This window comes from Amphritea sp. (genome assembly GCF_016744155.1).
Lineage (GTDB): Bacteria > Pseudomonadota > Gammaproteobacteria > Pseudomonadales > Balneatricaceae > Amphritea.
Genome location: NZ_JADGEW010000019.1, coordinates 1 through 86,882 on the forward strand (window position 1 = coordinate 1; position 86,882 = coordinate 86,882).

Consider the following 86,882-nt stretch of genomic DNA (forward strand, 5'->3'; position numbering starts at 1 on the left):
TCTGCAATCCACTGAAGATATTTTAATAATTAGCTGTAGATCTCGCCGATAAGCCCTGATTTTTTTGAAGAGCTGTCGTGGGCAATCATTCATCTAAGTTTTAATACCTTCAATCTGTAATCCACTGAAGATACTGTAAAATTTGGTGTAGAGTTCGCCGATAAGCCCTGAGTTTTTTTGAAGAGCCGTCGTGGACAATCATTCATCCAGAGCTTGATACCTTCAACACTTCATCCATTGAAGATATTTTAAGAATTAGTTGTAGAGTTCGCCGATAGCCCTGAGTTTTTTTGAAGAGCCGTCGTGGGCAATCATTCATCTAAGTCTTAATACCTTCAATCTGTAATCCACTGAAGATACTGTAAAAATTGGTGTAGAGTTCGCCGATAAGCCGGGTTTTGTCGTGGACAATCATTCATCTAGGGCCTGCGTCGCCACAGGCCTCGAGCGACCTACCCGAATCCGATATGAGCCATACCTTCGTGGATTCCTATTTGGTCTTGCTCCAGGTGGGGTTTACCATGCCATGAAATGTTGCCACTCATGCGGTGCGCTCTTACCGCACCCTTTCACCCTTACCGGCTTTCTGTAAACAGAAAACGTAGGCGGTCTGCTCTCTGCTGCACTTTCCGTAGGCTTACGCCCCCCAGGCATTACCTGGCACCCTGCTCTATGGAGCCCGGACTTTCCTCCCCTCCTTTACAGGAGCGGCGATTGCCTAGCGAACTCTACGGCGCAAAGGATACCAGCACACCCACCATTAGCAAGCCAAAGATTAAAAGAGCTGATGAATTATTTTCGTTCAAGCGCCGCCTGATATAACACCTTCTTTTTAACACCTGTAATCCGGGCTGCTAACGCAGAAGCTTGCTTCACAGAAAGCTCTTCCAACAGAATATCCAGTACCTCACTACTCCGGGGGTCGAGCAAACTATCATCTTGCTCCGGCGCGCCTTCAATCATTAATACAAACTCACCTCTTCGCTGATTTGGATCAGCCTCAACCTGCGCAAGCACCTCTTCTGCAGTACCTCCAAGGAAAGTTTCAAAGGTTTTTGTTAATTCCCTGGCCAGTACAATCGAGCGTTCGGAACCAAAGGCCGTGACGATATCTTTCAGGCTATCGATAATTCGGTGAGGTGACTCATAAAACATAAGCGTTCTGGTTTCATTTGCCCGTGCTGCGTAGTAATTCAACCGCTGTTGAGACTTCGCTGGAGGAAAACCTTCAAAAGCAAAGCGATCAGAAGGCACGCCCGCCGCACAGAGCGCAGCAACCAAAGCACAACAACCAGGCACTGGTGCTACTTGAAACCCTGCAGCCCGCACTTCTCTCACAAGAATAAAGCCGGGATCAGAAATAAGAGGTGTCCCAGCATCAGAAATAAGTGCGATATCCTTCCCTTGCTGTAACTTTTCAATAATTTTTTGCTGTTGCTGGCGTTCATTGTGGTCATGAACTGCTATCATCGGCGTTTTGATATTAAAATGTGACAGCAAACGTCCACTGTGACGGGTATCTTCAGCTGCGATTAATGCAACAGACTCCAATATTCGGAGCGCGCGCGGCGTAATATCTTCCAGGTTGCCAATCGGCGTTGCAACTACATACAAAACTGCTTCGGACATCGGTATTCGAGCCATTTATAATTCAGGGTGTGAAAGTATATGACGTTTCCAAGTCGTCTGTCTCTTGTCCTAACCGCAAGCGCGGCACTTTTTCTAGCAGGCTGTGGTACTCAGACAACCAATATAGCCACCCAAAAGCCCGGTGACCCTATGCAACAGGTCGCCGAGCTGCTCTCAAAAGCCGAGACTGCTGCGCCAATAAAAAGCGCCCAGCTAAAAACAGAAGCTGCACGAAAGCTTATCCAATTAGGCCGTAAAGACGAAGCCGCACGCCTACTGGAAGAGATTGACCTGGAATATCTGACACCAGGATTACAATTCGAGATAGCTGAACTTAAAGCCCGCTCTGCCCTAGAACAACAGGATGGCCAGAGCGCATTGCGCTATCTACAACAACTCACACCAGAAACAACGATCAACCTGCCTGTAGAACAGCAATATAAAATCGGCGAAATGCAAGCAGACGCATATCGATATCAGCAAAACCCCCTTAGTGAACTGCTACAACTTATTCAACTCAGTAACTACAGTCTGAATGAAAAAACCGAAACACTGCATAATCGGATTTGGGATCTGCTTATCAAACTTCCCGCCCCCCAGCTAAAGCAGCTCAGTCAGCAACCGGACAACAGCTATTACCAACAAGGCTGGTATGAACTTGCATTAAGCACCACAACAGCACGAGATCTGGGGCAGCAAAATCAACTACTGCAACAATGGAACACCCTTTGGCAGTCTCACCCAGCCCAACAGACGCCACCATCAGCGCTATTAGCTGTCACAGCAACTGATACCCTAAGCGCTGACCACATCGCACTTTTCCTACCCATGAGCGGCAGCCTGGAAAAACCTGCCGAAGCGATCATAACCGGCTTTATGACTGCTCATTATAATGCCGTTCGTGCTGGTGATAGCACCGCCAAAGTCACGATGCTCGACTCAAACATAATTAAATCCCCCGAACAGCTCTATCAGGTAGCACAGGAACGCGGAATCGATCTGATAATCGGGCCGCTAGAAAAAGAGATGGTTGAAAGCCTGATTAATTTCGGTCCAGCGCCCATTCCAACATTAACACTGAACACCGTCGCCAACAGTCAGCAGGAAAATGTATACCAGTTCGGGCTCTCTATAGAAGACGAAGCATCGCAAGCGGCAGAACAGATCTGGCAGGACCAAAAAAGCAAGGCGCTTATCTACACCCCGGGAACCGACTGGGGGCAACGCGCTGCGGCAGCCTTCCAACAGCGCTTCACACAGCTTGGCGGTACCGTACTAGACAGTTATAGCTATGGGCGTGATGAAAACTACTCAGAACAGATCGCCAGCCTACTGGGAACCGAACAAAGCAATCAACGGCGCCAACAACTGATTAAGATTATTGGTGAAAGACCCGAATTTGAAGATCGCCGCCGTCAGGACGTCGATGCTATTTTTCTATCTGCCCTCCCCCAGGCTGCACGACAAATCAAACCTACGCTGGCGTTTTACTATGCTGGAAGAATTCCAGTCTATGCCACATCTCACATTTATAGCGGCAATGAAGCAGCCATCGAAGATCAGGATCTGAACGGCATTCGCTTTGTATCGACTCCCTGGATAAGTAGCGCCCCATCAGCTGCGCACTTGCAACTAGCTCAACAGCGAGACAATACTGACAGTCGTTATGGGCGCCTCTACGCACTGGGGATTGATGCATTCGGCCTATTCCCCTTCCTTGCCCAACTATCCGCATCGCCATCAGCTAAAATAGAAGGCGAGACAGGCGCACTATCAATCAGTGAAAACAATCAGATTGTACGCACCCTCAACTGGAATATTTTCAAGCAGGGAATTGCCATTCCAATGGAATAAGACACATTATGGACAGACAAAAAATCGGCAGGGACGCCGAACAAAACGCCCTTAACTATTTAAAAAAACAGGGGCTCAAGCTAGTAGAGAAAAATTACCGCTGCAGGTTTGGCGAAATCGATTTAATCATGCATCACAATGACCAACTGGTTTTTGTAGAGGTGCGCAGCAGACGCCACCAACAATGGGGCGGAGCCAGCTTTTCAGTTGATTATCACAAACAGAAGAAATTAATAAAAACAGCAAGTTACTTCCTCAGCCAGCAGAAAAGCAGTAACCTGCCAATATGTCGGTTTGATGTTGTCGCATTTGAGGCCAATAAGGACAACGGGAGTGGAGATTCCTGCCCTATATGGTATAAAGACGCCTTCAGACCTGAAGCCACTTTCTGACAGGAGCACCGATGGTACTTCAAGACCGAGTAATTAGCCTATTCCATAACAGCATGGAGGTTAATGCCCAAACCATCGAAGAATACACACCGCTAATCTCCCATGCCGGAGAATTGATGCTCAGCTGTCTTATGTCTGAAAATAAGATAATCTGCTGCGGCAATGGCGGCAGTGCGGCCCTTTCACAACACTTCAGCAGCCTGCTCATGAACCAGTTTCGCCACGAGCGCCCTGGTCTTCCGGCCATTTCCCTCAGTGCAGATGGCTCAGCTCTGACAGGCATCGCTCAAGATGGACAGTTCAATGATATCTTTTCCAAGCAGATCCGTGCATTAGGTCAGCCTGGCGACCTGCTGTTAATCTTATCCACAGACGGCAAAAGCTCCAACCTGGTTCAGGCAATTCAAGCAGCCCACGACAGAGATATGCTAGTAATTGCACTAACCGGGGGAACTAATGACAATATCCACTCTCTATTACTGCCAGATGAGGTGGAGTTTTGCATTCCAGCAGACGACCCAGCACTTATTTTCGGTGCCCAGACTTTAATTCTGCACGCTTTGTGCGACCTGATTGATTACCAACTTTTTGGTGGAGAATAATTAATGAAACGGATAATTATCCTGACGATAGCAGGCCTTATAACCAGCGGCTGCTCTACAATAGTCAGCAGCGTCAAAGAGGAACCCATTCAGGAAGTTCGCACCGACCGCACCACCGGCAGCTTTGTCGATGACGAACTGATAGAGATCAAATCCCACGTCAATATCAGCAAAGGCTCTGTAGAGCTCAGCAGCAGCCATGTCAGCGTAACTAGCTTTAATGGCGTGGTACTAATTGCCGGCCAGGTCGCTACTGAAGAAAGCCGCATGGAAGCCGAACAAATTGTTAGCCAGGTACGTAAAATTCGCCGGATTCACAATGAATTGACGGTAACCAGCCCAACTTCGACTCTCACCCGCGCCAGCGATACCTGGATTACTGCAAAAATCAAAGCTAACATGCTTGGCGATAAGCAAGTTGATGCCACGCAAATTAAAATCGTTACTGAGAACGGCGTCGTCTATTTGATGGGCCTAGTAAGCCGAATACAGTCTGATAACGCAATCCGAGTTGTCCGTGGCGTTAACGGAATTCAGAAGATCGTGAAAATATTCGAATATATAGATTAAGGGATACAGGAAGAAATACCCTCCCTAGTATTTTTGCTTTTAAAAAAACCGCCTGATGGCGGTTTTTTTATTTACAGAAGAAAAACTCACGACGGAAAGAATGAACACCGACAGTACTCGCGATGCCTTGACCAGAGGGCATGTAACTTCGCTTTACTTAACAACCTTAAGCGAAGGACGTGCTTTCGGCTTAGGGCCTTCTGGGGGTTTAGGATCGTTATCTGACCCCTCTTCCTCATGCAAAGCCTCAACACCCGGCTCTGAGCCAAAACCCATGCCCTGACCGTTCTCACGCGCATAGATAGCCAACACAGACACCATTGGCGCAAAGACATTCATCGGCACTCCGCCAAAGCGAGCACTAAAACTAACCGCATCATTATCGATCATTACATCTTGCACAGCAGACGGAGCAATGTTCAATACTATCTGCCCATCACTGATAAATTGCTGCGGCACCATTACACCCTGGATCTCAGCATCAATTACCAGATGCGGCGTCCAGCCACACTCTAAAATCCATTCATTTAGTGCCCGAATCAGATAACCACGACTAGATTGCATTATTACACTCCAAAAAAAAGGACGAGTAGATACTCATCCTTTTTGAAAAAACACTTACTATCAGTCACGCATTTCGCGCTCTTCTTCTGACAGACTGACCTGGAAAGACTCACGCTCAAATAAGCGAGTCATATACTTAATCAACTCTTTACTTTGAGCTTCTGGTAATTCAACACCCAGAATTTCCAAACGCCACAACAGCGGAGCAATACAGCAATCAACCAGCGTAAACTCTTCGCTCATGAAGAAATCTTTTTCACCAAAGATTGGCGAAACAGCCACAAGGCTATCGCGTAACGCTTTACGCGCCTCTTCAGCTTCGTCAGCATCCTCTGCGTTCAGAATAACATCTGCCAGAGCACACCAGTCACGCTGAATGCGATACATATACAAACGACTTTCAGCACGTGCAACAGGATAGACAGGCAGTAGCGGTGGATGAGGAAAACGCTCATCCAGATACTCCATCATCACATTTGGCTCATACAAAACCAGCTCACGATCCAGAAGGGTCGGCAGGCTGTTGTATGGATTCAGTGAAGCCAGATCCTCAGGCAAATTATTCGGATCGCAGTCATTGATCTCAACTGCAACACCCTTTTCCGCCAGAACGATACGCACCCGATGGCTGTAATGATCATTGCCATCGGAGTAAAAAGTCATAGACGAACGCTTGGCCACTACACCCATTAAATCACCCCGTTTCACATATTCCATAAAAAAAATATACGCGGACCGACAAAGTCGGACCGCGTATAGGCATTACTAACCGACAGACGTTTAGTGAACGTCTTTCCAGTACTCTTTCTTCAGTGCGTAAGCAAATACGAAGAAGATAGCCAGGAAGATCAGCACTTTATAACCAATTGCCTGAGACTCCATCTTAACAGGGTTACCCATGTAAGACATGAAGTTCACCAAGTCATAGATAGTTTTGTCGAACTCTTCAACAGACTGAGAACCTTTCTCAGAAATAGTCAGACATCCAGTACCAATCTGTAAACCAGTCAGAGGATCAATTTTACTCTCTCCCCCCTGATGCGCCATCTCTTCAGCAGAACAATTTTGCTTCTGAACACCTTGCAGACCTTCTAGAACGTTAGGCATACCAACATCCGGGAAGACAACATTGTTCACACCCCAAGGGCGCGCACTGTCTGTGTAAAAGCTACGTAGGTAAGTATAGATCCAATCTTCACCACGTAAACGCGTTTCAAGAGTCAAATCTGGTGGAGGAGTACCAAACCACTTGGCAGCATCATCCTGAGGCATAGCAATAGTCATCTGCTCACCAGACTTCTGCTCACCAAAGATCAGATTCTCAGCCATCAAATCAACCGGCAGGCCGATATCATTAGCAGCACGATCAAAGCGCTGGTAGTTAGCTGAGTGACAACCCATACAATGGTTTACAAAAGTCTTCATACCACGCTGCAAAGACTCCTGATTAGTGTGGTCAGCATCCATACTATCCAGATGCACCCCACCCGTACTCGCACTGGCTACCATAGGCACCAGCACCATAACGATTGCGATAAAAAACTTTTTCATTAGCCTGTCACCCTTTCTGGTACCGGTTTAGTGCTTTCCATTCTGGTGTAGAACGGCATCAGGAAGAAGTACGCAAAGTACAACCCTGTACAGATCTGTGCGACAACTGTACGACCTGGTGTTGAAGCAACCACACCCAAATACCCAAGAACAACAAAGCTCACAGCAAAGATAGCCAACCAAACTTTGCTAATCCAACCTTTGTAACGCATGGATTTAACCGGACTACGGTCAAGCCATGGCAGAACAAACAGAATAGCAATCGCACCACCCATCACAACCACACCTGGGAACTGAGAACCCAGAATTGGCGGAATCGCACGCAACATTGCGTAGAACGGCGTGAAGTACCATACCGGCGCAATATGCGGAGGCGTCTTCAGCGGGTTAGCAGGTTCAAAGTTAGGCTTCTCAATGAAGTAACCACCCATCTCCGGGAAGAAGAAGATGATCAAACAGAACACAAACAAGAACACCACAACACCTACAATATCTTTAACAGAGTAGTAAGGGTGGAAAGGAATACCGTCTAGTGGGACGCCATTCTCATCTTTCTTGTCTTTAATCTCGATACCGTCAGGGTTGTTAGAACCCACTTCGTGTAGCGCGATGATGTGCAGGACAACCAGCGCCAACAGCACTATAGGCAACGCAACAACGTGCAGAGAGAAGAAGCGATTCAGGGTAACACCTGAAATCACGTAGTCGCCACGAATCCACTCAGCCAGATCCGGACCAATAACCGGTATAGCAGAGAACAGAGATACGATTACCTGAGCACCCCAATATGACATCTGCCCCCATGGAAGCAGATAGCCCATGAATGCCTCAGCCATCAGCGCCAGATAGATCGCCATACCAAAGAGCCATATCAACTCACGCGGCTTACGGTAAGAACCGTACAACACACCACGGAACATATGCAGGTAAACAACAGCGAAAAATGCAGATGCACCGGTAGAGTGCATATAACGAAGCAGCCAACCATAATCTATATCACGCATGATATATTCAACAGAAGCAAACGCACCTTCCGCTGTTGGGTTATAGCTCATAGTCAACCAGATACCGGTCAGTAGCTGGTTAACAAGAACCAACATCGCCAGTGAACCGAAGAAATACCAGAAATTGAAATTCTTTGGAGCATAGTATTTTGCCAGATGATCATCCCACATCGCAGTGAGTGGGAAACGATCATCGATCCAGCCCATAACGCCTGGATTTCCTTTATTACGTGCGCCAGCCATTATGCAGTCTCCTGATCAACACCAACAATAATTACGTTATCGCTCTCATAGAAATGAGGCGGAACAACCAAGTTAGTTGGCGCTGGTGAGCTCTTCACAACACGGCCAGACAAGTCGAAGCGAGAACCGTGACATGGACAATAGAAACCGCCAACCCACTGAGGACCGAGATCTTCAGGTGCAACTTCAGGGCGGTAAGTCGGAGAACAACCCAGGTGTGTACAGATACCCACCAGCACAACGATATCTTCGCGAATCGCTCGAGCAGGTGTGCCCGGCACATAGTTAGGCTGCTGTGGAACCTCTGATTTTGGATCAGCCAGAGTATCATCAAGTGTCGCCAAATCAGCTAAAGCCTTAGCGTCACGACGAACAATCCACACAGGCTTGCCACGCCATTGAACGACAGTCTGCTGACCGTATTCAAGTTTACTGACATCAACTTTCACCGGTGCACCAGCAGTTTTCGCCTTTGCACTCGGATTCCATGAAGCCACGAACGGAACAGCTGCTCCTACGGCACCTACTGCCCCAACAGCAGAAGTGGCACCGATCAGAAGACGTCGCCGTCCCTTATTCACGCCGTCATTACTCATTAAGATTATCTCCCCTCACTCAACCTTTTAACCCCCGCGCTATTGCAGCGCAGCAATTGTCTAGTTGCTCAGTAATGAATACCGAATTAACGGATTTTTAAAATGGCCCAAATAATAATGAAATTCCCCTCTTCTTACAAGGCTAATTAGGCGTAAACCCCCCTTTTTACGCCTATAGTCGAGCTTGCTTTGACCTCACCCTGCGAGAGAAAAATCGAAACCAAAAAAAACGCCCGAACCATTGCTGGCGCGGGCGTTTTTTTGTGCGATACAGAAACTGTATCGTAGCGAATTAACGCTTGGAGAACTGAGGCTTCTTACGTGCTTTACGTAGACCCACTTTCTTACGCTCAACTTCACGAGCATCACGGGTAACGAAACCAGCAGCACGCAATTCTGGGCGCAGAGTTTCATCAAAAACCATCAATGCACGAGTAATACCGTGACGGATTGCACCAGCCTGACCGGTACCACCACCACCTTTAACGGTAATGTAAACATCGAACTTCTCATGGTTACCCGTCAGCTCAAGAGGCTGGCGAACGATCATGCGAGCAGTTTCGCGACCAAAGTAAACATCAAGCTCACGTTGGTTTACAGTGATTTTGCCTGTACCTGGACGCAGAAATACACGTGCTGTAGAGGACTTACGACGGCCTGTGCCGTAATACTGAGTTGTAGACATGTTGACCTGCCCCTTAGACGTTCAGTTCTTGTGGCTGTTGAGCCGCATGCGGATGTTCTGCACCAGCGTACACCTTCATCTTGGTGTACATAGCGCGACCCAGGGGACCTTTAGGTAGCATACCTTTAACGGCCAGTTCGATGGTGCGTGTTGGCTGAGTCTCAACCATCTTCTCGAAAGAAGTTTCACGCAAACCACCTGGGTAACCAGTATGGCGATAGTACATTTTGTCCTTACGCTTGTTACCGGTTACGTTAACTTTCTCAGCGTTAATAACGATGATGTAATCGCCAGTATCAACGTGAGGAGTAAATTCTGCTTTATGCTTGCCACGCAGACGACGAGCGATTTCAGTAGCCATACGACCCAGAGTTTTACCCTCAGCGTCGACAACATACCAGTCGCGTTTAACCTCTGCAGGCTTTGCGCTAAATGTAGTCATGATAATATTACCTATACATCAGTCTAAATACTTTAACTTCAACAAGTTATCAGTACTCGACGACCTTATAATTATTGGTTGTAAACCGAGGTCTACAACGTCAAAAATCCCCGGACCAGTCCGAAGGAGCGCGGATTATACTGCAACTGCGAAAAGATGCCAACTAAATTTAGCCGCTAGCTGCTAGAACGCGACTTCGTCGCTGCCAGACACAAAGCTTCGCTTTGCTTGCTAGAAAAGAACAAACAAAAACCAAAACGATAAAAGCGATTTACCACAGAGAACACAAAGGACATTGAGAAGAGCTTTCTAAAAGAATCTAACTCCGAAGACCTAGTATTCCAAAACAAAAAAGCCACCAACAGCAACCTTTCTTTTCTAGCAAGTCGCGAAGCGACGTCTAACCACTAGCAAGCGGCGAAGCCGCGTCTGACGACTATATTAACCTCATCGGCGTGAGGGCACACCTCCTACAAACACCTCACAAAAAAGCCACCAATAGGTGACTCTTCCGTTCTAGCAATTCGCGCAGCGATGTCTAACCACTAGCAAGCGGCGAAGCCGTGTCTGGCAACTGCCGTTATGCCCGATGCTCTTTCGCCAGGTATTCGTGCGACTGCATCTCTAGCAAGCGGCTCTGCGTTCGCTGAATTTCGAACTCCAATCGCCCTTCGCTGTAGATTTCATGAATAGATTTCTCAGCAGAGAGAATCAACTTCACACCACTGTCATAAAACTCATCTACCAGGTTAACAAAGCGGCGTGCCGCATCATCATTGTTACGACCCAGCTGTGGTACATTACTAATCAGTACCGCATGAAAAATCTTACCCAGCTCGATATAGTCGTTCTGGCTCCGAGGCCCTTCACAAAGCTCGGCAAAATCAAACCAGACAACATCCTCACAGCAGCGACGGAACTTAATATCGCGGCCATTAATATCCAACACGTCAGACTCGACCACTTCATCAATATCCGGCGCCAGACTTACAAAGCTTTGATTCAGACTCACATCAGCGGCATCATCCAGCGGGAAGTGATATAGCTCTGCTTGTTCTAGCGTACGTAAACGGTAGTCAACGCCACTATCAACATTTACCACTTCGGTGAATTTATTCAGCATATCAATTGCCGGCAGAAAACGAGCTCTCTGAAGCCCGTTCTCATACAAACCATCAGGGACGATATTTGAAGTTGCCACCAGCGACACGCCGTTTTTAAACAGCTCTTCAAGAAGACCGCCGAGAATCATTGCATCGGTAATATCGGTAACGAAGAACTCATCAAAACAGATTATCTGAAACTCTTCCGCATACTTCTTACCAATCGCAACCAGAGGGTTAGGCGTGCCGTCCAGCAGTCTCAGCTCTTTATGAACACGCTGCATAAAACGATGGAAGTGGGTACGCTCTTTGCGCTCAAACGGCAGGCTATCAAAAAAGGTATCCATCAGATAGGTTTTACCCCGCCCAACACCTCCCCAGAAATAGATCCCTTTTACCGGTTCAACCTGTTGCTTCTTAAACCTGCTGGATAAACGCCCCACCAAACCCACAGGCTTTGGAGCACGCTGCTGAGCTACCAGATCATCAAAAAGACGCTGCAGGTGCTTAACCGCAACTTCCTGAGCCGCATCGTAGGAAAAGTCATCCCGTTCAAGATCTTTTTTATAACGCTCTATAGGAGTCATGCTAGAAACCATACCATTCAAACTAAAACAGATAATAAAAGGAGCAAATCAAGGTTCGGCACTTTACTCCTCACACACGTTTTTTGCAATGCAACATAAGGCGAGACCAAAGGCTGAAGCCCAAACAATTGGCTTGCCAGATGCCCGTAAAGCAGCATAACAATAACGATATTTATAAAACTACTGATTTTGGTTTTAATGCACGAACTACAGACAAGCGAAACGTTCCGACACGCGAAACAGCTGGATTTCTCACTTCAGCTTTTAACCAATTCCCAGCAAAGACACCAGCAGTGGCAGCATAAATGCAGTAAAAGCGCCGGTCATTCCCATCGCCAGACCACCAAACGCCCCCGCCATTAATCCATACTCAAAGGCATAGGCTGTCCCCATACCATGCGCAGAGACTCCCAGCGTAAAACCCTTAACGGCTTCGTCGGTTATATTCAAAATTCGATAGATCGCTGGCGCTAAGACACAACCTATTGCCCCGGTAATAAGCACCAACCCTGACGCCAGCGAAGGATACCCCCCTAACTTCTCAGCTATTCCGATAGCGATAGGCGAAGTCACCGACTTCGGCGCGATTGATAACAACGTACCAACAGAGGCGTCCAGTGCCTGCGCGACCAGAAGCGCGGAAGCCGCAGCGGTGATAGCACCCGCCATACAGGCAACTATCAGAGGCAAAAGCATCTTCTTCACTCGCTCAAAGTGATCGAAAAGCGGCACAGCTAAAGCCACCGTCGCAGGCCCTAGCAAAAAATGAATAAACTGCGCCCCTTCAAAATAGGTCTCATAGGAGGTACCCGTCAGCAGCAAAAACACAATAATCAGAGAAAGCGATACCAATACAGGGTGTAACAATGGAGTTCCACCCAGGCGACGATTAAACCAGGATGTCGCAATAAAGGTCATGATAGTGACGATCAGCCACATGAGAGGCTTAGCTGTGAAAAACACCCAGAACTCCATCAGCTATTATCCTGATTGAGATTGTGCAATTTTTTCGCAGAAGGATTCAAAATCAAGGCCGTCACAACAATCGTCAGCGCGGTGCTGACAATCAGCGCTAGCAGAATAGCCAACCAATCCTGTTTCAGTAATCCAAAGTGGGTCATCAGACCGACACCCGCCGGAACAAAAAGCAGGGCAAGATGCTTAAGCAAAGCCTCACTCGGAATACGCAGACATTCCGGCACTTCACCCTTAAGAATCAAACCGATCAACAGCAGCACCATACCCACAACAGGGCCGGGCACAGGCATTCCAATAGCGATAACAATTAATTCGCCAGCAAACTGGAAAATCAGCAATATCAAAAAACCTATTAGCACATTAGCTCCAACATACTCAGACTCACAACCAAAGCCGTATAGCTTCAACCCCGGCATACACACCAAATGTGATAAACAACAACCCAGATACTCTATGCAGCCAGATAATAGAGATATATCGCATTAACGCCCGCCCTGCTATTACACCTATAGCCGAAGTCATCACTAACGCTAGCGTTGCACCCAGCCATACAGGCACTGGAGGTTCTGCACTCGCAAGCCCCATCACCGCTAACTGAGTTTTATCTCCCAACTCAGCAAGAAAGATCATAACCAATGCAGAGAGAAAAACACTTTTTAACGAAAGCGCCTTAGCCTCGTCCTCATCATCTTCCTGAGTCATAAATGACTGCACACCGAACCAGAGAAATAGCAAGGCCACAACACTTAGAACAACCTCTCGAGGAAACCAGGTTGCCGCAACAGAACCCACAGCAACGGCTAGAAGATTCAGCACTGCAAACGCTATCACCGCACCTAACAGCACCGGAAAAGCTCTGTAACGGGCAGCAAGGGTCATACATACCAGCTGACTTTTATCACCAAACTCTGCTAGAAACACCAACAGAAACGCACCGACCAAACTTCCCAGTTGATCCATATAACTTAACGCCCTGATACTTTAATTTAGGCAAGAACACTAAAGCCCGAAGTAGGCCACCATTTAACTCTCAGCTTTTAACTTTTCCAACGCCTTTAATTCATGAAAGGTATTCAGATTACTTAACTGCTCAGGGGCATCACCAATATCAACCAATCGCATTGAATGATTTCTCATCCAACGCTGCACAGCACGCTGCCCCCCTTCCAACCATTTTTCCAAGTCACCCACCAGCGACAAAGGAACAACTGCATGCAAAGGATGGAGCTTATCGCCTTCTGACAGAACAGTAATACCCTGAGGATTTTCTTTAGCCGATGTTAGCAAGCGTTTAATTAGCGACAATTCTAGAAGCGGCGTATCACAAGGCAAAACTAAAACCTGCGCTGACTGACAAACCTTAAGCCCGGCAAGAATACCCGCCAAAGGCCCTTGAAAACCCTCCAAAGCATCTTCCACTACCTGGTCGGCTAGGCCCGCATATTCCGGAAGATTACGGTTACAACTAATGATGATATTTGCTTCAATGGGCCTGACCAGTTCAACAGTAAAGGCGACCATTGGCTGTGACTTAAACGCCACCAGCCCCTTATCACGCCCTTCCATACGCCGACCTTCACCGCCGGCTAGAATAATGACATCCAATGAGTTCAACCACCCGTTACAGGAGGAAAGAAAGCAACTTCATCACCATCTGAAATAGCAGTCTCCAAAGGTACAATCTCCTGATTGACCGAACACAGCAGCTGACCGCCTAAAGCCTGCTCCCAATCCGCACCCTGCGTTTTAAGCTGACCTAAAAGCTCTGCAGCACTCCCAACACCATCGAACGGATGAGTCATCTGACCAACACCCAACACTTCTCGCAGAGAAGCAAAAAAGAGCACGTTTACCATATCAACACCTTTACCAACACTGATCTCAGCACTTTCTACAGCCTGAAACAAATTCAGACCTAAAATAAGAGCTGAAGCAAAAATCTAATTCAAAACTTCACTAAACGGAATAAACGTCATACGTTCACCCTCGGATATCACAGTATTCGGAGGGACAACCAAATACCCTGCAGCACTAACAGATGAGCTTAGCACGCCGGAACTCTGACTATGCCCAAGCACCGCTCGACCTTCATTTAGCTCGACCCGCAGATACTCCTGACGCCCAATAGCCTTAGTTCGGCTAAACCCAACCTCTACCATGAAGCTATTCGGATGAAGCGAAGACGCCCCCATTGCTTTAAGAAGAAAAGGTCTGGCTAAGATATTAAAGGTAACCAACACTGCGGCAGGGTTCCCCGGCAGCCCCAAAAATGGAACGCCATTCACATAGCCAAACGCCATAGGTTTACCCGGCTTTATCGCCACTTTCCAGAGCCGAAGCTCACCCTGAGCCTCTACAGCCGCTTTAACATGATCTTCTTCACCAACCGATACGCCACCGCTACTGATAATACAATCGGCATTCTCAGACGCCTTCTTCAGTGCCGCTTTGGTACCCTCAAGGGAATCCTCAACAATACCGATGTCGATAACATCACAACCCAAACCCTGTAGCAAAGCACGCAACGTAAATAGGTTCGAATTATAGATCTGACCCGGCTGCAAAGGATTCCCCGGCATAACTAACTCATCGCCCGTCGCTAACACAGCAACCTTAAGCCGCCGATACACAGCCACCCTGCCAACACCAACGGACGCCAGTACGCCAAGATGCGTAGCTTGCAACCTTGTACCCGCAGTCATAACGACCTGTCCAGAGCGAATATCCTGCCCCCGCTGACGAATATTATTACCAGCAACCATTAGTTGGTTAATGTCTACCCAGGCAATACCATCAGTTTCACCAGCCGCTGTATTTTCCTGCATAACAACCGTGTCAGCACCTAAAGGAATTTCAGAGCCGGTAAAGATACGCGCAGCGGAGCCCTGTTCAAGCGGCAAAGGCGCAGTTCCGGCAGGAATGCGCTGAGACACTGGCAAGCGCCCTCCTTCGACTATATCAGCACTATTCAGCGCATAGCCATCCATCGCACTATTATCCTGCGGTGGAACATCCACAGACGAAAGCTGGTCCACAGCCAAAACTCGCCCTAACGCATCAGCAATCTCCAGCTCTTCAACAGAAGGAACCAGCTTCACTTCAGCCAGCAGCTTTTCCAATGCCTGGGCAACCGGCATCAGTTTTTGTGCGGGGGCATCACAGCCCCGACCACCACCACTCATCCGCGCGGTCCACAAGCAGTATCAACAACCTTGTCTTTCATCACCATCTCCACGAAATTACAAGGGCGGTGACGGGAATCCAACTGCTCACGAATAATGCCATTCCAGGCGGTTTTACAAGCACCGGTTGACCCAGGCATACAGAAGATAACCGTCTGATTGGCAACACCGGCAAACGCACGGGATTGAACCGTAGAAGTACCAATCTCTTCATAAGACAGCTGACGGAATAACTCACCGTATCCCTCTATCGCCTTATCAAATAAAGGCTTCAGAGCCTCAGGCGTTGTATCACGCAATGTAAAACCAGTCCCGCCCGTCACAAGCACCGCCTGAATAGTGTCATCAGCAATCCATTTGGACACAACAGCACGCAATTGATACACATCATCTATGCTGATAGCTCGATCAGCCAACACATGCCCAGCCTCCGTCAACCCCGCCACCAGTGCATCTCCCGAAGTATCATTCTCCGGAGTGCGGGTATCGGAAACCGTCAACACCGCTATTTGCAGTGACTGAAAAGGTACATCTTTTTTTGCGTGGCCCATAATAATTCCTGACTAAACAATTTATGTCATCTATTTGAAATACACTATAGCGAAAATCTAACGTTACAGAACAAAAAATATACTCCGCAGAAACGACACATCATCACGATAGTTCGTGAAGAAAATTACAGTTTCCTGCTGAGGTGTAAATACCCTTAAGCTTCTAATTCTTCAAACAAGCGTAGCGCTCCAACAATCAGACCACTCCCGCTTCTAAACCCACTCTCCCGCCTTACCTGCACAGACAATAAAAAAAGGATTGAGCAAGGTCTGCGGTCTTGTATTGTATAGAAGAGGGGTTAATTCAGGGTATTGCAAAACCTGGCCGCCAGCGGCTGAAACCACAGCATGAGCTGCCGCAGTATCCCATTCACAAGTCAAACCAAACCGAGGATACAAGTCAGCGGCACCTTCAGCAACAAGGCAAAGTTTCAATGAACTCCCCATCGAAACAACTTCTGCTTCAGCAAGACCGTTTACAAACGCTTTAAATGCATCTGTCTGATGTGATCGACTTCCAACTACACGCCAAACAGCACCATCATCCGGAACCTCTGAAACCTGGATAGATTTAATCTGACCGTTTTCTTCTTTAAAAGCACCATCAGAGTCTCCCCAATACGTCACCTCAAGCGCTGGCGCATAGACAACACCAAAAACGGCTTCACCCCGATCAATCAACGCGATATTGACGGTAAACTCATCATTTTTCTTAATAAATTCTTTGGTTCCATCAAGAGGATCAATCAACCAATATGTTTGCCAAGACATTCGATCCAGCTGTTCACCTTCATCAGACTCTTCAGACAAAACAGGAATATTGGGAGTTAACCTTTTTAAAGCATCTACGATGCAATGATGAGACGCTAAGTCAGCCTCAGTTAAGGGGCTCTCATCCTGCTTTTCATAAATAGCAAAATCCCGGTGATATATACTCATAATTGTGGCGCCAGCTTGTTTAGCCAGATCGATAACATCTCTATTATTGAACATGATACCTGCCTCACTTTGTACGAGCTCAAATCTAAAAAAACACAATACCAACCCTCATTTCCTATCATCGCAACTAAGACTAGCAGCCTATGTGATTTTTATAGGCCATAGCATGACAATTTCGATGAATGGGAAATGCAGAGTAGATTCATTAAAAAAAGCTACTAATGAGTAAGAATAAAAGCATTCTGATCTATTTAGCCGACTATAACAGACGGGACTTTCTTGGATCTCGAACAGGAGCAACACTCACATAGTTACTCCTGTTCAAGAATTAAGCCAAAGCATGTATAACTAACCATCATCGCTGAGGCTCAGCTTTCATTTTGAGTTTAAGTTAGGCCCACGGAATTAAACTCTACCATACCGATCTTCCAACCGAACAATATCATCCTCACCCAAGTAAGAGCCTGATTGAATTTCAATCAACTCCAATTCAACCTTTCCTGGATTCTCAAGACAGTGAACCTCCCCTAACGGGATATAGGTTGACTGGTTTTCAGTCACCAAAAAGGTTTCTTCACCCTTAGTGACCCTGGCAGTCCCGCTCACAACAATCCAGTGCTCAGCCCGATGATGGTGTTTCTGAACAGATAAACGAGCACCTGGCTTTACGGTAATACGTTTAACCTGATAACGGTCACCCGCATCAATCGAATCATACTTACCCCAGGGGCGATAAACCTCGCGGTGCTGGAAGGTCTCATTGCGGCCAGCCGTCTTGATATCAGCAACAATCATTTTAACATCCTGAATCCGGCTCTTATCGGCCACCAGCAATGCATCAGGGGTATCAACCACAATCAGGTTATCCACACCCAGCGTTGTTACAAGGCGGTCGGAAGACATCACAAATGAGCCCGTTGTACTGTGAGCAATAACATCACCATCCAGCACATTGCCGCTTGCATCTTTGTCCTTAATTTCCCAAAGCGCAGCCCAACTGCCCACATCACTCCAACCAGCATCAAGAGGTAATACAACAGCCTGCTCAGTCTGTTCCATCACCGCATAATCAACCGACTCATCAGGGCAAGCTCCAAACGCCTCCGCATTTACTCGCACAAAATCCATATCCGTCGCAGTATCAGCCATCGCTTTCTGGCAAGCGTCCAGAATATCAGGACGAAACTTACCCAATTCTTCCAAATATCGATCAGCACGGAACATGAACATTCCACTATTCCAGTAATACCCACCCTCAGCAAGATAAGACTGCGCTGTTTCAAGATCAGGCTTCTCAACAAATTCAGCAACCGGATAATGTTCTGTCTTTTCCTGTTTGGACCTCTGCCCTTTAACATCAGCTTTTATATACCCATAGCCTGTTTCAGGGTGCGTCGGCACAATACCAAAGGTTACCAGCATTCCCTCTTTCGCCAAAGGCTCTGACTTTGCGATCACTTGCTGAAAAACATTTTCATCTTCAATCACATGATCAGCCGCTAACACTAGCAAACACTCGCTACCCAGCCCTTTACTCACGGCCTCTATTGCAGCCAAAGCGATAGCCGGCGCGGTATTTCGTCCAACAGGCTCAAGAAAGATTGAACAAGGCTGATTTAAAATGCGCATCTGCTCTGCGGCCAGAAAACGGTGTTCTTCATTGCAAATTAAATTAACTTGCTCGACACGGCCTAACCGCTTAACCGTCTCCTGCAACATAGAAAGATCACTATTCAGCGCTAAGAATTGCTTAGGATATTGAGTGCGCGAGAGAGGCCAGAGTCGAGTACCTGAACCGCCAGCCATAATGACAGGGATCATACGGAATATCCTTTTTCGTTCATGAAATACCACTTAGTGTGGTTATGTACATTATCAGCATTCAATAAATCAATTTCAGACAACCACTGATAATCACTGTGCTGCTCAACAGGTAGAGTCGGCACAAGTTCATTTAATTCTATTAAAAAAGCATTAACAACATAGTGTGTAGAAATACTATCACTAAGCGCACTATCATCATAAAAATGCTCATACAAACCGAGATAACGGGCATTATCGATTGATACTTCAAATCCAAGCTCAACTTTCGTCAAGCGTGAAAAAGCATTTGTCAGAGTTTCGTTCTTCAAAACCCGGCCACCCGGTACAAACCAAAAACCTTTGGCAGGTTTATTCAACCTCTTACCCAGCAAAACCCGACCTTCGGACGACTTCACAACCAAGTCAATCGAAATCAACGGCGAGAAATCAACAACCATTCTAAAGTCATCGGCCGCTAATAATTTATTATCCATTGTCTGCCATCTTTGAAAGTTCATCCCACCACCGAGAACACAGGGGAAAACTAGTTCGAACAAAAGTAATACTTTGTGGCCTCTGTGATAAAACCCTCTTACACAAAGCCCCTGCCTCTGTGGGCTTCTTCACCCTCAACGGTTAGCAGACGTTAACCCCGAAAATCATCCTAATGCTGTATGAACCATACATAGATTATTGCCAAACCATCACGCAAGGTAATGAGTTCCGTGAACGTCATAACCCTTTTCAAGCAGCAACTCCTCAAGGTAAGAGCCGTCCTGGCCTGCCACACCAGTAATTAGCGCTACTTTGCTCGTCATGCTAAACCTTTATATTAGAAAGTATTTTTGTATACCTAGCAGGCACGAGCTGCAGCGATTCTGAATATTAACAATCGCTCAGATGTGAGATTAAGTATACCAATAGTTATTAACCCAATCGAGGAAATACAAAGAAATAGAGACTGAAAAACTCACCTTGAAATCAGCATAACGAACTGCCAGATCAAACAATCTATTGAGGGTAAAGATTCTTACCTTTGTAGAAAGTAAGCCCTCATGCGAAAAAAAACAGAACAATTACTTGGAGATTTAACCGGTGGGAGCCCTTAGCATGTAATAAATTTATCACTGCAAACACCCAGAAAGCGCCGACCCTACATCTAGTATCGAACCGTTAACCCGTTTATTCAGACCTCGGACAAGCGAAGCGATCGGCCCATAACCTCGACGCCTAAACACCTCCATGTTTAAGCTCTGACGAGCAATATCAAGCCACCCAAATAGAAACCCGACTGAATCTTGGCCAACCTGACTCAGCCTTACCAAGACCCTCCAGACAGTGTATCTGATCTATAGAAACGCAGATCGACTGGCTTTTCTAATGAGAGCTACCGAGGTTTGATGAAGAACAACTGTAAGTCGGCAATGCTGTTTGCTCTGGCGAAGAGTACTCGCGTAGATCATATGCTTCGAACGCAGGATCGATCCACCAGCCTGCCTGAAAAGGGTGTAAATAATCAATAAAGAACAGATGATATCGATTGGCACCGAATCGCTTTGATAAACGATACCGGTGAATATGCAGGACTTAATCACAGCATCTAGATTATGGATTGCCCACTATCCGTAGAATACACATTAGTCACCATCCGTGATTCATGAAGTACATTTACTACATCCGCAAACGCAAATATGTTATCTTTCAACAAATAACCTGTTATCTACGAACGCAATTAACTCTCTTTGTTTTACTCAAAGCAGACGCAATCTATATGGATAAATAGATCAATGTTCATGTAAAGTAACAAACTACCGCAATACAACAAACACCCAGCGCCATCTGACTTAACAAAGCTTTAATAAACAATCGTTTTGACTGTTATTAGTAACATGTTGAATGTTGAACGATAAACACAGCCATGAGCGATGAGAGGGCAAAGGTAAATGAGTTTAATAGCCGCTTATTTGAGCGCCAGTATCATTTCCGTCATATTAGCATTCGTCTTTATCATTCAATTTTATAGACGAAAAAGCGGCTACGCTCTCACTCTGGCAGCACTTTTCAATTCCTTCTGGCTATTTAATCTGGTTCCCGACTTTTCAGGTTCTGGTTCGGCTATATCTTCACAATTAGATCTGTTTTTTGAAAGTATGCATTACAGCATCTGGATATTAGCGATATCACGCTCATTACCTGACGGCATTCCTGAAAGCCTACACCGTAAACAGAAATGGCTATTCTGGTTCTGCTGGATGATTACGCTATCGACATTTGTAACCGTCGTTCTTCAAATCCCCCTAAGTACTTCGCTAAGCAGCCTGGTTGCGCTTAGCCTGACAGTCATCACCCTTTCAAGTATCGAACAGCTATTCCGGATCTGCCGTTACGACCGTCAGATAAAAGTGCTTTGTATCAGCTTAGGAATTTTGTTGTTCTATGATCTGTTCTATCACAGTTTCAGTTTTATCGCAGGCGGGCACGACACAACCACATCTCAAATAAGAGCATCTGTCTATCTAGCCGCTTGCTTCATGATGGCTGTAGGCGTCACTCTCCTAAACACAGATCAAAACAAAGCTGAAAAAAGCCATTTTCAGCTTTCTCACACCGCTGCATTTTATACTTCAACATTAGTCACCTCAGCACTGTTTATTACGCTTGTCTTTCTAGGTGGATATTATGTCAAAGTATTTAGTGATGAATGGAGCACCATTGCTTACATATTCATCTCTTTCAGCGTTGTATTTCTCATCGTTACTTTTTTTGCATCCCGCCAGATTCGCGCAAGAATAGTAGTACTAATCAACAAACACTTTTTTAGTCACAAATATGATTACAGAAAAGAATGGAAAAGAATCAGTGACTTATTATCGCAAGGGCAGAATGAAGACGGCCCGTACTCGCTTGCGTACTCCATCTTGGCCGATACATTCCAGAGCCCGGCGGGCATCATCTGGATAAAATCAGAAAACGACTATATTCCTGTGTTCAATAATACTCAGCAGACCTTTCCCGAACACTTAAAGGAAAGTTCATATTCCCATTTTTGTAACCGAATGCTAAATGATGAATGGGTATTTTTTCCTGAGGCAAACCCTAAGGAAATTATTGCTAACTTTAATGATGAACTACCTGGATGGAGCAAAGAGATTAACGACCTCTGGCTACTCGTGCCGCTCATTACCAACAATGAATTGGTTGGTTTCGTCGCGCTAACCCGTAAATCATCCAACACACAGCCCACCTGGGAAGATCTGGACCTGGTTAAAACCATTGGTAGCCAGCTCGCCAGTTATTTGAAACTACATCAGCAAGAAGAAAAGATTGAAGACCAAAGGCAATTAAATCTCTATAACAAACTCAGTTCATTTGTTATGCATGACCTCAACAACCTTATTGCACAGCAAGACCTTGTCGTAAAGAACGCAGAAAAACATATTAAGAATCCTGCATTCGTAGCCGATACTATTCGCACAGTCAGTAACTCCGTTCAAAGAATGAAGAGCCTGCTGTTTAAACTGCGAAGTAACAAACCTGAGGATGTAGAAAAAATCTCAGTGGCTGAAATAATAGAGTCCGCAATGGCACATAGTGAAGCCTTATCGCCACAACCTACATTTGAGCACCAGGGGCCAGAAGTATTCATCAATGCAGATCGTGATCGCCTGATGATGTCTATATCCCATTTAATTAAAAATGCACAAGATGCCACACCTAATACTGGCAAAGTAAGCATAAAGTTAGCATCCGCAGAGAATGAAGCTTTCATCGAAATATCAGATACAGGTAAGGGAATGGACCAAGAGTTTATAAACAAAAAACTGTTCAAGCCGTTCGAGTCTACAAAATCAGCTGAAGGAATGGGAATCGGAGTCTATCTGACAAGAGATTACATCCAGCAGCTTGACGGACATATTTCAGTTAGTAGCATTGTTGGCGTGGGCACAACCTTCAGCCTCACCCTTAACGTAATGCAGAGGTAGGTTATGGAAGACAACTTAGATACCCCAGTAATTCTCATAGTAGAAGACGATCAGGGCTTACAAAGCCAACTCTGCTGGCACTTTGATCAGTATGAAATTATTGCTGTAGATAATCGCTCTGCAGCCGTGGCAGCAATAAAGCAATACAAACCTTCAATTGTTCTTCAAGATCTGGGACTTCCACCTGAGCCCGATGGGGTAACGGAAGGAATGCTTTGCATAGAGGAAATCTTAAATATTGACCCGAACTGTAAGATCCTTGTCATGACAGGGCGCTCAGAGCAGGAAAACGCCCTTAAAGCTATTTCATTAGGCGCCCATGACTTTTTTCATAAGCCAGTAAACACAGACACTCTGGACTTAATAATTGAAAGAACCTTACGAGTTCATCAGCTTGAAGAGCACAACCGGAAAGTTGAAAGCCAATATAGTGACTGCCTGCTAGGCGTTATTACCACCGACCCTAAGATGCTAGAGATATGTGGGCTCATAGAAAAACTGGCACCGACAGAGATAACCTGCACACTGCTAGGCGAAAGCGGAGTAGGTAAAGAAGTACTAGCCAAAGCATTACATAATCACAGCCAAAGAAAAAACGATCGTTTTATGGCCATAAATTGCGCTTCTATTCCAGAAAATCTGATAGAAAGTGAGCTATTTGGCTATGAGAAAGGCGCGTTTAGTGGTGCCGCAAAACGAACAGCAGGCAAAATTGAAACCGCCAATAAGGGCACGCTATTTCTTGATGAGATAGGCGATATGCCGCTTAATTTACAGGCGAAATTATTACGTTTTTTACAGGAAAGGGTAATAGAAAGGGTTGGCGGAACCACTGAAATTGAAATCGATACGCGGGTTATCTGCGCCACCAACAAAGACCTGAAAGCAATGTCAGCTGAAGGCTTATTCAGAGAAGACCTGTATTACCGAATCTGTGAGATGGAGATAAACATCCCCCCCCTGCGGGAGAGAATCGGTGACAAAGCCCTACTAGCAAAGTTTTTTCTTAAAAAATACTGTGAAGCCAATAACTTGCAAATCAAAGGTTTCACCAGCGATGCTCTGTTAGCCATAGAACAATACGAGTGGCCAGGCAACGTCAGAGAGATGGAAAACCGCCTAAAAACAGCCTCTATAATGTGCAATAACAAATATCTTGGGGCTGATGAGCTTAATTTACAAACCCCTGACGGAGAGAGCGAGCTAGCAATTTCCCTTAAGGACACCCGTAAACAGGCTGAGAGCTCCGCAATCACAAGAGCCCTGTCTATGACAGAGAACATTTCTGCCGCGGCTAAACTACTCGGGGTATCGCGCCCAACGTTGTACGATCTTATGAAAAAATACGAGATTACTCAGGATTAACTTCTTGGTATGTTTTTTTAAAACATAAAAAAACCGCCTATTGGCGGTTTTTTTTAAATCCTATTGATTCCGACGCCTTCTAAACATCACCAACGAACCAAATAGAGCTGATCCAAACAACCAAAAAGCAGCCGGTACAGGTACAACCGCAACAGATGCAAAATTCGTAACATGGCTAATCTTTGAGATGCTAACCTTTGAAGTGTTAAATCCCATCAAAGCCAAATTAATAACCGCCCAACTAGATGACTCAGCATTATCAAAAAGGAAATGTGTTGGACTGCCAGCTAACGAACTACCATTACCAGTCTTAACCAAATAGAATTCAACACTGTCGTCAATTCCCATAGCAAAAACATCAGTGCTCTTTGAGCCGCCCTCGTAGACATCAAGCCAAGACATATCACCAGCACTCAGTTTTCCATCAAAAGCAATCTCATCAACAAAAAAGCTCTGAACCCATGCCAGCTCAGTTTTTTCTCCGCTATTTTTAAGCTTAGCTGATGCATAAATAGCATCAACAGAGCCAACAGATGTACCATCAAAAAGCGATAGGGAAGCTGCACTGGCAGACTGCACAGCGCCGACACTAATAACCGCTATTATTACCAGCGCCTTTAATGTCCGTTCAATACTTTTCACGATGTAAAATCCCACTCGATATGCACTCTCTTCACACAACCCTTGTAAAACAGCCTTATACGAAGGCAAGCAAAATACACACCAATAATCACAAGCCATTGTTATAAATGGAATATTCTTCAACGCCACATATCAATATTTTGATACTGTAAGAAAAACCGACAGCCGGCAACTAAATATCACTCATCATACTGCGATTGAGAACGCTTACGCATCACTTTAGGCTCACACCCCAGTGCTAACAAACCACCCTCAGCTCGATTTTTCAGTACAGAACGCACATACACCTCATCAATATTCAGCTGCTGATCTGCAAAACCATATGACAAAACAGTATCGCATACCACATTAAGAATTCGTGGCACCCCACCGCTCACAAAATGCATCATATGACATGCCTTAGCAGTCAATAGCGGCTCTTTCCTTCCAGCAAGAAGCATACGATGCTCAAGGTACTCGACCGTCTCTTCAAGACTAAGCACCGGTACGTGGTAATCAACCGCCACTCTTTGAACAAACTGCTTTAACTTAGGGTGCCTAAGTTTATCGCGAAGCTCTGGTTGCCCAACCAATACAATCTGTAAAATCTGGCGGGCACCAAAGTTTATATTAGATAAGGTTCTTAACTGCTCAAGCAGTTCGATCGACAGGTTCTGAGCTTCGTCAATAATAAGGATTGAATGTCGTCCCGCGTCATACTCCACATTAAGAAAATACCGAAGCTGATCATATTGAACAATTTGATTTTCAGCTAAGTAATCCTGACCAAAAGAATGCAATACCCAGGGCAATAGTTCACCCATATTCTCATGGGTATTATTTAGTAAGCCAACGGTCTGATCTTCATCTAGCGAATCTAGCAACCGGGCGACTAACGTCGTTTTACCGGCACCAATCTCACCGGTAATCACACTAAAACCAGCCTGATTTAACAAGCCGTATTCCAGCATCGCAAAAGCCGCAGTGTGCGACTTCCCCATATACAAAAGGCTGGGGTCCGTTTGCAATGTAAATGGCTTTTCAGTGAAGCCATAAAATTCTTCGTACAATTAAATACTCCCTTTCACAGCATTCTGGAAAGACAATTGATTATAAGCCCTTAAGAGCTTCGCGAGCAGAAGCTACCCACACTACATCATCGTCAGAAAGAGATATCGCTTTCTCTAACTCTGCACGCGCTTTCTCAATATCACCTACAGCTTTATAAGACATACCTAGGTGATAACGAAATTCTGCAAATTCAGGAATTGATTTTACTGCATTCTCATGGAAGTAAAGCGCATCATTGAACTCTCCACGCTTATAATTTATCCAACCAAGGGTATCTTGATAGTATGGCACTTCGGAATCACGAAATCGCGCAGCAAGTTTTTTAGCACGGTCAAGATCCAAATACTCATCAGTGTCACTCAAGATAGCAGCAAGGTTATTAGCGGCCACATCTGTTTCAGGGTGCTGATTTAGTATGGAAGAATAGAGCTCAATTGCTTTTGGTAAATCACCACTGGCCTGGTAAATACTAGCTAGATTCAAAGAAAGCATGAGATTGTCAGGTAGATGCGCAAGCCCTGATTGCAGCACAGCTATGGCATCCTGTGCGCGATCAAGCCCCAACAAAAAGGCACTCAGTTTTACATAAGCATCGACATTACCAGGCTGTATCTCAATAGCAGACTCAAATGTAGATTTGGCTAAGTCTGTTTTTTTCTCAAAAGCATATAACTGAGCTAGTAATGACTTACCCGTATAATTATCTGAATCGATACTTAGAACAGATAGTAAAAAACTTTCAGCAGCTTCTATTTTCCCGGTTGCGACATAAGAACGCACGAGAGTAACCATTGGAAGAGATTTATCTTCAGCCATATCATAGGCTTTTTCAAAAGACGCTACACCTTGCTGAAACTGCTTAGATCCGAGATACGCTGCCCCTCGAATCCGCTCCGCGGCCCCCTTCTCAATATTTTCGAGCTGCTGGGCTATTACATGAGCGCCCTCCCAGTCTTTAAGTGTCAATTTAATTTGAGCCATCATTTTCAATGCATCTACATCTGACGACGCTCCAGCTAGAAAACGGCCTAGAATATCTTCAGCTTGAGAGAAACGCTTTAACTTAACCAATAAACTGCTATAGGAAAGAACAACTGGGCGGTATGTCTCATCAGCCCGTAAAGCTTTTGCATACTGGTCTAATGCTAGTTCAGTACGGCCTTGCTGTTCGTGCGCTCTACCTAATAACCCAAGAACGGCCGGGGAATTAGGGCTGGACTTAAGAACAGCTCTGAGTTTTGATATAGCCTGCTCAGCGTTATTCTCAACTAACAAGCGCTTTGATTCTGTAACAACGGCCTCAGCATTATTCGGTTCTGCAGCCAGCACTTGCTGCAAATATTTACCCCCCTCTTCGAGATCCCCCTCAGAAAACGCTATGATCGCTAATCGGTTTTTAGCTTTTAAAACCATTTCACCACTATCATCTTTGGATGCAATCTCTTCCAAAAGAGCTTTAGCCTGTTCAATTTCACCTGTCTGTTGAAGCCTGTTTACAAGATTGAAGCCTAACTCATGATTTTCGGGTTGAGCTTGTAAGAACTCACTCAACGTATGAATTGCAGCCTCTTGATTGTTAAATTTGCTAATAAACTCTACCAATACAAGCTTTGCCTGATTATTTTTAGGCTCCTGACTAACCAATCTTCTCAGAGTTGCTTCCGCGCGATCAAATTCTTCGAAAGAGATAAACTGCTTAGCCAACGCAAAGTAATATTCGTCTTTCTCCGGCTCCAGCTCTATCAATTGATTAAACACCACAACAGCACCGTCAAGATCTTTCATGCTATTGAAGGCTTTGATTTTCATGACATGAAGCAGCAGATCATCACTCTTACTTACCCCATCAAGAAAACTAATAGCTCCTTGTGGATCTTCCGACTCAAGTCTTTCTGAGGCAAGAACCATAATCGCTTCAACGTTTTCAGGCTCCTTAGATAAGACAAATTGAGCTTCAGCAACTGCCCCCTCTAGATCACCAATTTTAAACAACAACAGTGCTCTGAAAGCGCGAACATCAACAGAGTCTGGCGCTAATGCTAACGCTTTATCACTCCGTTTAATGGCACTATCTAGCTGCTGGCCCGCTAATTCTAGATTACCTATCGCAACAATAGCATCGATATGATTCGGGTCTAACTCCAGCACTTTTTGTAAGTATCGATAAACCTTAGGCCACTCTTTGTTTTTTTCGAATACTTTTGTAAGAAGAAACAACCCTTCAATATTATTTGGATTAACCTGCATCGCATTACTGAATTCGATATGCGCAGCTTCGTAATTACCTTCTGCCAAGAAATCCTTAGCTCTATCAACATAAGCTTGAGCTTTCTCATCCGGTGAATCACAACCGGCCAAGGTAACAGCAACAGCCATAAACAGAACACGAAACTTTGACTTAAACATAATAACTCTCCATAAAAGCAACAAAATCGCCGTTACCTAGAAAACAAACTAATTATTGCGGCAAAAAATCAGGTAAGTAAATTGCCATATCTCTTATAAAGTTCTGTAACTTCATATCAGCTTTATCAAAGTCATCATTGTTAACCAATACATTTACCCGGATCAAAGCACCATCAGAACGCTTGTCAAATACCGCGCTTGATATGAGCGAAGCTCGGGCAAGATATTCATCGGTATAACTCACACCTTTCTGATCAATCCAATAATATACTAATTGCGTGAATTCTCCTTTACGAATAACAACCCGATTAGCAGCTTTAGTTTCACCAGTCGCGCGATAATTAAACTCAACCACACTTTCATCAGCAACAACCCATCCCCCACCCGGTATACACACCTTCGGCGAGTGCAGTGCACTGCCATCTTTTTGTTGTTCGTAATACACCATATAAAGATTTACTTCTTCTTCAGAGCTACTATCACGGTACGAACCCAGAAAGTAATCGTCAGCTCTTAAAATATCTAATACCTCCTGTTCCAAGTACGATAGATCTACATTGCTACTACCGATACGCATAGGAAAGGAGTTAAACTTTTCACGAGTAGGGATAATTATTTGTTCATTGACACTATAGTAATTAGCTAAACCACCGAGCACTACAACCGGAATAACAAAGAAAACCACCTTAATCATGGATATACAAAAACGAATAGGCGAATACGCATTGTTAGCAGAGTCATCACCAAAATCGAAAAGATCAAATATAGATTGTGATGATTTAAATATCAGTTTATAAAGCCATACTTCAGCAATAAGGATTAAGAAGGCAGCCATAAACACAACCCAGCCTTCAAAATCATGCAAAAAGCCCTCTGCTGCGGCCACACCAAAACTCTTAACTAGCAAACCCGTCACAGCAATCCTAAGACTGTTCATAACGATGGTCACGGGAACAGTCGATACGATCAGAAAAGCTTTAAACCAGAGTGGAGCTCTTAAGAAATATGCCACGATCAAAGCAATACTTATCAGCGGATAAAGATAGCGAAGCCCGCTGCAGGCCTCAACAACCTGAAGCTTATAAGCCCCAAGGTCGATAATATTACCCTCTAGAAAAACAGGTATTCCCATAGCACGTATCATCCAGGTACCCATCTCAGATGAGATTAGCTGTAACCCTGCAGTCAATGAAGAGATCAAGAGATACGGCAAGGGAATTACGAGCACCAATAGAGCTAAAGGCACCAGAGCTATTCTAAACAGCGCCCAACCACCAATAAAAAGAACATAACCGGTCAGCACAATAATAAAGGAATAATGTTTAACTGACTCGAGATCGGCTAGCACTGCTGAAACATATAGCGTTAAACCTAAAAACGAGCAGATGACTCCTGATGTTGCCGACCGCAGAGGCAAACGACTAATCTCACCCCTTTTAGACCAAAGAATATAAGCACCTATAAAAGGCATAAACAGCCCATGCCCATACTCTTCACTATTCCACCATTCAAGAACCAAAGAATATAGGCTTTCTGAGAACAGAAGCAGTATTAATACGAGAAGAGATAACACCACTGGCAAACCAAATACACGTATACTACCTTCCTGGGTTTCAGAAGCCATTTAAATCCCTTTAACAAAATTAGATATTGTATTGATCAACGTGGCAGAGACACTTAGAACATCTTCACCCGGTGCTTCAGCATTAACTTTAAAAGTTTGCTCTATGGCAAGCTCAAGTTCTTTGTAGCTATCAACAACACTAACGAGCGATAATTTACCGAATTGCTTTGCTGTTGATAGCTGGTGATCATTACGGTGCTCACCTTTATCGGCATGTCGTGGCATAAGAATGAGAGGTTTACCATACTTAACACCGGAGATAATAGTTCCCATACCTACATGACCAATAATAACATCCGCTTCAGATAATTTCTGTTCATACTCATCAGGTGTCATGCTAACAACGGTTATGATGTTTGTTGTTACATAACGAGTCTGACCAATTTGAGCAAAAACTTCAACTTTAGGGTTTTTTGAAGCCCAGTCATCAACTACCTGAATTAGCCGTTCGAATGGTAATTGTGTGCCTACCGTAACGAAAATCATATTACAGACCCGGCAAAGAGTGGGCCATCATCATCAGCAAGATGTTCCCATTGCGTTAGATAAAGATCTGCATATTTTTTAGCCTTAATCCCACTCAAAGAAAGAGTATCACAGTTAGCGATGCTATCAACCCATATAGTCTTAGAGCCCAGCTTTCGGCCAAAAAATAACGCAAAAAGGCCAACGGAAGCACCTGTTGTAATGATTACATCAGGTCGAACCTTTAATAACGTTATCAACACAACAAAAGCCTGCCACAGAAGCCGTAGCTTATTCCAACGAGAGGCATCAGGGATATAATAAAAAGCATTATCAGGGTGATGTTGATGATAGCTTCGCTCTGTCGACGCATATATAAGCTCGCAATCACTAAACGCTGGCTCCAATCGGCACATTTGAACCCAGTGACCACCAGACGAAGATACAAATAGCGCTTTAGTCAATTAAACATTCCTCGATGCAAACAATAAAGTATATATGAACAAATACAGAAACTAGGTTCTTGATGATTCATCCCGCTCCCAAATAGTATTTTTAGATTCTGAATAATAATATCGAGCACGAAGAATCGTGAAACATTGCACAGACACATAAATAATTATCGATATAAGGTCAAAGGGATTCTTTTTCAAAAAATCAAAAAGATCTGAGATACCATTATTACTAACCTTTCTTAACATAGGAAACTTTCTAAGCAACTGCTTATTTCCATATCGAGAACGCGATTTAATCTTGATTAAGTCCCAAATACCAACCGGAGAAATACATTCAAATGAGACATCCTTCCTATGTAAGATATCCTGCTCAGAAAAAGTGTGTTTAACAAAAGCATCATCAGCAATAACATCAGGAAACTCAATAAAACTATTACGAGCCTTTTCGGATAAAACAAAAAGACCACCTACGCGCCGATCATAATGAGGCATAGAGGTCCATACCTTGTTAAAAGACCTAACAAGATAACCTGAACACGAGTCATTCAAAGACATAGATGGGGAAACAACCATCAAACTATCATCGGATTGAAAGCTAGAAGCAAGTTTAATAATGTCAGCACCACTAACCATTAAATCAGCATCAAGATAAACGCGAGGAAAATACGAAGCATGTCGATCAGCTTCATTCAGAGCATTTACTTTTGAAGGCTTAGATATTTCGAGCACCTCGACACCCGCCACACTTCTTGCTATAGAGGCCGTATTATCAGAGCACCCATTGCAAGCCACGATAACCTGCACACTTTGAGCAGCAATTCCTTCATATAAGTTTGACAAACAACGAGCAATGACTGACGCTTCATTATGTGCAGGAATAATTATTGATATCATTTATTTATCACCATCATACGACCAATGAAAAACCACAAAAGACCACAATATGAACAGCCTATATACAACAGGTAGCAGCTTAAAAGCCATTAGCTTAACAATGTTATTGACATATACACAATATGTATCAGCTGATTGTGACTGTACGATAAGCCCTGATACTCCTTACTGCACAGGAAACGAAATAACAGTACGCATCGAGGCTAGTCCAGTCAACAATAAAGGCTCTGAAGACGCCATTTTTCGGTGGCGCTTTAGTTCAGAAACACCCGATGCTTCGCCCTACTGTGGGAAGTATGGAAATGGAGATTACTGGGTCGCACCAGCGGATGGAGATACAAGCATAACAATTACTGATATTAGTGGAAATGGCACAATAAGCGCAGATCGAAACCCATTTTTAGAAAGAACTGGACTATTAGGCGATAAAGACAAATACGGAAATTATTTTGTAGATGAAGACATAACCAAATCATTACCTATTACACTATCCGTGCAAGCAAGCATATTAGCTGCAAAAAAACGTAATGAGAGCTCGACTGGAAAATGCGGTACCCGTGGAATTGAAGGTATGTGTGTTGATGCATATAACCAAATAACAGTACTACCTAGAAAACCAGAAGGTAATACCAAATATCTATTAAGACCTGAAATTTCAGGCGAATACAAATCAACTACAAACTTTCCCATCCAATACATATACGACTTACCTACATACAGCTTCGGAACGCCCGCAACGAATAGCGAACTAGCGGAAATTGCAGCAAGGTGGCGACATAATACCGCTATATACACATTGATGAATTCAAGCGGACAATACTATTCAGAAGCAGGCCGAGCTTTTAGAGCTCATATTATCGCGGATGATTATGGTGCCGGATTAGCAGAACAATACAACACAGATATCATGCAGCTACTAAGCACCTCAAGCACCTATAGAGATGACGATTATTATGTAGCGATATCTTCAATGCTAACATACGGACAAGATCTTTTTTATTCTAAATACAAAGGCAACAATGGTGCACGGCACTGGGGTTCAGGGGCTGGGCAACACCTTGGAAAGATCCTCCCAGCAGTCTTATACGCCACTTTGACTAGAAACCAAGAATTCCAGAATCTAATATTTACAACTGAAACAGCATTTGAAGGAAACACAGGACCTCATGAACTAAACCAAGTTAACAGAATTGGAAATGAATATCTCTGGGGAGATGAAGGAGGCGCAAATGCATACTGGGACAACTTGCTCAGATCACAGTGTTATTCAGGTGCATTAGGAATATGTAACCCTATACATGGGAAAAAGACTCTTCGCGATCCTTATGGACTAATTGATGGTCCAGCAAACCTTCCAGGATCAAATTATATGCCCGTAGCCGCAGGCCCACAAAGATCAATGGCTGCAGTAATGGTTCTTATTCCTGAAACATGCAACGCACTCAATATTGAACCTCTAATTAGTTATGTTGTTCGCCTTGAAGACTACGGAATATCAACAAACAATGATGTTTGCGCACCGCCCGATTATCGTGAAAACATTGCCGAATGCGATGCTTATCGAGACACCGGTTGTAATTATTATAAAAAGACTTGGGGCCCGGATCCTACTAAAAGCAATATGTGTATAAAAGCCGAAGCGGATACTTATAGGTTTTCCCACATTAACGGCACAAAACTGAAATACTTCTATACTACCTCAGCAGTAGAAACACACTGGTCTTCTATTATCAGCAGAAAATCAAAATGCTTAGGCAATATAAAAAAACAATTAAACGCGCCCACAGAAAGCACACTGCCTGTAGAAACACCACCTTCAACCGACACGCCATCGCCTGCTGAAACACTACCTGCAACTGAAGCTTCAATACCCACTACTAATGAAACAATACCTCTTTCAATCGATGGAACTGACAATGGGTCTGTGCAGGCTCACTCTGAATCAACTCCCAACTCTCCAGCGCCTAGTATAAGTGGCGGCGGAGGCGGAGGCGGCGGAGGCGGCGGAAGCAACAGCGGAAGCAACAGCGGAAGCAACAGCGGAAGCAGCGGAAGCACCAGCAGCGACGGAAACGCCAGCAACAGTGGCAACCTGCCTAATTCTAATAGGACCGGCACTTCATCGACAATAAAACCGATACCAGTTAGTATTCGAATGGAAGCCACCCCCGTTACCAATATAGAATTCTATGGAGATAGGCTCTTACAAAGAATGTCGAATACTATCAACTGGGATAAGCTCGAAAATGAAGTAAAGGCCAGCTACAAAGGCCCTGTGCCAATTACGACGATGCTTAAAGTTTACTGCATACAAAGCTGGTATAACATTAGCAACACTCAACTTGTTACTCAGTTAAAAGACGACACATCAAAACGACTATTCTCAGGCATTAGGACTAATAGTGAAATACCAAGCATAGAGAGCCTTACAGACTTTAAAATGATAATGAAGAGTAATAGTGAAGTGAAAGGAAATACAAATATAGATTGCATCAGCAGACAATAAACAGAACGCATCCAAACTTACTGAATATTAAAAAACAGCGCGCGACACATACGGCAATATTAACTTAAAGAAATTTTCATTTTAAAGAGTGAAAATTATCAGCGCCCAATTCTATCTAATAACAACTCAGCAAACTGCCCAACTTTATTCGGCCAGAGATAATTATCAGTACAAAAAGATAGTGAGTTACTTTGATACTCTATCAACATCTTTCTATTAGAATCTAAACTCATAATTGCTTTCGCTATATCACGAGGAAATTGAGAAGGGTTGGTAACCTGCAATTTTAAACCAATATCATCGTTGATTATTGAACCAGGACCACCCAAATCACACACGATCTGTGGCAAGCCAAATGACATCGCTTCAATTACAACGCCTCCTGTAGGTTCTCGAAAACTAGGAAAAACCATAAGATCAGAGGATTTATAGTAGCCATCAACTTCATCTCTATTGAGCTTTCCATGAAAAACTATGTTCGAGAAATTATTATCTTTAGCTTCCTGAATACAGTTTTCTAGATCATCACCGGAACCAATAACCTGTAAAGTAAATTTTGACTGATCTAAATATTTAAAAGATCTGATAAGGTCACGAAGACCTTTCGATCGTACAACCCGACCAACATAAAGTAGTTTTAATTGAGGCGAGTCAAAGCGTCTCTCTGCCGGAGTAACAACATCAACACCGTGCTCGTTGATCACAGTGATATCATTAGATCTGTCGAAACGCTCATTGATGATTGTTTCAACATAGGGGGCTGCAGCCAAAATAAAATCAGCTCCGTTATATGACTTCTTAAGATATGGAGCATATCGCCCAAATAAATCGTCAAAATTTCTAAACTTTGTATAAAAGGGGACACCGCCCATTTCGGTCTTGAAAGAATCGATATTTTTCAATCCACCAGCCACAGGCCCAATTGAATATTTTAAATCTAAGCCCACTGCTGGACAAGGAAAGCGCATAGCAAAGGGATTAAACTGATGAACCCAATCACAATTCACATCACCAGTAACGACATTATCTATTAACCACTTTCTACAATCCTTAAAAAAAGAAACATACCAAGGCTTCATCATACTATTAAGCCTCTCGAAACCTGAAAACATCCCCTTATCTTCAAAGCGAATAATCTTTATTGGCAAATCATTATCAGCAATATGATGCTTTGTTTTCAAATCTAGAGTTAATAGAGTAATGTCAAAAGTTTTAGATAGCACTTCAATCCATTTATATGCTAAAAAGACCTCACCCACATCTTCTTTACATGCACCTGGAGCAATAACAATTAAACTTTTCTTTTTATGCATGTTACTTTTCCTTGTGCACGTTTAAAAAAATCGCATATAAAGATTTCAAACCAGATAAATGATTAGACAACCTGCTTTTAGATATTTCATTACTATTAAAAACATCAAGCAAGAACGCAAGCGGTAATCTAGACAGGTAAAAAACATGTAGAAGTACTGCACCAATAATGAACCTTGAGTACCCCCAGTTTTTTTTCATGTAAATTAATGCAGACTTATCTTTAATATTCGCTCGGGTAGCTCCAAGTTTGGCTGCACTCCCCCCACCATGATGAATTATTCCGCCATAGGGAATATAAACAATTTTCCAGTTATTGTTCTTAATCCGAAAACACCAATCAGTTTCTTCGTAATACATAAAAAAAACATCGTCCATCAGTCCAGAGTTAACGATAACCTCTTTACGTATCATCATAAAACAACCAGATAAAACATCTACCTCTCTAATACTATCATAAGCCCACCAAGTGAGTTTTTCACGACCGAAGAATCTGTTACTCTTAAAAATCTTATAAAGACCCGATACAAAAAGAAGCATATTTAAAATAGACGGGAAAAGGGAGCAGTTCGGTTGTAGAGTCCCATCAGTATTATTAATTCTACATGATATCATTCCAATATCGGCATCACTCTCTAAGAAATCAAATGTTCTCTGTACAGAATCATCAACAACAAGTGTATCACTATTCAAATACAGTATATTTCTTCCACTAGCGACCTTAGTTCCTATATTATTACCACCTGAAAACCCGAGGTTCTCGTCGCTTTTGATCAATTTAACTTGTGGAAAGAACTCCTCAACCATTAAAACTGAATCATCGCTTGAAAAATTATCAACAACAATAACTTCATAATCAATATCGGATATTTTTTCAAAAACTGAACCGAGACAAGCTTTAAGAAGCTCGCTAGTATTCCAGCTAACTATAATAATAGAAAGGTCGTATATCATTTATTTATACCAGAACTTCTCTTACATTGATAAAGCAGGGCCAGCCCTAGACCAAGATACATATTAAAAAAAACATACGCATTATTCCATAAATGGACTGTGCTTGCACTGACAATTAACCCTGCCATTCCGGCTAACCAGCCTCGTCTTAACTTGAGCAGATCTGGATCTTCTACTTTAAGCCTAAACAAAGATACTAAGATAGAAAGAACGGAACCAGCATATAAAATAAAGCTAGGAAAACCATATCTAACCATATTCACAAGCCAAAAATTATCCATACTCCCACTTAACATCCAACTAGGCCTAACCCAATCGTTATAACCGATTCCAAAAAATGGATTGCTAATTGCATTTTGTATCCCATATTCAAATATCAAAATACGCCAATATGCAGTGTGTGCACTAAATGTTAAATAATGAAGCATAACCTTTAAAGGTGTTCTATTCGAGAGAACATCAATTGAAATATAGATGACTAGAAATAGTATAAAAAACATCATCCACTTTTTGCTATTTCTTTTGAAAACCTTACTCCAGGTGATCAAAATCCACTGGAAGCTAATAGATGCCATGGCGCCGGATGATAACGAAAGCGCTGCACACAAAGATATGACAACAGCTTTTTTAAAACTATAAACAAAAAATGCCATGGATATCATCGAAGCGCTTATTACGCCTAACAATATCGCATGATCGAAAGTACCTAAGGATCGAGTCAAACCCATCCGCTTATCTATATGGCTATGATAGCCGCCAGTCAATGCATCAGTCAGAGTTCTAAACCAATTAAAACCAGTTAAAGTCTCAGGTATAGTTACTAATAGCATTAACAGCAATAGTAAGATAATAAATCGAACATACTTATAGATATTCTTAGTGGATGAACAATACATAAATATTGCAATAAACGGAACAAATGTCTCTAAGAAGTGAACACCCGCGGCTTCTATCGCATACCCAACACCATGATTAACTGTTATCGCCAGAAAAACCCAAAAAACATATAAACAGATCAACACTTGAGGTGAAAAAAAACCTCCCCTGAAAGTTTTTAATATCTTCGAAAAAAACACAATAAATATAAAGATACAAACAACTCTATATGAACTCAGACGTAAAGAGCCCAATGCAAACGAAAATGATGTAGGCAAGAAAACAGCTATGGTGAGAAAGTAAACGTAAAGTTTATTCATATAATCATTTATCTACAGAGTAAGAACAGTATAATTTCTTTTTTATAAGTCGTTTAACTGTTCCGAATATTGAGCCTAGCTTATCTCTAAAGGACAATTCACTGCTCCATATTGAGAATAGATTAAACCCTGAATAGATAGGTATCTCCATTCCCAATAACCGCATGGCAACTAGTCTACCCCAAACCTGGCCTTTGGCTTTACCTAAATTAGGCTGAGATAATGGCAATAATTGATTATCTTGTTTTGATATTGTGATTCTTCCCTTCCTAACGGCTTCATCAAAAAAATCAGCACCAGCTTTTGTTCGAATAACAACCAAGGACATGCCTTCATTATCAGAATCAACCCCTTTATACCAAGGATCGCCGACTGATATATCGGAGTACTCTCCCGTATGGTCAGGACAAATATAACATCTCCATTGGCGATACTTTTGCAGATAGCCCCAAGAGTCATGATAAGTCAAAGTTTTCGACTCTCCGCTGTCACTTATAGCCGTCCACAAACCTGGCCACCCGTTACCCCGAAACTTCAATGAAGAGATATTTTCTGGAGACAACCCTTCCTTTTTAATTAATTCTGCATTGCCTGTATAAGAAGGTGTGCCCGCACAAAAGAAGGATAAGTTTAAGACTATAGTGTGAAGATGGTCATAATTATTTAATTTCAAACGGGATGCAGCATAACTATCGCAAGGCTTACCTACAAACAGAACATTTTTTTTCTTACTGGGCTCAGCTCTAAGCTCTTCACAAGGGCTTGAAGCAATGTATCTCGAACCTGCACTAGCGATAATCGAATCTTTATTTTCACTTAATGTAGACAAATTTTTAATAGGCGACTTAGGGTCTGATTGTATGTTTACAACGCCGTCAACAATTCCTTCCTCAACGGCAAATAAGGACAAAGCGGTTAATACCCCACCACTTGAGCCTTTATTCCTAATACTGGAATCACTGGCATATGCTTCATATACTTTTATGACTTCTCCCCAGAGACCATCCGTACCATTGCGACCATCACTATCGTGAAGTTGCCCACCCGGGCAGATATCTAGACTATTCTGATGACTACGGATGTCGCTTCCAATTATTTTTGGTCTACGTCCAACCTGAATATCATCAACCATTTCATATGTATCAGGGAATACAGCACTACAGGCCCCACAACCTGAACACAAATTACCTGATATAACATCGTCTATTCCTTTGACCCGTCCCACGCTAGCCTCTCATTCACTTAAAGCATCTAATATAAAACCATGGATATAGGCTTACACAAAAAACACTATTAACATTATCATTCACAAGCTAGGTATTTAGTACAATACCGAACACCAAATTTGGACAAATAGCCTCTGACAAACATAGATATAACCATCAATGAAATTTTAGCCAGAAAATCATAAAGGTAACGAATCTTTTTTCTGAACTAAATTTTCGATTGACATCTTCCACCATTCTGATGTTTTTAGGCTATCTATAGTTTCATCGTTGAATCTCATTTTTATATATTTGCACGGATTACCAGCACTTATAGAATATGGAAGCACGTCATCGGTAACTATTGAACCAGCACCTATAACCGCGCCATCGCCAATGGAGGAGCAAGACGGTAATATTATTACATTTGCACCAATCCAAACATCATGGCCAATAATTAATGGATTTTCTGAATCCTTCATTATTGTATCATTTTCAACATATCCCAACTTACTGTTATAGAAGAATGGATGCTGTGTAAAAGTATTCATTGGATGATTTCGTCTAAATATTTGCACACCGTCAGCGACCGAGACATACCTACCAACCACTAGACCTCTAGGTAGATTTTTCATCTTCATTATTCCATAGCTATATAAGCCAATGTCTATATCGAAGCACTCCCTATAAAACCGTCGAACAATAACTGTAGACATCTCCGATGTCGTATCACGTATCAAAAACTTCACTGAAAGCCTTAAGAACAATGCTTTTTTAAAGAAATACGAGAACACTTTATTCATTAAAAACCTCAAAAAATATTTTTGAATTTAACACTACTATCAAAGACATAAAGCCAAACTAGCAAACAAAAAGAACAAAACAAAAGATATATTAGAAAACCAATAACAGTTACTATCATAAAGAAAGCGCTATATATATATATGGATATGCCTATAGCAACACCAATAGAAATCAGCACATTCAATGCCTTCTTTAAATAAGCATCATTAGAACCATAATTAATACGATTAACTTGGTAATAAAGTGCTGAAATTTCACCAAAAATGCCAATTACAAGCACTCCAACAATCCCACCTCCCATTATAATCCAACATAGGGATAATAAAACTGCAGCAGACCTCACCACATTCGACTTCATGATAACTTTTGTTTGCGCTCTCGAGGTAGCAATAATAGTAGGCCCAATTCTGATTATCCTAATGCTATGCATTATACCTAGAAGCACCATGAAAACTTTACCCTCAAAGTACTCCGAACCGTATGCAAATATATAGACCTCTCCTCCAAACAAAATCATAAAGGAAAGCACATATAACCCTGTAAGTAATGTCAGATGTAACATGCGCAACATAACATAGGGTTCCTCATCCTGCCCTTGCTCTTGCGAACGCGATAATATTGGTAGAAAAACTATACTATAAATCTTTGCTATAACTATTGATGGCATTATTGTCATTGCAAAGGCGGCACTAAAGTAACCCAGCATTTCTAAGCTAAATACTTTACCAATTATCATTCTATCTGTTTGAAAGACCAGGAAAATCAGAAACCCATTCAACAGTAGAGGCCAACCAAAACCAAAAACTCTTTTGATGCAATTAAAATTCAAACTAATGTAATAACGTTGCTTAGATAGAATATGCGTTAAGGTAACATTAATGAAGACTTGAAATATCAGAATATAAAGTACGACACGATAGTCGTTAAAGTAAATCGCTAGCGGATATGATATCAGGACTGTGATGATTTGAGGAATTGAATCTACCAGTGCTGTATTTACAAACAGCATATCTCTTTGTTGCTTTGCAATATCCCAATTTATGAATCCTTTCAATAGAGGCACTATTGCTAGCATTTTAAATGCCCAGCCTAGATCAGATAAATTAAACCATGATGCATATAAATCAGCCACCAAAAAAATACCAAGCGACAGAAGGCAGCCTCTGACAATTTCTAGTAAATGGACGGTACCAATGAAATCTTTTAACCCCTCAACCCTGCACTGAACGATTTGTCGTTCAATTGACATACCGCTCATCATTTCCAAGAAAGTTATTAGCAATGCAAAAAGGCTGGCAACACCAAAATTTTCGGGCGATATTATCCTAGCAATAATAATATTTCGAACTAATGAACTTAGCGCTACAACTCCCTGACTTAAAGCAATACTACTTCCATTTTTAATAATGCTCACATACTCACCATTAATACTTAAGTATTCTATCGCATATAATCTGGAATTGAGTTTTAGCTTCAGTTATTACCTCTGGTAAACAGGCTGCAATCTCTTCTTTAGTTTGTTTTCGTTTACGCCACTCATTGATGATTTTTAAAAGCAGTTCCTCGCCCGTCATATCTCTCGCATCAAGCACTTTCTCTTCTTGAGAAACACTTGCAAACACGCCTTTAGATTTACCGCTATAGGCAATATTTACTGTAGGAACTCCTGTAGATAAGGCAGCAATAGTGGCATGCATTCTAGAACCACAAAACCAATCTAAACAGGATATTACATATTTAATTTCTTGTTCATCATAGCTACCAGTAATAATATCTACTCGCTCTTGATGCGACCCAGATAAACTTTCTTTCAAATCAAGAGAGGCGCGTACATCTGACTCGAAATTATCAACATCGGCTGTTATAACGTGCGGCACTAAAACAATACGACCATCACTTTCATTCAAAACATTTTCAACTATGTTTTTCATTAGCTGCTTATAATTTAGATCTATTTCATAATTTGATTTTATATCTTCATCTGAATTATATAGTAAGCCGCTTACATTAATTCCAAAAAGCTCCTTATCTAAACTTCTAGCCAGTAATGTGTTTTCTTTACATTTTAATAAAAACGCCATATCGACGCCTAACTTGATTTTCTCTAGATCAAAATCTTCTTTTAAGATACTTTTTAAATACGCATAAGAATATTTATCTCTAGCAAATACAAGATCAGAAGCCTTTATAATTTTAACAGCCCTTTTTAAATTTTCTTCAGACTTGAACGGGCCAAATGTTTGGGGTAACAAAATTAACGGAATACCATTTTTTATTGCCATCTCTTTTGGGTACGCAATTTGCTCAAAACGTCTCTGCCCATACATATCAGTAAAACTATCGCCACCACTAACATCTAAGATGCAGCTAGTTTTCAAAAAAGCACCGACTGTTTTATTTACTGACAAGCCTTTATCCAGGAAAAACTTTATATTTGAGTATGCCGATTGTTTATATACTTTCTTACTTAGATTCGCCCCTATTAAATTAGCAAATCCACCTCCATGCATTTTATAAGCACCGGATCGCACACCATTTTTAAAATCAAGTATATTAACGTCTAACTTCGGAATATTTTCTGAAATGCTTTCGACTGCAGATCGGCATAATGCTGACACGCCTAGATTCCCAGAATCGGGAGAAGCTCCCGCAACAATCACTTCCTTTTTCATTTTATAGGCTCAATAAATATATAGTTTCGGGGCTTTTAGCTCTTTATTCAAAATAGTACCTAGTAGAGGCTTTTGTTCCAACATAGCTATCGAGGCTTCTATCTCTTCTTTTGTATTCTGACCACTTTCTATAACTAGTAAAGAGCTATCTACATTCGGTAAAAAAGCCATTACATCATCAGATACTAATAATGGAGGTAAGTCATATAGAATCACTCGTGATTCATATTTATTTTTCAACTCTTCTGTCAACGTTCTGAGCATTGGTGATGAAAGTTGCTCTGAAGAATTAAGCACTCTCTTTCGTCCAGGCATTATGACTAGCCGATCTATCCCTGGATTAATCATAATATCTTCTACGGATGCATTACCATCTATGAAGTCTTGCAAACCATATTCTGGCTCGAATGAGAAATACTTATGTATGGAAGGTTTTCTTAGGTCCATATCCACTATCAAGACTGTCTGATTAGTTTCCATAGCAATACTCATCGCTAAGTTTACCGTCACCAAAGATTTTCCTGCACCAGGTGTAGGCGCAGAGATGGCAATACTATTCCAATCATTATCTCTGAGCTCGCGTAAGACCTTAGTTCTTAGCATATGGAATGGGGTAGACCTAGGATCCTCCTTATTCTGAGCTATAACTCGATTATTAGTCAGAATTTCATTATCAACATTAATTATTCGTGTTTTAGAATAGCTAATATCTGTTACTTTATCTGAATTTATTTCTGCAGCACTTTTCTTATTTCTACTCTTTCTTTTGGCTTTTTTCGCCTGTTTTACTACATCATCTATGCTGGCCATCTTACCTCTCCCTTAACTCAATCCAAATTTGGACATCAATTTATAGATAAGAAAATCCAACGGCATCACTATTGTATGAAACGCAAGTACACCAAGCACAAATAAGGCCACGATCAATCCCATCAATACAATGAATTTTTTCTTTTTCTTTCTCTTTTCATCTGCGGTTTCGATATAACTAATCACAACCAACGGTGCTTGGTTTGTTATAACCTCTACAGCAGAAGCTCCTCGCACTGATTTATCTAAAAAAGCAATCAATAAAACTATAGCTAAAGGTAGACCTAGAGACATCACCAGCCCTGCCCCCAAAAATTTCTTTCTATCTGGCTTATAGGGCTGATCTGGTAACAACGGAGGCTCTAGTATCGAGAATCGCTCAGCTTTCCGGCCTTGCTCTAGACTTTCAGCCATCCTAGCCTGCATTGTATTGCCGACTATCTGCTCATATTGATCCCTCACAGTACGGTAGTCACGATTAAGTGCTAACAACCCTCTTTCTACCTGGGGGATCTTAATAATTTTCCCTTCGAGCTCAGTAATCTGCTCACCATTTTTTGCCATTTGCTTACGCATTGATAGAATTTTTGCATTTGATCCTGCAATTTTTCCTGACAATAAGCTATTACCTGACCTTATTCCTGAATCATTTTTTCGCGAAACGTTACTCAATTGAGATATTTCACTTTTCAAAGAAATAAGGTCTGGATGAGTAGCATGGTAAATTGTACTCAACCTTTCATAATCAGCTTCAAGCTCGGCTAGACGTGACAGCGTACCCACTCCTTTGGCACTTCCACCTTGAAGTTCGTATAGAGAACGCTGATTACGCTCTGATTCAATTTGGCGTTGCAGTTCTACCTGCGTTGTTTGCGCACGCTCGAGCATCGTCATATATAAATTTAAGTGCTCTGGCAGCCCATCCTTGTTTTGCAATTTATAATCTGCAATTGCTTGCTCGGTATTATTCAGCTGTTGCTGAAGTTTATTTGCTTCGGATTGTAAGAAGTCTGTTGTCTCTGTAGCCCTTTCTGTTCGAGCTTTAGCATTCTCATCAAGGAAAAGCGTGACAAGATCATTCGCTACCGCTTGTGCAACCGTTGGACTCAAAGCATCGAATGAAACTTTAAAGGCAATAGTTGTTGCTGTTCTATTACGACTAGTCTTACTTCCTGTTATTAGTTCAACCGCAATATCTTCTCGTAAATCCTCTACTAGCTTTGAGACCAGTACTGTGCCCGAGGCTTCTTTTAACGATGGAAATTTATCAGCGATTTCCATAAGCCTTTCACGAGTCATCACCCGTTGCTTTATTATCTGTATTTGCTCTGCTGCTAGAGATGTAACGGTAGAACGTACTAAGTCTGTAGGTATCTGCTGGGTTTCAACAAGCACTATCGATTCCGAACGATATACCGCTGGTATTGCTGTCACCACTACGATAGAAATCAGTGACAGCAATACCACTGCTACGATGAGGTGAACTTTGTACCGTATTACTGCCGCTATATAATTTGTTGGTACTTCTATCTGTTCTTCGTAATCCACTCTATTATCCTCTCCCTGTAAGGGTCTTACTTATACAGCACTACAAAGATCCTGAGACATGAACATTAAGCTTCAGCTCAGTACGCTCTACCGCCAAATAATGTAAATACAGTTTTAAACAAAATAATTATATCCAGTGTGATCGACCAGTTGTTGATGTACTCCATATCCGACTCGACACGCTTACTCATTAACTCCAGCTCTTCCGTTTCACCCCGATAACCTCGAACCTGGGCTAACCCTGTAATACCCGGCTTAATTCTATGCCTACAAAGGTATGCTGATATTTGTTCTGAATATTCTTTGTTATGCTGCACGGCATGTGGCCGCGGCCCCACCATAGACATATTGCCTATCAACACATTAATAAGCTGGGGTAGTTCATCAATACTGGTACGGCGAATAAACCGGCCTACTGGTGTTATCCGCGGATCTCCTTTTGTCGCCTGCTGTAACTTATCTACATCAACCTCATGCACGTACATACTACGGAATTTCCAAATCAGAAACTCTTTACCATCCCACCCCGTTCTAGGTTGTTTAAAAAACACAGGGCCTTCAGATGTCAATTTGATTACCAGCGCCGTCCCCAGAATTAAGGGCGAAAACACTATCAATGCGATTGTGGCTAGAACTTTATCAACAACGGCTTTTTTCAGCTCGTGCGTACCAATAAGGGGGGTTTCAGACAACGTGATAACCGGAAAACCAGCAAACTCTTTAACACTCTGATTAATCAGTTTTAATGCGTGTATATTCGGCACCCAGTGAACATCTACATTTGAATCTTGTAGTTGCTCATATATCCCTTTCATCTGCCCTGCTTCTTCAAACGGCAGCGCCAGATACACACTTCGAATCTTATGCTCATCTACAACAGTCAACAGTTGACTAAGATCACCCAGACAGCCTAGAGAAGAGCTGCTAGCAGATGACGATAACAACCCAACGACCCGCTCCCTTACCCAGGGGTTAGTATTGATTCTCTTCTGCAAATATTTAGCAAAGTCATCACTACCTACAATAATCGCATTAACCTTTGCTTTTTCTGTTCTGGATTTCTGGACGATTCGTAATAGCAGATGCGATAAAAGCTGCCCGACAAAGCCTGCAACGGCAAAGGCAACCAAAAAATCCCTCGATATATATTGAAGTACCTGTAAGAGGTAGACTAATGACAATGAAATCATTAACGAGATAATCCAAGCCTTACAAAGCTGGATTATTTTACTAAGAAAACCAGCATTTCTTCGATATATGCCAAAATAATCATAAACAGCTGCCATTGCGACCATCATAATCAAGGCAAATAAAACATGGTGATAACTAATGGCACCGACCATAACCATCATCAAACTGACGAATATTGACAGCACAATAAGCGCATCTAAGAGGGATTGCAGTACGTTTGTCAGGGAGTTGCGCCTTTGCAATAAAGGACGTCCCATACTGGCAATAGACTCAATATCTTCCATGTCTTCCTATCCAAGCTGCTTTTTACGCAACCATCCTGAAATTGTGAGGATTTCACACAAAGAAAAAACGAGAAAAAACCCGCTATGACATTAATAGCGACACTCAAATTACCCCATTGTGCATGCGCAGCAGATAATATTACTTTCGGATGCGTTAAGAAAGACCAAACCACTCAGTCTGAGTAGATTTCATAGATAATCTTTAAACAAAAAAAGAGGGCACTAGGCCCTCTTTTTCAACAAGTAACTTAATCTAAAATTAAGAAACTTTACGACGAGCTGAGAATCCTGCAAAGCCCAACAGTGCAGAGCCGAACAACAAAGCAGCAGCAGGCACTGGTACAGCTGAAACAGTAGCAGTATAACCACCATTTTCAGTTGAATTAAGAACTACACTGTAAGTACCCGCGATAAGGCCACGCAACACTGTGCTTGCTGGGCTATCAGAAGTTGGCCCTACTGTAGCAACCAAGTTATTCAATGCATCGAAAATCGTTGCAGTAAATACAGTAGCAACAACTGGCACAACGCTACCAGCAGCATCAGCATTATCTGGATTGAAAGAGAAGTACCAAGTAGTAGCGGTAGTATCTTCTTCCAGCTCTACCAGTATAGTTGAAGGCTGACCTGCAGTTAAACTGCCGTAAGCTGAACCATATTCAGTAGATGCAATAGATATATCCACTACAGCAGCTGACGCATTAAAACAAGCCGCTACTAGCAGCATTCCCAAAGCTATTCTTAATTTCGACAGCATCTATATATCTCCAATTGTTTATTCATTTATAGTGACGTTTACTTTCCCCACCCAATAACTTCAACGCCCAGTTGGATGATGCCAATAACATATGCATAACTCAGGCCAACTATACAAAATCATTAATTAACAATAACTTACTCAAAGAGAAATGATTTTAGTCTCTTTTTGATGACACCAGTGTAAACATTACCGACACCCACCTATCGCAAAACAAATACGCACCCACAACTTTCCATGGTACATCTCCCGATAACAACCTTATAACTACGGCTTTCGTGCCTTTAAAGCTCATACATCGCGCTGTAAGCTTTTTCGACAGACACATTAGAGTCTCCTTGTTGCGACAACCAAAATTTCAACTATTCAGCCTCAAGTGTTGAAATAATTATCACTGAGCTATTGAGGGCTTCCATCAAGCTTCACTGTTAACGACTAATTGCTTTTGCATTCCTAAGCAAAAGCAAACAAAATACCCTTCATTAAATTATTCACCCGACCGACCCCTTCACGCTATATAGAGGTTAACTGGTATGGATACGCCTATACGCCTATACGGAACATGACATTATGACCTTTTTAAAGACAATTGCTTTATCTTCACTTGTGTCCTTAGCCCTATTTATTACTGGCTGTGCAACACAAAATACTGTTGTGACAGCAACTACAGTGCCTATAACTCAGGAACAGGTTATCCCTGACTATATTCTCGGCAATGGTGACAAGCTGGATATACGCGTCTGGCGCAATCCTGAATTATCAGTGTCATTACCAGTAAGGCCTGACGGTAAAATCTCAATCCCCCTCGCCGGAGAAGTCATCGCCGCGGGTAAATCCACTGCCGAACTGACCAGCACGCTGGTTGACAAGTTATCGGTTTATATTAAGCAACCGCAAGTTACCGTTATCGTGACCGACCCATTAAGTGCAGAGTTTATTCAGCGCGTTCGTATTACTGGTGCCATCTCAAACCCGATGTCGACTCCCTGGCGCTCAGGCATGACTGTTCTGGACCTTGTTTTATTAGCTGGCGGTACAACAGACTTCGCATCCGAGAGTAAGGCTCTTCTTTACCGTAAAAACGGAAATGATATGTCGGTTTACCCAATCAACCTTGAAGATATCCTAAAGAAAGGCAAACTAGACACTAATTACACTCTGACGCCTTCCGATATTATTACAGTACCAGAACGACTTTTTTAAAATTTCTCGAACGATGAGTCACCGTTATAGGAACGTCTGATGCGCAGTCTCCGACATTTTGTCTTCAACACAACAGTCCTGCTTAGTGCTTCTGGAGCTCTGGCAGCTGCTGACTTTAGCGATAAGCTTGCTATTCGCTTTTCTGCAAATACGGAGTACACCGATAATATTTTTAAAACAGATGCGAACAAAAAGAGTGAACGACAGGACACTTTTGGAGCTTTCATCAATACACAGCACAACACTGACTCTGTTGAATTGCTTCTTGATCTAGGAATCAACCATCATACTTTTTCTAAAGACTCAGAAGACAGTGAAACGTCTGTTGAAGGTTTGGCTCAGATTACCGCCCAACTAAATCGGCATCTGGAAGCCAAAGCTTATATCAACCGAAAAGTAGTGGTCTCTAATCCAAAACAGCAAACATTGATTAGTAACACCGATGAGAAAACCATCACTGGTCTAGATTTAAAAACCAGTTTCAATATTACACCGGTTGATGAGTTCACCCTCACTCCTCAAGCCAGCCTAGTTTCTTATGAGGATGCACCAGACTTAGAGAGTAAGCGTTTAGGCATAAATACTCAGTGGACGCATCGCCTATCACCTATAAGCGATATTGTTGCCGGTTACACTTACTCTGAAATCGAATATGACAGCTCACAAAACGACCAGACTTATGAACGAGGTTATATCGGTTATAATTCCAGCTTGCGCATTCTTGAATACTCGGTCGAAGCAGGTTACAACCTGATAAACCCATCTAAAGGCAACCATACATACAAGCCATTCTATCGTTTCGATATTGATTATGATGGCGGTGTACATAAGCTCAACATTTCAGGCTCAAGTATAATCACTGACTCGTCATTGGGTGATGGTAATATCGACCCTATCTCTGCTGATACAACAACAGCTGGTAGCTCAGAACAACTTGATCAACTGACCCGGGATGAGCTGTCGATCGCCTATAGCTTCGACCAATTATGTAGCACGTGCTTTACTGGAATTGATGCAACCTGGTTGCAAGAAGAGTATTTAACGTTGCTCAGTCAAAATCTGGAAGAATATGCACTCTCAGCGTTCATTCAACTGCAGACAACACCCAGATCAAGCCTTAACTTAAGACTCACTCAGAAAGATGTAGCTTTCGAATTCGATTCCGTAAGTGACTATCAAGAAACAACTACGCTACTCGATTTCCAATACCAGCTTAACCCACAGATGAATGCAGGTATATTTACCCGTTATGAAAAAAGAGACTCTAATAATCAAAGCCTACGTTATTCCGAATTAAGAGGCGGTCTCAGTCTTAATTATGAACTATGAAGACATAACGATTTATCTATTTAATGATTAACTCAACTATGCCTGTATAGATAAGACTCAAGGTATTCAAAAAATTTAGGATTTCAGATGAGCACCGTAAAAAAAGCAGTCATCCCCGTTGCGGGCCTTGGAACCCGGGTACTTCCGGCAAGTAAAGCAATCCCAAAAGAGATGATGCCAGTTGTGGATAAACCCGTTATCCAGCATGTTATTGAAGAAGCGATACAAGCAGGAATTAAAGAGATCATACTGGTAACTCGTAGTGGGAAATCCGCCATTGAAGACCATTTTGATAGCCACTTTGAACTAGAACACCAGCTAGACCTAAAGAACAAAACTACAATCCTGGACTCAGTTAGTAACATCATTCCTAGCGACGTAACTATCTTATCGGTTCGCCAATCTGAAGCCAAAGGCCTCGGCCACGCGGTTCACTGTGCTGCAAGAATTGTTAACAACGAACCATTTGTCGTTATCTTGCCTGACGTTTTGGTTAATAATTATCAACAAGCTGAAAACGATTTGCAGAAGATGGTTCAGGCTTTTGATGAGCATAATGCTGCCCAGATAATGGTCGAATCAGTACCTCAGGACCAAGTGCATCTTTATGGTGTAACCGACTGCAAAGGCGTCAAACCTGAGGCAGGTGACTCAACCCCCATCTGCGCCATGGTGGAAAAACCTAAAGCAGAAGATGCCCCCTCAGACCTTGCTGTAGTCGGACGCTATGTTCTGCCAGCACGGATAATGGAGCTTTTAGCAAATACTAAGCCCGGGGCCGGCGGAGAGATCCAGCTAACAGATGCTCTTGATGAGTTGTTAAAAGAGCACAAAGTAGAAGCCTACCGAATGACAGGCAAAACATTTGATTGCGGTAATAAACTAGGTTTTCTTCAGGCTAATGTTGCCTATGGATTACAACACCCTGAAACCGCTGAAGCATTTAAGCAGTTCTTAACTGAACAAGGCTAACATTATGACGGTTGATCACTCTCCTGCCTGGATAGCCCTCAACACACATGCTGATAGTGTGCGTGATAAGCATCTGACAGAGATGTTTGCTGAAGATACTCAACGCTTTGAAAAATTCTGTTTCAGTGCCGCCCATTGCCTGACTGACTTTTCCAAGCAGCGAATCACCGAAGACACCCTGCAATTGCTAATCGATTTGGCGGCGCAGCAGCAACTACCTCAACGGATAGAAGCGCTATTCAGCGGAGAGAAGGTAAACCCCTCAGAAAACCGGCCGGCTCTCCATACTGCATTGCGTCAGCCTAAAGAGCTCCCTCTTCTTGTGGATGGTAATGATATCTCAACAGAGATACACGCATCACTTGAAAGAATGGAAGTCCTGGTTGACCAAATTCACAACGGTCAGTGGCGCGGTTATGATGGCAGCCCCATCAAAAATGTCGTTAATATCGGTGTCGGCGGCTCTGATCTTGGCCCTCTGATGACATGTAGAGCTCTAGGGCAGTTTGCACCAGAACACATTCGAGATATTGAAGTTCACTTTGTATCTTCAATGGATGGCAGTCAGCTCGCACGCATTCTCAATCACATTGATCCTGCATCGACCCTGTTTATTGTCTCTTCGAAATCATTCACCACAATCGACACCCTGACGAACGCAAACACTGCCAGAGAATGGCTTGTCGATAATAGTGGGCTACCGATTGAGCTGATCAGTCAACACCACTTTATCGCCATTACAGCCAGCCCTAATAAGGCTGCAACCTGGGGCATTCCAGAAAAGAATCAACTGCATTTCTGGGACTGGACCGGCGGACGTTACTCCATGTGGTCAGTCATCGGCATGGCTATAGCCCTACAAACAGGAAATGAAAACTTTCGGCAATTTCTGGCAGGCGCCCATAAAATGGACGTCCATTTCCGTTCTGCGCCATTAGGGGAAAACCTTCCTGTATTACTCGCTATGATCGGCATTTGGAATATCAACTTTCTTGATATTCATGCCCATGCAGTCCTTCCCTACGACGGACGACTAGAACACGTTCCTGCGTACTTAGAACAGCTGGAGATGGAAAGTAATGGCAAAAGCGTTACTCTCCAAGGCGATAAACTCAACTACGCCACCTGCCCTATTCTTTGGGGAGAAGTAGGCCCTAATGCTCAGCATGCCTTTTACCAGCTACTACACCAAGGCACTGAATCCGTCATGTGTGACTTTATCGCCCCGGCTATTCGTTATCAGGATCAAGGGGAAGACCTTCAGGCTCAACATCAGTTAGCACTTGCTAACTGTCTGGCTCAGTCCCGCTTACTGGCTCTGGGTGACAGCGTGCTTGATGATGCAGACAACGCTCCTGCACATAAGCGATATAGGGGTAACCAGCCCAGCACCACCATTATGTTTGATACGCTCAACCCAGAAAGCTTGGGTGCATTGATCGCTATGTACGAGCATAAAGTATACGTTCAGTCCGTCATTTGGGAGATCAACCCCTTTGACCAATGGGGTGTCGAATTAGGTAAACACGTTGCCACCTCCCTGCTGGATCAATTTACCGAGCAAGCCTCTTCTGATACAGACTGTTCAACAAAAGGGTTGATCCAATATATCCAGCGTCAGCGCAAGGAGAGTAACGATGAAGGTTAAAGTTTATGGTGCTGACCTAACTGCCTGGGTCGCTGCAGCCTGTATGGCAAGAGCTGGGAATGATGTACAGATAGAAGGCCCTCAATCACAGCTGGAAAAACCTTTACACGACATCTCAGCCCTACGAGATGAGCCTGGCTTACTAGATCAGATTCAACTGCAGATGCAGACTGGCCGACTCAAGAGAACAGGTGCTCAAGATATTGAAGCCGATATTCACTGGCTGGCCCTGGAGCATAACGAGATCGAAAAAGCCCAGAATATAATTCACATTTTAGCTAAAGCGGTTCCAGAAAACCTTTTGATTGTGAACCAGTGCAATTTCGGTGTAGGTGCTACTGATGAATTGCAAAACATCCTTAGTGAGGAACTCAATCAGGCTATAGTCTATATCCCGAGCAACCTCCAGGACGGTAAAGCACTACAGGGATTCAGCCAGCCGAACCGAATCACTATTGGCAGTGAAAACAACTGGGCAATCACGACAACCCGCGCACTGATAAAACCTTTCCTACAAAACATTGAGCACCTCTTGCTAATGACCAGCCGGGAAGCCGAATTCACCAAACTGGCCATCACCGGAATGCTGGCAATCCGAATAGGCTATATCAATGAGTTAGCCAATCTAGCTGACCAGATGGATGTCGACATTGAGACAATTCGTGAAGGAATGGGAGCAGACCCCAGAGTTGGAAACCACTACTTATCACCAGGTTGTGGCTTTGGTGGCCTGAGTTTCAATCAAAACATTGCCCGTTTCTCTGAAACCTTTGAAAAAAGAGGCAAAGACTCCCTCCTGAAAACCGTTATATCTGAAAACGAGATTCAAAAAGAGCTACTGTTTAAAAAACTATGGCAGCATTACCGCTGCAACTTAACAGATAAAACAGTGTCTGTTTGGGGCGCTTCATTCAAACCCGGTACCGCCAGCATAGATAATGCACCCAGCCTTAAGCTTATCGACGCATTATTAGCACAAGGGGTTCATGTAAAAGTACATGACCCAGAAGCCCTGGGAAACCTGCTAAATCATTATCACAATGAAACAAACATCAGCTTCTGTAACAACGCCTATGATGCTATAAAAGATAGCGACGCACTGTTACTGGTTACCGAATGGCCTGAATACTGGTCACCAGATTATCTGAAGATGCTTCAGGATATGCATATACCATTGATAATAGATGGCCGTAATATCTTCGATAGAGAAGCATTAGAGATGCACGGCTTCACTTATATGGGTGTAGGACGCTAATGCTACGCAGTGTTATTTTCAGCCTCTGTGCGGCAGCGTTACTCTATGGTCTGTTCAGAGAAACTCCGCCACCAAAGCTATTCGACCAGTCGGATAAATTCGGCCACCTAATAGGTTTTGCCGCGATGACCTTCATCGCTATCTGGACAATCCCACGCAAATATATCGCCCTGTTTATGGTGGGTTTATTAGCATTGGCCTGTAGCGCAGAATTTCTACAGGAATGGCTACTACCACACCGACATTTCTCACTTAACGACATGTATGCCAACCTAACAGGAATAGCGATAATCCTGCTTCCATGGATTGCCTGGCGGATTAAGCTTAGTTTTTTTTTAAATTCCTCAAAATTTTTACCTTCAGAGAAGCAACAATGAGCAAACTAGCCTGTTTCAAAGCCTATGACATCCGCGGCCAGCTCGGAACTCAACTGGATGAAGAGCTTACCTACCGCATCGGTCGCGCCTATGCGGAGTTCCTAAAGCCGAAAACCGTTGTCATCGGCGGCGATATGCGCTTATCCACAGAATCACTGAAGCAAGCGCTGGCAAATGGCCTTCAGGATTCTGGCGTTAATGTTCTGGACATCGGCCTGTGTGGTACGGAAGAGATTTACTTTGCCACCGCCCATCTGAAAACAGATGGCGGAATTGTAGTAACTGCCAGCCATAACCCTGAAGACTACAATGGCATGAAACTGGTGCGTGAAGGCTCCCGCCCGATCAGTGGTGACACCGGTCTCAATGACATTGAAAAGCTGGCCCGTGAAAACAACTTCGAAACACCTGAGCCGAGTAAACGCGGCAGCTACGAGCTAGCTGATACGATGGCCGCCTATGTAGAGCACTTGGAAAGCTATATTGATCAAACAGCTCTCAAACCGATGAAACTAGTCGTTAATGCAGGAAATGGTGTTGCAGGGCATGTAATTGACGCACTAGAAATTCAGTTTAAAGCGGCATCAATACCTGTTGAATTTATTAAAATACACCACCAACCCGACGGCACTTTCCCTAACGGAATCCCGAATCCGATACTGGAAGAAAATCGGGCCGATACCATTGCCGCTGTTTTAGAACATAAAGCTGATATGGGCATCGCATGGGATGGCGATTTTGACCGCTGTTTCCTGTTTGATGAAAATGGGCGTTTTCTTGAAGGCTATTATATCGTTGGGCTACTGGCTGCCGCTTTTCTGGCTAAGAATGCCGGTGCAGCCATTATCCATGATCCACGCCTAACCTGGAACACATTGGATATTGTTGAATCCAGTGGTGGTCAAGCAATTCAAAGTAAAACCGGACACGCATTCATAAAAGAAAGAATGCGCGAAGAAGATGCAGTATACGGAGGAGAGATGAGCGCCCATCACTACTTCCGCGATTTCTTTTACTGCGATAGCGGCATGGTGCCATGGTTGCTAGTCGCAGAGTTGATAAGCCAAAAAGGGCAGCCGTTGTCTGAACTGGTTGACGACAGAATCTCCAAATACCCATCCCCGGGGGAGATCAATAGTAAACTTGAAGATCCAATTGCCTCTATTGATAAAGTGCTGACCACTTATCAAGCAGATGCTCTGAGCATTGATTATACCGATGGTATCAGTCTAGATATGGGCGAATGGCGCTTCAACTTACGTTCGTCAAATACCGAACCGGTAGTACGCCTCAACATCGAAACCCGTGGTAATGAAGCGTTGATGAAGGAAAAAACCGAGGAGTTATTAACTCTGTTAAGAGGTTAATCCGATATCAATAAACAACATGTTAGCTGCGCTGGAACCAAAAATATCTCTATAAGCGCTAGCTAGCATGTAATATATAATTTAATTAATTTTTCGTCAGCATTAAGCCATACGACAAAAGGAACTGACAGATGGAAAAAACTGACAATATGCCTATTTGGGTTTTCTTAGCCTTTTCAAGCCTTAACACTCGAAAAGGAGCCCTTCGACTTATTTATGCTTGCGTAATCTTCACGCTCTATTGCCTGCCTTTTGCAATAATTTTTCCTCAACAGCCATGGCTTAAGCACGTTTTCTTAATCGATGACTGGAGCTGGTTCGCCATGATGGTTCCAATAATCATTTGGTATGTACTAGCGTTAAAATGGCTAGATAAACACGCAAGTTGGGAACCATTAAGCGAGGAAGACGCATAAAGCGCTGTTATAGAAAGAGACTAACGCTTTAGTTTCGGCATCAATTCTGAAATAGCCAACCGCCAATCAGAAGCCTCGACACCATACAGCTCTCGAATCTTTGCTGTACTCAATACGGAATACCCTGGCCGCTCTGCCGCAGTAGGGTATTCTTTAGTGGTAATAGGGCTGACAGCAGGTTCTCTTGATATAAGGCCGGCAAGACCTGCTTGCTGAAAAATATATTGCGCGAAGCCATACCAACTGACGACTTCGGAACCACTGAAATTAAAGTGGCCCCAATGCATCTCTTTACCTACACGTAATCGATCAGCAAGGCTAACCAGCGCCGCTGCAATATCTCCCGCATAAGTAGGGCAACCAACCTGATCGGCTACCACACTTAGACTGTCACGCTGCTCTGCGAGCCGTAGCATTGTTTTTACAAAGTTGTTTCCGTTCTCACCAAACACCCAACTAGTACGAATGTTAATAAAAGACTGCCCTGAAAGCTCCAACTGAAGCTCTCCAGCACGTTTACTCTGACCGTAAATACCTAGAGGTGAAACCGAATCAGATTCAACGTAAGGCTGAGCTGACGAGCCGTCAAATACGTAGTCTGTGGATATATTAAAGAGCGGGCAATTACACAAGCTCGCCAGTAGCAGAAGATTTTTTACGCCGCCTTCGTTTATTGCGTACGCTTTTTCAGACTCTGACTCAGCCAGATCAACCGCTGTATAGGCTGCAGCATTGATAATCAATTCTGGCTTCCAGGATTGCCAGCTCAGCACACTCTCTTTTGAACTAATATCCAGCTCTTGAGAATTCAGTGCTTTCGTTTCAAAGTCTGCTTGCAGCAGTTGAGAGGCAAGTAGTGAACCTACCTGCCCTCTGCTACCCACCATCAAGACTCTCATAGAATCAAATCCTTAAGGCGAGAAGCAACTTTATCTTTTTCAGAGAGTATTGGTGATTCCAAGGGCCAGTCAATACCAATATCCGGATCATTCCAGATCAGGCTTCCTTCATCAGAAGGATCATAGTAATCAGTGCACTTGTACTCGAAATCAGCAACCTCAGACAAAACAACAAAGCCATGAGCCATACCTGGGGGAACCCAAAACTGACGTTTGTTTTCTCCACTTAAATGGACACCGGCCCACTGGCCGAATGTGTCAGAACCAGGTCTGATATCAACAGCAACATCAAAGACATCACCCTGAACAACTCTAACCAGTTTCCCCTGAGGTTTGGTTTTCTGGAAATGCAGCCCTCGTAAGACACCTTTACCTGAACGAGAATGGTTATCCTGAACGAATCTGAGATCAATATTAGCCGCTTCGCGATATTTCTCTTCCTGAAAAGTTTCCAGGAAAAAACCCCGTTCATCGCCAAAAACTTTAGGTTCGATAATAACTACATCTGCAATGGACGTTTCTATCACCTTCATTACACGGTTCCGTCCAGAAGGCTCTTCAAGTACTCACCGTAGCCGGTCTTTTTCAGGGCTTCCGCTCGCACCGCAAGTTCTTCACAGGAAATCCAGTTCTGATTGAACGCGATCTCCTCTAAACAAGCTACTTTTAATCCTTGGCGGTGTTCAATGGTTTGAACAAACTGGCCCGCTTCGATTAACGAGTCATGGGTTCCTGTATCAAGCCATGCAAAGCCACGCCCAAGCAATTCAACATTCAACTCACCTCTTTCAAGGTAGGCGTTATTAACATCTGTTATTTCCAGCTCACCTCGTTCAGAGGGCTTAACATTCTTTGCAATTTCGATGACTTCATTGTCGTAAAAATACAAACCTGTAACGGCGTATTCTGACTTAGGCTTAAGTGGCTTTTCCTCTATAGAAATAGCACGCCCCTGATCATCAAACTCTACTACACCAAAGCGCTGAGGATCTTTAACGTGATAACCGAAGACAGTTGCCCCGGTGTCTCGTTTCACGGCTGACAGGAGCTTGTCAGAAAAGTGCTGGCCATAATAAATGTTATCTCCTAATACCAGACACACATTATCATCACCAATAAAGGACTCACCAATCAAAAAAGCCTGCGCCAAACCATCAGGGCTTTCCTGAATTCGATATTCAAAGGTCACACCGAACCCACTACCATCACCTAGTAGCCGCTGAAATCCAGGCATATCTTCAGGGGTCGATATGATGAGAATTTCCCGTATGCCTGCCAGCATTAAAACGGAAATTGGATAGTAGATCATCGGTTTGTCATATATAGGCAATAGCTGTTTTGACACACCTTGAGTGATTGGGTGAAGTCTTGAACCAGACCCTCCGGCCAGAACAATTCCTTTAAAATTTTTCATACCACTCCCTCGATTATTAGCCTATGCGCTCTAACTGGTAGGCACCATTAATGACTCGTTCCCACCAGTGTTGGTTATCCAAATACCATATAACCGTTTTTCGGATACCGCTTTCAAAAGTTTCTTCCGGCTTCCAACCTAGTTCATCACTAATCTTTGTCGCATCTATGGCGTATCGAAGATCATGTCCTGGGCGGTCTTTAACAAACTGGATTAATTCCTGATATTCACTAACACCTTCGGGTTTATCCGGTGCCAGTTCTTCAAGCAAAGCGCAGATAGCCTTTACAACGTCGATATTCGTTTTTTCGTTGTGACCACCGATATTATAGGTTTCACCCACAACACCTTCAGTCACTACTTTATATAGCGCTTTGGCATGATCTTCGACGTACAACCAGTCTCTAACCTGTAATCCATCACCATACACAGGTAATGACTTACCCTGCAGAGCATTGAGAATAATGTGTGGAATCAACTTCTCAGGAAAATGATACGGCCCATAATTATTTGAACAATTTGTAATCAACACTGGCAAACCAAAAGTACGATTCCAAGCCCTTACAAGATGGTCGGAGCCTGCTTTACTGGCTGAATATGGGGAACTTGGTGCATAAGGCGTAGATTCTGTAAACAAGTCATCTGTACCTTCCAGATCACCATATACTTCATCTGTAGATATATGATGAAAGCGAAAGCCTGCTTTCTTTTCCTCACTCAGTGCTGCCCAATATTTTAAGCTGACATCTAAAAGCGTATAAGTACCCACCAGATTAGTTTGAATAAACTCCCCGGGGCCTTCAATAGAGCGATCAACGTGAGACTCAGCAGCCAGATGCATTATCAGATCAGGCTGGTATTCTTGAAACAGAGCCTTCAGCGCCTCATGATCACAAATATTAACCCGCGCAAAGCTGTAACGTTCAGAAGCTTCTACATCAGCCAATGATTCCAGATTCCCTGCATAGGTAAGACAATCAACATTGAGGACTTCATCATCTGTATGATTCAGAATATAGCGAACAACGGCACTTCCGATAAAACCTGCGCCACCAGTAATTAATATTTTCATTTCCATCCTTATTTCGCTCTGCCATTGCAGAACCATTCCCGAAATATCTCCAGAGCCTCTAGAAATCAGGTTAATCATTAGAATTAACAGACATCATATAGGCCTCTCTTAGGGCGGTAAACTCCTAATATAAAACTATACTTACATGTATATTTCGCTCTAACGCTCTAACTAAAACTTCTTCTTAAGTTTAAGCTCACCGTTTTCCTATAAAAGACCAATTTTGTAAAAAAAACTGTATCCTAACAGAGACGAAAGCTGTATCATTTTAGAGACTAAAGCTGAGTCTATACAATTCTACAGATTCACTAAAAAAACAGATAAGTTGAAAGGGAATTCCATGAAAGCCTTCACTCGTGCAGCTATTGCAACCTGCTTCTGCATCTTTACTATAAATTCCTTTGCATCAAGCGTTACTATCTCGAAAGAAAAATATGTTGATTTTGAACGGCAAACGACGAACGGACAAAATTTTATTTTTGACTTTGACCCTATCCAAAAAGGCGATGTCACAAAGGGTCGTTTCACCATATTTGCTCGTGGTGATTACTCTTTAGGACCGAATTCCCAAGGCCCGAATGAATACATCCGCTGGGGCATAGACGGTACTGAGGTTAATGATACTCCTTTCTTCAAAGACTCTATTGTTGAGGGCATCGCTAGCCCCAACATGCCTGGCGCTAATGTTAAAAGAGTATACAATAATTCCTATGACACTCGTTGGTCACAGACTTTTAAGCTTTCAGATGAAGATTTATTAGCTATTGTCGATGACGGGCTCGCTAGGATTTTCCTCGACCTCTCTAGCCATGTTGGCGACTTCTGCAACCCAAGCTGGGTTGGCGTCAAACTTAAGTATGAAATTGCCGCCACTCCTATCCCGGCTCCTTTAGCGCTATTTTTTAGTGCTGGCGCAATGCTGTTTGGGTTCAGAAAACTAAAACTTAAAGCCAGCAAAACGGTAAGTTAGTTTTTATGGTCATGCTCACAATAGTTATTTCAAACCTACCTGTGAACATGACCTAGCCGTTACCCCTGTTTGTTATTGACCGCTCTACTTGCATTTATCCCTGTTATAAAAGCTTAAATATGAGGCATAGCAATAACGCCCTGCGACGGTTATCGCTTTAGTTACAAACCCTCTCATAGATTTCAATCCGTAAATTCCAGAAAATTCAAAAACCTTTATAGTGATATTATTACTTATACTGAATATCAGCTTTTCATAAGAGCGATAGAAACTCAGTATAAAGAACACCAAATACAGAGAACAAATCTACTTAGAAATCCCTACTCTGTTATCTTAAGGTAAATATTCTTTATCTTCCCCTACGAGCCAGGAATTATAATTTCTGTTGCCCCACACACTGACTGCAAAATTTTCTGTAAGGCCTCCTTCGCTTCGCTATCTCCATGGACGATGCGGATCTCTTTTGGCTTGTGGCGCATTCTTTTTACAAAGTTGACCAGGTCTTTTTGGTCGGCATGGGCGGAGTAGCCGCTGATGGTATGCACTTCAGCTCTGATATCTATCTTTTCATTACCTAAATAGACATAGCCACCAGATGGGCCGTATTTTTGGATATCACGACCTGGAGTGCCGTTGGCCTGATAACCCACAAACAGGACATCTGTACGGGGGTCTGGTAGCAGTTCTTTTAGGTAGTTTACGATTCGCCCACCCGCACACATTCCACTTGCGGCAATAACAATGGCAGGCCTTCCACTGCTTTTCAGATAGTTAATCAGTTTTAGGTGATCTGTATGCGTATCTATCGTGGTTAGCTGATCGAAAGCTAGAGGATGCCGCCCTTCTCTTTTTCTCGCTTTTGCTTCTGCATCCCAAAGGTCGCTTAGTTCACGATAATGCTGTGTAAACCTGGCCGCCAGTGGAGAATCTACTATCACATCAATATCTTGCCAGGTTGTTCCTTTATTCCTGTGGATAATATCTTCCAGCTCATAAAGTAGTTCCTGGGTTCGGCCAATACTAAATGCAGGTATCAGAACTGTACCTGCATCTTTCAGGCAGCGACTAATTATCTGCTGCAGGTTTTGACGCCGGCTACGACGCTGCTCATGCAGCTTATCACCATAGGTGCTTTCGATGATTAAACGATCGGTACGCCAGGGAGATTTTGGTGCTGGCAGTAGCGGTGCGTAAGGCGCACCGAGATCACCCGAAAACAGGATGCGCTCTTTCTGCTGACCAACATGGCAGTCAAACTCAATGTAGGCAGAGCCGAGAATATGACCTGCCGGGTTAAATCTGAATTTCAGACCGTCACAGCCACCAGCCCTGTTCCATTGCTTGTATTCGACGGGCTGAACCAGCTTATCTAACAGTTTTAGAAACTGCTTTATTAGTGCTTTATTACGCGTCACGCCAATCTTTAAGGCATCTTCAAGCACTAATGGAAGCAGCTTAGCCGTCGCTTTTGATGCGTATATAGGCCCGTTAAACCCTGCTGAAATTAGCGAAGGAATACGCCCTACATGATCTATATGACAATGAGTTACAAACAGCGCTTTGACTGAGTCAATTGGGAAGTCGAGTTTTAGGTTATCGGATTCATTGCCTGCTGATTCTGCGCCTTGGAACATACCGCAGTCTATCAGGACGCTTGTGTCAGCATTGAGAACGAGCTCATGGCATGAGCCAGTGACGCCTGTGATAGCGCCGTGATGTTTTATTTTGATCATATGAACTTCCTTGTTCAAACAATTCTTTTATTGGAGGTCAGTATAGCTAAATATCACAGCTCAGAAGAGCTAGCCAGTAGATATCCAATATTTTTATGACTTTAGCCGTTGTAATACCCTTTATACCACTCAACAAACTTATTCATGCCGTCTTCGATGGTGGTGCGGGGTTTGAAGCCAGTCGCCTCTTGAAGACTATCGATATCGGCATAGGTGGCAGGCACATCTCCCGGCTGCATCGGAAGATACTCCTTCTTCGCGGTTTTACCTGCAGCAGATTCAATCGCTTCGATAAAACGGCTCAGTTCAATCGGCTCGTTGTTACCGATATTGAATATCCGGTAAGGCGCGCTGCTGCTATCTGGACTGGTTCTTTTATTGTTTTCATCCACCTGTGGAATCACATCCTGAATACGGATAACGCCTTCAACGATGTCATCAATATAGGTGAAATCGCGCAGCATTTTACCGTGATTGAAGACCTTGATGGGACGGTCTTCCAATATCGCGCTGGTAAACAGGAACGGCGCCATGTCCGGACGACCCCATGGACCATAAACCGTAAAAAAACGCAGACCGGTCGTAGGAATACCGTAGAGGTGCGAATAACTATGAGCCATCAACTCATTAGATTTTTTAGTTGCCGCGTAAAGCGAAACTGGATGATTGACACCATCCTCTGCTGAGAATGGCATTTTGGTATTCATGCCGTACACAGATGAAGATGAAGCGTAGACCAGATGCTTTACGTTATTCTGACGACAACCTTCAAGAATGGTCATCATGCCGGTCAGATTAGAGTCAACATACGCAAATGGATTTTCCAGTGAGTAGCGAACACCCGCCTGCGCAGCCAGGTGAATAACCCGGTCGAAACCGCTCTCTGCAAAAAGTGCTGCCATTCCTTCCCGGTCAGCCAGATCCAGTTTCTTGAATGTAAATTCGGGATATTGTTCAAGTCGCTGTAACCGTGAATCTTTCAATGCAGGATCATAGTAATCATTGAGATTATCCAGGCCGATAACCTTATGACCCGCCAGGCAGAGCCGCTCTGATACAAAATTGCCGATAAAGCCGGCTGCGCCGGTGACTAGGTAGGTGAGCTGCATAGTATGAACCTGAAGGAATTGTTGGACTGTGGGAAGTATCGCCCTTGATACCCAGAGGGCATGCTATAGGGTTTCCTACAAGAAAGTCTTTCGAAATCTAATTCTCGCGACGTGATACCCAAAAGGCATACTCACGTCGCTCCCACATAATAATAGTCGTAATTCATTATTATTGTGGGAGGTACGCTCTGTGCCGATATTTAGCCCTGCTTAATCGACAAGCCTCGACCAATTGCGTAGTAGCTGATGCCACGATCTTCCAGACGCTGTGGGTCATATAGATTACGACCATCAAAGATAACAGGTTCTGCCAGTTCACTTTTGATCAGATCAAAATCTGGTGCACGGAAGCTCTGCCACTCGGTGCAAATAACCAGCATATCAGCGCCGTTAAGAGCAGCTTCTTTAGTACCCATCAAAGATAGGTCTGGACGGGAGCCGTAGATACGCTGAGTCTCTTCCATCGCTTCAGGGTCAAATGCCTGAACCTTTGCACCGGCAGCCCAAAGCGTTTCCATAAGGACACGGCTTGAGGATTCACGCATATCATCTGTCTTAGGCTTAAATGATAAGCCCCAGAGTGCAACAGTCTTGCCGGCAACGTCACCCTTGAAATGACGATTGATCAGCTCAAAAAGTTTGGTTTTCTGTTTTGCATTAACCGCTTCAACTGCTTTCAAAATCTGCGAGTCATAGCCGATCTGTTCTGAAGTCTTTACCAGCGCCTGAACATCTTTCGGGAAGCAAGACCCCCCGTAACCACAACCAGGGTAGATGAAGTGATAGCCAATACGCTCGTCAGAACCGATGCCGTTACGAACATTCTCGATATCAGCACCGACCATCTCAGCGATGTTCGCCATCTCGTTCATAAAGCTGATTTTGGTTGCCAGCATGCAGTTGGCCGCATACTTAGTCAATTCAGCGCTACGAACATCCATAAAGATGATGCGATCGTGGTTGCGGTTAAATGGTGCATATAGCTCAGACATAACCTCTTTAACGTGATCGCTGTCTGTACCAATAACGATCCGATCCGGACGCATGCAATCACTTACAGCAGCGCCCTCTTTAAGAAATTCAGGGTTAGACACTACATGATACTCAAGCTCTGCGTTTCGAGCAGCCAGAGTTTCAGCAACGGTTACGCTAACCTTATCGCCGGTACCCACCGGCACGGTGGACTTATCGATAATAATTTTGGGATCTTGCATGTAAGTAGCAATAGTTTTGGCAACGGCCTGAACATATTTCAGATCAGCTGAACCATCCTCATCCGGTGGTGTACCTACCGCGATAAACTGGATCTCGCCAAACTCGACAGCGTGCTTAGCATCGGTAGTAAACTGTATACGACCGGCTTCATAGTTAGACTGAACGAGAGGTGTAAGGCCTGGCTCATAGATTGGGATAATCCCGTTTTTCAGATTTTCAACCTTCTGAGCGTCAACATCGACACAACAAACTTCGTGCCCGACTTCTGCCAATACCGCAGCCTGAACAAGGCCTACGTAACCAATACCAAAAACTGTAACCTTCATGCGCTGTATACCCTTTGCCGCAATTCCATTTGGTGAGAATTATACCAACGAAAATACTGCGATTGCGAAATAAATCTGAATCGGTCGTACCGAATATTGGCGGCAACTTTAACATACGATTGCTGTGAACCCCGAGGCCATCTAACTCAGCCAAAAAAAAGCCCCTTCTCAATGTTGAGAAGGGGCTTGAGTCATGGGCACTGTAAAAAGAACCATGGAAATCATAAAAATTGGGTTGATACGGCAGCCTGCACGCCACCGTATCGTGCCCGGAGTTTGACCTCCGAGCCACCAGCAGCTTAATAGATTAAGCCACCGGAAATCGTGTAATTTAAGGTGTAAACCTTAATTACATTGCCATGCGACGTACATCGCTTAGCAGCTGGTTCAGGTAGGTTAGGAATTTACCTGCATCACTGCCGTTAATCGCGCGGTGATCGTAAGATAAGCACAGTGGCAGCATCTTGCGTGGTACAAACTCTTTACCATTCCAACGCGGCTCGATATCCGCTTTAGAAATACCCAGAATAGCTACTTCAGGTGCATTAACGATTGGCGTAAAGCCAGTACCGCCGATGCCACCCAGGCTGGAAATTGTGAAACAAGCACCCTGCATTTCGGCAGGCTTCAGCTTACGATCTTTCGCTTTACCAGCCAGCTCAGTTGCTTCCAGAGACAGCTCATAGATGCTCTTCTTATCTGCATCTTTGATGACTGGAACCATCAGACCGTTTGGCGTATCAACCGCCATACCGATGTTTACGTACTTCTTGTAAACCACGTGCTCACCATCAGCATGCAGCGAAGCGTTGAACTTCGGATACGCTTTCAGGGCAATTGCGATCGCTTTCAGCATGAACGGCAGTGGTGTCAGCTTAACGCCAGCGCGGGCTGCCTCTTCCTTCATACCAGCACGAAACTCTTCCAGATCGGTAATATCAGCCTTATCGGTCTGAGTTACGTGTGGAATGTTGAGCCAGCAACGGGACATATTCGCAGCGGTCAGTTTATGGATCTTCGACATTTTGACCATTTCGATTTCACCGAACTTGCTGAAATCGACTTCTGGAATTGCCGGAATACCCGAACCACCGGTTACTGCTGCAGCAGCAGGCTTCTCAGCCAACTTCTTCAGCGCACCTTTAACGTAGGCCTGAACATCTTCTTTCAGGATACGACCCCGTGGGCCTGTACCTGTAACCAGAGACAGATCAACACCGAATTCACGAGCCGTTGCGCGTACCGCAGGACCGGCATGAACCGTTTTGTTTTTCTTCTCTAGCGCTTCACGATCAACAATACCGGATGCCGCAGGTGCTGGCGCAGCTGCTTTAGCTGGAGCCGCTGCAGGTGCCGCCGCTGTCGCAGCAGCTGGAGCCGCCGCAGGTGCAGCCCCACCGACAACTTCAAGTTGCATCAGCAACTGACCTTCATTGACCTGGTCGCCATCTTTGATCTTCATGGACTTAACCACCCCCCCTTTAGGGGCTGGAACTTCCATGGAAGCCTTATCGGTTTCCAGAACGATCAGGGAATCGCCTTCTTCAACGGTGTCGCCGTCCTTAACCAGAACTTCAACCACATCAACGTCGGTTGCACCGCTCAGATCAGGAACCATCACATCTTCTACACCACCAGCGACGGGCGCAGGCGCCGCAGCAGGTGTTGGTGCAGCAGCTGCAGGTGCTTGTGCCGCTGGGGCAGCAACAGGTGCCGCACCGGCTATTTGCAGATCACACAGATGATCACCTTCGGTAACAGTGCCACCCTCTTTAATCTGCATTGACATAACCACACCCGCTTTAGGGGCTGGTACTTCCATCGATGCTTTATCGGTTTCCAGAACCAGCAGGGAATCGCCTTCTTCAACGGTGTCGCCATCCTTTACCAGGACTTCAACAACATCAACGTCGGCCGCACCACTCAGGTCAGGAACCAAAATCTTTTCTACAGCACTTGCAGCCGCAGGCGCTGCTGCGACTGGCGCTGGAGCCGCTTCAGCAACAGCGGCCGGAGCAGCTGTTTCAACTGGAGCAACCTCTTCAACCACCAGGCCGGTATCCAATACCACAATTGCCTGGCCTTCGTTACAAGTGCCGTCTGCTTCAACCAGAATTTCTTTAACTGTACCGGCGTGGGTAGATGGCACCTCCATGGATGCCTTATCAGTTTCCAGGACGATTAGAGAATCACCCTCAACTACTGTATCTCCGACTGCTACACAGACTTCAACAATATCTACGTCTGTAGCGCCACCAATATCAGGAACCGTAATGTTTACAGTACTCACGTTATTTTCCTCTCTTAAAAGTTCAGCTTCGGGTTTACACAGTCCAAGGGGCTGGTTTTTCCGGATTAATGCCAAACTTTTGCATCGCTTTGGCTACAACAGAACGTTCAACTTTACCGTCTTCTGCCAGAGCAGTAAGCGCAGCAACTGTCACGTAATAACGGTTCACTTCGAAGAATTCACGTAGCTTAGTACGTGTATCAGAACGACCGTAACCATCAGTACCCAACACCTTATAAGTGCGTGGGATATATTCACGTAGCTGATCAGCAAACATACGCATGTAGTCAGTTGATGCGATAACAGGGCCCTGACGATCTTTCAGACAGTCTTCAAGGTATGAAGTACGTGCTTCCTCTTCAGGGTGCATCATGTTCCAGCGAGAAACACTTTGCGCATCACGACGAACTTCGTTAATAGAGGTAGTGCTCCAGATATCAGACTCGATACCGAACTCATCACGCAGAATATCAGCCGCTGCCGTTACTTCGCGTAGAATCGCACCACAACCCATCAGCTGTACCTTGTTTTCGGAATCTTTACCTTCCTGCAACAGGTACATACCTTTAATGATGCCTTCCTCAGCGCCAATTGGCATGCCAGGGTGAGCGTAGTTTTCTGTCGTAGTGGTGATGTAGTAGAACTTGTTCTCTTTCTTCTTGAACATGCGCTCCAGACCATCCTGAACAATCACGGTCATCTCATAACCGAAAGTCGGATCGTAGGATACGCAGTTAGGAATCATCTGCGCCATCAGATGGGAGTGACCATCCTGATGCTGCAAGCCTTCACCGTTCAATGTCGTACGACCAGACGTCGCACCGATCAGGAAGCCACGCGCCTGCATATCACCTGCAGCCCACGCCAAATCCATGATTCGCTGGAAACCAAACATTGAGTAGTAGATGTAGAACGGCACCATGGTGCAGTCGTTGTTGCTGTATGAAGTAGCACAAGCCATCCATGCAGACATCGCACCGGCTTCGTTGATACCCTCTTCCAGAATCTGACCTGTCTTAGATTCTTTGTAGAACATAATCTGATCGGAATCGTGTGGCACATAACGCTGGCCTGCTGAGGTATAGATACCCAGCTGACGGAACATACCTTCCATACCAAAGGTACGGGCTTCATCTGGTACGATCGGCACAACCCGCTCGCCCATATTTTTATCTTTAACCAGGGTACTTAGTATCCGGTTAAGCACCATCTGAGATGACATTTCACGCTTGCCGCTCTCTTTCAGCTGTGCAGCGAATGTCTCTAGCGGTGGAATTTCTAATGCATCAAAATCGCTGCGACGGGTTGGGTATACACCGCCCAGTTTATTTCGACGGTCCATCATGTACTTCATTTCCGGAGAGTCCGGAGATGGGCGGTAGTATGGAACTTCTTTCAGCTGGTCATCGCTCAACGGAATATTGTGGTGATCACGGAAGTCGATCAGATCGTCCAGTGCCACTTTCTTCATTGAGTGAGTATCGTTCTTCGCCTGACCAGACTTACCTGTGCCGTAACCTTTAACGGTTTGCGCCAGAATAACGGTTGGCTGACCTTTATGATCCATAGCTGACTGATATGCAGCGTATACTTTATATGGATCGTGGCCACCACGGTTCAGGTTCATGATGTCGTCGTCGGACAGATCCTTAACCATTTCCAGCAGTTCAGGGTATTTACCGAAGAAATGCTCACGGGTATATGCACCACCGTTCGCCTTGTAGTTCTGCAACTCACCGTCACAAACTTCGTTCATACGCTTTTGCAGCAAACCTTTGGTGTCATTTTCGAACAGTGGATCCCAGTGACGACCCCACAGACACTTAATTACGTTCCAGCCAGCACCGCGGAATACACCTTCCAGTTCCTGAACGATCTTACCGTTACCACGTACAGGTCCATCGAGACGCTGGAGGTTACAGTTAACTACGAACACCAGGTTTTCAAGATTTTCACGGCCTGCCAGAGAGATAGCACCCAGAGATTCCGGCTCATCACACTCACCGTCACCCAGGAACGCCCATACCTTACGGTCAGCACGGTCAATCAGTGAACGGGCAGACAGGTAACGCATTACGTGCGCCTGATAAATTGCCTGAATAGGGCCCAGACCCATAGATACAGTAGGGAACTGCCAGAAGTCTGGCATCAACCAAGGGTGTGGGTACGAGGATAGGCCAATACCGTCTACTTCACGGCGGTAGTTATCCATCTGTTCTTCGGTCAAACGACCTTCAAGATATGCACGGGAATAGATACCCGGAGAGATGTGACCCTGGAAGAAAACCAGATCGCCTTCCTGCTCGCCAGCAGAACCACGGAAGAAATAGTTGAAACCGATATCATACAAAGTAGCTGAAGAGGAGAAACTTGAGATGTGACCACCAAGGCCATCAGCATTATCATTGGCACGCATAACCATTGCCATGGCGTTCCAACGAATAAAGGAACGAATTCTACGTTCCATAAACAGATCACCCGGCATGCGTGATTCGTTTTTAGGGGATATGGTGTTGCAGTATGGCGTATTAAGATTAAAGCTCGCATCAACACCTAGAGAAGATGCCTTTTCACCCAGCTTTTGCAGAATATAGTGAGCTCGGTCGCTGCCTTCATTTTTAGCAACAGACTCAAGAGCCTCCACCCATTCACCGGTTTCGATTGGATCAATATCGTCGATAAATTCTTGCACTTTGCCTTTCTCCATTATTCTTGTCGTGTACTCAAAACCGGGAAGCCCAATCTTTCCCAGTGTAGAAATAAACTTTGAGACAGCTAGAAGTTTTAACGGAAAATTAGACAAAAGGACAGCTACTTAAGCTGTACTCCTTAAGTTTTTACGGCCCCAGTTCTCTTGCAACAACGGGAAACCAACAAAACATGCGCTTAGATAAACACTTTGCCTAACTCTCCAGCACTTCTAAGATGCCGTTCAGAGCTTGATAACAGGTTACATGCTGCATTGCAGCAAGCCTGCCTTTTTTTATAGTCGTTCTTTGATTTGTAGTAATACTACAAAAAAAGCGCGTAAATGTCTATAGCGACTACATAAATATCACTCTATGTAGTTTTTATACAGAAGGAATTTATAGAGGAGTTACGTCAGCACGTCGCAGTGCTCTTTTGAGGCGAGTGTTCTCTTTGCCTTGCTCCAGCAGGGCATCTTCTACATAAGCGAGATGGTCATGGGCAGCCTTACGGGCCTTTTCTGGTTCCCCAGCAAGGATAGCTTCCATCAACACCGAGTGCTGTTCATGTATTTTCCCGCGAATATCCGATTTAGGATAGATATCCTTAAGGTTTTCCCAGATATGCTGTCGCAACAAGCTGAATAGCGCACGCATCATGTGCAGCAAAACCATATTATGAGTAGCCTCAGCTATCGCCAGATGGAAGTCTACATCGGCCAACACCTCTTTATCGAACTCCTTTCTGTCATGATAGCCCTGCAAGGCTTCGTAACAGGCCCTAATATTTTCTTTATCTGCAGGGGTACTTCGCAGGGCTGCGTAATATGCAGATACGCCTTCGAGGGCATGACGAAACTCTAATAGATCATACTGAGCTTCGGGATGCGTGCGGAAAAGCTCTAACAAAGGGTCTGAGAACGCCCCACCCAGCTCTTCAGAAACGTAGGTGCCGCCACCCTGCCGGCTGATCAATATCCCTTTGGTTGCCAGTTTCTGTACGGCTTCTCTTAATGAAGGGCGTGAAACCTCAAACTGCTTAGCCAATTCTCGTTCCGGCGGTAATTTTTGACCAGGCTTAAGCGTACCTTCGAGCACCATCTCTTCCAACTGCCCCATGATCACATCGGATATCTTGGGTTGCTTTACTCGCTGATACGCCATCTTACGCTCTCCACCGCAGCACTTCGTTCTAGCGCTGCATCTAATTATCTCAACCGGCTTAGAATAGGCTGCCCATGGTTAATAGTAGGCGCCTTTTTCAGGCATGCACTATATAGAACCCTATCAATCGCAACAATTCAAAATTGGTCTGACCAGATCAAACCCTACGCTTTCCCATTGATTTACATAAAAAATAGCGCTTTTTCAGAAGATAGGTCTACTTTTAATACATAAAAAAGCATTGACAAGATATACCCGTAACTTTTAAGGTAGCGACTAATTGCATGGTAAATTGGTATTACCAATTATTCAAGAACATTTTTTAAAGGCTTCCGAATGGCCTGTTCTGAACCCGGCAAATTAAGATAAAAACAACAAAACGTCACGAGGATACACCATGAATACATTTTCAAAGTCTCTGGTCTCCGCTGCAGTACTCTCAACCGCTTTAACGGCCGCAACGACAACTGTTCAGGCCGCAGACCGGGTTCTTCTAAAAACGCCTATCGCTTTCGGCTCTCACCTACCAGCTTTGGGTACACCTATTAAGTGGGTATCTGAACAGCTTCCAGTGATGAGTGACGGTTCTCTTAAGATGAAAATCTACGAGCCGGGTAAGTTGGTAGGCGCGAAAGAGATTCTAGACGCTGTATCTTCAGGAAAAGTTAACTCCGGTTATGCCACAGCAGGTTACTGGCAGGGTAAAATGCCAGCCGCTGCTCTATTCTCTGCAGTACCATTCGGCCCTGAAGCTGGCGAGTATATGGCCTGGTTGTATTACGGTAACGGCATGAAACTGTATCAGGAGATGTACGACACTAACGGCTTCAACGTTAAAGTTATTCCTTGTGCCATTATCTCTCCGGAAACTTCCGGCTGGTTTAAGAAAGAGATCAATACGCCTGAAGACCTTAAAGGTCTGAATATGCGTTTCTTCGGACTCGGCGCTTCAGTTATGGAGAAAATGGGCGTTTCTACCTCTCAGCTACCCGGTGGTGAAATCTTCGGCGCGTTGGAGAAAGGCGCTATCGATGCGACCGAGTTCTCTCAACCAGCCATTGATAAGCTTCTTGGCCTTCACAAAATTGCCAAATATAACTACTTCCCTGGCTGGCATCAGCAAGCAACTGTCTTTGAACTGCTCGTCAACAAAGATGCCTGGGGCAAAATGTCCACAGGACAGCAAGCTATCCTAGAGAACACCTGTAAAGCATCCATGACTAATGCTATTGCTGAAGGTGAGTCTATGCAGTTTGAAGTCATGGCTAAAGCGAAAGACCAAGGTGTAAACATTCGTTACTGGAATGACAACATGCTGAAAACCTTTGAAAGCAAGTGGGACGAGGTAGTCGTTGAGAAAACTGCTGCTGATCCTTTCTTCAAAAAGGTTTGGGATGATCTGAGCACTTTCCGTAAAGGTTATGACCTATGGGAAGCTAACGCATTCTTACCACGCGCTACGAATAAGTAAGCTCTAAAACCAAGCAGGGGGATAACTCTATCCCCCTGCATTTCTATCTATACTGTATGAAAACCATCTGTAAAACAGATGCTTTAGCGCGTCTATTTTTCAGAGTTTTTTCAAAAACTTACACGTATTAGCCTGACTCAAGCTATACATAACTATAACAATAACTGGTAAAGGTGCATTATTGTGAATGAGCCAAGCAGCCTGCCCCGCGTTCCACTCGCGGACAGCATTGACCGGATGATACAGAAGATCGGACACCTGATCGCCTGGTCCTATGTCCTCTTAGTCCTTGTCATTATCACTCAGGTAGTACTACGTAAAGGCTTCTCAAGCGGCCTGGTCATTTTCGAAGAGCTCCAATGGCACCTGTATGCTGTTGGCGTTATGTTTGGTCTGTCCTATGCGCAAACCACTAATTCGCATATCCGTGTCGATCTGTTTTATTCCCATTTCAGAGCTAAAACAAAAAATATAATTGAGATCCTTAGCATCCTGCTTATGGTGCTACCGTTTATCGCAGTTATCTTTATTCACAGCCTGGATTTCGTGGCCGAATCTTACCGCATTAACGAACACTCAGAGTCACCGTCTGGCCTCCCCTATCGCTGGTTAATCAAAAGTGTGATCCCCCTTAGTATGGGACTGTTAGCCCTCGCTGTTTTATCCCGCCTCTACCGGGATACTGTTTTGTTGTTTAAAGGTGATCTGTAATGGAAATTAATGAGATTCTTGTTATTGCGATGTTCCTGTCTTTCATCGCACTTCTGTTTACCGGCATTCCGGTCGCCTGGGTTTTAGGTGGCGTTGGTGTCACTTTTGCTTTAATTGGTTACCTTGCAGATGTCTACTTCGACACTATCACCGGATTAGACTTTCTCACGCTGGGTCTGGTCGTAAACAGACTCTGGAAGATAATGGACAACTGGATTCTGGTTGCCCTCCCGATGTTCATATTTATGGGCATTATGCTCGATAAATCCGGCGTTGCAGAACGGCTGATGAACTCGATGCAGGAGCTTTTTGGTCAGGTTCGCGGTGGTTTGGCGATTACCGTTACGGCTATCGGTATTATTCTGGCGGCATCCACTGGCATCATCGGCGCATCCGTCGTGCTATTGGCTGTTATGTCGCTGCCTGCGATGACCAAACAGGGTTATTCAATGCCACTGGCTCTCGGCACCATCGCCAGTGCTGGTACTTTGGGCATTCTGATTCCGCCAAGCATTATGCTGGTAATCATGGCTGACCAGTTGGGGCTCTCTGTAGGTGATCTGTTTATGGGTGCGGTGTTCCCAGGTTTAATGCTGGGTGCGATGTACATTATTTACATTCTGATTGTGGGCCTGGTGAAGCCGGAAGCGGCACCCATTCCTAAAGATACAAAACCCGTCACCATGCATACTGTTGTCAAGGTTGTTAAGGCCGTACTGCCAACGCTGGTACTCATCTTTGTCGTACTAGGCTCAATTTTCGGTGGTTTTGCTACGCCAACAGAAGCCTCTGGTGTCGGCGCATTTGGCGCAACCATGCTGGCAATCTACAACCGTAAGTTTAACTTCACTGTGTTGAAAGAGGTGATGCAAGGTACTTACAACACTACTGCCTACATCTTCGCTATCTTTATCGGTGCAACTTGTTTTGCTCTGGTACTGCGTGAACTGGGCGGCGATGAGCTGATTGAATCCTTCCTGACCGGCCTGCCATTTGGCCCTTACGGTATCATCTTCTTCATTCTGGGCATCATCTTCCTACTTGGTTTCTTCCTGGACTGGATCGAAATCACGCTGATTATCCTACCGCTCCTCGCCCCCGTCATATCGGCGCTGGGGCTCGATATTGACGGTTACGGCGTGGTGGATAATCCAGAACTGGTGTGGTTCGTCATGTTGGTGGCGATGGCATTACAGACATCGTTCCTCACCCCCCCGGTTGGTTTTGCCCTCTTCTATCTGAAAGGCGTATGCCCGCCCAATGTAAAACTGAGTGATATTTATAAAGGGGTTATCCCGTTCATCATCCTGCAGCTAATTGGCCTGCTAGTGCTGGTGTTCTGGCCACAGATGGTACTTTGGTTACCCGCTGCAGCCTACAGCTAGACCTATCGATTACAGAAGGGGCTTTGCCCCTTCTGTCCCCTTTATACCCGGCCCCATGGCCACTAGATAACAAGGTAGCCCCTGAGTCGACTTCTGAGTCAGCCGCTACCTGAGGCGAGGCTTTTTTTATGAAGCAGGAATATCAACAATTCAAGCAACTATTGCAGGAATTTCTGCCCGATAGCCAGATCATATCTGATCCGCTACGCACCCTTGCATACGGTACTGACGCAAGTTTCTACCGACTGATCCCACAGCTAGTTGTCAGGCCTGAATCTGAGCAGGATGTAGCCCGTATCATCAGACTGGCTAATAACCATAAAATACCTGTCACTTTCCGCGCGGCCGGTACCAGCCTTTCTGGCCAGGCCATTACTGATTCAGTGCTGATACAACTGCGGGATGGCTGGAAAAACATCTCTATTAATGAAGATGCCAGTCAGATAACTCTGCAACCCGGCGTTATCGGTGGACAGGCAAATAAAACCCTGGCTCCGTTTAATAAGAAAATAGGCCCTGACCCGGCATCTATCAATACCGCCATGATCGGTGGTATTGCGGCTAATAATGCCAGTGGAATGTGTTGCGGCACCGCGCAGAACAGCTACCGCACCCTGCACAGTATGAAACTGGTACTGGCCGACGGGACTTCACTGGATACCGGTGATAGTCAATCGGTTGCCAGCTTTAAGAACAGCCATAAAGGCCTGCTGGCCGCATTAGAATCACTGGCACATCAGACCCGCAGTAATGAAACCTTACGCCAGCGAATTGAACACAAATACCGACTGAAAAACACCACCGGTTATGCTCTGAACTCTCTGGTGGATTATGAAGACCCAATCGACATCATGCAGCATTTGATGATCGGCTCTGAAGGCACCCTTGGATTCCTCAGCGAGATCACTTACAACACCGTTGACGAACACCCGAATAAGGCGTCGGCGCTGGTTTTCTTCCCCAGCGTTCAAATAACCTGCGAAGCCGTTGCTATCTTGAAGCAGACGCCGGTATCTGCGGTTGAGATGATGGACCGTGCTGGCTTACGTTCGATAGAAGAAAAAGAGGGAATGCCGAGTTTTATTAAAGAACTCCCAGATGATGCCGCCGCTCTATTGGTTGAATCACGTTCTGGCTGCCCAACGCATCTTGCTGAGCAGGTTGAACAGATTAAGCATGCTATTGAGTCATTGGAAACCGTTCAGCCGGTTGAGTTCACCACTGACCCCGCTGAATATTCCAAGTACTGGGCGATCCGTAAAGGACTCTTTCCAGCTGTAGGTGCGATGCGTAAAACCGGCACCACCGTCATTATCGAAGATGTCGCTTTCCCAGTACCTCAGCTAGCCGATGCGGTGCATGATCTGCATCAGATCTTTGAAAAATGGCACTACGATGAAGCGCTTATCTTCGGTCATGCCTTAGAGGGCAACTTACACTTTGTCTTTACCCAATCGTTTGACTCTCAATCGGAAACAGACCGTTATGAGGGGCTTATGGATGATGTCGCTGCCATGGTGGTGGACAAATATGATGGTTCACTCAAAGCGGAACACGGTACCGGACGAAATATGGCCCCCTATGTCGAAAAGGAGTGGGGCACAGATGCCTACGCTTTGATGTGGGAGATTAAAGAACTGTTTGATCCCGATAACATTCTCAACCCTGGTGTTCTGCTAAATCGTAATGCCCAGGTGCACCTGGAAAACCTTAAACCGATGCCTGCTGCAGACCCCCTTATCGATAAATGTATCGAGTGCGGATTCTGTGAACCCACCTGCCCTTCCCGTGACCTGACCCTGACACCGCGTCAGCGGATTGTTATCTGGCGGGAGATCGCACGGCTTGAAGCCAACGGAGAAAATCCGGAGCGACTCGCCGAGTTACGCAAAGAGTACCTATATCAGGGGATTGATACCTGTGCGGCCTGCGGGTTATGTTCCACCACCTGTCCAGTTGAGATCAATACCGGCGATCTAACTCGTGCTGTGCGCAGCCGAAATAATGAAAACCATACTAAACTGGCTCAGTGGGTGGCTGAACATTACGGCGGCATAATGAAAGTGAGCAAGGCTGCCTTTATAGGTGCCGACCTGACTCATGCCCTGATCGGTAGTAAGGCGATGAGTGCTATCTGTGATACCACCCGCAAGATTTCCGGCGGCCGGGTACAGAAGTGGACACCATCAATGCCTAAGGCTGCCGCTAAGATTAATACCCAGCGCCCGATTGTTAATCCGGACGCACCGAAGGTTGTCTATCTGCCAAGTTGCGCCAGTCGTGCAATGGGGCCGGCCCGCGGTGATGAAGACCAAACTTCTCTGGCAGATAAAACTGAACAACTGCTACGTAAAGCCGGTTTTGAGGTTATCTACCCTGAAAATCTGGATCAACTATGCTGTGGTATGCCGTTTCAGTCTAAAGGGATGTTTGACGCCGCCGACTTCAAAGCATCTGAAACCGACAGAATGCTACTGGCAGCTACACAAAATGGTGAGTATCCGGTACTTTCAGATACCAGTCCGTGTAGTCTTCGACTAAAGGATAATATAGATCAACGTCTCAGACTCCTGGATACGGTAGAGTTTATTCATGAGTACTTACTCGATCGGCTGGTTATTACCCCGGCTGACGAGACCGTGGCGTTACATATAACCTGTAGCACAACCCGGATGGGGGCTGCAGAGAAGCTGAAACAGATTGTTGAAGCTTGCGTTACCAAGGTAGTAATACCTGCAGATATCACCTGTTGTGGCTTTGCCGGAGATAAAGGATTTTCAACTCCTGAGCTGAACGAATCAGCACTGCGTACGCTGAAGCCGGCGGTTGAAGGATGCAAAACAGGTTATTCGACCAGTCGAACCTGTGAAATAGGTCTGTCTCACCATAGCGGTATAGATTACAAATCGATTATTTATCTTCTGGACCGGGTTAGTCAGCCTAAGTTGAGTAACCGGGATACGACCCCAGAGAACAAACTGATACAGGCACACACCTGATCAGTAAAAACGAGGAAATTGAGCATGGCACTCCCTGAAATTAAGACAATTCTGTACACAACCTCTTTGGGCAAACATACCCGCCCTGTATTCAGACAGGCGGTTAACCTTGCTCAGACACTTAATGCGCGTATCGTAATGCTGCATATTATTGAGCCTATCGGCGAGCTGGGTCACGCGCTGATCCAAAACTACCTGCCTGAAGATATGGTCAATAAGATGCACGATGAGGGTATCGACCAAGTTATGGAGCAGATGAAAGCCCGGATTGATACGTTCTGCGTTGAAGAACTTGGATCACTGGATAAAAAAGTAGAGCTGAACCTTGAGCAGGTCATCGTCGAAGGTAACTATACCGACTCAATCCTTAAGGCTGCTGCGAAATACAGTGCTGATATGATTGTAATGGGCTCAGAAAATACCTTCGGCCATCATAGCCAGACTACCCGTCAGGTCATCAAAGGCGCGAAAGTCCCTGTACTCGCAGTTCCTACTGGCAAAAAGTTCTCTTAACTTAGCCGGTACACCAAGAAACGCTGGAACACAGCTATTAAAGCTCGCTCCATGGTCTCTGAAGAAGCCTGTCTCACGACAGGCTTTTTTTTGTCTTATAAATAGGGTTAACTAAAGCACGGCAAACAGTATTTTCATCTTAGTTTCAGTTTGTTAGATCATAATACCCGGACAAAAATCGGTCCCAAATTCAGGACAGCTCATGGAATTATCCCTCATCATTGCGGTTGCTGCTGTAGCAATATTCTCAGTTTTTATCACTCCAAAAGCGAAAAGCAACGGCGCCTTCTTCAATGGGCTTTCTCCCAAAGGCAAACCTCCTGGCCTGCTGATGCTGACCTTTTCACAGGTAACGACCTGGATCTTTGCACGTTCTCTGCTTAACGCGGCCATTCTGGGGTTTTACTATGGCATCTGGGGAACCGTTGCTTATGCAACCTACTACCTGTCTTTTCTGACCGGTGCCAAAATTATAGATTCGGTCCGGTTCAAACACGGTTTTGGCAGTATTCAGGCCTTTTTAACCGATCGGTTTGGTCAATGGGGTACTCAGTGTTACAACTTTGTTGTCGGCATACGCTTAGTCAGCGAGGTATTTGCTAACATTCTGGTGATCGGCATTCTCTTTGGTGTTGCTGGGAGTAGCTCTTACACGCTGGCTGTAGCGCTTTTCGCTATTGTGACCCTGGTTTATTCGATGCTCGGCGGTCTACACGCGTCACTGAGAACCGATCTGTTCCAGATGATTCTATTCCTGATTGTTCTTACAGCACTGACCATTTTAGTTCTGACTACAGGTCATCTGAATACCGCTACTCTGATGTTTAAAAGCTTCACTATTACCGACCCTGGCCCGATTTTGATTCTGGTTGCTCTGTTACAGGTTTGGAGTTATCCCATGCACGACCCGGTAATGATGGACCGGGGTTTTCTGGCAGACAGAGAAACGACCCGTAAAAGTTTTCACCATGCGGCCTGGATCAGCGCTGCCTGCATCATAATCTTCGGTAGCTTTGGTATCGTCGCAGGCGCAAATGCCGGCAGCGGGGAAACCATGAATCAGGTGTTGATGCGACTCCTTGGCGAGAACCCCATGCTGTTGTTCAACATTACCTTGGTAATTTCCGCCATGTCGACCCTGGACAGCACACTTTCAAGTGCCTCTAAACTGGTGGCTGTGGATATGAAATGGATTGAGCCCTCCCGTACCAATGGCCGGATCACTATGGCGGTGTTCGTCATGCTTGGACTGCTATTAGTGTTCTGGGGCAATAAAGATCTGTTCAGCGCAGTTGCCGTCAGCGGTACAGCTTCAATGTATCTGGCCCCGGTAATATTCTTCTCTTTATGGGGTAACCGTACCGACATTCCACTCTGGAGCTATCTGGGTAGCTTTGCCATTGCGATCGCTGGCGCCGCCCTTTACTTCACTGAATCCGCAGGGCATTCACAGCTTTTGGGGGAGAGCCATAAATACACTAAACTGCTGTTTATCTCTCTGACAGTACTGGTTGGCGGTTGTTTGTTGTTCTGGGCTGGCATGGTCAGTCAGAAGCAACAACCCCGATTTAGCAGCACTAGCACCGGGTGACCCCTATTAGTTCTTCCTTCGAACCAAACGAGGCCCATCCGCTATTAATTTTCGGCGGGCCTTACAGTAACCTCCAAGCAACTAAGCAGATGCAGGCTGTTGCCGCTGAGCTTGAAATCCCTACAACTAATATCCTCTGTACCGGTGATTTGGTGGCCTATTGTGCCCAACCTGATGAGACCGTAGAACTGATAAAGAACTGGAACATAACCGTTGTTGCTGGTAACTGTGAAGAATCTGTGGCTAACGGCTCGGATGATTGCGGCTGTGGCTTTATCGAAGGCAGTAGTTGCGATCTTCTTTCTTCCCAGTGGTACAACTACACTCTTCCCAGAGTTAGCCCGCTAAATAAAGACTGGATGAAACAGCTGCCTGACCAGATCCGTTTCAATTATGGCGGTCGTCGTTTTACTGCTATCCATGGCGGCACAGATTCAAACAACCGATTCGTTTTTGCCTCGGACTCCAATGAGGAGAAACAGCAACAGATCACAGCATCCAACAGCGATATTATTCTGGCGGGACACTGTGGCATGCCTTTCGGTCAGACAACCGAATATGGATATTGGCTAAACGCAGGTGTTATCGGCATGCCTGCCAACGATGCCTCTGCCTTGACCTGGTATATGCTAATTTCTCAGACAGATGGCGATTTAGTCTGTAGCTGGCATAGATTAGCTTATGACCACCCTGAAACAGCAACTCAGATGCAGAAAGCAGGACTGATCAATGGTTATATGAAAGCACTTTATAGCGGGTTATGGCCCAGTCTCGATGTACTGCCTGAATTTGAAAAATCACAAACGGCCAAACCACTTTCTCTGCCTGACATCAACATTCCAAGAGCGGCAGGTGCTATTTAAGGCTCCCTAAATCGCTTATACTGCGCAGATGCGAATTCTCTGGATATTAATTTTCTCAGCTGTACTCATTTGGTCAGGTATTAATCCTAAAGACCAGTTCACTTGGTTTCTGGAAGTTGTGCCCGCTCTGATCGGGGTGCTTATACTAATATTCACCCTCCGCAGTCACCCTTTGACACCCTTGTTATACGGTCTCATTCTGATTCACTGCATCATATTGATGGTCGGCGGGCATTATACCTATGCCGAAGTACCCCTCTTCGATCAGCTCTCTGAGCTGTTTGGCTGGCAGCGTAACAACTATGATAAGGTTGGCCACCTGGCTCAGGGATTTATTCCAGCAATCATCGCCCGTGAGATCCTCATCCGGGCTCAGGCTGTTAATGGCCATCGCTGGCTGAACTTCCTGACAGTCTGCTTCTGTCTCGCCTTTAGCGCCTTTTACGAGCTCATTGAATGGTGGGTTGCGGAATTGACCGGAGAGTCCGCAGAGGCGTTCCTGGGCACTCAGGGATATGTCTGGGATACCCAATCCGACATGCTTCTGGCCCTTATCGGCGCATGCGCCGCACTTATACTACTCAGCCGTTGGCACGATCGACAGCTCAGGCAACTTAACTTACAAAATCGATAACCACAGACCTAACTATGCGTTCAGACACTGATAAGTTCCTAGAGCTATTTATTAACGATACACCGATGGTCGATCTTAGGGCGCCAATAGAATTCAACCAGGGCGCTTTTCCATCAGCCATAAGCCTTCCACTGATGACTGACGATGAACGGGAAAAAGTGGGTACATGCTACAAGGAAGAGGGACAGGAAGCCGCGATTAAGCTTGGCCATCAACTGGTTTGTGGACAGACTAAAGATCAACGCATGGAGCTATGGTTGAACTTTTGCCGAAACAATCCAGAGGGTTATATCTACTGCTTTCGGGGAGGGCTACGCTCTAGAACTACGCAACAGTGGTTGAAAGATGCTGGAGTGGAATACCCGCTGGTACTGGGTGGCTATAAAGCGTTAAGAACGGCACTACTTAACGTCATCAATGACCTGCCAGCAATCATGCCTTTTAATATTGTTGGTGGAAAAACCGGCTCGGCCAAAACGCTGATGATGAACACCCTGGGCAATGCCATCGACCTTGAAGGTGCAGCTCATCACCGCGGCTCCAGTTTTGGCCGATATGTGAAGCCACAAAACAGTCAAATAAACTTTGAAAACATTACCGCTATTGAGATGCTGAAAAAACAGAACGCTGGCTTTCAGCAACTGGTTTTTGAAGATGAAGGCAGAAATATTGGTAGCGTTGACTTGCCGGTTCAACTCTATCAAAAAATGCAGACAGCACCCGTTGCTGTCATCGAAGACCCTCTTGATATTCGATTGCAGAGATTGTTACAAGAGTACGTCATCGACATGGTAGCGGACTATACCCGTGTTCACGGTGAAGAGCAGGGCCATATTCTGTGTGAAGAGTACCTGTTGCTAGGCTTAGATAAAATCAAACGAAGACTGGGTGATGAACGCTGGCGGACACTGCGCGAAGAGATGCAGAAGGCGATTAAACTGCATCAGCAAGGATCAGGATACGACGCTCATCTGAACTGGCTCGCTCCTCTACTGGAATTGTATTACGACCCAATGTACGAGTATCAGCTGAATCAGAAAAGTGACCGTATCGTCTATCGAGGGAACTGGCAGGAATGCCATGACTTTCTGTTAGATACAACGGCAAAATAGGTTTTATAGAATAAAAGATTAAAAAGGCCGGTTAAGAAACCGGCCTCAAAAAAGTAGTCATTCAAAGCTCGAAGGGGTGACCTAAGAATGACCTGCTTTACCTCAGAACTTTTCCCTCAGAACTTAACGCGCATACCCGCCAGATATCCCATCTCTTCATCATCGACATCGTTGTCAGCGATTTCAGCAAATACCGATACATGTTTCTGCGCTGGGAACTTATAGGTTACGTTCGCGTACCAAGTGCCAACTTCATCAGCACCATCTTCGTCATAGCTGTTGTAACCAACAGATGCTTTGGTGGTTTCAGCAACTTTAAAGGTTGCAGCCAGGTTGTACACATCCAGGTCAGTTGTAGAAGACAGTTCAGCGGTACTGTAATCAACTGCCAGCTCAGCAAAGCCCGCATCAACAGAAACCATCAGACCATAAGCGTCCTGGCTATCAGAAGCGCCTTCAGCTTCGTAGGTAAGGTAAGTGAAACCTACTTGCGCAACATCAAGATCAGCTAAAACGAATACATCGAAAGAGCTATCGTTATCTGTTCCGCTGTTACCTTTAGCTTCCAACTCGGTAGACGTTGATACAAAAACGTTACCAAAGTTTGCGTCCACACGGATAACGTCATCGCCATCTTCGATCAACTCATCAAATGCATCACCGGCTTCTTCATATGATGCTTCAACACCAAACTCATCAGAAGAAAGATTCTGTTTACCAAAGCGAACAGCTACATCACCAAAACTCAAACCCAGGTAAGCTTCTTCAAGATCGCTACGACCATCATACTTATCGTTAGCAGAATCGTCGTAAGAAAAGTCCAGTTGACCAAATGCGGTCATGTCATTGCCTAGCTCATAGGTAACACGGTTTTTAAGCTCCATATCATCGAATTCCAGATCAAGATCTTTATCTTCGCCGACTTTCTGACGCAGCTGTAGCTGGAAATCACCTTTTAACTCGTACTTAAGACCCTTACCTTCGTAAATAGTCGCTGCACTTACAGAACCAGTAGTAGTCGCCGCAATAACAGCAGCCAGGACAAGCTTTTTCATTTCTTACTCCAATTGATAAAAGTTAAAACAGTAATTAAAAAAATATAAAAAAAGTTATTTATCACTAACCCAGGACTTAAACCTTTGACGCGTTTCAATATCAGCATTTAAATACCAATATCTAAGCAATGTTTCAGGAAGATTAATTAAGTTAGTTTTTTTATTTATTTCATTTGTACGAGGAGACACTACAGATAAAAACACAGGGTTATTAACAGAGAGATCTCCACCGGTGTTATTCAGTTCTTCTAATTCTTGTTCATAATCTCGATTTATCTGAAACCCTTCCTTTAATAGCGGTTTTGATCGGTGTTTAATCAAACGTCCAGTGCTATCCTTAAGCGACCAGAACTTACCACTATTAAACTGACGGAACTCAGATAACCCTTTTACTTCAGACACTAACAAACGAAGACTTTTGTCACTCGCATTGAAAACAAGTACATGAAGGTCGGTGTATTCCATCTCAAGACTGCCGGAAGATCTTATTTCTAAAGAATACTGAACAAGAAGCTGGTTTTTACCATTAGGTAATGTAATTGAACGATTACTTTCAAAAAGAGAGCTACTTTCTATCTCAGATCCATTTGCAGCAATAAGGGAAATACCCGGACCGATAGATAAATCAATCTCGGCACTTACCGAAGAAGAAAAAAGAATTATTGAAATATAAAAAATTGAACAAAATCGCATAACCGCTGCCTAAAACTTCTTATTAAAATCTAATAGCAGCGATAATAGTAGAGAACTATTACTATAGTATTACTCATTTATTAAGGTAAAATTAACTTATAAAATACAAATATTATTTAAAAGAAATATATCGAGCCTTACAAAAACTCCTTTAGTTTTTCCTTTACCAAATCTAAATCAACCTCATCTGCAACGTCAGAGGCTCTTCGACCATGCGGGTTAGCCTGAGATGAGATATAGTTTCTAACCATGGAGTCACGCCTACTCCTATCAGAACGTCGATCGATCACAGAGACCCGACGTTCCTCGCCTGAATAGGCTTCGAATAAAGCTTGCTGATGCCATTCATGCGCCAGATTCAATGTCGCAAGCTCAGGGCTGATCCGCCCACCCATTTCATCAATCCAATAGAACACTATGCCACTGTCTGACAGGTCTTTGACCAGCTCCATAATCACTCCCCCCGGATGATTGCGACAACGCAATAATTCGCGCATACCAATACAGTCTAGTTCGGAGAAGCAATTTATGTAAAAGTTGTTCGTTTATTAGCTGTATATAGTAGATTTAACAGGCAAAAAAAAGGCGGCCATAGGCCGCCAAAAACAATAGTTTAGCTGTTACATCTTGCCAGTGCTAAAGAACAGCGTTTCACCAGAGCTATCGTCAACACCATCATTGTCAGTAACCGCATAACCCGTACCCGTGGCATCGACGGTGAAGCCTTCTATCTTATCTTGAACATAACCGTTCAAAGACAGCAGATCGGGCATAAAGTCCCGTACAAGAGTCTTCTTAACCACCGGTAAATCAGATCCAATTGCAGCAGGCTTCAGTTGATCTATAGAGACACTGTAAAGACGTTTAACAGCAGCGTTCTCACCTAACTGGTTGTCGCGCTCGATAATATAGACATTGTCGCCGTGCTCAACTATCTCAGATAGACCCACCCAACCGTTATTTGATGCCTCCAGCGGGTATCGCACAGCCCCCCAGCTGTTTGTCTTCAGATTATAAGAGAGCAGTTTAACCTGATCCTTAGGATCATCTTTCCAGGGGCGTTGAATCGCGATCCACAAGTTATCACCGATCATTGTGATGCCTTCAGCACCGTACTTCCTCTCATGTATCAGCAATTGAGCCGGAAAATCGATTGAACGATCTATCTCGCCATTACTGTTTACATGATGAATAGCATGTGGGATTTGTTTAGAGGTTTTTCCCTCTGATGAGAGCCAGAATCCTCCAGTTCCATCAGCCGCAATACCTTCGAGATCAAGCTTCTTAGCAATTTTTCCATCACGCATTACAGACATAGCAGAGGTGATATGCGCAGGTGCTTTGTTTGCATCAATCGTAAAGATCGTTGGCTGGTTAGCATAAAAACTATCATTTACTGCATACAGGATACCCGCAGCTTTTGGATCGGCAGTCAGGCCTGACAACGCACCCCAACCGATTGGCATACCCGTGGCAGTCATATCTGAAACGATCTGAGGGTATTGGGCGGGCTTATCTTCGAAGCTGTAAATCATCACATGGGCACGGGGCCCCTTATCTTCGATAAGATCTTTCTCATTGGCCGTAATCAACAGATTACGACCCGGTATAGTTACAGCAGACTCTGGTGCCATCCCGGATGGTAATAACTGCACAAACTCAGGTGTACCACCAGTATCGCGATAAACACCCACGACAGAAGCACGCTCAGAGAGTACAAAAATATAGGTATCGGTACCAAATGTGCCAACAGCCAGTCCTTCTGGCTCATTACCCTTCTTACCGGAACGCTTATCAGGATAGTGACCCGCTTTGATAACCTCTTTCTCAAATGCCATACCGGATTCAAATAGCTCACGACCATCTTTATGGAAGATAGTAAAACCACGAGCACCACCGTTGAAATCACCCTCATTGGCGATAACAAAACGATCATCGTCGATCCACTTAACCGAATCCGGCTCACGCAGACGCGTCTGGCTTCCGGTGAACAGCAGCGCTTTATCCTTCTCAGTATCTACTTGAGAAAGCACAACGCTTCCTGCAGAGAAATGATTGATCAACCTACCGCTCTTCGCATCGACAACAGCAAGATGATTATTTTCCTGAAGAGTAACCACAATTTCATTCTTGCTATTAAAATCGACAAATTCTGGCTCAGGATCTGTAACACCAATCTCTGCAAGACCCGTCATTTCAACTTTCTTAATCTCTGCACACAGAAGCGTCTCATTTTTCAGCGGGACTATTGTCAGCCAACCTGCAGGTAGCTGAGGCAATTCCCCATCATTAAGATCTTCATCACGTTCGTTCTCAATGGCAACAGCAACATATTGACCGTCTTTAGAAACGGCTACAGAATCCGGCTGACCGCCCAGATCACAGCGCCCCATCTCCGTATGTGTATCCATGCTGATAGCGGTTAGGAAGCCCGATGGCTTAGTGTAACTTTCAGAGGTATTAACCCCGGCAAAAGCAGTGTTACCAAAAACAGCAACCGCTGTAGGTTCGCCATCTAATTTAATGTAACCGCCCGAGACTGGCTTAGCCGCATCACTGATATCAACAAAACCAAGACCACCGAACGGGCTATCGGAATAAACAACCGTATTACCATCAGTACTCGCAGCAATAATCTCAGGAGAAGTTTCCTGCGTCCGCTTAACACCTTCCGGCAGACTGTGGATAACTGCATAACTAGCAATGCGGTTAAATGAATCGGCATGTGCTTGAACAGCAATACCCGACAGGGCAACAGCCAGCGTCAAAAGTGGCTTTTTAAAACAGAAGGCAGACATCTGAGTACTCCAACATAAGAAAATTAATGCCAAGATACTAGTGATGAGATATGACGGATTAGTGACTTAAATATGACGGAATGAATTTAAGGGTTTTGGCTAGATCGCGAGCACATCGTTGCTCGTTGCTCGTTGCTCGTTGCTCGGCATTATTGGTTTACACCAATCCCATGCAACAACTTTCTTACAAAGCATTTAACTCACTAACCTTCTT

Annotated in this window: 75 protein-coding genes, 1 other RNA gene and 2 pseudogenes; 25 read left to right on the forward strand and 53 right to left on the reverse strand. The window is 44.3% G+C overall.

The window, feature by feature from the left end; all coding sequences use genetic code 11:
- Positions 1 to 371 precede the first annotated feature (371 nt).
- Together rnpB and rsmI are read right to left on the reverse strand one after the other, a co-directional pair.
- An RNA gene (rnpB, locus tag QZZ54_RS13595) (RNase P RNA component class A) lies at positions 372 to 730 on the reverse strand.
- 62 nt (positions 731 to 792) lie between these two features.
- A complete protein-coding gene (gene rsmI, locus QZZ54_RS13600) occupies positions 793 to 1,629 on the reverse strand; it encodes a 16S rRNA (cytidine(1402)-2'-O)-methyltransferase (RefSeq protein ID WP_290703239.1) in 837 nt (278 codons plus the stop codon).
- 39 nt (positions 1,630 to 1,668) lie between these two features.
- Here rsmI and QZZ54_RS13605 point away from each other — a divergent pair, with 39 nt between their 5' ends.
- The 4 genes from QZZ54_RS13605 to QZZ54_RS13620 are packed head-to-tail and all read left to right on the forward strand — an operon-like array spanning position 1,669 to position 5,047.
- Positions 1,669 to 3,483 carry a penicillin-binding protein activator gene (locus QZZ54_RS13605; RefSeq protein ID WP_290703240.1) on the forward strand — a complete coding sequence of 605 codons (1,815 nt, stop codon included), beginning with the start codon at positions 1,669 to 1,671 and terminating at the stop codon, positions 3,481 to 3,483.
- A gap of 8 nt (positions 3,484 to 3,491) precedes the next feature.
- Positions 3,492 to 3,875, forward strand: a complete 384-nt coding sequence (locus QZZ54_RS13610) for a YraN family protein (RefSeq protein WP_290703241.1) — start codon at positions 3,492 to 3,494, stop codon at positions 3,873 to 3,875.
- 11 nt (positions 3,876 to 3,886) lie between these two features.
- Positions 3,887 to 4,477, forward strand: a complete 591-nt coding sequence (locus tag QZZ54_RS13615; RefSeq protein WP_290703242.1) for an SIS domain-containing protein — start codon at positions 3,887 to 3,889, stop codon at positions 4,475 to 4,477.
- 3 nt (positions 4,478 to 4,480) lie between these two features.
- A complete protein-coding gene (locus QZZ54_RS13620) occupies positions 4,481 to 5,047 on the forward strand; it encodes a BON domain-containing protein (RefSeq protein ID WP_290703243.1) in 567 nt (188 codons plus the stop codon).
- Between the two features lie 153 nt (positions 5,048 to 5,200).
- Here the strand turns inward: QZZ54_RS13620 and QZZ54_RS13625 are convergent, their stop codons facing one another.
- From QZZ54_RS13625 to QZZ54_RS13715, 19 genes and pseudogenes are all read right to left on the reverse strand, one after another.
- Positions 5,201 to 5,611: a ClpXP protease specificity-enhancing factor gene (locus QZZ54_RS13625; RefSeq protein WP_290703244.1), complete on the reverse strand. Its 411-nt coding sequence runs from the start codon at positions 5,609 to 5,611 to the stop codon at positions 5,201 to 5,203.
- 60 nt (positions 5,612 to 5,671) lie between these two features.
- Positions 5,672 to 6,301 carry a stringent starvation protein SspA gene (gene sspA / locus QZZ54_RS13630; protein ID WP_290703313.1) on the reverse strand — a complete coding sequence of 210 codons (630 nt, stop codon included), beginning with the start codon at positions 6,299 to 6,301 and terminating at the stop codon, positions 5,672 to 5,674.
- 90 nt (positions 6,302 to 6,391) lie between these two features.
- Positions 6,392 to 7,162: a cytochrome c1 gene (locus QZZ54_RS13635; protein ID WP_290703245.1), complete on the reverse strand. Its 771-nt coding sequence runs from the start codon at positions 7,160 to 7,162 to the stop codon at positions 6,392 to 6,394.
- Positions 7,162 to 8,409 (reverse strand): cytochrome bc complex cytochrome b subunit, encoded by a 1,248-nt coding sequence (locus tag QZZ54_RS13640; RefSeq protein ID WP_290703246.1) that lies wholly within the window; start codon positions 8,407 to 8,409, stop codon positions 7,162 to 7,164. Before QZZ54_RS13640 ends, QZZ54_RS13635 begins: the two co-directional genes overlap by 1 nt.
- Positions 8,409 to 9,005 (reverse strand): ubiquinol-cytochrome c reductase iron-sulfur subunit, encoded by a 597-nt coding sequence (petA, locus tag QZZ54_RS13645; protein WP_290703247.1) that lies wholly within the window; start codon positions 9,003 to 9,005, stop codon positions 8,409 to 8,411. The genes QZZ54_RS13640 and petA overlap by 1 nt, the downstream gene beginning before the upstream one ends.
- Before the next feature lie 292 nt (positions 9,006 to 9,297).
- Positions 9,298 to 9,690 carry a 30S ribosomal protein S9 gene (gene rpsI / locus QZZ54_RS13650; RefSeq protein WP_290703248.1) on the reverse strand — a complete coding sequence of 131 codons (393 nt, stop codon included), beginning with the start codon at positions 9,688 to 9,690 and terminating at the stop codon, positions 9,298 to 9,300.
- A 13-nt stretch (positions 9,691 to 9,703) separates the two neighbouring features.
- Positions 9,704 to 10,132 carry a 50S ribosomal protein L13 gene (gene rplM, locus QZZ54_RS13655; RefSeq protein ID WP_290703249.1) on the reverse strand — a complete coding sequence of 143 codons (429 nt, stop codon included), beginning with the start codon at positions 10,130 to 10,132 and terminating at the stop codon, positions 9,704 to 9,706.
- Positions 10,133 to 10,712: 580 nt separating this feature from the next.
- Entirely contained in the window at positions 10,713 to 11,822 is a 1,110-nt protein-coding gene (zapE, locus tag QZZ54_RS13660) for a cell division protein ZapE (protein ID WP_290703250.1), read from the reverse strand.
- 264 nt (positions 11,823 to 12,086) lie between these two features.
- Positions 12,087 to 12,797 carry an LrgB family protein gene (locus tag QZZ54_RS13665; RefSeq protein WP_290703251.1) on the reverse strand — a complete coding sequence of 237 codons (711 nt, stop codon included), beginning with the start codon at positions 12,795 to 12,797 and terminating at the stop codon, positions 12,087 to 12,089.
- Entirely contained in the window at positions 12,797 to 13,159 is a 363-nt protein-coding gene (locus tag QZZ54_RS13670) for a CidA/LrgA family protein (protein WP_290703252.1), read from the reverse strand. Before QZZ54_RS13670 ends, QZZ54_RS13665 begins: the two co-directional genes overlap by 1 nt.
- Before the next feature lie 22 nt (positions 13,160 to 13,181).
- The gene (locus QZZ54_RS13675; RefSeq protein ID WP_290703253.1) at positions 13,182 to 13,760 is read right to left on the reverse strand and encodes a TMEM165/GDT1 family protein; all 579 of its coding nucleotides are present in this window, start codon (positions 13,758 to 13,760) and stop codon (positions 13,182 to 13,184) included.
- A 63-nt stretch (positions 13,761 to 13,823) separates the two neighbouring features.
- Positions 13,824 to 14,405 carry a molybdenum cofactor guanylyltransferase MobA gene (mobA, locus tag QZZ54_RS13680; protein ID WP_290703254.1) on the reverse strand — a complete coding sequence of 194 codons (582 nt, stop codon included), beginning with the start codon at positions 14,403 to 14,405 and terminating at the stop codon, positions 13,824 to 13,826.
- A gap of 5 nt (positions 14,406 to 14,410) precedes the next feature.
- On the reverse strand, positions 14,411 to 14,707 hold the full coding sequence (locus QZZ54_RS13685; RefSeq protein ID WP_290703255.1) for a MoaD/ThiS family protein: 297 nt from the start codon (positions 14,705 to 14,707) through the stop codon (positions 14,411 to 14,413).
- Positions 14,708 to 14,740: 33 nt separating this feature from the next.
- Positions 14,741 to 15,982, reverse strand: coding sequence for a gephyrin-like molybdotransferase Glp (gene glp, locus QZZ54_RS13690; RefSeq protein ID WP_290703256.1), 1,242 nt, complete (start codon positions 15,980 to 15,982; stop codon positions 14,741 to 14,743).
- Entirely contained in the window at positions 15,979 to 16,533 is a 555-nt protein-coding gene (moaB, locus tag QZZ54_RS13695) for a molybdenum cofactor biosynthesis protein B (protein WP_290703257.1), read from the reverse strand. Before moaB ends, glp begins: the two co-directional genes overlap by 4 nt.
- Before the next feature lie 213 nt (positions 16,534 to 16,746).
- Positions 16,747 to 17,526 carry a 3'(2'),5'-bisphosphate nucleotidase CysQ gene (cysQ, locus tag QZZ54_RS13700; protein WP_290703258.1) on the reverse strand — a complete coding sequence of 260 codons (780 nt, stop codon included), beginning with the start codon at positions 17,524 to 17,526 and terminating at the stop codon, positions 16,747 to 16,749.
- A gap of 351 nt (positions 17,527 to 17,877) precedes the next feature.
- Complete coding sequence (locus QZZ54_RS13705; RefSeq protein ID WP_290703259.1) at positions 17,878 to 19,293, reverse strand: mannose-1-phosphate guanylyltransferase/mannose-6-phosphate isomerase; 1,416 nt, start codon at positions 19,291 to 19,293, stop codon at positions 17,878 to 17,880.
- Entirely contained in the window at positions 19,290 to 19,769 is a 480-nt protein-coding gene (locus QZZ54_RS13710; RefSeq protein ID WP_290703260.1) for a GDP-mannose mannosyl hydrolase, read from the reverse strand. Before QZZ54_RS13710 ends, QZZ54_RS13705 begins: the two co-directional genes overlap by 4 nt.
- Positions 19,770 to 19,997: 228 nt before the next feature.
- Positions 19,998 to 20,093 (reverse strand): annotated as a pseudogene (locus QZZ54_RS13715) (GDP-mannose 4,6-dehydratase); the annotation flags it as partial.
- Between the two features lie 1,125 nt (positions 20,094 to 21,218).
- Between QZZ54_RS13715 and prsK the strand changes: the two are divergent.
- Positions 21,219 to 23,258: an XrtA/PEP-CTERM system histidine kinase PrsK gene (prsK, locus tag QZZ54_RS13720; protein WP_290703261.1), complete on the forward strand. Its 2,040-nt coding sequence runs from the start codon at positions 21,219 to 21,221 to the stop codon at positions 23,256 to 23,258.
- Between the two features lie 3 nt (positions 23,259 to 23,261).
- Positions 23,262 to 24,623 carry a PEP-CTERM-box response regulator transcription factor gene (prsR, locus tag QZZ54_RS13725; RefSeq protein WP_290703262.1) on the forward strand — a complete coding sequence of 454 codons (1,362 nt, stop codon included), beginning with the start codon at positions 23,262 to 23,264 and terminating at the stop codon, positions 24,621 to 24,623.
- A gap of 60 nt (positions 24,624 to 24,683) precedes the next feature.
- Here the strand turns inward: prsR and QZZ54_RS13730 are convergent, their stop codons facing one another.
- From QZZ54_RS13730 to QZZ54_RS13760, 7 genes are all read right to left on the reverse strand, one after another.
- The gene (locus QZZ54_RS13730) at positions 24,684 to 25,265 is read right to left on the reverse strand and encodes a VPLPA-CTERM sorting domain-containing protein (protein ID WP_290703263.1); all 582 of its coding nucleotides are present in this window, start codon (positions 25,263 to 25,265) and stop codon (positions 24,684 to 24,686) included.
- A 179-nt stretch (positions 25,266 to 25,444) separates the two neighbouring features.
- Positions 25,445 to 26,314 carry an AAA family ATPase gene (locus tag QZZ54_RS13735; protein ID WP_290703264.1) on the reverse strand — a complete coding sequence of 290 codons (870 nt, stop codon included), beginning with the start codon at positions 26,312 to 26,314 and terminating at the stop codon, positions 25,445 to 25,447.
- Positions 26,315 to 26,354: 40 nt separating this feature from the next.
- A complete protein-coding gene (locus tag QZZ54_RS13740; protein WP_290703265.1) occupies positions 26,355 to 28,721 on the reverse strand; it encodes a tetratricopeptide repeat protein in 2,367 nt (788 codons plus the stop codon).
- Between the two features lie 52 nt (positions 28,722 to 28,773).
- A complete protein-coding gene (xrtD, locus tag QZZ54_RS13745; RefSeq protein WP_290703266.1) occupies positions 28,774 to 30,345 on the reverse strand; it encodes a VPLPA-CTERM-specific exosortase XrtD in 1,572 nt (523 codons plus the stop codon).
- On the reverse strand, positions 30,346 to 30,831 hold the full coding sequence (locus tag QZZ54_RS13750; protein WP_290703267.1) for a glycosyltransferase: 486 nt from the start codon (positions 30,829 to 30,831) through the stop codon (positions 30,346 to 30,348).
- Positions 30,828 to 31,274 carry a UDP-N-acetylglucosamine--LPS N-acetylglucosamine transferase gene (locus QZZ54_RS13755; RefSeq protein WP_290703268.1) on the reverse strand — a complete coding sequence of 149 codons (447 nt, stop codon included), beginning with the start codon at positions 31,272 to 31,274 and terminating at the stop codon, positions 30,828 to 30,830. Before QZZ54_RS13755 ends, QZZ54_RS13750 begins: the two co-directional genes overlap by 4 nt.
- A 51-nt stretch (positions 31,275 to 31,325) precedes the next feature.
- Positions 31,326 to 32,159: a glycosyltransferase family 2 protein gene (locus tag QZZ54_RS13760; protein ID WP_290703269.1), complete on the reverse strand. Its 834-nt coding sequence runs from the start codon at positions 32,157 to 32,159 to the stop codon at positions 31,326 to 31,328.
- Positions 32,160 to 32,208: 49 nt separating this feature from the next.
- Here QZZ54_RS13760 and QZZ54_RS13765 point away from each other — a divergent pair, with 49 nt between their 5' ends.
- Entirely contained in the window at positions 32,209 to 34,665 is a 2,457-nt protein-coding gene (locus QZZ54_RS13765) for a transposase (protein WP_290703270.1), read from the forward strand.
- 98 nt (positions 34,666 to 34,763) lie between these two features.
- Here QZZ54_RS13765 and QZZ54_RS13770 read toward each other — a convergent pair whose 3' ends face one another.
- The 11 genes and pseudogenes from QZZ54_RS13770 to QZZ54_RS13820 form a co-directional block, all read right to left on the reverse strand.
- Positions 34,764 to 35,978, reverse strand: coding sequence for a glycosyltransferase family 4 protein (locus tag QZZ54_RS13770; protein ID WP_290703271.1), 1,215 nt, complete (start codon positions 35,976 to 35,978; stop codon positions 34,764 to 34,766).
- Position 35,979: 1 nt separating this feature from the next.
- Positions 35,980 to 36,930: a glycosyltransferase family 2 protein gene (locus QZZ54_RS13775; protein WP_290703272.1), complete on the reverse strand. Its 951-nt coding sequence runs from the start codon at positions 36,928 to 36,930 to the stop codon at positions 35,980 to 35,982.
- The gene (locus QZZ54_RS13780) at positions 36,927 to 38,126 is read right to left on the reverse strand and encodes a hypothetical protein (RefSeq protein ID WP_290703273.1); all 1,200 of its coding nucleotides are present in this window, start codon (positions 38,124 to 38,126) and stop codon (positions 36,927 to 36,929) included. The genes QZZ54_RS13775 and QZZ54_RS13780 overlap by 4 nt, the downstream gene beginning before the upstream one ends.
- 4 nt (positions 38,127 to 38,130) lie before the next feature.
- Entirely contained in the window at positions 38,131 to 39,351 is a 1,221-nt protein-coding gene (locus QZZ54_RS13785; RefSeq protein ID WP_290703274.1) for a Coenzyme F420 hydrogenase/dehydrogenase, beta subunit C-terminal domain, read from the reverse strand.
- A gap of 258 nt (positions 39,352 to 39,609) precedes the next feature.
- Positions 39,610 to 39,789 (reverse strand): annotated as a pseudogene (locus tag QZZ54_RS13790) (DapH/DapD/GlmU-related protein); the annotation flags it as partial.
- Positions 39,790 to 40,142: 353 nt separating this feature from the next.
- On the reverse strand, positions 40,143 to 41,549 hold the full coding sequence (locus QZZ54_RS13795; RefSeq protein ID WP_290703275.1) for an oligosaccharide flippase family protein: 1,407 nt from the start codon (positions 41,547 to 41,549) through the stop codon (positions 40,143 to 40,145).
- A gap of 10 nt (positions 41,550 to 41,559) precedes the next feature.
- Positions 41,560 to 42,807, reverse strand: a complete 1,248-nt coding sequence (locus tag QZZ54_RS13800) for a polysaccharide pyruvyl transferase family protein (RefSeq protein ID WP_290703276.1) — start codon at positions 42,805 to 42,807, stop codon at positions 41,560 to 41,562.
- Positions 42,808 to 42,816: 9 nt separating this feature from the next.
- On the reverse strand, positions 42,817 to 43,617 hold the full coding sequence (locus QZZ54_RS13805; protein ID WP_290703277.1) for a CpsD/CapB family tyrosine-protein kinase: 801 nt from the start codon (positions 43,615 to 43,617) through the stop codon (positions 42,817 to 42,819).
- 12 nt (positions 43,618 to 43,629) lie between these two features.
- Positions 43,630 to 45,165 carry a hypothetical protein gene (locus QZZ54_RS13810; RefSeq protein WP_290703278.1) on the reverse strand — a complete coding sequence of 512 codons (1,536 nt, stop codon included), beginning with the start codon at positions 45,163 to 45,165 and terminating at the stop codon, positions 43,630 to 43,632.
- Between the two features lie 77 nt (positions 45,166 to 45,242).
- Positions 45,243 to 46,640, reverse strand: a complete 1,398-nt coding sequence (locus QZZ54_RS13815; protein ID WP_290703279.1) for an undecaprenyl-phosphate glucose phosphotransferase — start codon at positions 46,638 to 46,640, stop codon at positions 45,243 to 45,245.
- A gap of 259 nt (positions 46,641 to 46,899) precedes the next feature.
- Entirely contained in the window at positions 46,900 to 47,397 is a 498-nt protein-coding gene (locus QZZ54_RS13820) for a hypothetical protein (RefSeq protein ID WP_290703280.1), read from the reverse strand.
- Between the two features lie 654 nt (positions 47,398 to 48,051).
- Between QZZ54_RS13820 and QZZ54_RS13825 the strand changes: the two genes are divergently transcribed.
- The 8 genes from QZZ54_RS13825 to QZZ54_RS13860 all read left to right on the forward strand — a co-directional run bounded on the left by QZZ54_RS13825 (position 48,052) and on the right by QZZ54_RS13860 (position 55,964).
- Positions 48,052 to 48,600, forward strand: a complete 549-nt coding sequence (locus QZZ54_RS13825) for an XrtA/PEP-CTERM system exopolysaccharide export protein (RefSeq protein ID WP_290703281.1) — start codon at positions 48,052 to 48,054, stop codon at positions 48,598 to 48,600.
- A 39-nt stretch (positions 48,601 to 48,639) separates the two neighbouring features.
- On the forward strand, positions 48,640 to 49,929 hold the full coding sequence (locus QZZ54_RS13830) for a hypothetical protein (RefSeq protein ID WP_290703282.1): 1,290 nt from the start codon (positions 48,640 to 48,642) through the stop codon (positions 49,927 to 49,929).
- Between the two features lie 87 nt (positions 49,930 to 50,016).
- The gene (galU, locus tag QZZ54_RS13835) at positions 50,017 to 50,901 is read left to right on the forward strand and encodes a UTP--glucose-1-phosphate uridylyltransferase GalU (protein WP_290703283.1); all 885 of its coding nucleotides are present in this window, start codon (positions 50,017 to 50,019) and stop codon (positions 50,899 to 50,901) included.
- A gap of 4 nt (positions 50,902 to 50,905) precedes the next feature.
- A complete protein-coding gene (gene pgi / locus QZZ54_RS13840) occupies positions 50,906 to 52,549 on the forward strand; it encodes a glucose-6-phosphate isomerase (RefSeq protein ID WP_290703284.1) in 1,644 nt (547 codons plus the stop codon).
- Complete coding sequence (locus QZZ54_RS13845) at positions 52,539 to 53,804, forward strand: nucleotide sugar dehydrogenase (protein WP_290703285.1); 1,266 nt, start codon at positions 52,539 to 52,541, stop codon at positions 53,802 to 53,804. Before pgi ends, QZZ54_RS13845 begins: the two co-directional genes overlap by 11 nt.
- Positions 53,804 to 54,181 carry a hypothetical protein gene (locus tag QZZ54_RS13850; RefSeq protein ID WP_290703286.1) on the forward strand — a complete coding sequence of 126 codons (378 nt, stop codon included), beginning with the start codon at positions 53,804 to 53,806 and terminating at the stop codon, positions 54,179 to 54,181. The genes QZZ54_RS13845 and QZZ54_RS13850 overlap by 1 nt, the downstream gene beginning before the upstream one ends.
- Complete coding sequence (locus QZZ54_RS13855) at positions 54,178 to 55,548, forward strand: phosphomannomutase CpsG (RefSeq protein WP_290703287.1); 1,371 nt, start codon at positions 54,178 to 54,180, stop codon at positions 55,546 to 55,548. Before QZZ54_RS13850 ends, QZZ54_RS13855 begins: the two co-directional genes overlap by 4 nt.
- Positions 55,549 to 55,679: 131 nt before the next feature.
- Entirely contained in the window at positions 55,680 to 55,964 is a 285-nt protein-coding gene (locus tag QZZ54_RS13860) for a hypothetical protein (RefSeq protein WP_290703288.1), read from the forward strand.
- A 20-nt stretch (positions 55,965 to 55,984) separates the two neighbouring features.
- On the opposite strand, the gene rfbD is transcribed toward QZZ54_RS13860, so the two are convergent.
- From rfbD to rfbB, 4 genes are read right to left on the reverse strand one after another with little or no spacing between them, the layout of a single operon-like run.
- Positions 55,985 to 56,863, reverse strand: a complete 879-nt coding sequence (rfbD, locus tag QZZ54_RS13865; RefSeq protein ID WP_290703289.1) for a dTDP-4-dehydrorhamnose reductase — start codon at positions 56,861 to 56,863, stop codon at positions 55,985 to 55,987.
- Entirely contained in the window at positions 56,860 to 57,396 is a 537-nt protein-coding gene (rfbC, locus tag QZZ54_RS13870; protein WP_290703290.1) for a dTDP-4-dehydrorhamnose 3,5-epimerase, read from the reverse strand. Before rfbC ends, rfbD begins: the two co-directional genes overlap by 4 nt.
- Complete coding sequence (rfbA, locus tag QZZ54_RS13875; protein ID WP_290703291.1) at positions 57,396 to 58,277, reverse strand: glucose-1-phosphate thymidylyltransferase RfbA; 882 nt, start codon at positions 58,275 to 58,277, stop codon at positions 57,396 to 57,398. Before rfbA ends, rfbC begins: the two co-directional genes overlap by 1 nt.
- 16 nt (positions 58,278 to 58,293) lie before the next feature.
- Positions 58,294 to 59,349, reverse strand: a complete 1,056-nt coding sequence (gene rfbB, locus QZZ54_RS13880; RefSeq protein WP_290703292.1) for a dTDP-glucose 4,6-dehydratase — start codon at positions 59,347 to 59,349, stop codon at positions 58,294 to 58,296.
- A gap of 340 nt (positions 59,350 to 59,689) precedes the next feature.
- On the opposite strand from rfbB, the gene QZZ54_RS13885 reads away from it, so the two are divergent.
- A complete protein-coding gene (locus QZZ54_RS13885) occupies positions 59,690 to 60,319 on the forward strand; it encodes a hypothetical protein (protein WP_290703293.1) in 630 nt (209 codons plus the stop codon).
- A 359-nt stretch (positions 60,320 to 60,678) separates the two neighbouring features.
- Here QZZ54_RS13885 and QZZ54_RS13890 read toward each other — a convergent pair whose 3' ends face one another.
- From QZZ54_RS13890 to pdhR, 6 genes are all read right to left on the reverse strand, one after another.
- Positions 60,679 to 62,052 carry an MBL fold metallo-hydrolase gene (locus QZZ54_RS13890; RefSeq protein ID WP_290703294.1) on the reverse strand — a complete coding sequence of 458 codons (1,374 nt, stop codon included), beginning with the start codon at positions 62,050 to 62,052 and terminating at the stop codon, positions 60,679 to 60,681.
- Between the two features lie 101 nt (positions 62,053 to 62,153).
- A complete protein-coding gene (locus tag QZZ54_RS13895) occupies positions 62,154 to 63,161 on the reverse strand; it encodes an NAD-dependent epimerase (protein WP_290703295.1) in 1,008 nt (335 codons plus the stop codon).
- A 200-nt stretch (positions 63,162 to 63,361) separates the two neighbouring features.
- Positions 63,362 to 64,702, reverse strand: coding sequence for a UDP-glucose/GDP-mannose dehydrogenase family protein (locus tag QZZ54_RS13900; protein WP_290703296.1), 1,341 nt, complete (start codon positions 64,700 to 64,702; stop codon positions 63,362 to 63,364).
- A 349-nt stretch (positions 64,703 to 65,051) separates the two neighbouring features.
- Positions 65,052 to 66,992: a pyruvate dehydrogenase complex dihydrolipoyllysine-residue acetyltransferase gene (gene aceF / locus QZZ54_RS13905; RefSeq protein WP_290703297.1), complete on the reverse strand. Its 1,941-nt coding sequence runs from the start codon at positions 66,990 to 66,992 to the stop codon at positions 65,052 to 65,054.
- 34 nt (positions 66,993 to 67,026) lie between these two features.
- Positions 67,027 to 69,699: a pyruvate dehydrogenase (acetyl-transferring), homodimeric type gene (aceE, locus tag QZZ54_RS13910; RefSeq protein WP_290703298.1), complete on the reverse strand. Its 2,673-nt coding sequence runs from the start codon at positions 69,697 to 69,699 to the stop codon at positions 67,027 to 67,029.
- 379 nt (positions 69,700 to 70,078) lie between these two features.
- Positions 70,079 to 70,843: a pyruvate dehydrogenase complex transcriptional repressor PdhR gene (pdhR, locus tag QZZ54_RS13915; RefSeq protein ID WP_290703299.1), complete on the reverse strand. Its 765-nt coding sequence runs from the start codon at positions 70,841 to 70,843 to the stop codon at positions 70,079 to 70,081.
- Between the two features lie 397 nt (positions 70,844 to 71,240).
- Between pdhR and QZZ54_RS13920 the strand changes: the two genes are divergently transcribed.
- The 9 genes from QZZ54_RS13920 to mnmH all read left to right on the forward strand — a co-directional run bounded on the left by QZZ54_RS13920 (position 71,241) and on the right by mnmH (position 82,122).
- The gene (locus tag QZZ54_RS13920) at positions 71,241 to 72,314 is read left to right on the forward strand and encodes a TRAP transporter substrate-binding protein (protein ID WP_290703300.1); all 1,074 of its coding nucleotides are present in this window, start codon (positions 71,241 to 71,243) and stop codon (positions 72,312 to 72,314) included.
- 183 nt (positions 72,315 to 72,497) lie between these two features.
- Positions 72,498 to 73,025, forward strand: coding sequence for a TRAP transporter small permease subunit (locus QZZ54_RS13925; RefSeq protein ID WP_290703301.1), 528 nt, complete (start codon positions 72,498 to 72,500; stop codon positions 73,023 to 73,025).
- Positions 73,025 to 74,410 carry a TRAP transporter large permease subunit gene (locus QZZ54_RS13930; protein WP_290703302.1) on the forward strand — a complete coding sequence of 462 codons (1,386 nt, stop codon included), beginning with the start codon at positions 73,025 to 73,027 and terminating at the stop codon, positions 74,408 to 74,410. The genes QZZ54_RS13925 and QZZ54_RS13930 overlap by 1 nt, the downstream gene beginning before the upstream one ends.
- Before the next feature lie 128 nt (positions 74,411 to 74,538).
- On the forward strand, positions 74,539 to 77,409 hold the full coding sequence (locus tag QZZ54_RS13935; protein WP_290703303.1) for an FAD-binding and (Fe-S)-binding domain-containing protein: 2,871 nt from the start codon (positions 74,539 to 74,541) through the stop codon (positions 77,407 to 77,409).
- Between the two features lie 24 nt (positions 77,410 to 77,433).
- Complete coding sequence (locus QZZ54_RS13940) at positions 77,434 to 77,922, forward strand: universal stress protein (RefSeq protein ID WP_290703304.1); 489 nt, start codon at positions 77,434 to 77,436, stop codon at positions 77,920 to 77,922.
- Positions 77,923 to 78,124: 202 nt separating this feature from the next.
- Positions 78,125 to 79,513, forward strand: a complete 1,389-nt coding sequence (locus tag QZZ54_RS13945; protein ID WP_290703305.1) for a sodium:proline symporter — start codon at positions 78,125 to 78,127, stop codon at positions 79,511 to 79,513.
- An 89-nt stretch (positions 79,514 to 79,602) separates the two neighbouring features.
- On the forward strand, positions 79,603 to 80,376 hold the full coding sequence (locus QZZ54_RS13950) for a metallophosphoesterase (protein WP_290703306.1): 774 nt from the start codon (positions 79,603 to 79,605) through the stop codon (positions 80,374 to 80,376).
- A gap of 28 nt (positions 80,377 to 80,404) precedes the next feature.
- Complete coding sequence (locus tag QZZ54_RS13955) at positions 80,405 to 81,010, forward strand: DUF2238 domain-containing protein (protein ID WP_290703307.1); 606 nt, start codon at positions 80,405 to 80,407, stop codon at positions 81,008 to 81,010.
- 14 nt (positions 81,011 to 81,024) lie between these two features.
- Positions 81,025 to 82,122, forward strand: a complete 1,098-nt coding sequence (gene mnmH, locus QZZ54_RS13960) for a tRNA 2-selenouridine(34) synthase MnmH (protein ID WP_290703308.1) — start codon at positions 81,025 to 81,027, stop codon at positions 82,120 to 82,122.
- A 116-nt stretch (positions 82,123 to 82,238) separates the two neighbouring features.
- Here the strand turns inward: mnmH and QZZ54_RS13965 are convergent, their stop codons facing one another.
- The 4 genes from QZZ54_RS13965 to QZZ54_RS13980 form a co-directional block, all read right to left on the reverse strand.
- Complete coding sequence (locus QZZ54_RS13965) at positions 82,239 to 83,177, reverse strand: porin (RefSeq protein WP_290703309.1); 939 nt, start codon at positions 83,175 to 83,177, stop codon at positions 82,239 to 82,241.
- 54 nt (positions 83,178 to 83,231) lie between these two features.
- The gene (locus tag QZZ54_RS13970; protein ID WP_290703310.1) at positions 83,232 to 83,870 is read right to left on the reverse strand and encodes a DUF2057 family protein; all 639 of its coding nucleotides are present in this window, start codon (positions 83,868 to 83,870) and stop codon (positions 83,232 to 83,234) included.
- A gap of 137 nt (positions 83,871 to 84,007) precedes the next feature.
- Positions 84,008 to 84,367, reverse strand: coding sequence for a hypothetical protein (locus tag QZZ54_RS13975; protein WP_290703311.1), 360 nt, complete (start codon positions 84,365 to 84,367; stop codon positions 84,008 to 84,010).
- A gap of 123 nt (positions 84,368 to 84,490) precedes the next feature.
- Complete coding sequence (locus QZZ54_RS13980; protein ID WP_290703312.1) at positions 84,491 to 86,668, reverse strand: esterase-like activity of phytase family protein; 2,178 nt, start codon at positions 86,666 to 86,668, stop codon at positions 84,491 to 84,493.
- Positions 86,669 to 86,882 lie beyond the last annotated feature (214 nt).

Excerpts from the sequence above, each read along its gene's own strand:
- rsmI (WP_290703239.1), bottom strand. The coding sequence starts at position 1,629 with ATGTCCGAAGCAGTTTTGTATGTAGTTGCAACGCCGATTGGCAACCTG.
- QZZ54_RS13605 (WP_290703240.1), top strand. The coding sequence starts at position 1,669 with ATGACGTTTCCAAGTCGTCTGTCTCTTGTCCTAACCGCAAGCGCGGCA.
- QZZ54_RS13610 (WP_290703241.1), top strand. The coding sequence starts at position 3,492 with ATGGACAGACAAAAAATCGGCAGGGACGCCGAACAAAACGCCCTTAAC.
- QZZ54_RS13615 (WP_290703242.1), top strand. The coding sequence starts at position 3,887 with ATGGTACTTCAAGACCGAGTAATTAGCCTATTCCATAACAGCATGGAG.
- QZZ54_RS13620 (WP_290703243.1), top strand. The coding sequence starts at position 4,481 with ATGAAACGGATAATTATCCTGACGATAGCAGGCCTTATAACCAGCGGC.
- QZZ54_RS13625 (WP_290703244.1), bottom strand. The coding sequence starts at position 5,611 with ATGCAATCTAGTCGTGGTTATCTGATTCGGGCACTAAATGAATGGATT.
- sspA (WP_290703313.1), bottom strand. The coding sequence starts at position 6,301 with ATGGGTGTAGTGGCCAAGCGTTCGTCTATGACTTTTTACTCCGATGGC.
- QZZ54_RS13635 (WP_290703245.1), bottom strand. The coding sequence starts at position 7,162 with ATGAAAAAGTTTTTTATCGCAATCGTTATGGTGCTGGTGCCTATGGTA.
- QZZ54_RS13640 (WP_290703246.1), bottom strand. The coding sequence starts at position 8,409 with ATGGCTGGCGCACGTAATAAAGGAAATCCAGGCGTTATGGGCTGGATC.
- petA (WP_290703247.1), bottom strand. The coding sequence starts at position 9,005 with ATGAGTAATGACGGCGTGAATAAGGGACGGCGACGTCTTCTGATCGGT.
- rpsI (WP_290703248.1), bottom strand. The coding sequence starts at position 9,690 with ATGTCTACAACTCAGTATTACGGCACAGGCCGTCGTAAGTCCTCTACA.
- rplM (WP_290703249.1), bottom strand. The coding sequence starts at position 10,132 with ATGACTACATTTAGCGCAAAGCCTGCAGAGGTTAAACGCGACTGGTAT.
- zapE (WP_290703250.1), bottom strand. The coding sequence starts at position 11,822 with ATGACTCCTATAGAGCGTTATAAAAAAGATCTTGAACGGGATGACTTT.
- QZZ54_RS13665 (WP_290703251.1), bottom strand. The coding sequence starts at position 12,797 with ATGGAGTTCTGGGTGTTTTTCACAGCTAAGCCTCTCATGTGGCTGATC.
- QZZ54_RS13675 (WP_290703253.1), bottom strand. The coding sequence starts at position 13,760 with ATGGATCAACTGGGAAGTTTGGTCGGTGCGTTTCTGTTGGTGTTTCTA.
- glp (WP_290703256.1), bottom strand. The coding sequence starts at position 15,982 with ATGAGTGGTGGTGGTCGGGGCTGTGATGCCCCCGCACAAAAACTGATG.
- moaB (WP_290703257.1), bottom strand. The coding sequence starts at position 16,533 with ATGGGCCACGCAAAAAAAGATGTACCTTTTCAGTCACTGCAAATAGCG.
- cysQ (WP_290703258.1), bottom strand. The coding sequence starts at position 17,526 with ATGTTCAATAATAGAGATGTTATCGATCTGGCTAAACAAGCTGGCGCC.
- QZZ54_RS13705 (WP_290703259.1), bottom strand. The coding sequence starts at position 19,293 with ATGATCCCTGTCATTATGGCTGGCGGTTCAGGTACTCGACTCTGGCCT.
- QZZ54_RS13710 (WP_290703260.1), bottom strand. The coding sequence starts at position 19,769 with ATGGATAATAAATTATTAGCGGCCGATGACTTTAGAATGGTTGTTGAT.
- prsK (WP_290703261.1), top strand. The coding sequence starts at position 21,219 with ATGAGTTTAATAGCCGCTTATTTGAGCGCCAGTATCATTTCCGTCATA.
- prsR (WP_290703262.1), top strand. The coding sequence starts at position 23,262 with ATGGAAGACAACTTAGATACCCCAGTAATTCTCATAGTAGAAGACGAT.
- QZZ54_RS13740 (WP_290703265.1), bottom strand. The coding sequence starts at position 28,721 with ATGTTTAAGTCAAAGTTTCGTGTTCTGTTTATGGCTGTTGCTGTTACC.
- xrtD (WP_290703266.1), bottom strand. The coding sequence starts at position 30,345 with ATGGCTTCTGAAACCCAGGAAGGTAGTATACGTGTATTTGGTTTGCCA.
- QZZ54_RS13750 (WP_290703267.1), bottom strand. The coding sequence starts at position 30,831 with ATGATTTTCGTTACGGTAGGCACACAATTACCATTCGAACGGCTAATT.
- QZZ54_RS13760 (WP_290703269.1), bottom strand. The coding sequence starts at position 32,159 with ATGATATCAATAATTATTCCTGCACATAATGAAGCGTCAGTCATTGCT.
- QZZ54_RS13765 (WP_290703270.1), top strand. The coding sequence starts at position 32,209 with ATGAACAGCCTATATACAACAGGTAGCAGCTTAAAAGCCATTAGCTTA.
- QZZ54_RS13770 (WP_290703271.1), bottom strand. The coding sequence starts at position 35,978 with ATGCATAAAAAGAAAAGTTTAATTGTTATTGCTCCAGGTGCATGTAAA.
- QZZ54_RS13775 (WP_290703272.1), bottom strand. The coding sequence starts at position 36,930 with ATGATATACGACCTTTCTATTATTATAGTTAGCTGGAATACTAGCGAG.
- QZZ54_RS13780 (WP_290703273.1), bottom strand. The coding sequence starts at position 38,126 with ATGAATAAACTTTACGTTTACTTTCTCACCATAGCTGTTTTCTTGCCT.
- QZZ54_RS13800 (WP_290703276.1), bottom strand. The coding sequence starts at position 42,807 with ATGAAAAAGGAAGTGATTGTTGCGGGAGCTTCTCCCGATTCTGGGAAT.
- QZZ54_RS13805 (WP_290703277.1), bottom strand. The coding sequence starts at position 43,617 with ATGGCCAGCATAGATGATGTAGTAAAACAGGCGAAAAAAGCCAAAAGA.
- QZZ54_RS13815 (WP_290703279.1), bottom strand. The coding sequence starts at position 46,640 with ATGGAAGATATTGAGTCTATTGCCAGTATGGGACGTCCTTTATTGCAA.
- QZZ54_RS13820 (WP_290703280.1), bottom strand. The coding sequence starts at position 47,397 with ATGCTGTCGAAATTAAGAATAGCTTTGGGAATGCTGCTAGTAGCGGCT.
- QZZ54_RS13830 (WP_290703282.1), top strand. The coding sequence starts at position 48,640 with ATGCGCAGTCTCCGACATTTTGTCTTCAACACAACAGTCCTGCTTAGT.
- galU (WP_290703283.1), top strand. The coding sequence starts at position 50,017 with ATGAGCACCGTAAAAAAAGCAGTCATCCCCGTTGCGGGCCTTGGAACC.
- pgi (WP_290703284.1), top strand. The coding sequence starts at position 50,906 with ATGACGGTTGATCACTCTCCTGCCTGGATAGCCCTCAACACACATGCT.
- QZZ54_RS13845 (WP_290703285.1), top strand. The coding sequence starts at position 52,539 with ATGAAGGTTAAAGTTTATGGTGCTGACCTAACTGCCTGGGTCGCTGCA.
- QZZ54_RS13850 (WP_290703286.1), top strand. The coding sequence starts at position 53,804 with ATGCTACGCAGTGTTATTTTCAGCCTCTGTGCGGCAGCGTTACTCTAT.
- QZZ54_RS13855 (WP_290703287.1), top strand. The coding sequence starts at position 54,178 with ATGAGCAAACTAGCCTGTTTCAAAGCCTATGACATCCGCGGCCAGCTC.
- QZZ54_RS13860 (WP_290703288.1), top strand. The coding sequence starts at position 55,680 with ATGGAAAAAACTGACAATATGCCTATTTGGGTTTTCTTAGCCTTTTCA.
- rfbD (WP_290703289.1), bottom strand. The coding sequence starts at position 56,863 with ATGAGAGTCTTGATGGTGGGTAGCAGAGGGCAGGTAGGTTCACTACTT.
- rfbC (WP_290703290.1), bottom strand. The coding sequence starts at position 57,396 with ATGAAGGTGATAGAAACGTCCATTGCAGATGTAGTTATTATCGAACCT.
- rfbA (WP_290703291.1), bottom strand. The coding sequence starts at position 58,277 with ATGAAAAATTTTAAAGGAATTGTTCTGGCCGGAGGGTCTGGTTCAAGA.
- rfbB (WP_290703292.1), bottom strand. The coding sequence starts at position 59,349 with ATGAAAATATTAATTACTGGTGGCGCAGGTTTTATCGGAAGTGCCGTT.
- QZZ54_RS13885 (WP_290703293.1), top strand. The coding sequence starts at position 59,690 with ATGAAAGCCTTCACTCGTGCAGCTATTGCAACCTGCTTCTGCATCTTT.
- QZZ54_RS13890 (WP_290703294.1), bottom strand. The coding sequence starts at position 62,052 with ATGATCAAAATAAAACATCACGGCGCTATCACAGGCGTCACTGGCTCA.
- QZZ54_RS13895 (WP_290703295.1), bottom strand. The coding sequence starts at position 63,161 with ATGCAGCTCACCTACCTAGTCACCGGCGCAGCCGGCTTTATCGGCAAT.
- QZZ54_RS13900 (WP_290703296.1), bottom strand. The coding sequence starts at position 64,702 with ATGAAGGTTACAGTTTTTGGTATTGGTTACGTAGGCCTTGTTCAGGCT.
- aceE (WP_290703298.1), bottom strand. The coding sequence starts at position 69,699 with ATGGAGAAAGGCAAAGTGCAAGAATTTATCGACGATATTGATCCAATC.
- pdhR (WP_290703299.1), bottom strand. The coding sequence starts at position 70,843 with ATGGCGTATCAGCGAGTAAAGCAACCCAAGATATCCGATGTGATCATG.
- QZZ54_RS13920 (WP_290703300.1), top strand. The coding sequence starts at position 71,241 with ATGAATACATTTTCAAAGTCTCTGGTCTCCGCTGCAGTACTCTCAACC.
- QZZ54_RS13930 (WP_290703302.1), top strand. The coding sequence starts at position 73,025 with ATGGAAATTAATGAGATTCTTGTTATTGCGATGTTCCTGTCTTTCATC.
- QZZ54_RS13935 (WP_290703303.1), top strand. The coding sequence starts at position 74,539 with ATGAAGCAGGAATATCAACAATTCAAGCAACTATTGCAGGAATTTCTG.
- QZZ54_RS13940 (WP_290703304.1), top strand. The coding sequence starts at position 77,434 with ATGGCACTCCCTGAAATTAAGACAATTCTGTACACAACCTCTTTGGGC.
- QZZ54_RS13945 (WP_290703305.1), top strand. The coding sequence starts at position 78,125 with ATGGAATTATCCCTCATCATTGCGGTTGCTGCTGTAGCAATATTCTCA.
- QZZ54_RS13950 (WP_290703306.1), top strand. The coding sequence starts at position 79,603 with ATGCAGGCTGTTGCCGCTGAGCTTGAAATCCCTACAACTAATATCCTC.
- QZZ54_RS13955 (WP_290703307.1), top strand. The coding sequence starts at position 80,405 with ATGCGAATTCTCTGGATATTAATTTTCTCAGCTGTACTCATTTGGTCA.
- mnmH (WP_290703308.1), top strand. The coding sequence starts at position 81,025 with ATGCGTTCAGACACTGATAAGTTCCTAGAGCTATTTATTAACGATACA.
- QZZ54_RS13965 (WP_290703309.1), bottom strand. The coding sequence starts at position 83,177 with ATGAAAAAGCTTGTCCTGGCTGCTGTTATTGCGGCGACTACTACTGGT.
- QZZ54_RS13970 (WP_290703310.1), bottom strand. The coding sequence starts at position 83,870 with ATGCGATTTTGTTCAATTTTTTATATTTCAATAATTCTTTTTTCTTCT.
- QZZ54_RS13975 (WP_290703311.1), bottom strand. The coding sequence starts at position 84,367 with ATGCGCGAATTATTGCGTTGTCGCAATCATCCGGGGGGAGTGATTATG.
- QZZ54_RS13980 (WP_290703312.1), bottom strand. The coding sequence starts at position 86,668 with ATGTCTGCCTTCTGTTTTAAAAAGCCACTTTTGACGCTGGCTGTTGCC.